Annotated in this window: 120 protein-coding genes, 1 pseudogene and 1 CRISPR repeat array (1 of these 122 cut by a window edge); of the genes and pseudogenes, 50 read left to right on the top strand and 71 right to left on the bottom strand. The window is 52.2% G+C overall.

Annotated features, from left to right (window positions below):
- From QY332_10925 to QY332_10915, 3 genes are all read left to right on the top strand, one after another.
- Positions 1-217 carry the final stretch of a hypothetical protein gene (locus tag QY332_10925; protein ID WKZ38442.1) on the top strand. 1,169 nt of this gene lie to the left of the window's left edge, so the window shows 217 of its 1,386 coding nt (coding positions 1,170-1,386); its start codon lies off the left edge, out of view; its stop codon occupies positions 215-217.
- Positions 218-380: 163 nt separating this feature from the next.
- Positions 381-629 carry a hypothetical protein gene (locus tag QY332_10920; protein WKZ38441.1) on the top strand — a complete coding sequence of 83 codons (249 nt, stop codon included), beginning with the start codon at positions 381-383 and terminating at the stop codon, positions 627-629.
- A 6-nt stretch (positions 630-635) separates the two neighbouring features.
- Positions 636-806 (top strand): hypothetical protein, encoded by a 171-nt coding sequence (locus QY332_10915; GenBank protein WKZ38440.1) that lies wholly within the window; start codon positions 636-638, stop codon positions 804-806.
- Here the strand turns inward: QY332_10915 and QY332_10910 are convergent, their stop codons facing one another.
- Both QY332_10910 and QY332_10905 read right to left on the bottom strand, forming a co-directional pair.
- Complete coding sequence (locus QY332_10910) at positions 807-2,618, bottom strand: aldehyde ferredoxin oxidoreductase family protein (protein WKZ38439.1); 1,812 nt, start codon at positions 2,616-2,618, stop codon at positions 807-809.
- A gap of 80 nt (positions 2,619-2,698) precedes the next feature.
- Positions 2,699-3,109 (bottom strand): SCP2 sterol-binding domain-containing protein, encoded by a 411-nt coding sequence (locus QY332_10905; GenBank protein ID WKZ38438.1) that lies wholly within the window; start codon positions 3,107-3,109, stop codon positions 2,699-2,701.
- 163 nt (positions 3,110-3,272) lie between these two features.
- On the opposite strand from QY332_10905, the gene QY332_10900 reads away from it, so the two are divergent.
- The 8 genes from QY332_10900 (at position 3,273) to QY332_10865 (ending at position 10,448) form a co-directional block, all read left to right on the top strand.
- Positions 3,273-4,178 carry a transporter substrate-binding domain-containing protein gene (locus QY332_10900; protein ID WKZ38437.1) on the top strand — a complete coding sequence of 302 codons (906 nt, stop codon included), beginning with the start codon at positions 3,273-3,275 and terminating at the stop codon, positions 4,176-4,178.
- Positions 4,179-4,251: 73 nt separating this feature from the next.
- Complete coding sequence (locus QY332_10895; GenBank protein WKZ38436.1) at positions 4,252-5,091, top strand: amino acid ABC transporter permease; 840 nt, start codon at positions 4,252-4,254, stop codon at positions 5,089-5,091.
- 2 nt (positions 5,092-5,093) lie between these two features.
- Positions 5,094-5,870, top strand: coding sequence for an amino acid ABC transporter ATP-binding protein (locus QY332_10890; GenBank protein WKZ38435.1), 777 nt, complete (start codon positions 5,094-5,096; stop codon positions 5,868-5,870).
- Complete coding sequence (locus tag QY332_10885) at positions 5,870-6,631, top strand: arginine deiminase family protein (protein ID WKZ38434.1); 762 nt, start codon at positions 5,870-5,872, stop codon at positions 6,629-6,631. The genes QY332_10890 and QY332_10885 overlap by 1 nt, the downstream gene beginning before the upstream one ends.
- A gap of 42 nt (positions 6,632-6,673) precedes the next feature.
- Entirely contained in the window at positions 6,674-7,360 is a 687-nt protein-coding gene (locus QY332_10880; GenBank protein WKZ38433.1) for a class I SAM-dependent methyltransferase, read from the top strand.
- On the top strand, positions 7,357-8,205 hold the full coding sequence (locus QY332_10875; protein ID WKZ38432.1) for a polysaccharide deacetylase family protein: 849 nt from the start codon (positions 7,357-7,359) through the stop codon (positions 8,203-8,205). Before QY332_10880 ends, QY332_10875 begins: the two co-directional genes overlap by 4 nt.
- 535 nt (positions 8,206-8,740) lie before the next feature.
- Positions 8,741-10,090, top strand: coding sequence for an RHS repeat-associated core domain-containing protein (locus tag QY332_10870; GenBank protein ID WKZ38431.1), 1,350 nt, complete (start codon positions 8,741-8,743; stop codon positions 10,088-10,090).
- 10 nt (positions 10,091-10,100) lie between these two features.
- On the top strand, positions 10,101-10,448 hold the full coding sequence (locus QY332_10865; GenBank protein ID WKZ38430.1) for a hypothetical protein: 348 nt from the start codon (positions 10,101-10,103) through the stop codon (positions 10,446-10,448).
- Positions 10,449-10,575: 127 nt separating this feature from the next.
- Here QY332_10865 and QY332_10860 read toward each other — a convergent pair whose 3' ends face one another.
- From QY332_10860 to QY332_10835, 6 genes are read right to left on the bottom strand one after another with little or no spacing between them, the layout of a single operon-like run.
- On the bottom strand, positions 10,576-10,752 hold the full coding sequence (locus QY332_10860; protein WKZ38469.1) for a vitamin K epoxide reductase family protein: 177 nt from the start codon (positions 10,750-10,752) through the stop codon (positions 10,576-10,578).
- A 50-nt stretch (positions 10,753-10,802) separates the two neighbouring features.
- Positions 10,803-11,150 carry a DUF5615 family PIN-like protein gene (locus QY332_10855; protein ID WKZ38429.1) on the bottom strand — a complete coding sequence of 116 codons (348 nt, stop codon included), beginning with the start codon at positions 11,148-11,150 and terminating at the stop codon, positions 10,803-10,805.
- Positions 11,151-11,462, bottom strand: coding sequence for a DUF433 domain-containing protein (locus tag QY332_10850; protein WKZ38428.1), 312 nt, complete (start codon positions 11,460-11,462; stop codon positions 11,151-11,153).
- 23 nt (positions 11,463-11,485) lie between these two features.
- Entirely contained in the window at positions 11,486-11,629 is a 144-nt protein-coding gene (locus tag QY332_10845; protein WKZ38427.1) for a hypothetical protein, read from the bottom strand.
- 12 nt (positions 11,630-11,641) lie between these two features.
- Positions 11,642-12,112 carry a hypothetical protein gene (locus QY332_10840; protein WKZ38426.1) on the bottom strand — a complete coding sequence of 157 codons (471 nt, stop codon included), beginning with the start codon at positions 12,110-12,112 and terminating at the stop codon, positions 11,642-11,644.
- Positions 12,109-12,492, bottom strand: coding sequence for a nucleotidyltransferase domain-containing protein (locus tag QY332_10835; protein ID WKZ38425.1), 384 nt, complete (start codon positions 12,490-12,492; stop codon positions 12,109-12,111). The genes QY332_10840 and QY332_10835 overlap by 4 nt, the downstream gene beginning before the upstream one ends.
- Before the next feature lie 266 nt (positions 12,493-12,758).
- Here QY332_10835 and QY332_10830 point away from each other — a divergent pair, with 266 nt between their 5' ends.
- From QY332_10830 to QY332_10800, 7 genes are all read left to right on the top strand, one after another.
- Positions 12,759-13,013 carry a UPF0175 family protein gene (locus tag QY332_10830; GenBank protein WKZ38424.1) on the top strand — a complete coding sequence of 85 codons (255 nt, stop codon included), beginning with the start codon at positions 12,759-12,761 and terminating at the stop codon, positions 13,011-13,013.
- A 2-nt stretch (positions 13,014-13,015) separates the two neighbouring features.
- Positions 13,016-13,489, top strand: coding sequence for a DUF3368 domain-containing protein (locus QY332_10825; GenBank protein ID WKZ38423.1), 474 nt, complete (start codon positions 13,016-13,018; stop codon positions 13,487-13,489).
- 119 nt (positions 13,490-13,608) lie between these two features.
- Positions 13,609-13,899 (top strand): type II toxin-antitoxin system RelE/ParE family toxin, encoded by a 291-nt coding sequence (locus QY332_10820; protein ID WKZ38422.1) that lies wholly within the window; start codon positions 13,609-13,611, stop codon positions 13,897-13,899.
- Positions 13,900-14,045: 146 nt separating this feature from the next.
- Positions 14,046-21,122 carry an RHS repeat-associated core domain-containing protein gene (locus tag QY332_10815; GenBank protein ID WKZ38421.1) on the top strand — a complete coding sequence of 2,359 codons (7,077 nt, stop codon included), beginning with the start codon at positions 14,046-14,048 and terminating at the stop codon, positions 21,120-21,122.
- Between the two features lie 2 nt (positions 21,123-21,124).
- Positions 21,125-21,484, top strand: coding sequence for a hypothetical protein (locus QY332_10810; GenBank protein ID WKZ38420.1), 360 nt, complete (start codon positions 21,125-21,127; stop codon positions 21,482-21,484).
- A gap of 88 nt (positions 21,485-21,572) precedes the next feature.
- A complete protein-coding gene (locus QY332_10805) occupies positions 21,573-22,397 on the top strand; it encodes an RHS repeat-associated core domain-containing protein (GenBank protein ID WKZ38419.1) in 825 nt (274 codons plus the stop codon).
- Complete coding sequence (locus QY332_10800) at positions 22,394-22,741, top strand: hypothetical protein (GenBank protein ID WKZ38418.1); 348 nt, start codon at positions 22,394-22,396, stop codon at positions 22,739-22,741. The genes QY332_10805 and QY332_10800 overlap by 4 nt, the downstream gene beginning before the upstream one ends.
- Positions 22,742-22,977: 236 nt before the next feature.
- Here the strand turns inward: QY332_10800 and QY332_10795 are convergent, their stop codons facing one another.
- From QY332_10795 to QY332_10765, 7 genes are all read right to left on the bottom strand, one after another.
- On the bottom strand, positions 22,978-23,154 hold the full coding sequence (locus QY332_10795) for a vitamin K epoxide reductase family protein (protein ID WKZ38468.1): 177 nt from the start codon (positions 23,152-23,154) through the stop codon (positions 22,978-22,980).
- A gap of 50 nt (positions 23,155-23,204) precedes the next feature.
- Positions 23,205-23,552, bottom strand: a complete 348-nt coding sequence (locus QY332_10790) for a DUF5615 family PIN-like protein (protein WKZ38417.1) — start codon at positions 23,550-23,552, stop codon at positions 23,205-23,207.
- Positions 23,553-23,864, bottom strand: coding sequence for a DUF433 domain-containing protein (locus QY332_10785; protein WKZ38416.1), 312 nt, complete (start codon positions 23,862-23,864; stop codon positions 23,553-23,555).
- A 23-nt stretch (positions 23,865-23,887) separates the two neighbouring features.
- Complete coding sequence (locus tag QY332_10780) at positions 23,888-24,031, bottom strand: hypothetical protein (GenBank protein ID WKZ38415.1); 144 nt, start codon at positions 24,029-24,031, stop codon at positions 23,888-23,890.
- Positions 24,032-24,043: 12 nt separating this feature from the next.
- A complete protein-coding gene (locus QY332_10775) occupies positions 24,044-24,514 on the bottom strand; it encodes a hypothetical protein (GenBank protein ID WKZ38414.1) in 471 nt (156 codons plus the stop codon).
- On the bottom strand, positions 24,511-24,894 hold the full coding sequence (locus tag QY332_10770; GenBank protein WKZ38413.1) for a nucleotidyltransferase domain-containing protein: 384 nt from the start codon (positions 24,892-24,894) through the stop codon (positions 24,511-24,513). The genes QY332_10775 and QY332_10770 overlap by 4 nt, the downstream gene beginning before the upstream one ends.
- 284 nt (positions 24,895-25,178) lie before the next feature.
- A complete protein-coding gene (locus QY332_10765; GenBank protein WKZ38412.1) occupies positions 25,179-25,358 on the bottom strand; it encodes a hypothetical protein in 180 nt (59 codons plus the stop codon).
- A gap of 166 nt (positions 25,359-25,524) precedes the next feature.
- Between QY332_10765 and QY332_10760 the strand changes: the two genes are divergently transcribed.
- The 3 genes from QY332_10760 (at position 25,525) to QY332_10750 (ending at position 26,600) form a co-directional block, all read left to right on the top strand.
- On the top strand, positions 25,525-25,890 hold the full coding sequence (locus QY332_10760; protein ID WKZ38411.1) for a DUF3368 domain-containing protein: 366 nt from the start codon (positions 25,525-25,527) through the stop codon (positions 25,888-25,890).
- Positions 25,891-26,009: 119 nt separating this feature from the next.
- A complete protein-coding gene (locus tag QY332_10755; protein ID WKZ38410.1) occupies positions 26,010-26,300 on the top strand; it encodes a type II toxin-antitoxin system RelE/ParE family toxin in 291 nt (96 codons plus the stop codon).
- 12 nt (positions 26,301-26,312) lie between these two features.
- The gene (locus QY332_10750; protein WKZ38409.1) at positions 26,313-26,600 is read left to right on the top strand and encodes a HigA family addiction module antitoxin; all 288 of its coding nucleotides are present in this window, start codon (positions 26,313-26,315) and stop codon (positions 26,598-26,600) included.
- Positions 26,601-26,767: 167 nt separating this feature from the next.
- On the opposite strand, the gene QY332_10745 is transcribed toward QY332_10750, so the two are convergent.
- Together QY332_10745 and QY332_10740 are read right to left on the bottom strand one after the other, a co-directional pair.
- Positions 26,768-27,115 (bottom strand): hypothetical protein, encoded by a 348-nt coding sequence (locus QY332_10745; protein WKZ38408.1) that lies wholly within the window; start codon positions 27,113-27,115, stop codon positions 26,768-26,770.
- Positions 27,116-27,787: 672 nt separating this feature from the next.
- Positions 27,788-28,726, bottom strand: a complete 939-nt coding sequence (locus QY332_10740) for a tyrosine-type recombinase/integrase (GenBank protein ID WKZ38407.1) — start codon at positions 28,724-28,726, stop codon at positions 27,788-27,790.
- 450 nt (positions 28,727-29,176) lie between these two features.
- Between QY332_10740 and QY332_10735 the strand changes: the two genes are divergently transcribed.
- The 14 genes from QY332_10735 (at position 29,177) to cas2 (ending at position 42,852) form a co-directional block, all read left to right on the top strand.
- Complete coding sequence (locus QY332_10735) at positions 29,177-29,386, top strand: helix-turn-helix transcriptional regulator (GenBank protein WKZ38406.1); 210 nt, start codon at positions 29,177-29,179, stop codon at positions 29,384-29,386.
- A 255-nt stretch (positions 29,387-29,641) separates the two neighbouring features.
- A complete protein-coding gene (locus QY332_10730) occupies positions 29,642-29,998 on the top strand; it encodes a hypothetical protein (GenBank protein WKZ38405.1) in 357 nt (118 codons plus the stop codon).
- A gap of 44 nt (positions 29,999-30,042) precedes the next feature.
- A complete protein-coding gene (locus tag QY332_10725; GenBank protein WKZ38404.1) occupies positions 30,043-30,342 on the top strand; it encodes a transposase in 300 nt (99 codons plus the stop codon).
- A gap of 16 nt (positions 30,343-30,358) precedes the next feature.
- Positions 30,359-31,216, top strand: a complete 858-nt coding sequence (locus QY332_10720) for an IS3 family transposase (protein ID WKZ38403.1) — start codon at positions 30,359-30,361, stop codon at positions 31,214-31,216.
- 219 nt (positions 31,217-31,435) lie between these two features.
- The gene (locus QY332_10715) at positions 31,436-31,729 is read left to right on the top strand and encodes a type II toxin-antitoxin system HigB family toxin (GenBank protein WKZ38402.1); all 294 of its coding nucleotides are present in this window, start codon (positions 31,436-31,438) and stop codon (positions 31,727-31,729) included.
- Positions 31,729-32,925, top strand: a complete 1,197-nt coding sequence (locus tag QY332_10710; protein ID WKZ38401.1) for an ImmA/IrrE family metallo-endopeptidase — start codon at positions 31,729-31,731, stop codon at positions 32,923-32,925. The genes QY332_10715 and QY332_10710 overlap by 1 nt, the downstream gene beginning before the upstream one ends.
- A gap of 359 nt (positions 32,926-33,284) precedes the next feature.
- Positions 33,285-33,503: a hypothetical protein gene (locus QY332_10705; protein ID WKZ38400.1), complete on the top strand. Its 219-nt coding sequence runs from the start codon at positions 33,285-33,287 to the stop codon at positions 33,501-33,503.
- Positions 33,504-33,663: 160 nt separating this feature from the next.
- Entirely contained in the window at positions 33,664-37,107 is a 3,444-nt protein-coding gene (cas3, locus tag QY332_10700) for a CRISPR-associated helicase Cas3' (protein WKZ38399.1), read from the top strand.
- Between the two features lie 11 nt (positions 37,108-37,118).
- Positions 37,119-37,868, top strand: coding sequence for a type I-C CRISPR-associated protein Cas5c (gene cas5c / locus QY332_10695; protein ID WKZ38398.1), 750 nt, complete (start codon positions 37,119-37,121; stop codon positions 37,866-37,868).
- A 1-nt stretch (position 37,869) separates the two neighbouring features.
- Positions 37,870-39,843 carry a type I-C CRISPR-associated protein Cas8c/Csd1 gene (cas8c, locus tag QY332_10690; protein ID WKZ38397.1) on the top strand — a complete coding sequence of 658 codons (1,974 nt, stop codon included), beginning with the start codon at positions 37,870-37,872 and terminating at the stop codon, positions 39,841-39,843.
- A gap of 31 nt (positions 39,844-39,874) precedes the next feature.
- Positions 39,875-40,726, top strand: a complete 852-nt coding sequence (cas7c, locus tag QY332_10685; protein WKZ38396.1) for a type I-C CRISPR-associated protein Cas7/Csd2 — start codon at positions 39,875-39,877, stop codon at positions 40,724-40,726.
- Positions 40,726-41,394: a CRISPR-associated protein Cas4 gene (cas4, locus tag QY332_10680; protein ID WKZ38395.1), complete on the top strand. Its 669-nt coding sequence runs from the start codon at positions 40,726-40,728 to the stop codon at positions 41,392-41,394. Before cas7c ends, cas4 begins: the two co-directional genes overlap by 1 nt.
- A gap of 120 nt (positions 41,395-41,514) precedes the next feature.
- On the top strand, positions 41,515-42,552 hold the full coding sequence (gene cas1c / locus QY332_10675; protein ID WKZ38394.1) for a type I-C CRISPR-associated endonuclease Cas1c: 1,038 nt from the start codon (positions 41,515-41,517) through the stop codon (positions 42,550-42,552).
- 9 nt (positions 42,553-42,561) lie between these two features.
- Positions 42,562-42,852, top strand: a complete 291-nt coding sequence (gene cas2, locus QY332_10670) for a CRISPR-associated endonuclease Cas2 (GenBank protein ID WKZ38393.1) — start codon at positions 42,562-42,564, stop codon at positions 42,850-42,852.
- A 238-nt stretch (positions 42,853-43,090) separates the two neighbouring features.
- A CRISPR array of direct repeats spans positions 43,091-53,657; the repeat unit is 33 nt; unit sequence GTCGCTCCCTTCATTGGGAGCGTGGATTGAAAC.
- A gap of 45 nt (positions 53,658-53,702) precedes the next feature.
- Here cas2 and QY332_10665 read toward each other — a convergent pair.
- From QY332_10665 to QY332_10550, 24 genes are all read right to left on the bottom strand, one after another.
- A complete protein-coding gene (locus QY332_10665) occupies positions 53,703-55,166 on the bottom strand; it encodes a hypothetical protein (GenBank protein WKZ38392.1) in 1,464 nt (487 codons plus the stop codon).
- 5 nt (positions 55,167-55,171) lie between these two features.
- On the bottom strand, positions 55,172-56,362 hold the full coding sequence (locus QY332_10660; protein WKZ38391.1) for an AAA family ATPase: 1,191 nt from the start codon (positions 56,360-56,362) through the stop codon (positions 55,172-55,174).
- 124 nt (positions 56,363-56,486) lie between these two features.
- Complete coding sequence (locus tag QY332_10655; protein ID WKZ38390.1) at positions 56,487-56,837, bottom strand: hypothetical protein; 351 nt, start codon at positions 56,835-56,837, stop codon at positions 56,487-56,489.
- Positions 56,838-56,899: 62 nt separating this feature from the next.
- Positions 56,900-57,166, bottom strand: coding sequence for a hypothetical protein (locus QY332_10650; GenBank protein ID WKZ38389.1), 267 nt, complete (start codon positions 57,164-57,166; stop codon positions 56,900-56,902).
- Positions 57,150-57,563, bottom strand: coding sequence for a DnaB-like helicase N-terminal domain-containing protein (locus tag QY332_10645; GenBank protein ID WKZ38388.1), 414 nt, complete (start codon positions 57,561-57,563; stop codon positions 57,150-57,152). The genes QY332_10650 and QY332_10645 overlap by 17 nt, the downstream gene beginning before the upstream one ends.
- Before the next feature lie 84 nt (positions 57,564-57,647).
- The gene (locus QY332_10640; protein WKZ38387.1) at positions 57,648-57,830 is read right to left on the bottom strand and encodes a hypothetical protein; all 183 of its coding nucleotides are present in this window, start codon (positions 57,828-57,830) and stop codon (positions 57,648-57,650) included.
- 336 nt (positions 57,831-58,166) lie between these two features.
- Complete coding sequence (locus QY332_10635) at positions 58,167-58,661, bottom strand: hypothetical protein (protein ID WKZ38386.1); 495 nt, start codon at positions 58,659-58,661, stop codon at positions 58,167-58,169.
- Between the two features lie 2 nt (positions 58,662-58,663).
- Positions 58,664-59,266, bottom strand: coding sequence for a 3'-5' exonuclease (locus tag QY332_10630; GenBank protein ID WKZ38385.1), 603 nt, complete (start codon positions 59,264-59,266; stop codon positions 58,664-58,666).
- Entirely contained in the window at positions 59,259-59,579 is a 321-nt protein-coding gene (locus QY332_10625; GenBank protein ID WKZ38384.1) for a hypothetical protein, read from the bottom strand. Before QY332_10625 ends, QY332_10630 begins: the two co-directional genes overlap by 8 nt.
- 219 nt (positions 59,580-59,798) lie before the next feature.
- Positions 59,799-60,074, bottom strand: coding sequence for a Txe/YoeB family addiction module toxin (locus tag QY332_10620; protein WKZ38383.1), 276 nt, complete (start codon positions 60,072-60,074; stop codon positions 59,799-59,801).
- Entirely contained in the window at positions 60,055-60,345 is a 291-nt protein-coding gene (locus QY332_10615; protein ID WKZ38382.1) for a type II toxin-antitoxin system prevent-host-death family antitoxin, read from the bottom strand. The genes QY332_10620 and QY332_10615 overlap by 20 nt, the downstream gene beginning before the upstream one ends.
- 48 nt (positions 60,346-60,393) lie before the next feature.
- Positions 60,394-61,302: a hypothetical protein gene (locus QY332_10610; GenBank protein ID WKZ38381.1), complete on the bottom strand. Its 909-nt coding sequence runs from the start codon at positions 61,300-61,302 to the stop codon at positions 60,394-60,396.
- Entirely contained in the window at positions 61,299-61,640 is a 342-nt protein-coding gene (locus tag QY332_10605; GenBank protein WKZ38380.1) for a hypothetical protein, read from the bottom strand. Before QY332_10605 ends, QY332_10610 begins: the two co-directional genes overlap by 4 nt.
- Positions 61,641-61,770: 130 nt before the next feature.
- On the bottom strand, positions 61,771-66,867 hold the full coding sequence (locus QY332_10600; protein ID WKZ38379.1) for a helicase-related protein: 5,097 nt from the start codon (positions 66,865-66,867) through the stop codon (positions 61,771-61,773).
- 208 nt (positions 66,868-67,075) lie between these two features.
- Positions 67,076-67,510: a hypothetical protein gene (locus tag QY332_10595; protein ID WKZ38378.1), complete on the bottom strand. Its 435-nt coding sequence runs from the start codon at positions 67,508-67,510 to the stop codon at positions 67,076-67,078.
- The gene (locus QY332_10590) at positions 67,507-68,004 is read right to left on the bottom strand and encodes a hypothetical protein (protein WKZ38377.1); all 498 of its coding nucleotides are present in this window, start codon (positions 68,002-68,004) and stop codon (positions 67,507-67,509) included. Before QY332_10590 ends, QY332_10595 begins: the two co-directional genes overlap by 4 nt.
- A 14-nt stretch (positions 68,005-68,018) precedes the next feature.
- A complete protein-coding gene (locus QY332_10585; GenBank protein ID WKZ38376.1) occupies positions 68,019-68,375 on the bottom strand; it encodes a hypothetical protein in 357 nt (118 codons plus the stop codon).
- On the bottom strand, positions 68,372-69,010 hold the full coding sequence (locus QY332_10580) for a hypothetical protein (GenBank protein ID WKZ38375.1): 639 nt from the start codon (positions 69,008-69,010) through the stop codon (positions 68,372-68,374). Before QY332_10580 ends, QY332_10585 begins: the two co-directional genes overlap by 4 nt.
- A gap of 110 nt (positions 69,011-69,120) precedes the next feature.
- Positions 69,121-69,798, bottom strand: a complete 678-nt coding sequence (gene radC / locus QY332_10575) for a DNA repair protein RadC (GenBank protein ID WKZ38374.1) — start codon at positions 69,796-69,798, stop codon at positions 69,121-69,123.
- A gap of 53 nt (positions 69,799-69,851) precedes the next feature.
- Entirely contained in the window at positions 69,852-70,988 is a 1,137-nt protein-coding gene (locus QY332_10570) for a hypothetical protein (GenBank protein ID WKZ38373.1), read from the bottom strand.
- A 161-nt stretch (positions 70,989-71,149) separates the two neighbouring features.
- Positions 71,150-71,284, bottom strand: coding sequence for a hypothetical protein (locus QY332_10565; GenBank protein WKZ38372.1), 135 nt, complete (start codon positions 71,282-71,284; stop codon positions 71,150-71,152).
- A 274-nt stretch (positions 71,285-71,558) separates the two neighbouring features.
- Positions 71,559-72,338 carry a single-stranded DNA-binding protein gene (locus QY332_10560; GenBank protein ID WKZ38371.1) on the bottom strand — a complete coding sequence of 260 codons (780 nt, stop codon included), beginning with the start codon at positions 72,336-72,338 and terminating at the stop codon, positions 71,559-71,561.
- A 155-nt stretch (positions 72,339-72,493) separates the two neighbouring features.
- Positions 72,494-73,489, bottom strand: a complete 996-nt coding sequence (locus QY332_10555) for a PD-(D/E)XK nuclease family protein (protein WKZ38370.1) — start codon at positions 73,487-73,489, stop codon at positions 72,494-72,496.
- Between the two features lie 109 nt (positions 73,490-73,598).
- Positions 73,599-73,892 carry a hypothetical protein gene (locus QY332_10550; GenBank protein WKZ38369.1) on the bottom strand — a complete coding sequence of 98 codons (294 nt, stop codon included), beginning with the start codon at positions 73,890-73,892 and terminating at the stop codon, positions 73,599-73,601.
- Positions 73,893-74,110: 218 nt separating this feature from the next.
- Here QY332_10550 and QY332_10545 point away from each other — a divergent pair, with 218 nt between their 5' ends.
- From QY332_10545 to QY332_10520, 6 genes are all read left to right on the top strand, one after another.
- The gene (locus QY332_10545) at positions 74,111-74,416 is read left to right on the top strand and encodes a hypothetical protein (GenBank protein WKZ38368.1); all 306 of its coding nucleotides are present in this window, start codon (positions 74,111-74,113) and stop codon (positions 74,414-74,416) included.
- Positions 74,413-74,832: a putative toxin-antitoxin system toxin component, PIN family gene (locus tag QY332_10540; GenBank protein WKZ38367.1), complete on the top strand. Its 420-nt coding sequence runs from the start codon at positions 74,413-74,415 to the stop codon at positions 74,830-74,832. Before QY332_10545 ends, QY332_10540 begins: the two co-directional genes overlap by 4 nt.
- A gap of 202 nt (positions 74,833-75,034) precedes the next feature.
- The gene (locus tag QY332_10535) at positions 75,035-75,280 is read left to right on the top strand and encodes an AbrB/MazE/SpoVT family DNA-binding domain-containing protein (protein WKZ38366.1); all 246 of its coding nucleotides are present in this window, start codon (positions 75,035-75,037) and stop codon (positions 75,278-75,280) included.
- A gap of 4 nt (positions 75,281-75,284) precedes the next feature.
- Positions 75,285-75,704, top strand: coding sequence for a type II toxin-antitoxin system VapC family toxin (locus tag QY332_10530; GenBank protein WKZ38365.1), 420 nt, complete (start codon positions 75,285-75,287; stop codon positions 75,702-75,704).
- Between the two features lie 470 nt (positions 75,705-76,174).
- Positions 76,175-77,125, top strand: coding sequence for a hypothetical protein (locus QY332_10525; GenBank protein ID WKZ38364.1), 951 nt, complete (start codon positions 76,175-76,177; stop codon positions 77,123-77,125).
- A 48-nt stretch (positions 77,126-77,173) separates the two neighbouring features.
- The gene (locus QY332_10520) at positions 77,174-77,815 is read left to right on the top strand and encodes a hypothetical protein (protein WKZ38363.1); all 642 of its coding nucleotides are present in this window, start codon (positions 77,174-77,176) and stop codon (positions 77,813-77,815) included.
- Positions 77,816-78,335: 520 nt separating this feature from the next.
- Here QY332_10520 and QY332_10515 read toward each other — a convergent pair.
- Complete coding sequence (locus QY332_10515) at positions 78,336-78,527, bottom strand: hypothetical protein (protein WKZ38362.1); 192 nt, start codon at positions 78,525-78,527, stop codon at positions 78,336-78,338.
- A 127-nt stretch (positions 78,528-78,654) separates the two neighbouring features.
- On the opposite strand from QY332_10515, the gene QY332_10510 reads away from it, so the two are divergent.
- The 4 genes from QY332_10510 (at position 78,655) to QY332_10495 (ending at position 82,242) form a co-directional block, all read left to right on the top strand.
- Positions 78,655-79,407 (top strand): hypothetical protein, encoded by a 753-nt coding sequence (locus QY332_10510; protein ID WKZ38361.1) that lies wholly within the window; start codon positions 78,655-78,657, stop codon positions 79,405-79,407.
- 595 nt (positions 79,408-80,002) lie between these two features.
- On the top strand, positions 80,003-80,260 hold the full coding sequence (locus QY332_10505) for a hypothetical protein (GenBank protein WKZ38360.1): 258 nt from the start codon (positions 80,003-80,005) through the stop codon (positions 80,258-80,260).
- Complete coding sequence (locus QY332_10500; GenBank protein WKZ38359.1) at positions 80,250-81,215, top strand: tyrosine-type recombinase/integrase; 966 nt, start codon at positions 80,250-80,252, stop codon at positions 81,213-81,215. The genes QY332_10505 and QY332_10500 overlap by 11 nt, the downstream gene beginning before the upstream one ends.
- 373 nt (positions 81,216-81,588) lie before the next feature.
- Positions 81,589-82,242 carry a CPBP family intramembrane metalloprotease gene (locus QY332_10495; protein WKZ38358.1) on the top strand — a complete coding sequence of 218 codons (654 nt, stop codon included), beginning with the start codon at positions 81,589-81,591 and terminating at the stop codon, positions 82,240-82,242.
- A gap of 32 nt (positions 82,243-82,274) precedes the next feature.
- Here the strand turns inward: QY332_10495 and QY332_10490 are convergent, their stop codons facing one another.
- The 25 genes from QY332_10490 to QY332_10370 form a co-directional block, all read right to left on the bottom strand.
- On the bottom strand, positions 82,275-82,826 hold the full coding sequence (locus QY332_10490) for a hypothetical protein (protein ID WKZ38357.1): 552 nt from the start codon (positions 82,824-82,826) through the stop codon (positions 82,275-82,277).
- 57 nt (positions 82,827-82,883) lie between these two features.
- Entirely contained in the window at positions 82,884-83,873 is a 990-nt protein-coding gene (locus QY332_10485) for a transglutaminase domain-containing protein (GenBank protein WKZ38356.1), read from the bottom strand.
- 39 nt (positions 83,874-83,912) lie between these two features.
- Positions 83,913-84,461, bottom strand: a complete 549-nt coding sequence (locus QY332_10480; GenBank protein WKZ38355.1) for an RDD family protein — start codon at positions 84,459-84,461, stop codon at positions 83,913-83,915.
- Positions 84,462-84,474: 13 nt separating this feature from the next.
- The gene (locus QY332_10475) at positions 84,475-85,380 is read right to left on the bottom strand and encodes an alpha/beta hydrolase (GenBank protein WKZ38354.1); all 906 of its coding nucleotides are present in this window, start codon (positions 85,378-85,380) and stop codon (positions 84,475-84,477) included.
- Between the two features lie 35 nt (positions 85,381-85,415).
- Positions 85,416-85,625: a hypothetical protein gene (locus tag QY332_10470; protein ID WKZ38353.1), complete on the bottom strand. Its 210-nt coding sequence runs from the start codon at positions 85,623-85,625 to the stop codon at positions 85,416-85,418.
- Positions 85,626-85,914: 289 nt separating this feature from the next.
- Positions 85,915-86,163, bottom strand: coding sequence for a hypothetical protein (locus tag QY332_10465; GenBank protein ID WKZ38352.1), 249 nt, complete (start codon positions 86,161-86,163; stop codon positions 85,915-85,917).
- Positions 86,164-86,253: 90 nt separating this feature from the next.
- Positions 86,254-86,784, bottom strand: coding sequence for a hypothetical protein (locus QY332_10460; protein WKZ38351.1), 531 nt, complete (start codon positions 86,782-86,784; stop codon positions 86,254-86,256).
- A 30-nt stretch (positions 86,785-86,814) separates the two neighbouring features.
- Positions 86,815-87,450 carry a type II CAAX endopeptidase family protein gene (locus QY332_10455; protein ID WKZ38350.1) on the bottom strand — a complete coding sequence of 212 codons (636 nt, stop codon included), beginning with the start codon at positions 87,448-87,450 and terminating at the stop codon, positions 86,815-86,817.
- A gap of 144 nt (positions 87,451-87,594) precedes the next feature.
- The gene (locus tag QY332_10450; GenBank protein ID WKZ38349.1) at positions 87,595-88,176 is read right to left on the bottom strand and encodes a hypothetical protein; all 582 of its coding nucleotides are present in this window, start codon (positions 88,174-88,176) and stop codon (positions 87,595-87,597) included.
- Between the two features lie 65 nt (positions 88,177-88,241).
- Entirely contained in the window at positions 88,242-89,081 is an 840-nt protein-coding gene (locus QY332_10445) for an SUMF1/EgtB/PvdO family nonheme iron enzyme (GenBank protein ID WKZ38348.1), read from the bottom strand.
- A 345-nt stretch (positions 89,082-89,426) separates the two neighbouring features.
- Positions 89,427-90,272: a CPBP family intramembrane metalloprotease gene (locus QY332_10440; GenBank protein WKZ38347.1), complete on the bottom strand. Its 846-nt coding sequence runs from the start codon at positions 90,270-90,272 to the stop codon at positions 89,427-89,429.
- A gap of 42 nt (positions 90,273-90,314) precedes the next feature.
- Positions 90,315-90,653, bottom strand: coding sequence for a hypothetical protein (locus QY332_10435; protein WKZ38346.1), 339 nt, complete (start codon positions 90,651-90,653; stop codon positions 90,315-90,317).
- On the bottom strand, positions 90,650-91,135 hold the full coding sequence (locus QY332_10430) for an RNA polymerase sigma factor (protein ID WKZ38345.1): 486 nt from the start codon (positions 91,133-91,135) through the stop codon (positions 90,650-90,652). The genes QY332_10435 and QY332_10430 overlap by 4 nt, the downstream gene beginning before the upstream one ends.
- Before the next feature lie 176 nt (positions 91,136-91,311).
- Entirely contained in the window at positions 91,312-92,022 is a 711-nt protein-coding gene (locus QY332_10425) for a site-specific integrase (GenBank protein ID WKZ38344.1), read from the bottom strand.
- A gap of 304 nt (positions 92,023-92,326) precedes the next feature.
- Complete coding sequence (locus tag QY332_10420; GenBank protein WKZ38343.1) at positions 92,327-92,632, bottom strand: YciI family protein; 306 nt, start codon at positions 92,630-92,632, stop codon at positions 92,327-92,329.
- Positions 92,633-92,731: 99 nt separating this feature from the next.
- Positions 92,732-93,286: a hypothetical protein gene (locus QY332_10415; protein ID WKZ38342.1), complete on the bottom strand. Its 555-nt coding sequence runs from the start codon at positions 93,284-93,286 to the stop codon at positions 92,732-92,734.
- Positions 93,287-93,361: 75 nt separating this feature from the next.
- On the bottom strand, positions 93,362-94,027 hold the full coding sequence (locus QY332_10410; protein ID WKZ38341.1) for a hypothetical protein: 666 nt from the start codon (positions 94,025-94,027) through the stop codon (positions 93,362-93,364).
- Between the two features lie 198 nt (positions 94,028-94,225).
- Positions 94,226-95,035, bottom strand: coding sequence for an SUMF1/EgtB/PvdO family nonheme iron enzyme (locus QY332_10405; protein ID WKZ38340.1), 810 nt, complete (start codon positions 95,033-95,035; stop codon positions 94,226-94,228).
- Between the two features lie 33 nt (positions 95,036-95,068).
- Complete coding sequence (locus tag QY332_10400; GenBank protein ID WKZ38339.1) at positions 95,069-95,935, bottom strand: CPBP family intramembrane metalloprotease; 867 nt, start codon at positions 95,933-95,935, stop codon at positions 95,069-95,071.
- 111 nt (positions 95,936-96,046) lie between these two features.
- A complete protein-coding gene (locus QY332_10395) occupies positions 96,047-96,349 on the bottom strand; it encodes a hypothetical protein (protein ID WKZ38338.1) in 303 nt (100 codons plus the stop codon).
- Between the two features lie 84 nt (positions 96,350-96,433).
- Positions 96,434-97,306, bottom strand: a complete 873-nt coding sequence (locus QY332_10390; protein WKZ38337.1) for a helix-turn-helix transcriptional regulator — start codon at positions 97,304-97,306, stop codon at positions 96,434-96,436.
- Positions 97,307-97,614: 308 nt separating this feature from the next.
- Positions 97,615-98,289: a hypothetical protein gene (locus tag QY332_10385; protein ID WKZ38336.1), complete on the bottom strand. Its 675-nt coding sequence runs from the start codon at positions 98,287-98,289 to the stop codon at positions 97,615-97,617.
- A 22-nt stretch (positions 98,290-98,311) separates the two neighbouring features.
- Positions 98,312-98,494, bottom strand: coding sequence for a hypothetical protein (locus QY332_10380; protein ID WKZ38335.1), 183 nt, complete (start codon positions 98,492-98,494; stop codon positions 98,312-98,314).
- A gap of 141 nt (positions 98,495-98,635) precedes the next feature.
- Complete coding sequence (locus QY332_10375; protein WKZ38334.1) at positions 98,636-99,442, bottom strand: helix-turn-helix transcriptional regulator; 807 nt, start codon at positions 99,440-99,442, stop codon at positions 98,636-98,638.
- Positions 99,443-99,506: 64 nt separating this feature from the next.
- Positions 99,507-100,247 carry a hypothetical protein gene (locus QY332_10370; GenBank protein WKZ38333.1) on the bottom strand — a complete coding sequence of 247 codons (741 nt, stop codon included), beginning with the start codon at positions 100,245-100,247 and terminating at the stop codon, positions 99,507-99,509.
- A gap of 124 nt (positions 100,248-100,371) precedes the next feature.
- Between QY332_10370 and QY332_10365 the strand changes: the two are divergent.
- The 4 genes and pseudogenes from QY332_10365 (at position 100,372) to QY332_10350 (ending at position 102,135) form a co-directional block, all read left to right on the top strand.
- Positions 100,372-100,512: pseudogene (locus tag QY332_10365) on the top strand (transposase family protein).
- Positions 100,484-100,837, top strand: coding sequence for a carboxypeptidase-like regulatory domain-containing protein (locus QY332_10360; GenBank protein ID WKZ38332.1), 354 nt, complete (start codon positions 100,484-100,486; stop codon positions 100,835-100,837). The pseudogene QY332_10365 and the gene QY332_10360 overlap by 29 nt, the downstream one beginning before the upstream one ends.
- Before the next feature lie 474 nt (positions 100,838-101,311).
- The gene (locus tag QY332_10355) at positions 101,312-101,884 is read left to right on the top strand and encodes a hypothetical protein (GenBank protein WKZ38331.1); all 573 of its coding nucleotides are present in this window, start codon (positions 101,312-101,314) and stop codon (positions 101,882-101,884) included.
- Positions 101,881-102,135, top strand: coding sequence for a hypothetical protein (locus QY332_10350; GenBank protein WKZ38330.1), 255 nt, complete (start codon positions 101,881-101,883; stop codon positions 102,133-102,135). The genes QY332_10355 and QY332_10350 overlap by 4 nt, the downstream gene beginning before the upstream one ends.
- A 796-nt stretch (positions 102,136-102,931) precedes the next feature.
- On the opposite strand, the gene QY332_10345 is transcribed toward QY332_10350, so the two are convergent.
- From QY332_10345 to QY332_10335, 3 genes are all read right to left on the bottom strand, one after another.
- Positions 102,932-103,945 (bottom strand): PQQ-binding-like beta-propeller repeat protein, encoded by a 1,014-nt coding sequence (locus QY332_10345; GenBank protein WKZ38329.1) that lies wholly within the window; start codon positions 103,943-103,945, stop codon positions 102,932-102,934.
- Positions 103,945-112,527, bottom strand: a complete 8,583-nt coding sequence (locus QY332_10340; GenBank protein WKZ38328.1) for a carboxypeptidase regulatory-like domain-containing protein — start codon at positions 112,525-112,527, stop codon at positions 103,945-103,947. Before QY332_10340 ends, QY332_10345 begins: the two co-directional genes overlap by 1 nt.
- A gap of 1,358 nt (positions 112,528-113,885) precedes the next feature.
- Complete coding sequence (locus QY332_10335) at positions 113,886-114,131, bottom strand: hypothetical protein (GenBank protein WKZ38327.1); 246 nt, start codon at positions 114,129-114,131, stop codon at positions 113,886-113,888.
- Between the two features lie 31 nt (positions 114,132-114,162).
- Here QY332_10335 and QY332_10330 point away from each other — a divergent pair, with 31 nt between their 5' ends.
- On the top strand, positions 114,163-114,312 hold the full coding sequence (locus QY332_10330) for a hypothetical protein (protein WKZ38326.1): 150 nt from the start codon (positions 114,163-114,165) through the stop codon (positions 114,310-114,312).
- Here the strand turns inward: QY332_10330 and QY332_10325 are convergent.
- Positions 114,309-114,962 (bottom strand): hypothetical protein, encoded by a 654-nt coding sequence (locus QY332_10325; protein WKZ38325.1) that lies wholly within the window; start codon positions 114,960-114,962, stop codon positions 114,309-114,311. The two genes, QY332_10330 and QY332_10325, sit on opposite strands and share 4 nt — an antisense overlap.
- Positions 114,963-115,343 lie beyond the last annotated feature (381 nt).

Here is a 115,343-nt window from a genome sequence, read left to right as displayed (position 1 = left end):
CATTGAAGGGACCAAACATTTCGATTTCAGCGACCTGCCGCTGCTTTCGCCCATCGCCCCGCAACTTGGGTTGAAGGGTCCGCTAAACGGCGCGCGCGTGACCGAGATCGTCAATGCGTATTTGCTCGAGTTCTTCGAGGTGACGCTGAATGGGAACTCTGCCGTGCTCTTCGAAGGCGGTTTCGATGATTTTTCGGAGGTGCGGAAACTAAAATAAAACCTGCGTTCGGGTGGATGCAATTATTTTCCGGCGACAGCCATCGCCCCTACAGTCAATGCCGCGCCGACAGCTGCGGTCACGATGAATATCAAAAGGAAAATCCATTAGTTTTCTGGCTTCGGGTTTTTCCTGCTCCCGGCTATGTTTCAAATTATATTTCATGACAGCGTCCTCCCCCAACCTTGATCTTCGAACTATTTTCGAAACGCCTATCCACCAGTTCATCCCCTGGCTGGCTTCCGTGCTGATTGTTACCTGGGCCGGCTACCCCGCTGTCGTTTGCGTCACTCCGCTGGCGTGGCTGATCGCCCTGCGCGTCGGGAATATCTGCACGGCGCGTTCGAAGAACGAAAGTCCGCAACGCCGACTGACCGAGTCCGCGCTGGCTGGGGGCATCATCGGCCTTTAACAGGGTGTGCTGTTCATCATCATCGTCCCCTTGATGGGACCCATCCAGGCCAATGAACGAACAAATGCGGTCATCCTGTCCCTGCTCATGCTCATCTTTGGCATGTTTGCGGGGGCCGGGCTTTCGTTCTCCACCGCCTTCTTGAACGAGCAGCGAAAAAAGCGGGAGATGTCATAATCATCCCCACAGATCCTTCGCCACATCCTCCAAACCTAATTCGATTAATTTCTCGCGGGTTGGCTTGCCTGTTTCGTTATCCCAGCCGCGGGCTTGGTAATACGCAGACAACATCTCTTTGATGTCTGGCACGAAGCCTTCCGAGCCGCCTTCCTTCAAGGGTGCAAGCAGGGCTTTGGGGAGTTTGTCATTCGCGGCGGTCAATCCCATGCGATTGTTGATGGCGCGCTTGAGATTCCAGGCACGCTCGCCTGATTTCATCAGGTCGTGAATGGTCCACCCCAAACCAAATTGGGCGTTGAGCAAATCCACTTGTGTTTGCGGTGAGACGTTGGCAAAAATGCAGATCAGCATCGAATTGAAATGCGTGCGCCAATCCTGATGCTTTGCCACATTGGCGGCTTTCTCTGCGTGCGCCTGACGCTCGTAATAACCGATGCCTATTTCATCGTAGGTATGTCCAAAATCCACGAAGAAGTAATCGGACTGGTTGTGGCACGCGCCGCGCGGACTGGTGGCGTACGAGAGCGCCATACCTGAAACACCGCGCGGGTCGTGATAGGCAACTTCGAGGCCGTTCACCTGCACGGCTTCATCCTCCGCGCCAAATGCAGCACCGAATTGACGCGCACCGCGCGCCATGACGTCACCGATGCCCTCGCGCTTGGCGATCATGTGAATCAATTGTCGGGCGGCGAGAAAGCTTCCCCATTCAAGAGCCAGCCCGCCCGCATCCTGAAGCGTGATCCTCCCCAGTTCAAAAAGATGAAACGCAAGCCCGATCGTATTGGATGCGCTGATGCTGTCCAATCCGTATTTGTCGCACAGCTCGCCGAGGCGCACCACTTCCGTCAAATCATCGATCAACAGATTCGCGCCAAAGCCAGCAACGGTTTCGTATTCAGGTCCCTTGCGTTTTGTGCCGTCGCCGATATCCACCACACGTCCGCACGCGATCACACATCCCTGACATGCGCTCCTGCCAACCAGAATCGACTCAGTCATCCGCGCGCCCGAAATATTATCCACGCCCGCGAACCCGCCCTGGTGATAATACCTGGCGGGCATCGCGCCGAGATACTCGGCATAATTCGCCACACCCGCCGAACCAAGCTCGTGCATTACCTTGGCTTCGTTATCCTGCTTCAAGGTACGGTTCGCTTCAGAACGCAACCGCGCATACTCTTCCGTCACTTCGATTTTCTGCGTGCCATGCACCGCCACGGCTTTGAGATTTTTCGAACCCATCACCGCGCCCATGCCCGTGCGCCCCGCCATGCGCCCGTGGTCACAGCAAATGGAAGAATACAAAACGCCATGCTCGCCGGCCTGCCCGATCACTGCGACGCGCGCACTTTTGACTCCGAGTTCCGTTTTGACGATATCCTGCGCCTGATACACATCCCTGCCCCATGCATGCGCTGCGCTACGAACCTCGAACCTGCCATCTTCAACCCAGACGTATACAGGGCTGGGAGCTTTTCCTGTGATCCACAAGCCGTCGTAGCCAGCCCTACGGAGTTCAGGTCCCCAAAAGCCGCCGATGTTGGACTCCGCCCACAGATTCGTGGCGGGGCCTTTTCCACAGATCACGAAGCGTCCTGTAGTGGGACCATTCGTCCCAGCCAACGGACCGTTGATAAACAGCAAAGGAGACTCGGGTGAAAGCGGGTCAAGTTCTTTCGTGAGATAGGGATACAAAATCCGCGCAGCAAGAGATGCACCACCGAGAAAATCTCGTTCCCATTTCTTGGGAATGGTGAATTCTTCGGTGGTGCTATTCGTAAGGTTGATCTTTAGGATGGGGAGCATAATATCTTTTTTGTCATTGCAAGGGCCGGTGGTTGAGTAGGACGAAGTCCGTATCGAAACCAGGCCCTCGCAATGACAGGCTAGAGAATTTCCTTCGTCACTTCCTGTGCACAGCGGACGAAATCCAATACAGTCGGAACGTTGCGCATCATATACCCCATGCTGCCGCTGACCTTCAACTTCATCGTCATCATGGCAGTCATCGGGTTCAATTTCCCTGTCAGCACGGCGGTGATATTGTCATAGGTCGCATTCATCTTGAAAGCCGGGTTGGGATAGGCGGATGCATCGGGGTTGTAATCCACTGTTCGACACCTGCCATGCCATAGGTCCAGATAGAACGTGAGCGGCTTCTTCAAATTCCCCGCCGGCTCGATATTGAAAAACAGATCGCCCTCCCAGTCTTTTGCAATCTCGGCATACTGCTCATCGGAATTAAGTTTTTCCTCCAGCCCCTTAAGCCATTCTTCGCTTGGGAATATCACGGACATGAACCTGCCTCCAATTCATGGGATGATGCAATTTTACCATTATGAATACTGTAAAAGAATCCTTGCACAAATGCAGAAAATGGTCTATGCTTAAGGTGCGGGATGGCGGCATCTCGCGGCAATCCTAAAATTGCCAAATTTTTTATATCTCGTGGAGGAGATAATGAAAAAACTGCTTACATTTACAAGCCTGCTTGTCCTGGCCTCCCTTGTGCTTTCCGCGTGTGGCGGCGGCAGCGCCTCGCAAGCCAGCGACCTGCTCGGGGCGATCCAGGAACGCGGCTACATCCTCGTTTCCACAGACCCGAATTACGAACCCCAGTCGTTCCTCAACACAGCTGGCTCACGCCCGGCCGACACAAAATGCCCATCCGATGCCCTCACCTCAACTGAGATGCAAGGCTTCGATGTGGATGTTGCCAAAGCCATTGGGGCAGGTCTCGGCGTGGAAACCTGCTTTGCCACTCCGGATTGGGATATCATCACCGCCGGCAATTGGGCGGACAAATGGGACCTGAGCGTCGGTTCCATGACCATCACCACTGCCCGCCAGCAGGTTCTTAACTTCAGTGTTCCGTACTACTACACTCCCGCAGTCATCGCTGTCCGCGCTGATTCCGGACTTTCCTCCCTCGCCGACCTGGAGGGACAGGCGCTGTGCGTCGGATCCGCCACCACCTACGATCAGTGGCTGAACAATGACATTGAAGGGCTTGGCCTGCCTGCGTCATCGATCTATGCAACAGCCCCCAACGTGACAGTCGTCCCGCTTCCGACAGACCAGGAATGCGCCCAGGCAATTGCCGCGGGACGCCAGGATTTTGTTGGATACGTGACCTCTGAAACCGTTGTCAATGCCAATATTGCAGCCGGATTCCCGGTGGTTAAACTCGGCTCAGCAGTATACTCTGAAGACCTCGCCGCGGCGGTGGATAGCGGCTCGACCCTGTCTGCTGACAGCCTGCTTGCAGAAGTAAACAAGATCATCAACCAGATGCACAGCGACGGCGCGCTCTCCAGCCTCTCGAACAACTGGTTTGGTGAAGACCTGACCAAAGCCCCCAATTAACTTCCACAATATGTCCTGAAGGGAAGCGGTGAATGCCGCTTCCCTTCACTTTTCATTCATAAGGCATTTAATAATGAGTGCATTCACCAAGGAAGAACAAGGCGCAAGTAAAACCCAGGGTGATCTGTTGTTCGAAGCCCAGCAGCGGAAACAGCGCCAGTTCCAAAGGAACGTTTCCCTTTCATGGGGGGTATTTTTCCTCATTCTTGTCTACCTCTTCAGTGGACAAAGTTTTCTTGGCATAAAAACCATCAAGCTGAATTTTGATTTTATCGTCAATAACATTTCCTTCATCGCCGGTGGTTTATATCAAACGCTCCTCGTTTCGACCCTGTCCATTACGTTCGCGACAATTCTCGCCATCCTTGCCGCCCTGGGGCGCCTTTCACCGATCCCACCGCTGTATGCCCTCAGCACTTTTTATGTTTCCCTCATCCGCGGAACACCGCTTTACCTGCAAATCTTTTTCTTTTTCCTGGCGCTGCCCCAGCTAGGCATCATCCTCCCGGGCCTGTGGGCGGGCGTGATCGCCCTGGGACTTAACTATGGCGCATATATGAGCGAGATTTTCCGCGCGGGCTTGTCCTCTGTCGGCAAGGGTCAGCGCGAAGCCGCCGCCGCCATCGGCATGACCCCCGGACAGACCATGCAGCGCATTATTTTGCCCCAGGCGCTGCGTTTTGCCATTCCGCCCATGGGCAATGACTTTATCGCCATGACCAAAGACTCCGCACTGGTCGCGGCAACAGGGTTTGTACACGAGATCATGTGGCGTGCCACAAGAGTGGGACGCGCGCAATTCAACAACCTCGAAGCGCTCATTATGGCCGCAATGTTTTACTGGGTAATGACATTGATCCTCAGTTATTTCCAGAATATTATCGAAACCCGCCTTGCCAAGGGGGACCGATAACCATGAAAAAAAAGACTTCCATTCCGATCATAAAAGTATCCCACCTCGATAAATACTTTGGGCGGCTGCAGGTCCTCAAGGATGTCAACCTTCAAGTTCAGGAACGCGAAGTGGTCTGCCTGATCGGGCGCAGCGGATCAGGAAAAAGCACCCTTCTGCGGTGTATCAATTTTCTCGAGGAACCGTCCCATGGTACGATTGAAGTGGACGGTATCCGTGTGGAAGCGGAAGAGAAGGGAAGGCCTCGCCGCCAGCTGGTGCATGATGTGCGGCTGAAAACGGGCATGGTCTTTCAGGAGTTCAACCTCTTTCCTCATATGAGTGTTCTGGAAAATGTGACCGAAGGACCCATCACCGTCAAAGGCATGGACCGTAATAAGGCCATCGAGCTCGCCGAGCAAAATCTGGACACCGTCGGCTTGCTGTTCAAAAAGGACGAATATCCCAACCGCCTGAGCGGCGGTCAAAAACAACGTGTTGCCATCGCCCGCGCCCTCACCATGGAACCGCGCGTCATGCTCTTTGACGAACCCACATCAGCGCTTGACCCTGAGTTGATCGGCGAAGTTCTGAATGTGATGAAAAAAGTTGCCAAGGAGGGCATGACCATGATCGTCGTCACCCACGAAATGAGCTTTGCCCGTGAAGTGGCGGACCGCGTCATCGTCATGGCGGACGGCGAGCTAATCGAAGATAACAAACCGGAGAAGATCTTCAACGCCCCCAAAGACCCGCGCACAGAGGCTCTTATTATCCGCTATCGCACGGGCGGGGGCTAATGGTCGTTGCCATCACCCGCAAGGTCAGCCCGCGATTCAACGAATGTGAAATCACCCATATTGACCGCACTCCAATTAACCTGAAGACAGCCCGCATACAGCACCAGGCATATGTTCAGGCACTCGCCAGCGCTGGCTGCGAGGTTATCGAACTGACGGAAGAAGCGGATCTGCCCGACTCGGTTTTTGTGGAGGACACCGCATTCATTCTCCCCGAAGTCGCCGTCATCACCAGACCGGGAGCGGATTCCCGCAAGCCGGAGATTGAGTCCATCGCCAAGGCATTATCTCCCTACCGCCCGCTCGTGCATGTCACAGCTCCCGCCAGTGTCGACGGCGGCGATGTGCTTGTGCTTGGAAAGAATATTTACATTGGGTTATCCACACGCAGTAATTCGGATGCTGTCGCACAATTAAATGGATTGCTGGGCAGGCATGGATATACCGTCACCGCCCTTGAGCTTATGGATTGCCTTCACCTAAAAACAGCTGTCACCCGCGTGGACGACAGAACTCTGCTGATCAACAAAAACTGGGTGGACGTCTCCCACTTCCGCGGTTTTGACCTCATCGAAGTGGACGCCTCGGAACCCTTTGCCGCGAACTGCCTGCCCGTCAAAGGCAAGATCATCTACCCGACAACATTCCCAAAAACCCAGCGGGCTCTGGAAGAAAAAGGCTGTAGCGTGGTTAATGTTAATGTGGATGAACTGGCAAAGGCGGAGGGAGCTGTCACGTGTTGCAGCCTGATCATTCTGTGAATCAGGTCCGGGCACGGAACGAAGCGGGTATAATCTTCAGCCATGACAAATCAAAAATCCAAATCGGCAAAATATTGGGAAGACCATCTGCAAAGCTGGGAAGCCAGTGCCTATTATAAGGAGGGTCAGCAAAACGCGAATTGGTGGGATCGTCTTTCCACAATTTTTCGCGGCGATGCCATGTACGTGCGCATGAACACAGCGCTGGAATTGCTCGCGCCGCACATCAACGGCATGCGTGTTCTGGATGTCGGTTGTGCTTCAGGGCGCTTCGCCTTTCAAATGATTCAAGCGGGAGCGCAAAAAGTTTATGGAACGGACATTGCCAACGATGCACTGGAGCTAGCAAAAAAACGCAGCACGGAACTTGGGATTCAGGACAAGGTTGATTTTTCCATAATGGATGTCGTTCAACCCAATTCCCCGCTTCCGCACGTGGACCTGGTGACTGCCCTGGGTGTCATCGAGTACTTCAACACGGCTGATATGTCTGCCTTCCTCGGCAATTTGCGAACCAAATACTTCCTGCTTGATTTCCCCGACCACGCACGTAAAAGGGAATTCCCCACCTGGATACTGAGGCAGGTGTACATCCGTGTGAACCGCCTGCCCGGGGTATATCTGTATTCGCTGGACGAATTTAAGAAACTCGCAGAACCGTTTGGTTTTACAAACCTGCGTGTGATCAGGCGGAACAACTTCTACTATGTCACCAATCTGCCCGCATGAAGAAACTCGCCTGCATCACACTGGATATGGAGCCCGATTACGGCGACCCTGATAAGCATATCCGCCTGCTCGAAAACGCGCAGTTCCTTGAGCGGTATATAAAAATCATCAACAAATATAATGCGAAAGTGACCATGTTCACGGTCACGAATTTGTTCGAGAAGAAAGGGGATGATTTTGCCAAATTGGCCACACGCATTCCGCTCGAATTCTCCGTCCACTCCCATACCCATGATCCCCGTAACGCCTGTTCGCTGGATGAAGTACACGCTTCGCAGGATGCTTATAAAAAATTCACGGGCAACAATCCGCCCGGCTATCGCGCCCCAATCGGCATGATCGACAAACGCGGCCTGGGGCATTTGCTCGACCACGGCTTTGCATATGATGCCAGTGTGTACCCTTCCATCCGCCCCGGGGAGTTTGGATATTTCAATTTACACATGCCAAATGTCCCCTTCCGTGTATCGCGGGCGGACGGCAAATCATTGATCGAATTCCCCTTTACGGCGATTGAAGGGATTCGCATAGTTTTTGCTTTGAGCTATGCGAAGTTATTGGGATGGAAACTTTACTCGATCCTTCTAAAAATATTTGGATTGCCGGATGCCGCGCTATTGCTTTCACACCCGCACGATTTTTATTTTGCATCCATTCCAAACAACACCGTCAAAGGGCTGGAGCGCGCCGCGCTTTCAAGGAATTCATCCAGCGCATTTGATATCTTCGAGAAAATGATCGCAGATCTGCAATCGCGCGGATATGAATTCGCCTTTGTCAGTGAGTTATATCACCAGGTGCAGGATGCCGAACTCCAGCAGTTCACCTGGGAAAACTGGAAATAAAAAGACATCCCCGCATTAACGGGGATGTCTTGTGCGCTGGAGAGGACTTGAACCTCCACGCCTTGCGGCACATGGCCCTCAACCATGCCTGTCTGCGAGAAGAGAAAAATGAAGCGCCGGATGCCAAAACCGGCATCCGGCGCTTGTCGAAATAGTCTGCTTTATCCATTCCCGGATCATATTATTCAGGTCGTCAGCCAGGGAATATCTCTATTAACTGCCCTTTGAAAGCCGGGTAAGATGACGCAGCGGAGTATCCTACAAAAGGAGCGCGTCATGTAAGTTGTACCCTACCGCGATCTACGAAACGAGCCTTCCGCCCTGCGAAAAAACTGGCGAGCGAGGGAGAGGGGAGCACCCCAACCCCGCTCCCACAGGCTGGCAGGTGCGAAATTATACTTACTCTGCCACAGTGACCCGCCGCACTTCCCTCAACGATCCAAACCCAGGTACGGATACGATTTCACACGCCGTGTCATCAGTGAGCAGTGACCAGTCATCAGTGGGCAGTTATCAGTACGACGCGAACGGCAACATGACCTGCCGCATCGAGGACCCTTCGACAGGCTCAGGGCAAGCGGCGACCTACAAGCAGGTGTACAACGCCGAGAACAGGATCTCTTCCATTCAGAAACTCGCGGAGGGGACGTGTGACGATGCCATCAAGATCGCCATGCAATGGGACTTTGCCTATGACGGCGACGGGGTGCGTGTGACCACGCTGGCCACATCCTATGACGAGGGCGGCTCCCCGCAGACCCCCGAATTGACCTCCTATTTCTTCGGCGGCGCGTATGAGACCCGCTCCAGCGGCGGGACCATAAAATACTATGCCTTCGCGGGGCGGACCGTTGCCATGGATGATGGAACGGGATTACAATACTTCCTGTCCGACCATCTCGGCTCGGTCGTCGCGGTGACTGACAGCACTGGAACCTTAACATCCCAGCAGAGATATTTGCCGTTCGGAGGGGTGCGAAGCGATGTAAATGATATTACGCAAACGGACTACGGCTATACCGGCCAGCGTGCCTTGGATTCCGGCATGGGCGGTTTGATGGATTATCGCGCGCGTTTTTATTCGCCTTATCTTAACCGCTTTATCCAGCCGGATAGCATTATCCCCAGCCCGGCGAACCCGCAGAGCTTGAACCGCTTTTCGTACGTGTACAACAACCCGATCCGATATAATGACCCCAGCGGGCATATGTGTTCGGACCCTGAAAATACCGTTAATGGTTTCTGCGAAGGAAGTGCGCATGTGACAACATTGGTTGGAAATCGGGTTGTTGCAGGAAATGGAAAAAGTGGGGGTGCAAGTTGTGGCGGGTTTGGGCAACCGAAATGCCGCACCAACAAGCAGGCAGACGCGCCTCAGCTTAACCCAAGGAGCACTGCTACACCAACTGTAACGCCTAGCCCAACAAATACACCCTGTCCACAAGCATTTATCTGTGGTCTGCCTACAACAACAGTAACCCCCATTCCTTATAGCGAGCCAATTGCAACACAGCCTGTTAAGCCAGTACCACATTTTCAAATTAGCGGAGGAATTTATGTTGACTGGACGCAAGTAGATGGAATCGATCTCGCAATTGATGTGGCAGGAATTACCGGCGACATAGGCTATTGGACGGGTTATACCCCATACCATGCTATGACCCAAATTGCTGAGGGTGCAGGACTTGTAAAAGGGATTGTTGATTTGTTTTTTGGTGACCCGACTAACATAACTTATGACCAATTGATAACGTCTTTGATACAAAACGCCAAATTATATTGGAGATTAGGAAGTCTTGTACCCGGAATAGGTTTTATTGGAAACCTGGGCAGTATGAATATGAACCTTAAACCTAAATTTGAATTCTCAATAACATATCATTGATGGAGCAAAAATGACACTAACAATCCCGCTCTTAGATATTTTTGTATCTGCATTTCTTGGTTTCCTTTCCATCTTTGCTTTTTGTCAGGGATGGAGTATTAGCTTTGGAAAGAAAGCCACACCTTTATTCCCATATTTTTTTATATCGAAGCTCGCAGATCTAATTGGCAAGGGGGATGTTTATCGTGAGAGGATGTCTTATATGTACACTCTTGCGAACATTAAAAAGCAGGGGATATATGGTTTGATTGGCGGCGCTTTGGGATTTTGTGGTAGCGTATTGTTTTTTATCGATGCGGTATCACGTATCGAGTTTTATAGTGCCGCTTCAATAAACTTAGTATTCGTCTTGACTTAACCGCTTCCGCGGCATCGAACCCGCAGGGTAAGCACCCTTTCTGGGTGTTCCGTCGCGCATAGACCGCAGGCCTCAGCTAAGAGACTCCCAATTCAGGAGTCTCTTGGCTTTTCATCGAATGAAGGGATTATATCCAGCGCAGGGATTCCATTGCCACCTTCGCCGGGCGGATGGATAACAGCATGACGATGGTGATCATTATTGCCGAGGTGATGCGCCACGCGCAGGTGGCGCCGATGACGAAGGGTTCGAGGAAGGTCAGGTAGACCGAGAAGAGCGTGCCGCCGCCGCTCATCGCAAGCAGGGAGACGGCATGGAGGTCAGCCGAAGCGATCTATTGGGCCGGGCAGGTGTTTACAGGGGAAGAAAGATCACGTGATTCTCAACATCCTCTTTATCCCCGTTTTTAGCGATGATCTCGAGGTCCTGAATGCAAACCCCGATGGTCACACGCAATGCATGCCCGTAGATAACCCCCATAAAGGGAATTCCTCCACGCTGGCATTTTGCCGCCTCCTCCAGCAGGTCGTCGTCCTGCGTGAATAACACCCGTCCCAATTCGTGCGCGCGCCGCAATAATTGATCGTCTGCCAGTTGATCCGCCCCGTCTTCATGCGCGGTCAGCGCGTCAATGCCCCGCAGGCGCAGCCCGACGGTGATCGCTTTAGGGACATGATGGTCCATGTAGAGCGCAAGCGGCATTTAGAGGAGCCCCTTGTCCCTCAAGCGTTTGACCAGCGGCGGAACGGGCGCGGATTTACGCATCCGCTCGGTTTTCTGAATGCGGGATTCCATGTCGCTTTCCAGCTCCTCGCGGTGGTCCCAGTAATACGCCAGCGCCGAATGGATCTGCCCGAGCGAAAGATGCGGGAACTGAATATGAAGCTCCTCCGCGCTCCAGCCGTAGGCGGTCTGGGCGAGGACCAGTTCGATGACCTTCATGGTCGTTCCCGAAATAAAAGGGACGCGCGCTTCATTCAGGACGATGTGTTCGTATCGGGTTTCAGCAAGCATGGTCAGCCTCTTTGGCTTCGATTCTACCACCAGTCGGGAACCCGAATCCGCGCCTGCCCTTTGTTCTTCGCCGGACAGACGATTGCCGCGTGTGCCATTATGCCCAGCATGGGTACGAAGTGGTATTCGGTGGAGTGCGAAGCGATGTAAATGACATCACCCGCCATTCGATATATATTCTACTGCTCTAAAAATGCAGCAAACGCGGAGATTTCTGCGTGGAGTTGCGGGAACCCTTGCGAGGTTTCTTTGACCAGTTTTTCCAGCCGTTCGGGGTCGAGGTGATGGGTGTAGACGTTGCGGACGACATGACGAAACCTGCGAAGTTCATCGAGAAGTTCGCCTGTTTGGGTGGAGATAACGGCGGGGCGGATGCTGGCGAGCTCGTTTTTCATGCGCTCCAGCAGGAGTCTGTGCCAATCTTCGCCGCGCGGCAGGTCGCCATCTACGACCTCGGCGATCTGGGTGAAGATGCGCTCACAGCCTGAATAAAAGCCGTGCAGATTGAGGGCGATGCCGTCCAGATAGTAATCATCGTTCGAACGGCGGGAGCGGTCCCATCCTTCTTCAGCGCGTCCAAACACCCGTTGAAGTTCATCCAATTCCTGATGGATGCGGCGGACAAGCGTTGTGATTTCCGCGTCCTTCATAGCGCTCTGCCTTCTTCTTCTATACCTCTGCGCATCGCGGGCGGACACGTTTCCAACTCTACAAGGTCGATCTTGAATTCAGGCACGAGGTATAGGACGGTGTCCATTGCTTTGAGATAATCTGCCGCGCCGCGCACGGCAAGATCGATATCGGACCAGCGGTGGAAGCCCACCCGCCGCGCCAGGGACCCGAAGAGGATGACTTCGCTTGCGCCGAATTCGGTTTTGAGCAGTTTGGCGGCTTTACGGGCAGCAGACATGGCGCGTTTGCGGCGGGCGGAGATTTCCGCGCTGAATTTTGCCCTGCGTTTTTTGATGGCTTCGAGGGGACGATATTTCTTGAGCGCCTCAGGCGGGAGGTCGAGCGCAGTCATGGACATGGGTAAATTATACAACACCAGGCAGTTGAGATTTGATGTTTGCGCTATATGAATGTTGCCAAGACCAGCATGCCACAGTGACTGGAATGAATGGCTTCGCTCCGAAACCTTGGAAGCGTACATCCTAAGGAAGACATGAAGATACGAAAAATCTCTCAATGGTTTGGCCTGTTGCTTTTCATGCCAACCATTGGTGGAGACCCGCCTAACTTGATGCAATATGCCGGGCGTGATACACTACCGGAACCAAGAAAAGCGAGCGCCCCATGCAGATCTCATTTTCCCTACCCGAGAGTCAATTCATCGCCGACACCCCCGAAAAAGCGGTCAAAAAGATTCGCCTGTATGCCGCCCTCGGGCTTTATCAGGCGGGCGAGTTGTCCATCGGCGCGGCAAGCGAACTGGCCGGGTTGGATCGGTATGCCTTCCTTGAATTCTGCAAGCGGGAAGGCGTTCTTTTGCATACCCAGTCTCCTGAAGAACTGGAAAACGACCTTCGGAAGTACGGTAGCCAAAAATAAACATGCTCGTTGTCGCCGACAGTTCCGCCCTGATTGCCCTCGCAACCTGCGACGCCCTCCACCTCCTGCTTGAAGTGTACGATGACGTAAAAGTGCCCGAAGCGGTTTACATGGAAACCGTCTCCCCGGAAAAGCCCCAATCGGATATCCTCGCCTCCTTCCTGACCGGACGGGTGGTTCAGGTGGATACAAGCCGTTCGGTACTCGCTGCCGGCGGGCTCGGACGCGGCGAGATCGAAGCCATGACGCTGTACAAGCAGCTCTCCGCCGACCTCCTCCTCATCGACGACCAGCGCGCAAGGCTGATCGCAGAGCACAACCAAATCCAATGCATTGGCGCATTGGGCTTTCTGCTCATTGCGAAACAAAAGGGGAAATTGAATAAAGTCGCCCCCTATGTTCAAAAGCTTCGCAATTCCTCCCTGTATTATGGGGACACATTGTTGGACAAAGTTCTGGAACTTGCCGGGGAGTAATTCTTTCGATTTCAAAATATTATCGCACCTTAACAACTACTTTTGAAACGCGGGTTCGCCTTATCTTCTATCCTCGCTTAACACTTGCATGGATACCGTGCAAGTGTTATAATTCTATTATGGCAATTCACTCCTTTCGGGATGCAGCGACAGAAGATTTGTTTCATGGACGGATGACCTCACGTGTGCGCCGCTTTCCTCCTGATCTTATGAGAATTGCCTTGCGGAAATTGGATGTCTTGAATGGCGCCCATCGCTTGAATGATTTGAAGTCCCCGCCTGCCAATCGGCTCGAAGCGCTGAAAGGTGATTTAGCTGGCTTCCATAGTATCCGAGTCAATGATCAATGGCGCTTGGTATTTCGTTGGGATGAAGGTGTTCACGACGTTTCCCTGACGGATTATCACTAGAAGGAGAAAGATATGCTTCCCGAAAATCGTATTCCCACCCACCCCGGCGAGATACTGCTGGAGGAATTCCTGGTTCCCATGAATGTTTCACAGGTTGCCTTAGCGGCGCATCCCAACTAATCCGTGTGATATACGACAGCGAGTTAATGACCCATCCCGTAAAAACCATAGATGCGTTGAATCAAGAAACCTCGGTTGAGTATTTGTTCGGTTTGGGGGTGCCATATCAGACCACGGATCCAAACGGCTGGCTGACCACCACCACGTACGACGGCTTGGGGAGGACTCTGTCTGTTACGGCAGCCGGGCTGGGCCAGCCCGGTGTATATTACAACTATCCGCAGGTGGATGGGAACGGGAGAATTGCCGTCCCGTACCACGTCGAAATGCAGATCCTGGATACCATCGCAAACCAGTACCGCTCTGTGTGGGGATTCTATGACGGCGTTGGGCGGCTGATCCAGACGCAGGTGTATGACCAGGATAAGGGGCAGACGCTGGCCGCAGACACTTATTTCAATTCCCAGGGGCTGGCCTGGAAACAAAGCCTGCCGTATTACCGGAATTCTCCCGGCGGCTATTACCTTTCCCCGGCCGGTTCACAATTCAACGAAACCGCCTTTGACTTTTTGGGGCGTGCAACCAGTGTGACCCAACCGGGCGGAATCACCACGACGACATCGTATGATGGATTGACAGTCACTATCATTGACCCGGATGGCCGCAAGGTTTCCCGCACCACCGATGGACTCGGCAGGCTGGTGACCGTGGGGGAATACTCCGACAGCGAAACCGTATATGCGACGACAGCCTACACCTATGACGTTGGCGACCGCCTGATCCGCGTACTGGACGCAAATGGGAATGAAAGCACTATTCAATATGACTGGTTGGGCAGGAAAACCGGCATGCAGGACCCTGATATGGGTGTGTGGACCTATGCTTATAACCCTCAGGGCGGTTTAATACATCAGACGGATGCGCGTAACGAAACCTTGAATTTCACCTATGATCCCTTGGGACGCCTGCTCACGAAAACCGGCAATTCCGTCAATACCACGTTCACGTATGGCAATGAAGCCGGCAATATTGGCATGCGGACCGGCATGACGGATGCGAGCGGCGTCACGACCTGGTCCTATGGCAACTATGGACGTACTGTCACCGAAAACCGCCAGATCGGCGGCGTGACCGAGAGCATGACCACGGCAACCGACTGGCTCGGCAGGCCCATCTCCGTGACCTACCCGGACCAGGAGGTCCTCACCTATCATTATGATGCGCTTGGCCGGCCGCGCCAGCTGGACAGGGGCCAGGATTCCCTGGTCGACCTTGCCTATACTACCCTGGGGCAGATCGAACTGCAAACGCTTGGCAACGGCGTTGTGATCAGCAATCAGTACAATAACGCGAATCGTTTGGAGGCGCGCGCGGCACTCAAGGCGGGTATCGAACTGCTGGATTATGCGTACACCTATGATAACGCAGGGAACATCCGCCAGATCACGGACGGGATCCTGGGCGAAACGCACGTATATGAATACGATTTCCTCAGCCGACTGACCACCGCCGAGGCGTATACGAGCGCCAGCCCGACCGATTATAAATACCGCCAGCACTTCCTGTATGACCGGACAGGGAACATCCAGCAAATGAACGATTGGGTGATCCCCACCCCGCAGGCGTACCTCGAGCCCCAGCCTTTTGTTGACGAATTTATGTCCCTCGGCAGCGTCGAAGGAGGTATAGGCGCACCCAAACTGGCGGCGCTCGCTCAACAGGAGGCATTTACCGATACCCCCTCGCCCACCCCTTCTCCGACCGAAACCGCCACCCCTGCTTACACCGCAACTCCAACCTTTATTCCGACGAATACCAGCGGACCCTCGCCCACACCGACGGTAACCCCATGGTCCGGTGCGGATGCCTACACCTCGGCCATGCTACACATGAACGGAGCGCTCGGCTCGAAAACCTTCATCGATGAGACCGGCAAGATTTGGACCGCGGCCGGTGACGCGAAAATCGATACCGCGCAATCGAAATTCAGCGGAGCGTCTGGTCTATTTGATGGAACAGGGGACTACATACACACACCAGACAGTGACGACTGGAATTTTGGCCCAGGCGACTTTACCATTGATTTTTGGGTGCGCTTTAATGCTCTCCCGTCACCTGGCGGTTACATGATGTTATTCCAGCAGGTAGATAATACCTCAAACTATCATTATATCTATGTGAACAACAGCGGAGGGAATCTGACTTGGAAGGTGGATTTTAGAGATGGCGGAACTTCGCACATTTCCATTTCCGCGGCCACCACTCTTTCAACTAATACGTGGTATCACATCGCCGTTGTTAGAAATGGCGGGCGGATTGATATATACCAAGCTGGAACTGCTATCGGGAACGACACATCAATTTCAACAGTTGGAAATTTAGCAAGCACACTCCGGATTGGGTACGATGCATTCAACTCAACAGCGGGAGTAAATGGGTGGATTGACGAGTATCGTATTAGCAAAGGTATCGCGCGCTGGACCTCGAATTTCACCCCTCCCGAATTGCCCTATGGCGAGGATGGACCGGAGCCAACCCCAACCGTTACCTATACACCATCGAACACCCCAACCTCTACGATCACACCTACGCCTTCCATGACGCCCACGTCATCGAACACACCCACCTTAACAATGACACCGACACCCTATACCGTCACACCAACTCCGTCCAGAACGCCCACCTCATCCAATACGCCGACACCGACGCCTCACCTGGGTAATCTTCTCGCGTATTGGAACTTCGAAACCCTGAACGGCACAAAGGTCCCGGACGAGGCGCAGGGCGACGGAACGGATAATTTCGCGAACCTTTACAACGGCGTGGTCATCGAGACGACCGGCGTGGATGGAAAATCCGCCTTCTTCGACGGCGTGAACGATTATGCATCTGTTGCGCACCAGGCTGAAATTTCCACGACCGGCAGTTTCACCGTGTCTGCCTGGGTAAACCCCGCCTCCACCGTGACGAACCGCACGCAATACATCGTCAAGAAGGGCGGCTTGAGCCAGGACTACGGGTTGATCACCCTTTCCACACAGGGAACGCCCACCCCCGCGGGACCGGCAGCGGTGAATGCAAACGGAAGCATTGTCTTCCAGGCCGGGGGATTGACCCCCAGTCTGCTTGCGGGACCCATCCTGCCCGTCAACACATGGACACTGGTGGCCGGCGTGTATGATGCCGCTGCGAAGGAGATGCGCCTCTACCTTAACGGAGAATTGGTCGCCGCTCAAAGTGTGACAGGTACCTTAACTGCGGGCGCCAGTGTGCTGACCTTCAGTTCCAGCGCCGCCGCCAATGTGTATCACGGCCGGCTGGATGAGGTGCGCTTCTACAACCGCGCGCTGACATCGGCTGAAGTGCAAATTGTGCATGGGTTGTTTGTGCCGCCCGCGCCGTCCGCGACGGCAACCGTCACCCTCACGCCGACAGTGGGAGCAACCGCCACGCCCCTGCCGATGATCCAACAGCAATGGGGCACAGGGGCGGATGGCGATCTTGTGGTCAATGCGGGCAATTCATTTAACATCAATACCCAGGGGAGCAACGGCCGTACCTGTGCCGATGCCGTGACATACAATGTCACCCTGCTTGGTGATACTTCTGCCGTGTTGAGCGCATCGCCTGATGTGGGTTGTTTGAATCCCGGCGATGAGCTCATGTTAATCCAAATGACCGATACGGGAGCCGCCGGCTTTAACTCCGGCAGTTACGAGTTCCTGCGCCTGGCTTCGGCGTCCGGCAATACAGTCATTTTCACAGCTTCGAAAAAATACTGGTATGGCAACGGCTGGCGCAGCGATGCAAACATTGGTACGGGATCCGGTCAATTGCGCGTCATGCTGATACGCGTGCCGAATTATGAGGATGTGACGATCAACGGCACATTGACAGCATCCGCCTTCGATGGGAACAAAAACGGTCTGGTCGTCTTGCGGGTTGCCGGAAGTTTGAGCGGGACGGGGACGATCACGGTCAGCGGACTTGGTTTTTCCTCGGACAGTGGACCAGGCACGGGCATATGGACGGATGGGCAATGGGCGACCGGCGGCGGGGCCGGGTATGGGACCGCCGGCGTGGGGAGCCTGGGCGGGAGCATATACGGCAACCCGCAGTTGAACAAACTCTTCAATGGGTCGGGTGGCGGAACGGGCGGCACATATCCGGAGACCGGCTATTGGTGCGGGCCTGGCGGTACACAGCTGTGTACACAATTGTTTCCATCTGGTGCAAGCGGCGGGAGAGGCGGCGGGATGATCTTGATTGCAGGGGAGCAGATCGATTTTCAGGGGACCTTGACCGCCAACGGGTTGAATGGCAATTGGGCGAACCACATTTACGGCGGCGGTGGATCGGGCGGCAGCATCCGCATCGAAGGCGGTACGGTAGCCCTCAACACGGTCAATGCAGCCGGGGGGACCGCCAATGGATCCCCCTCTGCAGGTCAGGGCCGCATCGCCGTGTATTATTTCGATAACCTTTCATCTGTTGGCGGGTTTGTGCCCCAGCCCTACACGGCTTTGCTTGGTCAGCCTCCGACGCCCGTCCCTACCGCCACGTCTATCATCTTCGCCAATCCGCTTCCCTGGGGAACCGGACAGGATGGGGACCTTGATATTCCTTCCGGGACTACTTTCAATATCAATACAAGCACAAGCAGTAACCGAGCCTGTGCCGATGGAGTGGTATATAGTGTGGTTCAACTCGAAGATGCCTCGATAAAACTTTCGAGTGCGCCTTCATCGAATTGTCTACTTGCCGGGGACGAGATCCTCTTGATCCATATATCTGGATCAGGGGCAAATACCGGCAATTATGAGTATTTGAAGGTTGGAGGGATTATTGGAGATACTTTATATCCCACAACGCAGAAGAAGGAATGGTATGGAGCGAATGCGGGGGACGATACAAATGTAGGTACTGCTGCAGGACAGCAAAAGGTGATTATCCAACGCGTGCCGAATTATGAGGATGTGACGATCAACGGCACATTGACGGCATCCGCCTTCGATGGGAACAAAAACGGTCTGGTCGTCTTGCGGGTTGCCGGAAGTTTGAGCGGGACGGGGACGATCACGGTCAGCGGACTTGGTTTTGGCGCTGCCAGTGGGTACGGTGCCGGTCTGTCAACATCTGGGCAATGGGCGACCGGCGGTGGGGCTGGGTATGGGACCGCCGGCGTGGGGAGCTTGGGCGGGAGCGTATACGGCAACCCGCAGTTGAACAAATTCTTCAATGGGTCGGGTGGCGGAACGGGCGGCACATATCCGGATACCGGCTATTACTGCGGCCCTGGCGGTAAAAAGAAGTGTACCCTTTGGTATCCATCCGGTGCAAGCGGCGGGAGAGGCGGCGGGATGATCTTTATTGCGGGGGAGCAGATCGATTTTCAGGGGACCTTGACCGCCAACGGGTTGAATGGCAATTGGGCGAACCACATTTACGGCGGCGGTGGATCGGGCGGCAGCATCCGCATCGAAGGCGGTACGGTAGCCCTCAACACGGTCAATGCAGCCGGGGGGACCGCCAATGGATCCCCCTCTGCAGGTCAGGGCCGCATTGCCGTCTATTATTACAACTCCTTCACGGGCAACTTTACACCGGGTTACCTTGAACACGTAAACCCGAACGCCACGCCCTCGCCGACGCCGACAGGTTCGACAGCAACCCCCACCAGCACAGTGGAGGTGACTCCGCCTCCTGCCGGCTGGCAGGGGCGCGAATATAGCTATGATGCAGACCACCCGCATGCGGTCTCGTCGTTGACGCAGGACTCTGCAACGGTTGCCAGTTATCAGTACGACGCGAACGGCAATATGACCTGCCGCATCGAGGATGGCGCGACCTACAAGCAGGTGTACAACGCCGAGAATCGGATCTCTTCCATTCAGAAACTCGCGGAGGGGACGTGTGACGATGTCATCAAGATCGCCATGCAATGGGACTTTGCCTACGACGGCGACGGGGTGCGTGTGACCACGCTGGCCACATCCTATGACGAGGGCGGCTCCCCGCAGACCCCCGAATTGACCTCCTATTTCTTCGGTGGCGCGTATGAGACCCGCTCCAGCGGCGGAACCATAAAATACTATGCCTTCGCCGGGCAGACGATTGCCATGGACGACGGCACGGGATTACAATACTTCCTGTCCGACCATCTTGGCTCGGTCGTCGCGGTGACTGACAGCAGCGGAACTTTAACAAGCCAGCAGAGATATTTGCCGTTCGGAGGGGTGCGAAGCGATGTAAATGATATTACGCAAACGGACTACGGCTATACAGGCCAGCGTGCCTTGGATTCCGGCATTGGGTTAATGGATTATAAGGCGCGTTTTTATTCGCCTTATCTTAACCGCTTTATCCAGCCGGATACAATTGTTCCTGACCCGTCCAACCCGCAGGCATTCAACCGCTACAGTTACGTGTACGGGAATCCGTTGAGGTATATTGATCCGACCGGGCATGGCACAGAATGTGGCTTTGGTGAATCCTGTGTGGTCGACCCATATACAAACCCGATCCTTCCAATAAAAACGGTGAACAACACTGGCAACGGCAGTTCCAGCTCTTCAGGTGGTGGGCAGGCATGTTCCGGACAAAATCAAAGTATCATGTGCCCTTCTGTAGAAGACACACCATTTACACTTCCTAATAATCCCATGATACCGTTCCAAGATCTTTCCAATATGCCTATAACTCAACCAGATGCTCAAAATCCAGTTCCAAACGCAAATGAACTACTGCTGTATTGGGATTACATTTTGTCTCCATTGGAAGATGGGCTGGATATGCATGAAGCTTATGTACTTGCAAGTTCAAAATGGTACAAAACCGCTGTGTGGACTTTGCCAACCGGGCCAATTGAGGCCGGCATTGCAGGATATCGTCAGTATTACAAAGATTCTTGGTTCCCAAAAACATACACACCAGCTCAGCGTAGCGCAAGAGTCCTTGTAGTTTCAATGGAAGCTCTGGCAATCGATGGAATATCAAATGCACTTGGTACAATTGCAGCAGGAGGAGGAGGAAGCGCATTAGGACCAATAGGCGCGGCGGGCGGATATGGGGTGACTGCTTATGCAGCAAGCAAAGCAGGGCATAATCTTGCCGATAAGTTTAATACTTGGATATTCCCGATTGTTGGGTTAGGAGATTTTTAGAAATGAATAACAAAATCAAGTTATCTGTAAAAAACTTTTTCGAAAAAACTGAAATTGGAAAATTAACCTTGATAATCAGCGCAACGCCAATTTTAATTTTAATAGTGTGGGGAATCATCAGCGAACAGTTTCTGGACGGGGAAGCCCCACAATTGTTGAATATGATCATATTTGCAGCGTGCGGACTACTGATTGGATCTGCTGGGTTAATCCAAATAAGAAGACAGGAAGCGCCATGGCTTATGGGTAAGAAGATAAGCGGAGTAAAAGCTATTATATCCGGCGCATTATTACTCGGTATTTTTTGGGGATTAAGCGTCTTGATATTAATTTTCTATTTCTTAGAGACAATTGCCTTCTAAAGGACTATCAGAGGGGATATTTCCATAACCGACCCTCTACATTCTTCGTCAAATTCAAGGCATCGGTTTCACAGGTCAATACTCCTATATGGACGACACCACCACACAGAACGTCACCGAGGGCTTTGGGCTGATGTACTATAATGCCCGCATGTACGACCCTGCGTTAGGCAGATTCACTTCCGCGGATACGATCATCCCGCCCACGCAGGGAGTGCAGGCCTGGGATCGGTACGCTTATGTCAACAACTCGCCTGTGATGTACAGCGACCCAAGCGGGCATTGCATTGACGACGATCCCGCCAATTGTTGGGGCGGAGGTGGTGGCGCGGGCGGCGGAGGCAATAGCAATTCTGGCTCATCGGGCGGTGAAATTGTGTCATTGTTGCCAGAGGGCCCTGCCTGCACTGTTAATTACTGTGGCCAACCAAACAATCTGCCAGTGATCACTGTTCCCTCGTATGCTGGTTATTCTAATCCTGATCTTGATGCGATTTATTTCTTTTGGGAAGAATTTACAACCCCTATACATGGTCTGGTAAAAATGGATGACATTTACAGGATGTCCAGCAGAGGCGGTTGGAAAGCTGTACGATATTCACTGAATCTCGGGCTTTTTGAAGCCATTGTTCAGGGTAGCAGACAAGCCTATCGTGACAGTTGGTATCAGAATCTTACGCCTACACAGAGACTAGGGCGACCTTTGCTTGTTGGGGCAGAGGCTTTGGTAACAGATTTGATTGCAGAACGAGTTGGTAAGGGATTTAGAAATGCTGGCTTTGTAGTTGGCGGACCGTTAGGCGCTGCGGCTGGGCATATAGCGGGTCAAACTTATGCAACTAAAATAATGGATCGGATTTGGATGGAAAAAATAAATCCGATGATATCTCCCTGGTTAGGGGTATGGCCATGAAAAACAAAAATAAAATGCTCTTAAATATACTTAATTGGATTAGAAAAATTGATATATATTGGTTGGTGCTTAGCCCTAGTGTGCTAGCCATAATACTATTGATAGGATTGTTATACCTTGGCGATGAATTATATCGCGGAGAAATCCCAGAACCTTATTTTAGTCTTAGTTGGGTGGTTTTCCTATTGGTTGCAAGTCTCAGTGGATTCGCCCAGGTTATTCGACGTGAAGGGCCAGGTCCTTTTGGAGGCACGAGTTATGGTATGTGGCCAGTTATATCCGGGTATCTAATAATAATTATTACTTGGGCAGCAGCAATTGCTTTTCTGATTATGTCGATATGATTTTTCTTAACTTTAGCTTAAACAGTTAATTTCTCTTTCTTACCGAAACACGGCTTTGCTGTATCTTAACTTCCTTCGCGCCAGCACTATGAGCTACAAACAGCAAATACGGTGAGTGGCCACGCAGTCTTGAGAATCTTCTTCCTCTGCGTGAGACCCCGTCGCGCATGGACCGCAGGCCTCAGCCAAGAGACTCCCAATTCAGGAGTCTCTTGGCTTTTCATCGAATGAAGGGATTATATCCAGCGCAGGGATTCCATTGCCACCTTCGCCGGGCGGATGGATAACAGCATGACGATGGTGATCAATATTGCCGAGGTGATGCGCCACGCGCAGGTGGCGCCGATGACGAAGGGTTCGAGGAAGGTCAGGTAGACCGAGAAGAGCGTGCCGCCGCCGCTCATCGCAAGCAGGGAGACGGCATGGAGGTCAGCCGAAGCGATCTATTGGGCCGGGCAGGTGTTTACAGGGGAAGAAAGATCACGTGATTCTCAACATCCTCTTTATCCCCGTTTTTAGCGATGATCTCGAGGTCCTGAATGCAAACCCCGATGGTCACACGCAATGCATGCCCGTAGATAACCCCCATAAAGGGAATTCCTCCACGCTGGCATTTTGCCGCCTCCTCCAGCAGGTCGTCGTCCTGCGTGAATAACACCCGTCCCAATTCGTGCGCGCGCCGCAATAATTGATCGTCTGCCAGTTGATCCGCCCCGTCTTCATGCGCGGTCAGCGCGTCAATGCCCCGCAGGCGCAGTCCGACAGTGACTGCTTTTGGGACATGATGGTCCATGTAAAGCGCAAGCGGCATTTAGAGGAGCCCCTTGTCCCTCAAGCGTTTGACCAGTGGCGGAACGGGCGCGGATTTACGCATCCGCTCGGTTTTCTGAATGCGGGATTCCATGTCGCTTTCCAGCTCCTCGCGGTGGTCCCAGTAATACGCCAGCGCCGAATGGATCTGCCCGAGCGAAAGATGCGGGAACTGAATATGAAGCTCCTCCGCGCTCCAGCCGTAGGCGGTCTGGGCGAGGACTAGTTCGATGACCTTCATGGTCGTTCCCGAAATAAAAGGGACGCGCGCTTCATTCAGGACGATGTGTTCGTATCGGGTTTCAGCAAGCATGGTCAGCCTCTTTGGCTTCGATTCTACCACCAGTCGGGAACCCGAATCCGCGCCTGCCCTTTGTTCTTCGCCGGACAGACGATTGCCGCGTGTGCCATTATGCCCAGCATGGGTACGAAGTGGTATTCGGTGGAGTGCGAAGCGATGTAAATGACATCACCCGCCATTCGATATATATACTACTGCTCTAAAAATGCAGCAAACGCGGAGATTTCTGCGTGGAGTTGCGGGAACCCTTGCGAGGTTTCTTTGACCAGTTTTTCCAGCCGTTCGGGGTCGAGGTGATGGGTGTAGACGTTGCGGACGACATGACGAAACCTGCGAAGTTCATCGAGAAGTTCGCCTGTTTGGGTGGAGATAACGGCGGGGCGGATGCTGGCGAGCTCGTTTTTCATGCGCTCCAGCAGGAGTCTGTGCCAATCTTCGCCGCGCGGCAGGTCGCCATCTACGACCTCGGCGATCTGGGTGAAGATGCGCTCACAGCCTGAATAAAAGCCGTGCAGATTGAGGGCGATGCCGTCCAGATAGTAATCATCGTTCGAACGGCGGGAGCGGTCCCATCCTTCTTCAGCGCGTCCAAACACCCGTTGAAGTTCATCCAATTCCTGATGGATGCGGCGGACAAGCGTTGTGATTTCCGCGTCCTTCATAGCGCTTTGCCTTCTTCTTCTATACCTCTGCGCATCGCGGGCGGACACGTTTCCAACTCTACAAGGTCGATCTTGAATTCAGGCACGAGGTATAGGACGGTGTCCATTGCTTTGAGATAATCTGCCGCGCCGCGCACGGCAAGATCGATATCGGACCAGCGGTGGAAACCCACCCGCCGCGCCAGGGACCCGAAGAGGATGACTTCGCTTGCGCCGAATTCGGTTTTGAGCAGTTTGGCGGCTTTACGGGCAGCGGACATGGCGCGTTTGCGGCGGGCGGAGATTTCCGCGCTGAATTTTGCCCTGCGTTTTTTGATGGCTTCGAGGGGACGATATTTCTTGAGCGCCTCAGGCGGGAGGTCGAGCGCAGTCATGGACATGGGTAAATTATACAACACCAGGCAGTTGAGATTTGATGTTTGCGCTATATGAATGTTGCCAAGACCAGCATGCCACAGTGACTGGAATGAATGGCTTCGCTCCGAAACCTTGGAAGCGTACATCCTAAGGAAGACATGAAGATACGAAAAATCTCTCAATGGTTTGGCCTGTTGCTTTTCATGCCAACCATTGGTGGAGACCCGCCTAACTTGATGCAATATGCCGGGCGTGATACACTACCGGAACCAAGAAAAGCGAGCGCCCCATGCAGATCTCATTTTCCCTACCAGAGAGTCAATTCATCGCCGACACCCCCGAAAAAGCGGTCAAAAAAATACGCCTGTACGCCGCCCTCGGGCTTTATCAGGCGGGTGAGTTGTCCATCGGCGCGGCAAGCGAACTGGCTGGGCTGGATCGGTACGCCTTCCTGGAATTCTGCAAGCGTGAAGGCGTTCTTTTGCATACCCAGTCTCCTGAAGAGTTGGAGAACGACCTTCGGAAGCCAGACAATCAATAACAACTATGCTCATCGTCGCCGACAGCTCCGCCCTGATTGCCCTCGCAACCTGCGACGCCGCCCCCTGTTGCTTGAAGTGTACGATGACGTAATAGTTCCCGAAGCGGTTTACATGGAAACCGTCTCCCCGGAAAAGCCCCAATCGGATATCCTCGCCTCCTTCCTGACGGGGCGCGTGGTTCAAGTGGACACAAGCCGCTCGGTACTGGCTGCCGGCGGGCTCGGACGCGGCGAGATCGAAGCCATGACGCTGTACAAGCAACTCTCCGCCGACCTCCTCCTCATCGACGACCAGCGCGCAAGGCTGATCGCAGAGCACAACCAAATCCAATGCATTGGCGCATTGGGCTTTCTGCTCATTGCGAAACAAAAGGGGAAATTGAATAAAGTCGCCCCCTATGTTCAAAAGCTTCGCAATTCCTCCCTGTATTATGGGGACACATTGTTGGACAAAGTTCTGGAACTTGCCGGGGAGTAATTCTTTCGATTTCAAAATATTATCGCACCTTAACAACTACTTTTGAAACGCGGGTTCGCCTTATCTTCTATCCTCGCTTAACACTTGCATGGATACCGTGCAAGTGTTATAATTCTATTATGGCAATTCACTCCTTTCGGGATGCAGCGACAGAAGATTTGTTTCATGGACGGATGACCTCACGTGTGCGCCGCTTTCCTCCTGATCTTATGAGAATTGCCTTGCGGAAATTGGATGTCTTGAATGGCGCCCATCGCTTGAATGATTTGAAGTCCCCGCCTGCCAATCGGCTCGAAGCGCTGAAAGGTGATTTAGCTGGCTTCCATAGTATCCGAGTCAATGATCAATGGCGCTTGGTATTTCGTTGGGATGAAGGTGTTCACGACGTTTCCCTGACGGATTATCACTAGAAGGAGAAAGATATGCTTCCCGAAAATCGTATTCCCACCCACCCCGGCGAGATACTGCTGGAGGAATTCCTGGTTCCCATGAATGTTTCACAGGTTGCCTTAGCGGCACACATTGGGGTGCCGACCCAACGCGTCAATGAGATCGTGCGCGGCAAGCGCGGAGTCACGCCTGAAACCGCCTGGTTGTTTGCAGAAGCGCTTGGGACCTCGCCCGAATTCTGGCTGAATCTGCAATCGAACTATGACCTTGTCCGTTTCCGCCCCAAGCGTCAGGTTCAAAGAATATCAATGGCTGTTTAACACAAGACATCCGGGTTCTCGCTGAGCCCGGATGTCTTGTGTCGTAGTACTTCAGAACTTACCAATTTCCTTTTGTGTTTCTTGACAAACGCCGATTTCGCCTTATATATGGGGTCGAGGACTTGGAAACCAATTCCAGATCCTCGATCTTTTTTCATTTTCCATCTTCAATGATCTCCATCGCTTCCAGGTAATCCCTCATCACAGTGCGTTCCAGCGCCCGGGCATAGATCATGGTCGTGTTCAGACTCTTGTGTCCCAACAACTTCTGGATCGATGTTTCCCTGCAGCCAACGTTCAACAATTGAGTCGCAAAAGTGTGCCGCAAGCGGTGTGGCGATACATGCACATCTACCAGCCTGCCGATTATCCGCAGCCGCCGCCTGATATACTGCCTCCCGTCGGCCGGCAACTTCCAGGAACAGGTTCATGTCGCATTGGTAATCGCGCCAGGTCTTTGCCTGCGGATTTCGCATTCGAACCCACTGGATAAAGCGCTCCACTTCCTTTTTCATGATGCCGCCTCCTTCCGATGAATAAAACGGCATTATGCAGGGTAGGGCACGATAGAAGGTGTTCCAGCAATGTTCCAGTCAGGCTCCAAAAAAGCGGAACACGATGAACATCGTTCTCTGGAATTGGAGCAGCGGGCGAGATCAAAGCAAAACCCAGTTTGGCACGCTGTGGATGGCATTTGCGATTTGGGCGCCTACCCGTTTTGCATATTTGAATAATCTGCACGCTGGGCACCGATCTGGAGCGCTCAATACCGTCATGGCTTAAAACCATGTGCTGCTAAAATGGACGATGATTTTCCCCTCAAGTGGAAGATGCGAGCTCCGAAGATAGGGATGATCATCGGACGGAAATTGTGTTCTGAGCGCAGAAAGAGCCGCGTTCCCGAGGAATTCAAGCCGTACCATTATGTATTTTGGAGATGGCAGAAGTGGATATAATAAGACATCCCCGCATTAACGGGGATGTCTTGTGCGCTGGAGAGGACTTGAACCTCCACGCCTTGCGGCACATGGCCCTCAACCATGCCTGTCTGCGAGAAGAGAAAAATGAAGCGCCGGATGCCAAAACCGGCATCCGGTGCTTGTCGAAATTGTCCTGCCGCGAGTCGCTCGCTGCAGGACAAGGGTTTGAAATCCTATAAGTTATCCAATCCTGCGCAGCGTACCTGTTCACAAATCCCAATTCTCAACAGGGGATGCGCGATGATGCGCCCGATCTATATCGGTTTGAACGATATGAAGATAGCGTTTGACCATCTCCATCGTGGTGTGACCCAGCAATTTTTGAAGCGTGAATACGTCTCCCCCGTTACGCATATAGTTTATAGCAAAGGTATGGCGAAAACGATGAGGGTGAACATTCCGCACACCAGAGCGCAGCCCCAATCTAAAAACCACATCGGTCAGCGACCTCCGTTTGATGTTGAACGGTTTGCGGTCCGTACAATTATTCAAGTACTGAGCCAACACAGATGCAGTCTTGTTGCAAAATGGGAGTTTGCGATCCTTGTTCCCCTTTCCTTTCTTGACAATGATGCGATGATTTTCCATGTCGATCTCTCCCCGATCCAGAGATACAAGCTCGCTCGCCCGCAAACCAGTGTCCAGCAACAGGTAAATAATCGCGCGGTCGCGGTCAGGATTTCTCCTGACCTCATTGAGCAACACCCGAACTTCGCTCTCCGTTAAAGGTTCAATGATGATCTCAGGCGGCTTTGGTTTTTCCACCTGTCTGACGATATGATGACCAACAATATCGTTCTTCAACGCCCAAGTCCAAAAAGCGGCAAGTCCTATATGTCGATTGAGAACAGTTTTTTCTCCAACTCCTCGTCGTCTCACGCTTGCCAAAAATCCTGTAATCAGGTCGACTGTAATGTCTTGCATTGGTATGTCGCCGACGTAGGCGATAAACATGCGAATCGTTCTTGAGTAATCTTCAATGGTGTGCGCCGAAAGGGCGCGCGCTTCACACGCAACCAAAAAACCGGCGAAGGCTGTTTCGAGGAAAATAATCTTTTGAATCTTCTTTATATGATCGTGGCTGGATTGTAACTTTAGCGAGAAGTCCAGTAAACTGTTTCGACTGACGGTTGGATAGTATTTCATTTTTTTATCTCCTGATGTCATTTTTTCGGAGATAGTTCATCTCCTTTACCAAAATTATTCCATAATACTATACGCGCACTAGCCTTCCGCCTTCATCCTCTCCGGTTTTTCCAGATCACTCTCATCCGGATGTTTGTCTGCCCCAAACGCCAATCCAGCTTCCGTTTCAAAATCTTCTCCTAAAATTAAAAAACAAAACCTCGCACGGAGAAAACCCGGCGAGGTCTCATTATTCTTCAACCGACTGTTTATACTGGAATAACTACACTATAATAGGGGTCAGGCATCGCTGGCCAAAAACAACAATGCCTGACCGGTAGGTTGGACGCCGCTTGGACAACGGCGGTCATGCGTGCGTTATGCAGCAGACTGTATACATTGTATTAGATTTTCCTTCTTTGTCAAGTTGCGGACAAGCATCACCGGTCATCTCGACATGGAGCGTGACGTGTGATCAAGATAAAAGTGCCTGAATTGCTGAAGAAAAAAGGTCTGAATGCGACTGACCTCATGCGGAAGGGAAACATAGCCTACGGAACGGCTCACAGGCTGTCCAAAGGCGAGGGCGACGGGATCACATTTGAAGTATTGAGCTCCCTTTGCAAGTTGTTCAACGTTCAGGTCAAGGATATTTTAGATTACGTCCCAGATGATGAGTAGCGCAATTGGCGCTCGGATGACAGCGTGCGTATCAGAACTCATCCCATAAGAAGAGTGACTATGCCAAAACACCGCATTTTCACAACAAAATTTTCAGCGATCGTATCCTTGAAATAGTTCCCTGGGAGAATGGACCACATGGAATAAAGAGACAAACAGAAAGACAAAAATGATTTTCTAAAAGAAGTTTATCGCCTCCGCATCCATCTCTATGGCGAATTCTCAGGCAGAATGTGGTCTCGATTCAATTTCTTATTGACAGCAGAGATTGGCGTAGCAGGTTTCTTCTTTGCAAATTCGACCAACTCAGAATGGAATAATGCGTTATGGTTGTTTCCAGTAGTCGGGGGTTTAATATCGCTAATTTGGTATATTCTCGGCGCTCATGATCGTTATTATTTTGAAGGCTTTAGAATGCAAGTTCAGCACCTGGAAAACAAGATCACCAAGGAACTTGGGATTGAAGATGTGGGGATGTTCGCGTTTGGCAATCCAACCAATGTGAAGAAAGATCTCTTCACCTGGCGCTGGAGGTTCATCAGCCTGAGTCGTTTGGTGGCGGCGCTTCCATTCTTTGGTTTATGTAAAACTATAGTGGATAAGGAAATTTAGACACAAAAACGGGCATAATTAAGGTGCAGTTTCTGGAGAAAACCATGCCCAAAAGAAAACGCCTATCAGCTCTTCAAAAGGCACAAATCGTCTTGGAAGTCATCCGAGAAGACAAAAGTGTGGCACAGATCGCGACCGAAAACAGCGTTCATCCGAACCAAATCCACAAATGGAAAAGACAAGCGCTGGAAGACTTTGCCCAACTCTTTGAGGATGATCGCAAAGGCGAACGCGCTCGTGAAGCCGAACATGAAAAACAGATCAACGAACTGTATGCCGAGATTGGGCGATTGAGCGCTCAATTATCATGGCTGAAAAAAAAATCTGGCTTCAAATTTGAGTAGAGCAGAGCGACTGGAAATGTTGGAAAAAGACAACCCAGAAATGCCGCTGAAAACACAGGCAGATCTACTTGGGATCAGTTACTCAAGTCTGTTCTATGAGCCTGTGCCGCCTTCCGCGCGAGAGTTGGCAATCAAACGGCGCATCGATGAAATCTACACAGCTTGTCCATTCTACGGCTCACGCAAAATCGCCGTTCAGTTGCATCCTGAGTTTGGTGTTTCGCGCCCAACGGTGCAAGCCTATATGCGCGAAATGGGCATTTTTGCCCTGGTTCCAGGTCCGCACACAAGTACACCTGCCCCACAGCACCAGATTTATCCATACCTGCTGCGAAACGTGACCGCCGCGCGTCCCAATCACATCTGGGGCATCGACATTACCTACATCCGACTTCAGCATGGCTGGCTGTACCTCACGGCAGTGCTGGACTGGTATTCTCGCTATGTTCTGAGTTGGGCGCTCAGTCAGACCCTGGAGATGGAGTTCGTGCTAACCGCCGTGGACAATGCTTTATTCCAAGCCAAGCCTGAAATCTGGAATAGCGATCAAGGTAGCCACTTCACCAGCCCGAAATATTTGGAGCGCCTACAGCGTGAAGAAATCAAGATCAGCATGGATGGACGCGGACGCGCCGTGGATAACATTTTCACTGAAAGATTGTGGCGCACCATCAAGTACGAAGAAGTTTATCTGCATGAATACGCCAGCCCAAAGGAGGCTCATCGACAGCTCGCCAATTACATCCGTTTCTACAATTTTCAACGTCCCCACCAGGCGCTGGATTACCTGACGCCCGCGCAAGTGCATGGGGCTTGCAAGCCCCATGCACTTGCAGTAGACTCAACCTTAACAAATCACTCCACCTTAAACTAACCCTTTTTCAACTCTAAAGAGTCTTATCCACCTCAAACGCCGGGTGAAAATAGCGTCAACTATTTTGATGGCGACGGATCAAGGCGGTACGATGTCCGTGTTGTTGGGGCAAGCAGAGCAGGTGAGCGTCACCTGGGAAATTCATGGTTGGGAACAAGGAAATTCCCAAAAAAGGAAGGAAAATCCTTGCGTATTTCCCAAAATGGGATAAAATAAGAAATGCGCCTGATTTCAAGAACAAAACTGGTCGAATTCTGGACGAGGTACACAGACAGCAAAGAGCAACTCCAGGCATGGGCGACGGAAGTCAAACACGCCGAATGGAGAACGCCAAGTGACGTCAAAGCCCGTTACAGCACCGCCGATATTCTTCCGGGAGATCGGGTCGTGTTCAACATCAAAGGCAAAAAATACCGATTGATCGTGAAGATCCAATACAACATTCAGATCGTGTTCATACGTTTTATCGGCACCCATAAAGAATATGACCGGATAGACGCGGAGAAAATCTGATGAAACCGAAAGTGATCAAGACCGAAGCCGAATATGAAATGGCTCTGGCTCATCTCGAAACCCTCATGGAAGCCGAGCCGAACACCGCGCTCGAAGAGGAAATGGAACTGTTCGCCGTTCTCATCGAGGACTACGAGCGCGAGTATTTCCCCATCGAATTGCCCGATCCCATTGAGGCGATCCAGTTCCGCATGGAACAGCAGGGGCTTAAGCGCAAAGACTTGGAACAGTACATTGGCAGCCAGAGCAAAGTTTCTGAAGTGCTGAATCGCAAACGCCCGCTCAGCATAGCCATGATCCGCGCCTTGCATCAGGGCTTGGGCATCCCCGCCGAGGTCTTGTTGCAGGAGGAGGGGAAGGAGCTATCCGCACCAAAATACGATCTGAAGAAATATCCATTCAACGAAATGTTCAAAGAAGGCTATTTCAATTTCTTCAACGGTACGTTGCAGGAAGCAAAAGAGATGAAAGAGGAAATACTGGACCGCTTCTTCTCGGTGTTTCAAGGAATGACCTTTGAAAGAGCCATGCCGCGATCTTCCGATGCAGGCAAAATGGACGAATTTGCCCTCGAAGCCTGGCAGGCGCGTGCGCTGTCCCTAGCCGAAGAGCAGGAACTTCCGCCTTATACTCCCAACTCGCTGGATGACGAAGATCTGAAGCACCTTGTCAAACTCAGCGCTTTTGATGTGGGTCCAATTCTGGCGCGTGATTATCTCCAAAAGCGCGGTATCGCGTTTGTGATCCTTGAAAAATTACCGCAGACATATCTGGATGGCGCTTGTTTTAAATCACCGTCAGAACGCCCTGTAATTGGTCTTACCTTACGCCATGACCGTCTGGATAATTTTTGGTTTACCCTATTCCACGAATTGGGACATCTTAATCTGCATCTGAACCAGAATAACTTTGCCTTTTTTGATGATACGGAAACGCAGGATCAATCACACGACAAGCGCGAAAAGGAAGCCAACGATTTCGCATCAAAACACTTGGTCCCCGATGATAAATGGAGGCAATGGAGAAGGACGCAAAGCGACATTGTTCCAAAGGATGAGATTCACCTATTTGCAGATCGCTTGGGAATTTCTCCCGCAATCGTTGCCGGGCGGCTGCGCTGGGAGACAGGTGATTATGGCAAATACTCGACCATGCTTGGCAATAAGACAGTGAAAAGTATTTTTCAGCAAAGTTAGTAATACTTAGTAATACTACGAGACTTTGCGTTTACGGCATTCACGGATTCAAATCTCTCATCTATACTTAAGCAAGAAGCCCCACAGGACTGGCATCCTATGAGGCGAATGGACTACGCGATTCCGGCGCGTAACGGATAGGGTGATAATAGCGCAATCCCGACGCCTGCACGATTTACACAGACGTCATGTTCCGTTGACTCGTGAAATTGAAACGCAAGGGATGAATAAGGATAAGGAAAGAACAAAGGAAACGTTCCATTTCAAAAAATTCTCCTGAAAATCTGTAGCCAGAGTGTTGCAATACTTGCAACATGCCTCTCGTAAAGTGGACACATATCCACAATACGGAGGCAGAAATGGCGCGAAAAACCGATGAAAAGAGGCTGAAGGAAATTTACGAGAAGGTGGAAGAAAATCCAGGCAAGAAGGCGGGATTCATTGCGAGGTTGTTGGGCTTGAACCGTTCCGAGGTGACTCGTACCCTTCCCGCGTTGGACGACAAGGGATGGCTGATTTACGAGGACGAGCAAGGGGGGCTGTACCCCCTCAGGAAAAAGAAATCGCAAAATTCATGACAAAATGTTGCAGAATTCGGCAGGATGGCGTGCTACGCTGTTGCATATTTATTGCTTCAGTGATAATCGCGCGCCGTCCCGCAGGTAACTGCGGCAGGTTCCAGTTAGGGGAGCCTGCGGGACATTTTCATTAAGTTTGACGAGAACGTTGGGAGCATCCATGAGCGGAATGACGAAGGCAGAACGACTGGAAGAGATGAAGCGGCTGTACATCCAGCGCGCTTATGCGGATATTGAACTGGCAGACCGGCTGGGCGTGACGCGCGAAACCGTTTTTCGTGACCGAAGGGAGTTGACAACCCAATATCCCATCGAAAAGGATGACCAGGGGCGGTATCACATCCCACGCACAAAACTCATCTCAGAGATCAAACTGAATTTACACGAAGCGCTGACCCTGTACCTGGCGGGGCGTAAAACCTCGCGGCAGACGCGCTTTCACCAGCCGCATACCGTCAACGCAGTGGAGAAGCTCGCCGCCACCCTGCGCCAGCCCATGACCGAACGCCTGCTCAAATCGGCGGAGCAGTTGATGGGGCAGGAAAAGAACCCGGAGAAGATCAAGATCATCGAGACCGTGACTCAAGCCTGGGTCGAGCAAAGAAAGGTACGCATTGAATATCAAGCCTTGGGCAATGAAGGTCTCACCCGCCACACGATCAGCCCATACATCATCGAGCCGTCCATTTGGAGCGACAGCGTGTACGTGGTCGCCCGAAGCGATTTCAACGATAGGGTTTTCGCCTTCAAAATTGACCGCATTCTCTCCGCCGTCCTTTCCGGGGAGACATTCGAAATCCCCGATTCATTCAACGACGAGGAACTGCTCAAACACGCCTGGGGCATTTGGTACGCGGATAGGGACCCTGTCACTGTGAGGTTGCGCTTCTCCCCCGCTGTGACGCGCCGCGTAAAGGAAAGTATTTGGCATCCGTTGGAGAAAGTGGATGATTCCGAAGATGGCGGCTGTCTCTGGAGCGTGGAGATCGCCGAGTGGCGCGAGATGCTCCCGTGGGTGCGCGGCTGGGGCGCGGACGTGGAGGTGCTGGAACCGAAGGGTTTGAGGGAGCACCTCATCCGTGAGGCACAGGGGTTGGCGGAGTTGTATAAGGTGATGGAGATGAAAAAACAATTTGTTGCTCATATACGAAAGAAAGATAAAACCCCGCAATCGCTTGATGAACATCTGAGAGCGGTATCCAAACATGCGGGGGATTTTGCCAGCAAGATTGGTCTGAAAGAGACTGGCGACGTTCTTGGCTTGTTCCACGATTTTGGAAAAGCCAGCGAGAAATTCCAAAGGTATATTTTATCGGGCGAGGGCTCCATTCACCCAGACGCGGAAGAATATCTTGACCCCATCGCGCACAAGGGTAAGATAGACCACACCACCGCAGGCGCGCAGGTGATTTACGAGAATCTTTGGAACAAGGGACAAAAGGAAAAAATTGCCGCGCAGGTTTTAGCCTTGTGTATTGCTTCCCATCACTCTGGGTTGATTGATTGCCTTAAGCCAGATGGAGAAAATAATTTCAAGCGGCGCATGGACAAGGCAGACGAAAACACGCGCAAAGCCGAGGCGTTAACCAATTTGCAGGAGATTGTAAATTCGCTGGACGGTTTGCTCTCCGATAAAGTAGTGGCACAAATCTTTGACAAACTGCAAAGCCTGAAAGAGGAAGCGAACGAATCGCAAAACACACTGGCTTTCAAAGCAGGATTGCTTGTCCGTTTTTTGCTGAGTTGCCTGCTGGATGCGGACAGGTTGGACACGGCTGATTTTGAGTCACCAGGCAATGTCCATGTCCGAAATTACGGACAATATCATCCCTGGGAAATTTTGATTGAACGGCTGGAAAAGCAATTTCAGGAGTTCGAGCAGAAAACTTCCCAAATGGAGCTGGGTAAGGCGCTGGAAGTCAATCAGTTGCGAGCGCAAGTTGCACAAGCCTGCCTGGATACAGCGACCAAACCCAAAGGCATCTATCAATTGACCGTCCCGACAGGCGGTGGCAAGACGTTGGCAAGTTTGCGATTTGCGTTGAACCATGCAAAAGAACACTCGATGGAAAGAGTTTTTTATATCATCCCTTACACTTCCATCATTGACCAGAACGCCGATGAAATTAGAAAGATTTTGGAGGATAAAGACGAAGGCGGAAACTATCTCGATAAGGTGGTTCTCGAACATCACTCCAACTTGACGCCCGAAGAAGAAAGTTACAGGCAAAACCTGTTGGCGCAAAACTGGGACGCGCCTGTGGTGCTAACCACGCAGGTTCAATTTTTGGAAGCGTTGTTCGGCTATGGAACGCGAAGCGCACGGCGAATGCACCAGTTGGCAAATTCGGTGATTATCTTCGACGAAGTGCAGAGAATTCCAATCAACATGATTCACATGTTCAACCTTGCACTTCGTTTTCTCGTGCATACCTGCGGGGCGACGGTCGTGCTTTGTACTGCCACCCAGCCGCCGCTCGACAAAGTGGAAAACCCCTACCGCGCTTTGACCATCAAGCCAGAGCAACGCATTATCCAAAGCGAGGAAAAACTGTTCGAGCGCTTGAAACGAGTTGAAGTATTCGATAAGCGCAAAGTCGGCGGATGGAGCGCGGAGGAAGTGGCGGAATTGGCGGAAGGTCAGTTGCAGGAAAAAGGCAGTGTGCTAGTCGTCGTCAATACCAAAAAATCTGCCCGCGCGCTTTATCAAGCCATTGCCAACAGGAAAATTCCGTGCATTCACTTGTATCATCTCAGCACGAATATGTGTCCCGCCCATCGCCTGAAGATGTTGAACAAAATCAAAGGGAAACTGAAGTCCAAAACAGCAAAACCTGTGATTTGCGTCAGCACGCAACTCATCGAAGCGGGCGTGGATATTGACTTCGGCGCGGTCATCCGCTATCTGGCGGGGATGGATTCGATTGCCCAATCCGCAGGGCGTTGTAATCGTCACGGAGTCCGAGAGGGCTTGGGGAATGTTTGGATTGTCAATCCGCAAGGAGAGAATATTGATAGATTGAAAGATATCGTTATCGGCGCGGATAATGCCCAGCGCGTTTTGGACGACTTCAAAGGCAATCCCAATCTCATTGGGCTGGAGGCAATGGCGGCATATTTTAAGTATTACTACTATGTGCGGAAAGATGAAATGCGTTATAAAGTAGGCGTGAAAGAAATCGGCAGGGATGATGATTTGTTCAACTTGCTTTCCCTGAATACGCTTTCCGTAGGCGCGTATCAGGGAACTCATAAAACCGCTCCTGAGCTCGCGTTCCCGCAATCCTTTCAAAGCGCGGCAAAGGCTTTTCGTGTGATTGACTCACCGACGCGCGGCGTGGTTGTTCCGTATCAGGAAGGCGATGAGATCATCAAAGACCTGTGCCGTGCACCAGAACTCGAAAAAGAGTATAAACTGCTCAAAAGGGCGCAGCGATATTCGGTCAATTTGTTTCAGCGCGATTTCGATAATTTGTATAAAGCAGGAGCCATCTACGAGGTTCAGAAAGGAGCAGGAGTGTTTTATCTTGACAAACAATATTACAGCAAATATTTTGGCTGGAGCGAAGAGCCTGTCAATCCAATGGAAGTCCAAATCGTGTAAAGGAGGTCTCAATGCAATATCCAAATACCGTAGAGTTCAAGGTGTGGGGTAAGTATGCCCTGTTCACCGACCCGCTCACCAAGATTGGCGGCGAAAAATACTCGTACCAGATTCCCACTTATGAAGCCTTGAAAGGGATTCTGAGTTCGGTGTATTGGAAGCCAACTTTTGTCTGGGTAATTGACAAGGTCAGGGTGATGAAGCGCATCAAAACCCAGACGCGAAGCGCCAAGCCCATCAAGTATTACGGCGACAGCAACGATCTGGCAATCTACACCTATCTTTCTGATGTGGAATATCAGGTACAGGCGTATTTCGAGTGGAACAAAAACCGGGAAGATTTGAAGCAAGATCGCAATGAGAACAAGCACCATTGTGTTGCCAAACGCATGATCGAGCGCGGCGGCAGGCGTGATGTGTTTCTCGGCACACGCGAATGTCAGGGTTATGTGGAGGAGTGCAAGTTTGGCGACGGCGCGGGCGAGTATGACAACTACGGCGAACTTGACGCCTTTGGCTTGATGTTTCATGGCTTCGATTATCCCGATGAAGTCAAAAAAGATGAGTTTTACGCTCGCTTCTGGCGTCCAAAGATGATTGACGGCGTGATTAAATTCGTGCGTCCCGACGATCCCGATGACAAAGTTCTAATCCGCAAATTCGTGCGCAAAATGACGGCAAACCCGCCCGCCACGATTGGGCTCATGGAAGAAGGCTTGCTCGAAGGTTGTGAGGAAGGTTGTGAGGAAGGGAGTGTGTGAAATGTGGATGCAAAAACTGGCTGAGACCTACGATAATTCTAAGTCTGTGGTTGGAGTAGAAACAGACGACAACAAGACACCTCTTCTTCCAATTTGCCACACCACGCAGAAGACGCATATTGAAATCGCCATTGATAGCAACGGTGATTTTAGACGCGCTGAGGCTTCTCTAAAAAAGATATTTATCCCATGTACTGAAAGTTCAGCGGGCAGAACTAGCGGACCTGTGCCACATCCACTTTGCGATAAGTTACAGTATGTCGCGTTGGATTACGTTAAGCATGGTGGAGACAAGAAACCCCATGCCGCACTGTACATTTCACAACTCGAAAGATGGTGTGATTCCAATTTTTCGCACCCCAAAGCAATTGCCATATTGAAGTATGCCCAAAAAGGGAACATCATCGGCGACCTGATTGACCACAAGATTTTATTTGCTGAGGCAGACGGAAAACTTCTCAGGAAGTGGGATGGAGACAAGAAGGATAAGCCTGCTATCTTTATATTACTTCAGAATCAAGAGTGGCAGGGTGATATTTTTGTCCGATGGGTTGTGGAAAGTAAAGAATTGGAGTCTGCAACTTGGAAAGACGGAACATTGTGGAAAAGTTGGATTGAATACTATTTAGATGTCAAGAAGGAGAAAAAAGCCTTTTGCTTGATAAACGGAAAAGAATTAATTGTTGCCGACCAACATCCGAGAAGAATTAGAAATGAGGCTGATGGAGCAAAATTAATTTCATCTGGAAAAACGAGAGATAGCAAAGGAAAAGAAACGATAGACGATGGTTGCGGTTTTACCTTTCTTGGGCGTTTTTTATCTCCAGACCAAGCGTCAAGCGTAAGTTTGGATGCATCCCAAAAGGCTCATCTGGCATTGAAGTGGTTGATTGAACGTCAAGGATATAGAGACCAAGAAGGGCAAGCCATCGTTGCTTGGGCAACTTCGGGCAAACCCATCCCACAACCCACCGATGGCGGACAATCCCTGATATGGGGTGACATGCCTACTGAAGAAGACTCAAACTCCTACACCGCGCAGGAATTGGGCGTCAAACTCCGAAACAGGATTGCGGGCTATGGCAAAGAACTTGGTAACACAGACGAGGTCGTTGTCATGGCATTAGACTCCGCCACCACAGGGCGCATGGCAATCACCTATTACCGCGATTTGACAGGCTCAGATTATCTGAAACGGATAGACGATTGGCACGAGTCTTGTGCCTGGCGGCATACCTATTTCTATGTGCAGGAAAAGGATGATAAAGGAAAAACAAAGAACCGATATATTCCCTTTGTCGGCGCGCCTGCCCCCGCCGATATTGCCGAAGCCGCTTATGCGTCAAATCGTAACGGCAAGTTTGAAGTGGATAAAAAACTTCGTAAATCCACCATCGCGCGCCTGCTGCCCTGTATCGTGGACGGACAACCTATTCCACGCGACATCGTCGAGTCTGCGGTGAGACGAGCCTCAAATAGGATAGCACTGGAAAATTGGCAATGGAATAAAGTTCTTACCATTACCTGCTCACTATTCAGAAAATTCAAACAAGGAAAGGAGAAATACGAAATGTCACTCGATGAAACCCGAAAGACCAGAGACTATCTCTACGGCAGGCTGCTTGCCATTGCGGATGTTCTCGAAGAAAGGGCGCTTTTCAACGCAGAGAAAAACCGTCCGACCAACGCCGCCCGTTATATGCAGATATTTTCCCAGCGTCCCTTCCGCACCTGGCAGCAAATTCACGATTTGCTCACGCCGTACATCATGCGGCTTGGCGGCAAAGCCTATTTTTACAAAAACCTGATTGCGGAGGTCAAAGGGATGTTTGACCCCGATGAATTTATCCGCGACAAGCCGCTGACAGGCGAATATCTGCTCGGCTACTACTGCCAACGGCAGGAATTGGTCACAAAGAAAGATAAGCCATCGTCCGATGAAGACGAAGGCAATGACGAAAATTCAGAAGAATAAAACCACATCTTATTCAAAAGGAGAATAAACCATGACCACCCTTTCCAAGAAAATCGACTTTGCCGTGATCGTGACCGTCAACCATGCCAACCCCAACGGCGACCCATTGAGCGGCAACCGCCCGCGCGTAACGTATGACGGCTCTGGCGAAATGTCTGATGTTTCCATCAAACGCAAAATCCGCAATCGCCTGATGGAAATGGGGCAGTCCATCTTCGTTCAATCGGATGACAGCAAAATAGACGATTACCCTAGTCTACGGGCAAGAGCAGAAGGAGAATTGGGCAAAGATGTCTGGAAAGATAGAGATTTAGCAATTAAAGAATCGTGTAGCAAATGGATTGATGTGCGCACTTTTGGGCAGGTCTTTGCCTATAGCGAAGGCGCAAAAGGAGAGGGCGTTTCGATTGGCATTCGCGGACCTGTGTCGGTTCACCCAGCTTTTTCAGTCGCGCCAGTTTTAGACCGCACTTCAAGTATCCAAATTACAAAAAGCGTCAAAGGCGATGTTAAGGATAAGGCTTCTGACACCATGGGCATGAAGCATCGCGTGGATCACGGCGTTTATGTTTTCTACGGAAGCATGAATCCGCAACTCGCCACCAAAACGGGTTTCTCAGATGAAGATGCAGAAGCAATGAAGGAAGCAATAAAGACTCTGTTCCGCAATGACGCATCATCGGCGCGCCCCGAAGGAAGCATGGAAGTGTACAAGGTTTATTGGTGGGAACACAATAGCCCCAATGGACAATACTCTTCCGCGAAAGTTCACCGTCTGCTCAAAGTGGAAACCAAATCCGATGAACCCAAGAGCATCGAAGATTACGAAATCACACTGGGTCAATTAGATGGCTTGAAATGCGAGACGATTGACGGCGAATAATGACCGAATACACCCAAGACGACCTCCTGCCCCTCTCAGGCATTCAGCATTTTCTGTTTTGCCGCAGGCAGTGGGCGTTGATCCACATTGAGCAACAGTGGAAGGAAAACGCGCTCACCGCCGAGGGCAGGATCATGCACAAGCGAGTCGATGACCCTTTCTTCACCGAAACGAGGAACGGGGTCATCACCGCGCGTTCCGTGCCTGTGGCATCGTATCGGCTTGGGCTATCTGGTGTGTGTGACGTGGTCGAGTTCACACCCTCGCCTGATGGAATCAAACTGCCCAATCGTGATGAACTCTACCTGCCCGCGCCTGTCGAATACAAACGCGGCAAACCAAAACGCGAACCTGTGGATGAAGCCCAACTGTGCGCGCAAGCGATGTGTCTGGAGGAAATGCTTTCGACGGGTATCCCGCGCGGTTATTTGTACTACGGTCAAACCCGCCGCCGCGAAGAGGTCGAACTCACGCCTCAGTTGCGGACGCTGGTGAAAGAAATCTCCGAAGAAATGCATAACTACTTCCGCAGAGGCTATACACCGAAGGTCAAGACGCATAAAGGCTGCCGCTCGTGTTCGCTGGCTGATATTTGTCTGCCTGTGTTGCAGGAAAAAGTCATTGCGGCGTCGAGGTATATCAAACAACAAATAGAAAACGGTGGTTGAGCGCAGGCAGTCGAAACCACCAGTTCAAGGAAAACCCTTGTAACAGCTGTACTTTTAAAACTTGTTGGTTTCGATACGGCGGACGAACACCGTCTACTCAACCAACGGAGCAACATGTAAATGAAACATCTCGGAAACGTCCTCTACATCACTACGCCTGAAGCCTTTCTCTCCCTCGACGGTGAAAATGTCGTCGTCAAGAAGGAAGAGGGGGCATCCACCCGCCTGCCTTTGCACAACCTTGAAAACATCGTCTGCTTCACGTGGCAGGGAGCGAGTCCCGCGTTGATGGGTGCGTGCGCAGAGCGAAACATCGGGTTGACCTTCCTTACGCCGAATGGACGTTTTCAGGGGCGGGTCACGGGGCGGGTGAAGGGAAATGTCCTGTTGCGGAAGAAACAGTTTGAATGGTCGGAGAAAGAGGCGCAGAGCGTCCCTATCGCTCAATCCTTTTTGCTGGGAAAAATCTCCAACTGCCGCAAAGTCCTCGAACGAGCCATCCGAGACCATGCCATGCTGGTCGCAGAGCGTGTCGAATCGCTTTCCGGTGCATCGAACTTCATGAAGGAGACTCTCAAGGCGATACCGCTATGCACATCTACGGGCGACTTGATGGGGTTCGAGGGAAGCGCGGCGAAGATTTACTTTGGCGTGTTCGATCACTTGATCCTGCATCAACGCGACGATTTTTTCTTTCGGGAACGTTCGCGCCGTCCGCCCTTGGATAACATGAATGCCTTGCTCTCGTTCCTGTACACGCTCCTGACGAATGAAACCGCCTCAGCCTTGGAAACAGTTGGTCTTGACCCCTATGTCGGATTCCTGCACCGCGACCGCCCTGGGCGTCCATCGCTCGCGCTCGACCTGATGGAGGAGTTGCGCCCTGTGCTGGTGGATCGGTTGGCGTTGTCGCTGGTGAATCGCAAGCAGATTAATGGCAAGGGCTTCACGCAAAAAGAAAGTGGCGGCGTGTTGATGGATGACGACACGCGTAAAGCCGTGCTGGTTGCCTGGCAGGAACGCAAGAAAGAGGAACTCATTCACCCCTATCTCAAAGAGAAGATTCCATACGGGTTACTCCCTCATGTCCAAGTCATGCTGCTCGCCCGTCACCTGCGCGGCGATTTGGATGCGTATCCGCCGTTCTTCTGGAATTGAGAGTCGATTATGATGGTGCTCATCACGTATGATGTCAAAACCGAAACAAAAGCAGGGCAATCCCGTCTGCGGCGAGTCTCCAAGAAATGCAAGGACTACGGACAGCGCGTACAAAACTCCGTCTTTGAGTGTCTCATTGATCCCGCACAGTTAAAGCAATTGCAAGATGCGCTGAACAAGATCATTGACCCCGAAGTGGATAGTCTTCGTTATTACTATCTTGGCAACAATTGGAAAAGCCGCGTCGAACACATTGGCGCGAAGCCGAGCATTGATCTGGAAGGGACGATTATCGCCTAATGTCGTTGCGAGCCGCGTTGCGCTGAGTGGAGTGCAATGGAGACGAACCGTAAGCCACGAAGCAATCCATTTGCGAACCCAAAGCGCACATAGAATCTCGGTCAGGTTCGCAGGAAATTTTGCACCTTAACAACTGAATATCGCGATAAAAATGGCGTTTTTGTGAATTTTATAAGTAGAATAGAAACAGCAAGACCAATATCTGGCGGTAAGGATATTTTTTTACCCAGATGTTGCGGTCGCTCCCTTCATTGGGAGCGTGGATTGAAACCTGCTCGCGCAAAACACGCCGACGCGACTGTCCCGTCGCTCCCTTCATTGGGAGCGTGGATTGAAACAATACGGTTGATGATTGTGTCAGGATGGCATTTAGTCGCTCCCTTCATTGGGAGCGTGGATTGAAACAGTGTGACGTAAAACTCAGGGACTGGAACGGCTTGTCGCTCCCTTCATTGGGAGCGTGGATTGAAACCAAACGACAGAGGTGGTCAAGGTCAGCAGGTTAAGTCGCTCCCTTCATTGGGAGCGTGGATTGAAACATCAACCAGTGCTGGCGGTCTGCGGTCAGCTCCACGTCGCTCCCTTCATTGGGAGCGTGGATTGAAACCATCGCTGTTGAGATAACCAGTTTGACCATCAGGTCGCTCCCTTCATTGGGAGCGTGGATTGAAACGGGCATTTCGTAAAAGCCTCGCGCCAGCGGTCGGTCGCTCCCTTCATTGGGAGCGTGGATTGAAACGCAAGGTGATCAGCGACCAGCAGGTGAGCGGGATGTCGCTCCCTTCATTGGGAGCGTGGATTGAAACACCATATCCACATCCTTCACACGCAGGCGCAGGGTCGCTCCCTTCATTGGGAGCGTGGATTGAAACACCGCCCCCATGCCTGCCTTATCGCCACGTCCCTGTCGCTCCCTTCATTGGGAGCGTGGATTGAAACCTTATGTCCCATCAACTCCTGTATCGTTCGAATATGTCGCTCCCTTCATTGGGAGCGTGGATTGAAACTTCCAGCGGGGCGCGGAAGACGGGATGATCGAAGTCGCTCCCTTCATTGGGAGCGTGGATTGAAACCGGGAAAAGCAGAAGAACTTGTTACTCGTGCTCCAGTCGCTCCCTTCATTGGGAGCGTGGATTGAAACGATCTTGTGGCTTTGGCAACACGTGCGGCGGTGGGTCGCTCCCTTCATTGGGAGCGTGGATTGAAACCGTGTCAAGAACCTCAACCTGTGGGTGCATGGCAGTCGCTCCCTTCATTGGGAGCGTGGATTGAAACCCCCGCCTGGGGTCAGTGGCTGTTGTACGGCAGGGTCGCTCCCTTCATTGGGAGCGTGGATTGAAACACAGTAAAAGAGCGGGCAAAGTCTGCGTCTTTGGTCGCTCCCTTCATTGGGAGCGTGGATTGAAACGGGCTTTGATGTTGTATGAGCAGTCATCGGTGGAAGGTCGCTCCCTTCATTGGGAGCGTGGATTGAAACTCACATTGGGAGTTTATTTTTTGCACGATTACACGTCGCTCCCTTCATTGGGAGCGTGGATTGAAACATCCACAGGGCAAACCACGTCGCCAGTCCGCTGGAGTCGCTCCCTTCATTGGGAGCGTGGATTGAAACAACGAACAAAGACGCTGTCATGTATCTTGATAATGTCGCTCCCTTCATTGGGAGCGTGGATTGAAACTTACGGCGACAAGAAAGGTAATTATGGGGTAGCCTGTCGCTCCCTTCATTGGGAGCGTGGATTGAAACGCGTCCGTTCTTGGAGTTGATCATCAGGTGGGTGAGTCGCTCCCTTCATTGGGAGCGTGGATTGAAACGCGTCTATACACCGCCCCCATGCCTGCCTTATGTCGCTCCCTTCATTGGGAGCGTGGATTGAAACGGAAAAGAATTCGACTAATAAAATGCACCCCGTCAGTCGCTCCCTTCATTGGGAGCGTGGATTGAAACTGGATATTGGACGGAAACGCCGATCTCGTGGCTCGCGTCGCTCCCTTCATTGGGAGCGTGGATTGAAACACGCACAACGACCCCGAAAGCACAATTGCCAAAGTCGCTCCCTTCATTGGGAGCGTGGATTGAAACCAGCCGCGGCATTATTGCCGGTTTCAGCCGCGGGTCGCTCCCTTCATTGGGAGCGTGGATTGAAACACGTCGGTATATTCAACCGGGTTTCCATTGGCGTGTCGCTCCCTTCATTGGGAGCGTGGATTGAAACGTCGCTAGCTGTGGCGCATGACGGGCGGACGGGGTCGCTCCCTTCATTGGGAGCGTGGATTGAAACATCCCAGCTCGGTGCTCGAGGCGGCGGTTGCAGGTCGCTCCCTTCATTGGGAGCGTGGATTGAAACGGGACCGCATCAAGGCGCATAAGCTGGAGGATTTGTCGCTCCCTTCATTGGGAGCGTGGATTGAAACCTCCTTATCGTCCGCCAACCGCCGCGCACCGCGCGTCGCTCCCTTCATTGGGAGCGTGGATTGAAACGCAAATGGAAAATCAAGCGGCGGACGGCCGGGTGAGTCGCTCCCTTCATTGGGAGCGTGGATTGAAACTATGAGAAGTTGAAGGCGGACCGCGAACGGCTGGGTCGCTCCCTTCATTGGGAGCGTGGATTGAAACTGTATCTTTTTGGTGTGAGCGGCCGGGTGGTAAGTCGCTCCCTTCATTGGGAGCGTGGATTGAAACTTCTCCAGCGCAATATGCGCCAGCCAGGCCCAGGTCGCTCCCTTCATTGGGAGCGTGGATTGAAACGATGACTTGATGCGCCCAAGCCAGATTCGGCAAGTCGCTCCCTTCATTGGGAGCGTGGATTGAAACGTACCATTGCACGATCAGCATCCGCGCGCAGTTGTCGCTCCCTTCATTGGGAGCGTGGATTGAAACTGTGGGTTATTCCTGCACCTTGCCGCCGCGCTTGTCGCTCCCTTCATTGGGAGCGTGGATTGAAACAAGAAGACTGCCGTCAACTGGCTCATGTTCTGGGGTCGCTCCCTTCATTGGGAGCGTGGATTGAAACATCCACGAGACCTTTCAGGGCATCCACGTCGAAAGTCGCTCCCTTCATTGGGAGCGTGGATTGAAACAGGACGATGTCCTTGGCGGCGTAGATGGTCGGGAGTCGCTCCCTTCATTGGGAGCGTGGATTGAAACATCCACGTCGAAATACCCGAGCAATCCCACCATGTCGCTCCCTTCATTGGGAGCGTGGATTGAAACTGCCCGTTTGGGAAGGTGGTCTCGTAAACCATATGTCGCTCCCTTCATTGGGAGCGTGGATTGAAACTGTGTTAATATATCCACCAACGCGGCCGGTAATTCGTCGCTCCCTTCATTGGGAGCGTGGATTGAAACTTTTTTTACAAGCATGAAATAACTAGCCCCGGACCGTCGCTCCCTTCATTGGGAGCGTGGATTGAAACCATTATAGATCATTGTCCCGTCCTGGATCGAGATGTCGCTCCCTTCATTGGGAGCGTGGATTGAAACAAGAGCCGCGAGGATGCCGAGAGCGAGACGTAGTCGCTCCCTTCATTGGGAGCGTGGATTGAAACACATCACCCCATCCACAGCGGACTGGAGCTCCTCGTCGCTCCCTTCATTGGGAGCGTGGATTGAAACCTCATCGTGGTCGTTGCGCACATGGATCATCTGGTCGCTCCCTTCATTGGGAGCGTGGATTGAAACAATGGGACCGTGCGTTCCTTGCTTCCTTTCCCGTTGGTCGCTCCCTTCATTGGGAGCGTGGATTGAAACCCCATTGGAGAATTTCAAGTCGGTCGGGTTGTGGGTCGCTCCCTTCATTGGGAGCGTGGATTGAAACCAGTCACTATAGTGTTTGCAGTAGCCTCTGTCGTGGTCGCTCCCTTCATTGGGAGCGTGGATTGAAACCATGAGCAATTAGCTGTTGGCGATTGGTATAAAAGTCGCTCCCTTCATTGGGAGCGTGGATTGAAACAACAGCGCCTGCGGGAAACCGTCCCGTTTGAAAGTCGCTCCCTTCATTGGGAGCGTGGATTGAAACGCGATATCGTACGTCGGGTACGGACCCTTGATCGTCAAGTCGCTCCCTTCATTGGGAGCGTGGATTGAAACACGCAAGCCGACGCTGAGGATGAGGCGCAACAGCAACGTCGCTCCCTTCATTGGGAGCGTGGATTGAAACACCAAACTGCTGTTGGAACGCTTCGACGAGCTGTGTCGCTCCCTTCATTGGGAGCGTGGATTGAAACACATGCAACGCCTTCGGGTAATCCGATGTCGTGTCGCTCCCTTCATTGGGAGCGTGGATTGAAACATGCTAATCGTATCTCCCGCGGCATAGGGGACAGTCGCTCCCTTCATTGGGAGCGTGGATTGAAACGCATACAACGCGCCCAGGTCTGCATCCACCGTGCGTCGCTCCCTTCATTGGGAGCGTGGATTGAAACTTTGCAAGCCATGCGCATTATGTGGAGCATCTGGGTCGCTCCCTTCATTGGGAGCGTGGATTGAAACAATTCACTCACACGAAATATTTTTTCATCGCCTTGTCGCTCCCTTCATTGGGAGCGTGGATTGAAACCTGATGGAAGAATTGGTGGTGAACGAGTTGAGCCGTCGCTCCCTTCATTGGGAGCGTGGATTGAAACACAACCAGCTTTTGGAACGCCACACTCTCGAGTCGCTCCCTTCATTGGGAGCGTGGATTGAAACATCCGATATGTCATTGTCTGACGATGAGCGCAAGGTCGCTCCCTTCATTGGGAGCGTGGATTGAAACATGGCAACTGCCATTACTGGTTCGGGCAATCGCTCGTCGCTCCCTTCATTGGGAGCGTGGATTGAAACATGTCGTCGATGGATGCGTTTTGGAATTGGGAAGTCGCTCCCTTCATTGGGAGCGTGGATTGAAACCAGATAGTATAGCCAGGCGCGAGCGTCGAGCCAGGTCGCTCCCTTCATTGGGAGCGTGGATTGAAACACGATCGCGCCAACCCTTGTTGATCCATGCCAGCAGTCGCTCCCTTCATTGGGAGCGTGGATTGAAACGAGTCGCGCTTGGTCAAGTTGGAAAATCCCGAAGTCGCTCCCTTCATTGGGAGCGTGGATTGAAACAGGCAAACGCGGATAAAAATCCCAATCACGGCGTCGCTCCCTTCATTGGGAGCGTGGATTGAAACCATGCGTGGTGACAGGTGAAACCCCGGCCGAAGTCGCTCCCTTCATTGGGAGCGTGGATTGAAACCGCCCGGTGATTGTATCCCTGATAAAAAATTACGTCGCTCCCTTCATTGGGAGCGTGGATTGAAACGGTGCAGGTCAATATCTGGCTTGTCCCTACCTTGTCGCTCCCTTCATTGGGAGCGTGGATTGAAACTTTTATAGCCGTGAATTTTTGATGACTGATTTGTAAGTCGCTCCCTTCATTGGGAGCGTGGATTGAAACGCCTTGCGCCACATCACCTTATAGGTCACGCTCGCGTCGCTCCCTTCATTGGGAGCGTGGATTGAAACTTCCATTTTTTACAAAGTACGGCAATCAAGTCGCGTCGCTCCCTTCATTGGGAGCGTGGATTGAAACATTGCAAGCTGGAAAGTACCGCAGGAATGTAAGTCGCTCCCTTCATTGGGAGCGTGGATTGAAACGAACGGCGGGCGCATGAGGTGATCGAGTTGACGGCGTCGCTCCCTTCATTGGGAGCGTGGATTGAAACAAAATGACATCGAAACGCTGGACGGGCAGTTTATGTCGCTCCCTTCATTGGGAGCGTGGATTGAAACGGATTCAGGAAGCCCATTGATATGCTCCAAAAAGTCGCTCCCTTCATTGGGAGCGTGGATTGAAACTCTAATACGCAAGCCGAGATGCGCATATTGGCCGTCGCTCCCTTCATTGGGAGCGTGGATTGAAACAAGACGGCGGTGCTGATGGATGAAAAGCAATTCGTCGCTCCCTTCATTGGGAGCGTGGATTGAAACCTTGCAGGCGGAGGTAATCGAAAATGGATGTAGTCGCTCCCTTCATTGGGAGCGTGGATTGAAACTACGAGCCGACGTTCTACCTTGCGAACATCACGAAGTCGCTCCCTTCATTGGGAGCGTGGATTGAAACGTATTAATGGAGCGATGACTGCGGACGTTGTGAGTCGCTCCCTTCATTGGGAGCGTGGATTGAAACTTTGCAAGCGAGACGCCCATGGAGCTGCTGGGTCGCTCCCTTCATTGGGAGCGTGGATTGAAACCACACAAAGCGCTTTGTCGTGCTGTCCTCACAGTCGCTCCCTTCATTGGGAGCGTGGATTGAAACGGCGCACATCGAAGAAATATCCCGCCTGCCCGCGTCGCTCCCTTCATTGGGAGCGTGGATTGAAACAAATTGTGGATACAAAAGAAAATATTATGGTCTGTCGCTCCCTTCATTGGGAGCGTGGATTGAAACGGATGAGAAGTCGCGCACGTCGCGCGACATCTGGCGTCGCTCCCTTCATTGGGAGCGTGGATTGAAACTGAATGCAGATGAAGGCACTGGTCGCGGCGCGGCAGTCGCTCCCTTCATTGGGAGCGTGGATTGAAACACGCTTTGTTAGGCACGTTATGACATACTGACCAATGTCGCTCCCTTCATTGGGAGCGTGGATTGAAACTCGCCATGTTGGGCGATCAACGGAGCGGCAGAAAGTCGCTCCCTTCATTGGGAGCGTGGATTGAAACGAGAGGATGAAGGGAGTCCACAAAGAGGCTATGTCGCTCCCTTCATTGGGAGCGTGGATTGAAACACGTCAGAACAGGCCGAATGGTTTGCTGTGATTGTCGCTCCCTTCATTGGGAGCGTGGATTGAAACACCAAAAAGGGCATCAATCTGTCCGCGTATGTAAGTCGCTCCCTTCATTGGGAGCGTGGATTGAAACACCACTGCGCCTACTACGCAATGGGATTATCCCTCGCTCCCTTCATTGGGAGCGTGGATTGAAACGTATGATATAAAGCAGCCCGATGATACGCCTATCGCTCCCTTCATTGGGAGCGTGGATTGAAACGGCACATGGGCATTACATGGCGTGGGCAGAACCACGTCGCTCCCTTCATTGGGAGCGTGGATTGAAACACCATCAACTTTCGAGGCGATCCAGTTATCGGGTCGCTCCCTTCATTGGGAGCGTGGATTGAAACGATTGCTCGTCAGGATCGCTCGAATACATCTCGAGTCGCTCCCTTCATTGGGAGCGTGGATTGAAACAGGAATGGTAGACTCTGTGGATTGTATAATTATGTCGCTCCCTTCATTGGGAGCGTGGATTGAAACGGTTTGTCCTGTTCCGTGTGTGGCGGACAAGTAATCGCTCCCTTCATTGGGAGCGTGGATTGAAACTAAAAAGAGAATGGCATGGACGAAAAGGCGCAACTGTCGCTCCCTTCATTGGGAGCGTGGATTGAAACAGATTGTGATTCCACCAATTGGGCGGCGTTCTCGTCGCTCCCTTCATTGGGAGCGTGGATTGAAACACCGATGATTTCAATTTGCACATCACCGCGTTTGGTCGCTCCCTTCATTGGGAGCGTGGATTGAAACAGATAAGCGGATGGATACCGCCGGGAAATTACCGTCGCTCCCTTCATTGGGAGCGTGGATTGAAACTCCAGAAATGCACCATTGGCAGGTCGGAGCAGGTCGCTCCCTTCATTGGGAGCGTGGATTGAAACCCCTGGCAGGGGGATAATCGCATATTGGATGGGGTCGCTCCCTTCATTGGGAGCGTGGATTGAAACTATCTGTTGGAATCAAGCCTCCCGTCGAATGGCTGTCGCTCCCTTCATTGGGAGCGTGGATTGAAACTTCGACGGCATGACACCATTTATACGGAAAGCACGGTCGCTCCCTTCATTGGGAGCGTGGATTGAAACGTTTTGTGGAACGTATAAACCACAAAAGCCAACGCGTCGCTCCCTTCATTGGGAGCGTGGATTGAAACTTATCAGGACAACCTCGCCACGCCCAACAGGGTGTCGCTCCCTTCATTGGGAGCGTGGATTGAAACTTTGGTAAGCAGTGCGCGCATGGCTGAAATGATGTCGCTCCCTTCATTGGGAGCGTGGATTGAAACACCTACGATGCGCCAGGCTGTTACCGCTGGAGCTGCGTCGCTCCCTTCATTGGGAGCGTGGATTGAAACTGTTTTTTGGTGTAATCTATAATCAAATCAAGGGTCGCTCCCTTCATTGGGAGCGTGGATTGAAACATTTCATCCGGGACAAGTGCAGTGGGTATATAGGTCGCTCCCTTCATTGGGAGCGTGGATTGAAACCTTGCTTATTCCACAACCAGTTATCCACATGAGTCGCTCCCTTCATTGGGAGCGTGGATTGAAACTTTTGAGATAAGGACGGTAAATCTCCGATTTTTCGGTCGCTCCCTTCATTGGGAGCGTGGATTGAAACAAAGTCTATCGGACCGACATCAAAACAACTTGCTGTCGCTCCCTTCATTGGGAGCGTGGATTGAAACTCTGAAACGAATTTGACGTAATAGAGATACTGTCGCTCCCTTCATTGGGAGCGTGGATTGAAACCCGCTCAACATCGGCAGCATGTCGTGGAATCTTGTCGCTCCCTTCATTGGGAGCGTGGATTGAAACTGCCGACCTGACTGTAACCAGCGAGGGTATTTCAGTCGCTCCCTTCATTGGGAGCGTGGATTGAAACGTGGATTGCTCCATACGCCCGCAGGCAGTAGTCGCTCCCTTCATTGGGAGCGTGGATTGAAACCCCCTAAATCGCGCTCTCCGATTTGGGGGGACACGTCGCTCCCTTCATTGGGAGCGTGGATTGAAACGCCTGGTGTCCGCGCCATACCGATATGATCAGTCGCTCCCTTCATTGGGAGCGTGGATTGAAACACGTCTATGCGCGGGTCGGTGGTTTCGTGGTGGTGGTCGCTCCCTTCATTGGGAGCGTGGATTGAAACAAGTTGTATCCAACTGGCTGGACACGCGCTAGCCGTCGCTCCCTTCATTGGGAGCGTGGATTGAAACACAAATGTAATAGCCGTGCCGATGGGATATGGGAGTCGCTCCCTTCATTGGGAGCGTGGATTGAAACGAAGATTACGGCAGAGATCGCGAAGAAGTTGAGTCGCTCCCTTCATTGGGAGCGTGGATTGAAACTATCTGTTGGAATCAAGCCTCCCGTCGAATGGCTCGTCGCTCCCTTCATTGGGAGCGTGGATTGAAACCCCATGTGGATGTAAGCCATCCATCCAGTCACACCGTCGCTCCCTTCATTGGGAGCGTGGATTGAAACTTTTCCTAATGGCGGGCAAACGCGAGGGAGATAAGTCGCTCCCTTCATTGGGAGCGTGGATTGAAACGTGGCAGTTGTGCTTTGCGTGCCTCCAGACCCATGTCGCTCCCTTCATTGGGAGCGTGGATTGAAACGGGAAATCTGCAAAAGACAGGCGCGGCATGGGTCGCTCCCTTCATTGGGAGCGTGGATTGAAACGGTCCTAACAGTGTGTATCTGACTCTCCAGGAGTCGCTCCCTTCATTGGGAGCGTGGATTGAAACAAAGGCAGCGGTGTCGGCGTAAATCGCACGCTTGCGTCGCTCCCTTCATTGGGAGCGTGGATTGAAACTTTGCATACTGGGAGTTGGTTGCCCCATGTATCGTCGCTCCCTTCATTGGGAGCGTGGATTGAAACAAAGGCAGCGGTGTCGGCGTAAATCGCACGCTTGGTCGCTCCCTTCATTGGGAGCGTGGATTGAAACCTATGTTCTGGCTTGATCATTTGGAGACTTTCAGTCGCTCCCTTCATTGGGAGCGTGGATTGAAACAGCAGGTGTATATCAGCAGGCGGGTGACAAGTGGTCGCTCCCTTCATTGGGAGCGTGGATTGAAACTTTGTCCCAACCATGTCGGCGCGGTACTGGCTTGGTCGCTCCCTTCATTGGGAGCGTGGATTGAAACATACGGGTTTGACGCGGTTCGCCCGAACCTCAGTCGCTCCCTTCATTGGGAGCGTGGATTGAAACAAAACGTGCATGTAAATTCCATGCTCAACCATTGTCGTCGCTCCCTTCATTGGGAGCGTGGATTGAAACCCTCTCGCGATCAGCCCGAACAGGTCTGCATACGTCGCTCCCTTCATTGGGAGCGTGGATTGAAACAGCGCCGTGAAGAGCATCGCCAACAACAGCACCGTCGCTCCCTTCATTGGGAGCGTGGATTGAAACAATTTCAGGGCTATTTGTAGAAAGGTCTAAGATGTCGCTCCCTTCATTGGGAGCGTGGATTGAAACCTGTAAATTACAAGTAAACGTAACAAATCTGTCGTCGCTCCCTTCATTGGGAGCGTGGATTGAAACAGATGGTGCGGAAAAACGTCTGACCAACACCAAGTCGCTCCCTTCATTGGGAGCGTGGATTGAAACGCAGCTGGAGATACATTCGTCCTGGAGATCCGCAAGTCGCTCCCTTCATTGGGAGCGTGGATTGAAACTGTGACGGAGAGAGCGTTATTTACGGCAAATACCGTCGCTCCCTTCATTGGGAGCGTGGATTGAAACGCCTGGCTGGGGTTCGGTGCATACGTCAGCGCGACGTCGCTCCCTTCATTGGGAGCGTGGATTGAAACAGGTATTACAGTTCTGGACGTGGACAAGGATCAGTCGCTCCCTTCATTGGGAGCGTGAATTGAAACTAGTAAGCTGGATAATGTGACACAGGAGTCAATTAGTCGCTCCCTTCATTGGGAGCGTGGATTGAAACCCTCCCGTCATGGCTGGCAGGCCCAGATGCCCTGTCGCTCCCTTCATTGGGAGCTTGGATTAAAGCACCTTAAATACAAAAAAGCGAGGCGTTTCTGCCTCGCTTTTCGTTTTACTGTGCCAGCCGCGGGATCACCAGCGACCAGGCGGCGGCGATCTCGTCCAGTTTGTTGACATGGACGAACTTCTCCGCAAACTTGCAAACCGTGCCTTCCACCTGCTTCCTATCGTAATTGTCCACCTGCAACAGAATCGCAGAGGTGCGTTTCCGACATGCGGCAGGGATGACAGTGGGGGATAGCCCGTTGCCATCGGTAAGAAGGACGACGCGATAATCGGGGAATGTCTGCCACACCAACGGCAGCCATCCAAAGGACGTGCTGGTGCCGTTTGCGTTGGACAGGTCTTGTCCGCCGATGGTTCGGGAAAAGAAAACCTCGGCGTCAAAATCCTTGTCGTGCATCAGATACCCCTCGAACACTGCGCCGCGCACATCGCCGCCAGAGTTGCGGACAGCAATGGTCACGGCTTGGGCGGCTTTTCTGGTTTCCTGCCAGCGCCGACCCTGCATGGAACTCGAGAAATCCGCGATCAACACCACCTTTACCTTGGGCTGGGTGCGCCCGCGCGTGCCGGGTACTTCAAACGGGATCGGGTCGCCGCGCACCGCAGCAAGGCGGTTCATGCGTCCCGGACCCATCATAGTTCCGGCAGAACGCGGAACTTCCCAGCGCTTTTGGATGCTGCGACTCACCGCAAGGACATCCGCTTCAGGTGCGATGCGACCTTTCAACGCTCCAACATTGTGGTTGCAATTGTCGAAGCCGTCATAGATCACGACCGCAGATTTGAGCATTTCCGCCAACCCCTCGACGTTGCCGCTCGATACGGCGGAAGTCGGGTTCAAGTCGTCCATGCCGCCGAAGTTTCCATTGACGGGCGGCTGGCATAATTCGGGATATTCCTTCGCCAGCGAAGCGATCCTCGATGGCAGATCGGACGAGCGCAGCGACTTGAACTCATCGGCGGACTGGATGAACTTCATTACCCGCTCATCCGAGACATGATTGAGCATGATCGTGAAGGATTCGGATGTGTCGCCGCAAAAGCGTCCCACAAGCAGGGCATGGATCGCGGTGGAGAGGAAGTCCCCATCCTTATCCGCCTGCTTCAGTTCTTTCACGTAGGTTTGCTGGGACTCCCTTTTGACTGCCTCGCGCAGCCCTTGCAGGTTGGACGAGAACAGAGGGAAAATACGGACGACATTTTCCTCCAACTGGATGTCCAGCAGGAGGTTCGACACCTCGCGGTTGAAACCGGTCTGTTTCTCCACTTCCTGAATTTCGGTCAGGGGTTGGAGCCAGTGCCCCACTTCGTGGGCGAGAAGCGCCACGGCGTTCTCCATTTGATCCTTCAACGGCTGCCCTAGAAAATTCAAGGGCAATTTGACATAGGCTTTTCCGTCCGTGGACGCCGTGTCCTCGTCGGACAGGATCACGGTCGGGGATGCGAACCGGGCGATGCCGCCCATCAGGACGGACACCACCAGGTCAAGCACCTTTTGGATTTCGCTCACAGAGATCATGACGACCTCGCGCTTGTGTTGTTGAGCAGGGTGAGAAACCCCGTTGCCGCGGCAGGATCGAGCACCTGCAGGCGGGCGGCATAGCGGTCGAGGAACGAAATGTCATGCGGGTCAGTCGCGCGGGACAGCTCCCCGTACTCGATAGGGAGTGGGAGCGAGCCGTCCTTTACGCCCTTCCAACTGATCTCGATCGCGCTCTGAGCCTTTCCTTGAAACAGGGCAAGCACCGCTTCGCTGAAATCCACGCTGATGGGTTCGACGCGGCGCAGCAGGGCGCTGTCAGGAATATTGCCCCAGGGATTGGCGGCAAGCACGATCATGAGCTTTTCCGCGGGCGACCAGATTTCGCCCCAGAACGGGGCGGACGTGACCCGGATCGGTCCGTCATGGTCGATGCCCATTGCTTGTGCGATGTCCGCGTTCTTGGGGAGCAGGATGCGCATCATGCTTTCCTGCGCGCGAGGCGACAGGCGGAGAAACTCGTCGAGAAAGAGCAGGACGGGTTCCTCCATAAGTTGGACGTGCATCATGGCGGACCCGATCGGTCCGGGCAGGCGCGTGCCGTTGGGCATGATCACGCCCACCAGGTCCGAGTCCGTCCACGAATCCGCGCCAGCCATCTCGACAAAACGCGCCCCAAGAATAAGGGCCGCCTGGGAAACGGCGGATGTTTTTCCGCACCCGGTCGGTCCGACCAGGAACGGGACGCGCCCCTCCCTGACGACCGAGACCACGCGCCGCGAGAGGTCATTGACCGCATCCGCTATACGCGCGGAAAGGCGCTCGGCGAACGGCGCATTTCCATCCTGCTCCGCGGAATCCGCGCTGGGTGTGGATGTCGGAATGCTGGCGACAGGGTTCATCCCCAATACCGCAATATCCACCGTCTCCACCTCGACCCGCTTCATCAGCGCAATAAGGTGCTTGCACGGTTGGACAAGTCCATCCGCCAGCGCATACCGCTGGCGGTAGTCCTCGCAGGTGCAGGAAGCCTCGACTTTGCAATTGGGGTGGCGGTCATACGTAAGCTTGATGCTCAACTGATAGACCGCGGACACTGCTTTTACGATGCCTGTGGTCGAGGTGTCGGTCTTCCCGACGCGGACTTTCTCAGAGCGGTTTACACGCCCAATGTCGAAGCGAAATGACGTGTTCTGCGCCCTTTGGATCCAATCATAGATATACATGGGTACTCCTTGGAATTCATGGATTGACATGGTTTCCCATTCGGGAATTTGCCAGGGATGGGATCGAACCATCCTTCGCGCCTGCGCTCGGGCAATATGTCATACGGAGTCCCTTCTGTGTCGATTACACGATCTGCCAGTTTTGCGCGATCACCTCCGTGACGATCTGCCGCACCTTCATCTTTGCATATTTCTCGTCGACCTTGACGCCCTTGAGCATCGATGAAAGCGGTGTTTCCCGTTCCTCGGAGTGGATATACCCCTGGACGTGCATTTCCTGGTTGACTTGGACGGTCTGCCCTCGAAGAACGGCATCGGGCAGGACAACATTGACCAGGTCAGACAAGTTCCCGTCCTTCCGTTTGGGGTAAAAGATAGAGCGCGCCATTTGGATGCGGACAATGACGTTGTTGTCATACGTCCAGTGTTGAATGATCTTCCCCGTCAAAACGACGGAGTTGGCATGGCATGACATATTTTTTCCTTTCCTGTGAAAGATTGGGGAGGAGAGGTGTCCCTCCTCCCCATGTGATGTTGCTAGAATGGGATCGGTTCTTTGCCGAAATCCTCCAGCATGGACTCCATGATCCCGACAAGTCCAGGCGGGAGTTTGTCTGCGTGATACATGATCTCGTTGACGCGGGAATCCGGCTGTTCCTCGCGCTGCGCCTTGCAGACAGGGCATTCATCCGCGGTTACGGGATGAACATAGTTGTCGCCTTCGCACTCGCAATCCCAAAACAAGGAGCAGGTCGCAACGGGGTTTCCATTGCCGTCCATACTGAACTCAAACAAGGAACGCATGTTTGACCTCCAACGGGATTGGGGCGGGGGAGACTGCGATACGGGCAAGCCGCTCCGCTTCGCGGAGCAGTCTTTCCTTCAACGCGCCTTCGCGCACTTGTTGCGCGTACCGATAAGCATCCTGCGAGTCCTCGCAGCAGGCGATCAACCTGGTGACATAGGCAGCGCCGCCGATCTCCCGAAGGCGACCGGCTTTTTCAAGAGCGTCGATGATCTCGTTGTACTCCTTCGCGCCGCGCAGGATGACCTCGTAGATCCAGCGGTGACGGTGGATATAGAAATCCGTCGCTTCCAGTCTGACGTTCCAGATCTGATCGGGGTCGATGATGAGAGAGCCCAGCAATGACCGTTCGGCTTCGATGCGGGCGTCCAAAACTTGGGAAATGGCAGGTTTCATATCTGACCTTCCTTTCTAACTGTTTCGAAATCGCCCGCTGTGGGCGGTGGATTTTGTGGGGTGATGGCGCATCACATACCTCCATCAATCAAAAACGTCGCAGAAGGCAAATAACTCGTTGATCTGCTCCGTCTCGCCAAAGGGCGGGGGATCGCCATGATCCTCCACCAGCTCGCCGGGTTCGATCTCGACGTTGTCGTCTTCCGCCGGGAAAAACGCCGCATTGATTTCTTCCGCCAACGCGACAGTACCAGTTTGTTGTGTCATACGTACCTCCAAAAATGAAACATGAGCGCGGTCTTGCGACCGCGCTCATTTACTGTTTGGGCGGATAGACGGATACGGGTATCCCAATCTGGGACAGATATGTTTCCGTCAACCGCTTTACGTCATCCCACTTCAAGCCCCCCAAGCCGCACCCCAGCGCGGGGACAGCGAGGGATTGGAAGCCCGGCGCGTATCGCTACAGGTCCTCCCTCCATGTATTCAGGCGAATAAACAACCCGCCTGCGTTGCCCGCGTCCGGAAGACACAGGCAGCGCAGGGAGGTTGTTCAAGGGGTACAGGGAGTCGGTGAGACTCCCTGTACGATTTACCCGAAAGTTATCCGGGTTTTTGGACGATTTTTCGCGCAAAGGCGATTAGTTCCTGATTGGACAGGTCTTTGCCTTCAGCGATAAGATGAGACTGCATTTCGTCGCACAGGTCAACGAAATCGTTGTGTTCAGCGCCTGGATCGCCAACTTCATGCAGAATGTCCGTCAAGGCGCGTCCAGCGCGGGCGGACAATTCCCATATGCCGGGAAACCCAGAGCATGTTTCTTCCAGCTCATAGTACTTATCTGAGCCGTCCATTTGCAGCAGGGCTGCGATCGCCGCAGACGCATGAGCAACATCGTGGCAGTAGTTCTGGTATAAGCGTGAGCGTACCTCAAAGCGTGCGGGCTCAGGATTGGGAGAGCGAACCTGTTCCACCATCACATCGACGCCAATCTTGATCACCTCGCCATCCTCAAGGGTGATGAGCCAGCCGCCGCCAAAGTTTGTTGCAGGCTCGACATTTACGGCGGTGCGGGATTTCAGATAAGACAGGTCCATGATTATCCTCCTGCCATCTTCCTGATGACTTCGAGGGTGGCAAAACAATCCCCGAGCGCGGAGTGGTCGCCGCCCGTCAGCATGGGCCAGCGGAAGTTCTGGTAATACTCGTTCCAGTCGCCAACAAAATCGGCATACCGCAGCATGGCGCATTCCCACCGCTGGGGCGTCAGGGGGATCGTGGTGCTGAAGCGGGCGATGGACTGCGCGATCATGCGCGTGTCATACGCCTTGTTGTAGATCACGAGGATCCTGCCTTCCACGATCCAGGCAAGTTCCTTGTAGCGCTCGAAGAAGTTCGGTGCACCTTTCACCATATCGTCGGTGATATGGTGAACTGCAGTCGCCTCGGGCGGGATACGCTTTGACGGAGCGCAAAACAGATTGTCCATCAATACCTTCCCGCCTCCGTCGATCGCGCCGATCTGGACGATCTCATCGTCCTGCCCAAGACCGGTCGTTTCCGTGTCCAGGATCAGCCAGTTTTCGCCGGGCGCTTCGAGCAAGCCCCGCGCCCATAGAATCGATTCCAGGCGGGCTTTCTCCGTATATTCCCGAAACTCAGGCGTGCCGGGGGACAGGCGTTTGGCGACAAAACTAGCCATGCCGCGCCTCCGACATATCCCGCAGCAGGTCTTCATTGTCCAGGCTTGCGGCGGCGTCCCACTTGTCGCGGTCCATGCCCGAACATTGCGCCAGGGCATCCTTGACGGCGGTGGTCAGGTCAAGCTCGCTCAAATAGGCAATCACGTTTTCCGTAATCGCTTCGGCGAGTTCCTGCGCTTCAATATCGTTCATGTCCGGGTCGATCTTCTCCAAACAGGCAAGAATATCCTCCGGGGAAAAACCGATGCAGATCGGCAGGTTTTCGAGAAGCGCAGCGCGTGTCGCGTCGTTCAATTGAATGGTGTTTGTCATAGCGACATACCTCCGTTGAGATTTGATGTGCATGCGGTCAAACGAACAGACCGCATCGTCTGTCATGGATGGTTCCAGAACAGATGACGCGGGCGGTACCTTGTTTGTCATGCATGCAGATCAGGATCAGGGAGGGCGTGTGTATAGCCCTCCCTCTTTGGAATTGAAAAAGGTAGGGGCGTGTCCGCCTCTGCCTTCTACCTCCAGGTACATTGTCGTTTATTTGGAATAGTGGTATCTCGCCTGTAGAAAATCGATCCGATCTTCACGCACGAGATATACAATGCGATGTTCCTGCGTCAGCCGCCTGGACCAACAGCCTGGCGCCATGTACTTCAACGGCTCAGGCTTGCCAATGCCGTCAAACGGATCGCGCAGGATTGCCTCGATCAAGTCGAGGACGCGCAACGCCAGCTTGCGGTCGGTCTCGACCCAGTGACGCACGTCTTCGATGAACTCTTCCTGAAAGACTGCTTCACGCTTTTTCTTCTTCAAGTCCCACCTCGCGGCGTAGGTCTTCGATGGATTGCGGTTTTCCCTTTTGCTTCAATGCCCGCGCCAGGGCGGAAAGAAGCCGGTCCGCGTTTTGAGGGGAACGCAGAAGGTAGGCGGTTTCGGTCAGGCTGGCCAGCTCATCCGCCGCGATCATGGCAACATCCTCGGCGCCGCGGCGCTGGATGATGACCACCTCGCGGTCCTCTGTCACGCGGTCGAGCAGGCTGGCAAACTGCTCACGCGCGCTGGTGTAGGTAAATTCAATCGTCATGGACGGTTCTCCGTTGTACAGGGTTACTGTACAACATTATACCTCCTTTCAATCGGTTTTATATGCGGGCAAGGCCCAGACTCCGCGCTCGACGTTCACGCAGGTTTCCTGTACCACGCGGCGCACGATCGCCCGCCAGTCAATGCCGCGCCGGGCGGCGGTTTTCACACGGGCATGATTCTGCACCGCTTCATACAGCTCAGCGAGGGGTGCGCGATTGCCGCGCTCGATGAGGGCGGTCCACACGATTCCCTGCCAGGTCTGCCCCGTGACGCCGTGCTGATCCACGTCCTCGGTCGAGGAGCGCCGCACCGTCACCATCCACGCCAAGGCATACTGCTTGGGCTTCTGCGTGACGATGACATACTCGTGCAGGATGCGCGGGTCGCGGAAATTACTGTAGGCGTGATTCTCGAACTTCGTGTTGTGCTGCAACTTGATCAGCATCTGGCGCGGTTCGCCGTACCAGCGGTAATCGCGCTGGAGCGGATACAACACGCCCTTGCGTTTCACGTCGCCAACCAGGATGACCAGATGCCCGCCGGGGCGCAGCGCCTGGTAGCCCGCGTAGTGTGCGATGTCCATCTTTTTGATGAACATCTCGTAATCGGGACAGCGGGACAGATCATCGGGGTGGGGTGACTTGCCCCACATATTCCCGGAATAGGGAATGATGTCATGGTAGGGATCGTGGAAAAAGACCAGGTCCGCCATGCCGGGGAATTCGCCGTTCAGGACGTTGAACCCGCTGTGCAGGTCGGACTGCCAGAAGGGGATGCCCATCCGTTTCGCCACGTCGCCGGTGGTGCCTGACCCGCACATGGGATCGAAGACCATCTTCGGCTTGAGCCACAGGAACAGGTCTTCGCTCAGACGGGGGGAATGATTCCCGCGCCATTTGGCGGAGCCGCCAACACCGCGATCAGGATAGGAGAGAACGGTCGAGGATGCGGTCATGCTGCGCCTCCCGCATACGCTTCCGGGCAGCAGACAAAGCAATGCGTCCCGTCTTCGTTCCAGCAGTTCTCGCACAGCCTCAATTCGCCGCGATCGCTTATCCAACCTCTGCGGACAGCGATCCCCACGATCCATTCGGGGGTGTTGGCGTAAAAGCGGTGATATCCGATTGCATGGTCGTGGTACTGCCAATTGTTGACCGCAGCGTGATCGCCAACATTCTCATAGTGACGTGCGGACGGCAAGCCGCCTCCATGTTTTCGTTGCCACTCCTGATCACGCCTTCTGCACGCTTGAATGTGCGCGGCGCGATCGGCAGGCGTCTTTATTCTTGCCATAAGGCATACCTCCAAAGATGTAGTGTCACCGCGTAAAGCGATGACGCGAACCCTCCCAACAAGAAGGACTCGTGTCATTGCTTTACAAAAAAGGAACAGGGAGGCGGGGTACGCCTCCCTGTTCGGGTTGTTACTTGCGGCGCTTCCGCTGCGGCTGGGGAGCTGCGGCGGCATCGCCAAAGAGCGACAGTTGTATGGTCGCCCCAAATTCGTACTGCGCTTGCAACCGTTTGATCTCCCTGGCAAGCGCTTCCAGCGACTCGGCATCGGCAGGCATGACCTGCGTTACCGCATCCGCCTCGACATCGTCGAAGCGGGACAGGACAGACGGTTCGCGCATCATCTCCTGCATCGAGAGGACGGCTTTGATCACCTCACGGGAGGCGATCCCGCGCAGGCGTTCCGAAATTGCTTTTGGCGCAGGATCGTTCATCAGGGACTGAACCGCCTCGATGATCTCCCGCTTTTCATCTTCCGGATTTGCCTGGCGCAACCTGGCAGCCGCGGCAGGCTGGCTTTCACCGCCGCCGTCCGCGCTCAATTCCTTTTCAAGTTCGGACAACTCCTCGCAGAGTCTGTTGAACTTCTCCTGGTGTTCCCAGGGCTGCGCGAGCGCTTCCTCATACGTGGAAATGTCGCGTTCCCATGCCTGAATGGTCGCCTCGGTTTCAGTAAGATGCTTATCCATTCTTTTGAGAGCATGGTCCAGGCTGCGGGTGATGCCCACATCGTCATTCCCCGCGAAGGGAATGGTCTTTCCATTCACATCGATGTAGGTGTACGGCTGCGGGTCCTTCGGGTCGATGCGGTTGTCGATCGAGCAAAACAACGTTTGACCGCGATACGTTCCAAGCGGAACGTCCCCGCCGCCGCGCAAACACTTTGCGACAGCCTGCGCCGCCAGCGCTTTGAGACGCTTGCCAGCGTCCTCGCGCCTGGCAAGCACATCCGTTTTGGAATGATCCCAGACATCATGCAACTCGATGCGAAACTCCTCCGCAGCGGATTCGTCCCGCATGCGGATCGCCTCGCGAAAGGCTTCCGCCAGTTTACGTTCCCCATCGATCCCGCCTTGTTTGAAGCGCAGGTCGTTTTTCAGGGAAAACTGCGAGCCATGCCAGGAATCGTACAACGCTTTCATACGCTGCCATTCCGCCTCCAGCGTGATCTTGCGCATGATCTTGGGGTTGCCCGAAGCCAGCGCCTTGATCTCGGAAAAGGTCAGAACGGTGTCTCCGATGTCATCCACCTCGCGGTCGGTCAAACTACCCGACATGATCTGAGCGATGAACGACGCTTTGTTTTCAAGAAGCTGCCAGGTGTATCCGTCGAAGGAGCCTGACAGCACATGCACGAATTGATACACCGTCGGGAAGAGATTCCCCTGACGGAGCATGCGTCCCAGCTGCTGTTCGAGGTCGCCAGGGCGCCAGGGCGGGGTCATGTGATGGACCGCAACCAGACGTTCCTGAACGTTCAATCCAGTCCCCATCTTCTCGTTCGAGCCGATCAGGATGCGGATCCTGCCCGCGTTCACAGCGTTGAACAGTTCGGCGCGCGCTTTTTCGTTCTTCGCATCGTGGATAAAGGCGATCTCCTCCGCTGGCACGCCGCAGCGAACCAAACGGTCGCGGATCACGCCGTACAGGTTTTCGGTCAGGCGGGCTTCCTGCTCTGTTTCGACAGGCGCATCGGACGACTCATCATCATCTTTCCTGACCGCCTTTGCTTTCGGCACGCCCAGGTCGCAGAAGATCAACTGCGTTCCCTTGACGGGATCGGTCGCCTCGCAGATCAATGCCGCGAGGGAGGTCAATCCATCCACCTTGGGCATCTCCGCGTCCGGGGACGCGGGAATGACGAGACTCAGATCGGCGGCAGCCTTGCGGCCGTCGCTGGTGATCATAAGCATGTTGTCTTCCTCGGGACGAACCCTGCCGCTGCGCACCTTCTCGGCGCGTTCCGCCAGCGTTTTCACAAAGTCGATCAATTCCTGACCGGCGAAGGAAACCGCCTTGACCGGCTTGCCGCCATGGAGGTCGGGACGCTGGATCTCGGCAGGGTCGACGCGGCGCATGTCCGCCGCCTGCAGCCAGAGCTGCATCAATTCCGTCATGTTGACGAACTTGCGGAAGCGGGTGTTCATGCGAAAACCCGAACCATCGGGGGTCATTTCCAGGCCGGGTTCCGCGAGGGCAAATTGACGCGCCCAGGCATCGAACTGGTGGAGTCCCATCGAACGCAGCGTATCCATCTGGAAGTACCGCTGCATGGTGAACATTTCCGCGATGGTGTTGGTGACAGGCGTGCCGGTCAGCCCGACAAACTTGCCTCCGTTCTTGATCAGCCACCTGGACTTTACGAACATGTCGAACGCCCGCTGGCTGTCCGTATTGGTCAGCCCCGCGATGCGGGTCATGCGGGTGTTGAAATACAGGTTCTTATATGCGTGAAACTCATCCACGATCAAAAGGTCAACACCCAGCTCCTCGAAGGCGAGGGTCTTTTCGCTGTCCTTGTCGAACAGGTCAAGGTCCTTCATCTTCTTCTCGAAGCGTTTCAAGGCTTTCTCGACCTCTTTTTGAGAACGGGATGATTTACCCTTATTCTGCGCCTTGATCTCCAACAGGTATTCCTCGAGTTCGGCGATCTGTTCCGTGAAGAACTCGCGCTTACTCTGCAAAGACACCGGCAGGAGTTTGAAGGACGAGAACGGGACCAGGATCAGGTCCCAATCGTTGGTCGCCACACGACTCAGGAATTCCGGGCGTTTCTCTTTCGAGAGGTCGTCGGGGGAGGGGATCAACAGGTTTGCGCCCGGGTAGGCCACCTGCATCGCCGCCTGCCAGTTGACCAGCGTGTGGTTCGGGACGACGATCAACGCCTTGGACGTAAACCCAAGGCGTTTGGACTCCATCGCCGCCACGATCGCGGTGAGCGTCTTGCCCATGCCCACTTCGTGACCGACAAGTGCCGTTTGATTCTGGATAATCCGCCAGGCGGCATCGCGCTGGTTGGAGCGCAGTTTGATCGAGGTTGCCAGCCCGGGCGTGGACAGATGCGATCCGTCATAACGGGGAGTACGCACGCTGTTGAATTTTTCGTTGTACAGTTCCGTCAGCCGCTTTGCACGGTCGCCGTCCTGCCACAGCCACTTCTCGAACTCATCCTTGATCTCAAGGAGTTTCGCCTGGGCTGCAACGGTTTCCGACTGGTTGACCGCGCGGTCCTCCCCGTAGCCGTCATAAATGACGACCTCGCGGGAGTTCAAACCGTGCTTGACCAGGTCCACCGTGTTGATGCGGGACGTGCCCCACTTCTGGTGGTACAACTGCCTGCTGACGTGATGGAGGCGCTCGGCCTCGACATCCCAGGTTGCAAGAGGCTCGATGTAGGACACGGTGAACACACCGCAATCGAGCAGGTGATACAGGAAATCAGCGATCACATCGGTTGGAATCCAACCTGCACCCAAAGGGGCGCGGATATCGCCAGCCTGCACCGTCAACGGCAGGGCGCTTTCCAGCGCCGCGACGTTCTCTTGAAATTTGGCGTCGTATTGCGCCGCGGCTTCCGCCTGGCGCAGTTTTTCGCGCACGTTCCCGGAAAGGTACTGTTCGGATGTCTGCCACTCCTGCGCCTGGGGATCGAGGTAAATCACGCCGCGCAATTGCTCGACGGCTTCCTGTTCCGTGATACCCGCAGAAGCGGCGATGAAATGCAAATCCACCTTGCCCGTGCGGTCGAGCGACAACAGGAGCGCGTCGGACGCGCTGACCTGTGCCGCGCTGCCAAAGGCGCGGACGGTGGACTGGAAAAAGATGCCCGCCTTGGAATACCCAAAATCGTCCTGGTTTTCCAGCGCCTTCAGGAACGGAGCTTCCGCGCCGTTCTTCAGGTGGCGGATGTTTTCCTTCTTGTTGATATATCCATGTTTTGCGACAAACGCATCGTACAGGCGGTTGAGTACATCGCGCAGCACGGCGGCGTTCGCGTCCCCGCGGGTTTCCGCGCGGATCAACCGCTTGGCCACGCCATGGATTTCCATGATCGCATTAGCGATCGGCGACTCGGACTGCTGCGAGGAAAGCACATTGTCGTCTGCGAATACGCTCAGCGGCTTTTTCGCCGCTTCTTCAGGCTGGGAAAACTCCAGGGGGGACAACCCGCCATAAATGCGGATCATCTCGGCGGGAATATCCCTGCCAGCCGTCAGGACGGTGTAGCCGTCCCCGTGATACATGCGGCCTTCCATTGCCGGTTCCCCGATAATGTGGTCGGGGTGGTCAACGTAGTACTGGTTGACGTTGACGGCGTAAGAGCCGATCCGCTGGGGCGTTGTATAAACCCAAGCCGCCTGTTTGGGGTCCTGCATGGTTTCCCGCTTGCGCAGGAGCAGGACATCCGTGATCACCTTCGTACCCGCGTTCTCGAGGAATGCGGTCTCAGGCAGGCGGATGGCGGACAACAGATCGAAACGCGCTGCCAGCCATTCACGGAATCGGGTTGCAACCTTGTCCATTGTATAGCGGGAGGTGATATAGAACATCACGCCGCCCGGCTTCAACAACGACCAGGTGTTCGCGAAGAAGAAGTCGTGGATGGGATCGGTCAGGCTGCGGGGGAGCTTCCTGCTGGAAACGCCGTAATCCCCGAAGGGAACGTTGGACATTGCCAGGTCGAAAAAACCGTCAGGCAGATTGGCGTCCTCGTACCCGCTGTTGATCACAACGGAGGAAGGGTGCAGCACCTTAAGGATCAGGCTGGTCAGCGAGTCAAGCTCGATCTCCGTCCAGCTGATCGCGTCCCGCAATCCTGCGGGGGCCATGGATTTGAAATGCCCGATCCCCGCCGAAGGGTCGATGACTTGCATGTGGCGCGAGCCGAAGCCCAGCGCCTGGACCGCCTTCCACATCGAGGCGATCACACCCAGCGACGTGTAGTGGGCGTTCAGGGAGGAGCTGCGCACGGAGCGCATTTCCTCCTCGGTAAGCAGGTCTTCGAGTTCATGCACGCGGTTGGCAAGACGCGAGTCTCCCCAGCCAACATACCGCGACAACACTCCCAATTCTTCGGAAATGGTGTCGCGCCCGGTCAAGGCGACATCCTTTGCGATCTGGATGGCTCTCCGGTTGTTCTCGAAGCGCGTGGATGGATTTCCCAGGTCAAGAGCATGACCGTCCGGGAAATAGAAAACGTTCCCCAAAGGGGATGCTATTTGCGCCATGATTGGCATACCTCCAAAAGAATTTCGGCAGTAAAGACCGCCCGCCCGATCACTCCACAGGAATGAGCAGGCGGGCAGCCTCAAGCGCAAAAACGACCTCTATTTCGCGCTGCTGCAAGCGGCAGCGCTGGATGTAGGCAAAAAATGTAGGGGGGAACTTTGACGCACAGGCTGGGGATCCCCAGCCTGTGCTTTTATTTAGAAGGCGTTACCTTCCAGAGAAATTCCAGTCACGCGGGGAGCCGCGCAGCCAGACCACATGCCCGTGTTCGTTCACAAGCACGCACTTCGTAATCTCGTAACCAGCCGTCTCGCGGTCTTGCAGCCAGGCTTCCGCCGCGCCCAAATCGTCCACAGGCATACAGCCGTCGTCCTCGATGTTTCTCTCATGATAGAGCGGATCTCGATGACGATAACCGATGCTGTAATGAGGCAGGGGAGCGTGGGGATGGTATGGATTGTCGCCTTCATTCGGGTCCAGGTAGTATCCGCAAACAAGGCAGTACCAGAAATTCTCCCCGTCATCCTGAGACATTTCAAAGGACTGGCAGCGCGGACAGAGATCCGCGATCTCGTCCATATCAAAGGAAACGGACTGATCCAAAGCCGCCTGAGCTGCATCGAAGACATCCTCCGGAATCATTTCGCCACCGCCTTTCTGAGCCATTCGGGAAGGAACGGATCGAGCAATTCAAGGAATCCGAATTCGCGGCTGTCATATTGCGACGGACAGTAGTCCCGCCAGACTTTCAGGCGGAACGATCCCCAGCGCTCGACAACCAGGTGAGGCGTCTCCATATGGTCGCCTTCCTCGAAGTTCTCCTCGTATCGCTCGTTCATCTGCTCAAGAGTCATCAATCCGAGCGGCGTTTCCGTCTCGCAGCAGCATAGTAGATTGTCGGGGGAGCCGCTGCAGCCACACGTTGCTTCCAGCCAGTACGCCTCCAAACCGAAGAGGAAGGTTTCGTACTGGTGCAGGTTGCGGTTCAGGATGTTGGCGATCTTCCAGGTGAACATATCCCAGAACAATCGAAGCAGCAGGGACCGATCGACCACAAATGCGGCGTGGGTGGGTTTGGTGGTCCACTCGTCGCAGTTGGTCAGGATGGTTACAAAAACGTTTTTGTCAGGTTTCATGACATACCTCGCTGTTAGAAAATCTGACCGCCGTTGAAGGACATTTCCCAGCCGGTATCCCCCGCTTCGCGCAGGATGATATGTGACGAGTAGATGGCTCCAGAAACGGTCAGGATGATTTGGTCAGGCGTCTCCTTCACGCCCATAATACGCAGCCAGCCGGGAAAGGTGATCCATTCCCTCCACAGCTTCGCGGGCGATCCGAGAAAGTTGCGCGTTTCCAGGCTGATCAACATGGCGCTTCCGTCTGAAAAACGGAACCTCGCAGCGCTTTGAGTAATGTACAACCCTGTCAATTCCCTCCCGCACATTTCATCGTGAAGCGTCGAAGGGCGGTTCGAGGGGAATATTTGTTTGATCCATGCGATCATTTCGTTTCTTTCTGGATGCGCATGAGCCGTTTACGCAGATCGAAAAGCGGCTTGATGTCCACTTCCACCATCCGTTTGAGTCCCCGCTTCAAGGAGCGGCGGATCTCAGAGTCGAAGGCGGATGATTCGCTGTCCATCTCCAGTGTTTTCTCGATGGTGTGAAAATCGTCGAGGTGGATCGCAACCAGCACAACCTTTCCGCGGTAGGCATAAAGCGCCGTCCATAACTCGTGCAGGACGGACAGAACCTCGGATACCAGACGGGGAAAAGAGGGAAGCACGCCCGCATTGTGGAGTTGTGTGCAACTTGCATGTTTTTTCTTCGACTTCCCAAGTTTCCCGATCAGGTCGGAGATATCCATCAACGGTTTGAGATTGAACAGACTTTCATCGTCACGCACAAACTCGATATGCACGAATTCGTGCCAGTCGTGTTCGCAGCCGTCGAGGATTTGCAAGCCAGCTTCAAGCGGAAAAAAGTGTCCATCTTCATCCAGTAAATTCTCGCGGATGGATCTCTCCGCTTTCGATTCGGTCAAGCCTTTTTTATTGGAAAGCAGAACCGTGTCGCGGGTTTTCCAGTTCCCATCATCGCGGTGCATGTACTGAAGGATGAACCATTCTTTGTCGTTCATGACATACCTCCAAGAAAGTTTCAGGGCAATCTTGCCTGCCCTCGTCTGTCTCCCGTCACAGACAAGGAAAGGCAAAAATACGCTGGAGGGGGGATGCCCCTCCAGCCTGTCTATGTAAAACCAAGTCCACGCTCTTTGAGAGATGCCCATCGACCATCACTGCCGATGACCAGGTGGTCCAGCAGCGTGATATCCATCACCTTGCAGGCCTGCACAAGCAGTCGGGTCACAGTGACATCCTCCGGCGAAGGCGTCGGATCGGTGGATGGGTGGTTATGCGCAATAATGATTTGCGGTGCATTGCGTCGTATTGCAGGCGCAAGAATTTCCGCCGGGCGAATGGAGATATTCCCCACGCATCCGATATAGACTTCCTCGATCGCGATGACATGGCTGCGTGTGGACATCAGCACCACACGGAAATGTTCCTTCTCCAGAATGGACATTTCAGGCATCAACAACGCCGCGGCGTCCGCCGGACTGTTGATCACGGTTTGGGCGGTTTTGGGACCCAACACAATGTTGAGCCGCGCTGCCGCCTTGATGCGCCTGGCAGCCTGCGCGCCCACGCCCTTGACTCTGGATAGTTCCTCCACGGTTGCCTGGTTGATTTCCGTCAGGCTTCCGCGGTAGAGGGACAACAGTTCCTCGGCAGCCTCTATTTGGCGTTGTCCGCCAATCAGGACAGCGAGGATATCGGCGGCGGTGCACGACTGTGTTTGATACGTTACGCGGTACGAGGGGGTGTCCTCCTCCCGCAGTATGGACATTCTTGTTTGCGTGTTCACGCTTACCTCCATAAGAAAACGGGATGGGGCGATGTGTCCCATCCCGATCCTTTCTACATCAGCGCAGGTTGTGCCTTCTTGAACGGTGATTCCTTCAAATCGCACACCAGCGGCATCGCCAGCGCGGTCGCCGCACCTTTGATCCGTAGGGGTTGCCTGTCATTTTCAGGAAATACAACGGACACCTTTCCGTTCGGAACGCAGGCTTTGGTCACATCCTTGAGGGTTGACAACTGGAAAGCCATCAAGGGACTCTCCGTTTCAGCGCCCACATCGAAGCTTTCGATGGCGCTGCCGGTGTTCTCATTCTTGATGAGATACCAGAACCGCCCGCCCGTCACCTGCAGGTAGACGTTGCCGTCCAGCGCCTTCATGCGCTTGATCATGCGCTCCAGTTCCGCGGTCGAAATCTCGACTTCGAGCGATACGGGGATGTTCAGGATTTGCTTGTAGTCCACGAACTGATTGTGGACTACGGGGATATGCACGGTCACATGTGCCGAGCCGCGCTGCGCGGAGACGGTCATGCCGCCTTTGTCGAAGCCAAGTTTGATCTCCTCGTCGTCCGCAGATTTCAGGGAGCGTTTGGCGCGATTGATTGCCGGGGCGGAATACACCGCGCCTGCCGCGTCCTTTGCATCCTGCGATTCGATGGACGTGTAGGAGAGAACAAACCCATCCGCCGCAGCCGTTTCCAATTCGCCCGCATGAGGCAGGACAAATACGCCTGCAAGCGTCGGACGCGCCTCGTCATCCGAGGCGGCCTCGGTGAGGGTGGCAAGCACGTTCAGATCCCTCCCTTTGATGGTCGCGCCGGGCTTTCCAAATTTCACGGCGGACGGCGCAGTCAAGTTGGGAACGCAGCGGAATTCCGCGCGGGAGTTCGGAAACACCAGCGCGATCGAGGACGTTTTCGAGTCGAAACTGACCTCGATCATTTGTCCATCCTCCACAAGCGCGACCATATCGCGCAGGTTGGGGCCATCCACCGCGAACCAATCGCGGCTTTTGGCTTTCTTACCGATCGGCGCGGATACCAGCACGCTGCCGCCTTCCACCCTGTCGGATGTGAACAGGTTGAGATTTCCATCCTGGATGGAAATGCACAACGGACGGTTCTTTGCCGAAAAGTAGGGCGAGACGAACGACAGCAGGGCCGCAAGTTCGGATTTTGCAATTTTGAATGTCATGGTTGACATACCTCCGTGGAAAATTTTTCGGGGTAAAAAAACATCCCCCTCCAAACCGTCTGCGGACAGGCGGGCAGGAGGGGAGTGTTTTTCTCTTATGCAACCATATTCATGGTTGCGAGCAAGGTCTGGTACGTATCAGACTCCGCCCGCCACCACTGTCACGCTTGGCGCGTAACTTCCTTGATGCGTTCATCGATTTTGTGCTCTTCCGAAAAAGAGTACAGGAGCGCGCGTCCGTACACAATGGCGCACACGAGGATAACGATCAAGAGAACGGTGGTCAGAGCAAACATGGTTACACCTCTCGGTTGAATTTTGGGGCAGGCGGATGGCCAGCCTCCCCTTGAGGGGACATCCATGCGATGTCAACCCAAAGGGAGGCGGCGAGTGGGTTCGATCCCACTCGCCACCTGCACCGAGAGATGCGAGCCGCGTTCACTCTTGGGCGAAGTTTGGTCTGAATAGCAGCAGACCTTGCTCGCAGGTCGCCCGCGCAGAATCGGACTGCGCACTACCCTGCCAGGGGGCGAAGATGGGAGCCTGTTGGTCAACAGGCTCCCGGTCGTGCTAGGCAGGTTCGCCTTCGAGTTCGGGTTCGTCCTCGATAGCGCCCTGTTCGTCAGCATCACCCCAGGAGAAGGGTTCGATGCTGTTAGCCCAGACGGAATAGCTGTGACGCTTGTTTCCGTCCTTGTCCGTCCATTCATCCATGCTCAGGTGACCCTTCACGGTGAAGTAATCGCCTTTCTGCAACTGACCGATCACGTCGATGATGGGCGTGATCTGATCGTCCTGAGCGACGTTCACCACGTCCAGCCAGAGCGGTTCGCGGTAGTTGCCGCTCGCGTCCTTTCCGGTGGAAAGCATCGCGGACACCTTGCCACGCGCCCTGCCGTTCTGGGTGAAATCGACCGCGCCGCCATCCTTGATGGCTTTCAGGGTCAGCATGACAAAACTGGAGGGTCTGTTGTTCGCGTCCTTCGGATCGAAAGCCTCGACGCTGGACGCGATGATCTCCAACTTTTCCTTTTCGACGCCGCTTTGGGAAACCCACTTGCGAAATCCCAGGCGTCCCTTGACCGTCACCTTGTCGCCCTTGGACAGGTCTGCGACCTGCTGGACGAGTTTGGAGACGGTATCGTCGAAGGAAAACGCCTTGACATCGAAGAACATGGAAGGCTTGGTCTGCTCTTCCTTGCGCTTGCCGGTATAGTTGTAGCCGCGGGCGGTGGCGAACGCCCTGCCCGTGCCGGTCAGGGTGTCGGAGAGCTCGCCTCCATCCCTGACGATGCCAAGGGTGAAGACAACGAAGTTGAACGGACGGTTGGACTTGCTGTTGGTAGTCATGATAGACATACCTCCTTTATGAAATATGATCGGGTTCCTTTCGGATGCCCTTGACGCGCCAGCGGGAATCGAACCCGCCCCAGGGCAGCCATGCCTGGGCGTGACAAAAAGAGATTGCCCTGACAGATGGGGTCAGGGCAATCCAGTGAAGACGTTTATGCGCCTTCTGGTTGAAGTTCCTGTTCGGCTTCGAGTTCGGATAACAGTCCGTCTTTCCCCACAGGACCGCCATGATGCTGTTCGCAAACCGTGCGGAGGGGGCAGTAGTCGCACCGCCACAATTCATCGACATCCTCGAGAACAGGCGGGAGATCGGGATCGATCAACGCGGCGAGCTTCTTTTTGAGAAGCGTCATTGCCTCATTCCGGTCCAATCCGACCTGGATGCGCACGGGTTTGTCGTCCGGGAAATAGACGATCTGGGCGCCAGCGAATTTCGCGGACGCCTGGGGGACTTTCGCCTTCAGCAAGGGCAGGTTTTTCTCCACCAGGAGGGCGTACAGGTTGACCTGCGCCACATGCGAGGAACGCGCCTGCGGGGGAACATACACGCGGGGAGCATGACGGTTCTTTACCTGCACGTTGCAGGGTTGGCAGAAAAAATCCCTGCCGTCCTTGTACACCTCGCCTGCGCAGTGCGGGCATTTGGGAACTTTGCGCCCGAAGGGAGCTTTGCCCGTCACCTTGTAGTCGGTGATATACCAGCCGTTCTGCGTCCATTCGACCAGGTCGGGCGTGCCAACCAACAGGATGGACCTGCCGCGATAGGTGAACTTCCACGTCAACGTTTGTTCGCTGATGCATCCGTTCCCGGCCGCGGCGGAAAGCAGGGCGTGATACCCCGTGCCGCGATTCATGCGGTAGAGGGACGACGGTTTTTCGTGATACGGATTTTCCACCTTCAAGCGCGTTTGGCGCGGGCAGTTCAAAAGTTCCGTGACGGAAAAGCCGATGTCTGCGCCAGCCTGAAAGGCAAGTTTGTCCGAATAGTTCGGATCTCGAAGCGAGTTGATGGCTGCCTGAATGACAGCCGGTACCATCGAACAGCCCGGAGCGCCCTTGATCGCGCAGTCCAGGCAGTCGTGGAATGGGATGGGTTGATCGGTGACTTCGCAGGTAAAACCGACCAAACCGTTCTGGTTGTTTGTCATGGGACATACCTCCAATTATTGATACGGCAAGAAAAACTTCTCTCGCCTCATAAACCCGCCATACCGGACTTACAAGGCGAGAGAAGCGGATGGCTTCTCTCGAGGCGAACTACCTATGGCCGCGTCTGATAACGAACCTGCGTTCATCCCTCCTCTGGGGGAAAAACCAAAAGACGCGAAGGAGCAGGACTGGCAGTCCAAGGAAAGGGTTGTGTCCGTTCCTGATCTGCCAGTGCATGACGAAAAGCCAGAGTACGAAAAGGCTTGCGTCAAGAAGTTTGAAGACGCCATAGGATGCTCCGATTTTGATCGGAGCAGGAGCGACGGCAATCGCGTGAGGGTTGACGGGAATCTCCTCGATGACAACCCCATCCACAATGCCGTCATTATCGTAGTCGCGCATGGCATACCTCCAAAAGAATTTCGGCGGGTGTTTCTCCCAACCCGTCAATCACGAAGCTGCCTTCGAGACTCAAGGGAAGAGAGAAGCGTCTATGGTCATGCAGAAACGATGAGGGATCTTTTGAGTCTCCCCGCTGATACCGAAACCCCCGGTGAGAATGCCGGTCGAGGGTTGGTGATATAATGGCGTAGCAAATATTGCTACGAAAGGAGATTCCCATGCAGTTCGTTCCCTACCGTGAATTACGCAACGAACCCTCAGCCCTGCGCAGGAAACTTGCCAGCGAGGGCGAGTTGATCGTGACGGTTGACAACAAGCCGTTCGCCGTGATGATCAGCCTGGGCGGCGAGAACGTCGAGGATGTATTGCTGATGGTTTCCCGCTTGCGTGCGCAGATGGCGGTACGGGCCATCCGAAGCGAGGCGCGTCAGAGAGGGCTGAACAAGATGACCCTGAAAGATGTCAACGCGTTGATCCGGAAAACCCGCGCGGATCGCCGCGCATCGAGGAAAAAGAGCAAATGATCACTGTCGTACTGGATACGAACGTGCTCATCAGCAGCCTGCTCAGCCGGAAAAGTTCACCGGCGAAGATACTCGACCTGATCCTGGAGAACCAAATCCTGGTGGCTTATGATGACCGCATCCTCGGAGAATACGAGGAGGTTTTATCGCGATCGGAATTGCACATCCCTCCGCCCAGAATGCTGGCAGTGATCGATCACATTGAACTGAACGGAAAACATATTGAACCCGCGACACTACCCACCTATGGGTACACGGACCCGGACGACATTATGTTTGCCGAAGTCTTCATCACATCCAGCGCCGACGCCCTGGTTACAGGCAACCTTCGACATTACAAACCATTGCTCGAGCAAGAGGCGCTTGTTCTAACTCCCGCCCAATTCCTGGCAAAGTTCTTCCCGGAGCGGGCTTGAGGTCTTGCGCACCAACACACCGCCGGGGAGGCATCGGCGACGTCATTTGTGACCCTCGTCATATTGGCAAGTCCAGGGGACCAATGGTCGTACAGGAACGAAAAGGAATATTTCGAGTCTCCCCGCTGATGCCGAAAACTGTGTCAAGGGTGGATCGAGTTATGTTATACTTTCTGCGAAAATGTATAACAAGGAGTTCGAGATGACTTTAACCGTTTCAAGTAAAGGCTGGATCGTCATCCCCGCTGAACTGAGAAAAAAGTATCACCTGACGCCTGGCACGGAGGTGGTTATTGTGGATTACGGCGGCGTTCTGTCCATCATCCCGGCCACGAAGGATCCCATCAAAGCAGGGCGCGGCTTATTGAAGGACCTTCCCTCACTGACCAAAGACCTGTTGGAAGAACGCAGGAAAGAACGCAAACGCGAAGAGGCGAGGATGAAATAAGCCAATGGACAATCCACCCACATTCATCCTGGACACGTTTGCCTTGCTCGCCTATTTACGGGATGAACCCGCCGCCTCACGCATTGAAAAGCTCCTGAAAGATGCCAAACAAGGAAAGTACCGTCTTTACCTCTCCATCATCAATCTTGGGGAACTGCTCTACATCACAGAACGAAGAGGCGCCACAGAGAAAGCGCAGGTTGCGCTGGCGCTGCTTCGACAACTGCCTGTCGAAATTCTTCCCGCTGATGAGCAAACCGTCTTTGCCGCCGCCCACGTCAAGGCGAATTACGCCATTTCGTATGCTGACGCTTTTGCCATTGCGGCCGCGCAGCATATGGGCGGCACGGTCATAACAGGCGATCCAGAATTCAATGCAGTTGAAGAGATTGTGCAGGTAGAGTGGCTGCCTGCTGCTGAGTGATGGCTTCTCGACAAGCTTATTGAAACGCCGCCGGTAAATCGGGGCGTTTTTCGATTAATCGAACTGCAAAATAATGATTTTATTGCACGAATGACTGCAAGCAATGCAAAAGAAGCTGCTCAACAGCTGGATCCCTTGCAGGGATGTGCTGAGTGTGCCCGAGCGGGAGCGGGGCCTGGTGGTGAAAGTGTCGATACCCTGGGTAGGAGAAGTAGTGTTGCCCGGGCCGGGAGGGAGTGATTTGACGACCGGTATGACCCAGGGGGACGTCGGGGCGCCTGCAGGACTTCATTTTGATCAGCAAGTGAGTGTGTTTATGCCCGAGAGTGACCTGCGGGTAGCTACTATGGAGAAACGCTATTTGGAAATGTAAGTAGCTGGTAAGAATTTCAGGGTGTCTTTTCCCATCTAGATTCCTTCAATTTGATTTCAGCTATAATCCCTGCAAAATCAAATTTAGGATTCGGCTAATGAAACATCTCCTACTTTCTTCTACTATTGCCTTGACCCTGCTCTCCGCTTGCGGACCTACCCAAGCGCTGCCTACCTCCACGCCAATGGCGACAGCAACCGCCGTACCGATAAGCACCTTCGCCCCGACCCTTGAACCGTGGATGGTGTCCCTGCCAGAGGACGTTGTTTCAGTTCAAGTGGAGGGGGATATGATCTTTGGTTTAGATGACCAGGGGAAACAAATAATGAGATTTAATGAAGTGAGTGGAGAGTGGGATTTGGTGGAAAAAGTGTATACGAGTTGTTTGAATCCCGAATTGCAGGCAGAGGTTGATGATGATTTTGAGGACCTGACGAAGGTGACGGTGGGAGAGGCGTTTGCAAAATTTGAAAACCGACCAGGGTTTACTCCAACAGTTTCGTTTCGCTCTGAAACTGGTCTTTTCCGATCATACATGATGTATGTGGGGGTGGAAACACTGTCTGTGGCACACCTGACGGGGAACGAGGCTGATTTTGCAGTGTGTGGATTTTTTGTGCAGTCTGCCTACCCGGATACTAGAGTGCCGATAGTGCTGGGTTTACAGTATAATGGAAACTATGAATCAATGATTGCGACTGTTGATTATACCTCAGGCCAGCCCGGTGAGCAGGGGTATTTTAAAAGCCGAGAGGAGTTGTTGAAATACTTGGAAAATAAAATACCTTTGGGAGCGGAGTTGGTCGTGGATACGCAGTCGTTTGTCAATGCAGTTGATGTTGATACCATAAATCCACAGCAGGTCCAAATGGTGAACTTGCCTGGATTGTATAACTTTTGGAAGCTGACCAAATCTGACTATCTTGAAAAGATGCGGGGAATACGAAACCCGCAGGACGTACTAAAGAAGCTGGATCCAACGGTCGATGTGGGGATGTATGGATATAGCTTGTACTTTGTTGATACTGCGTGGATGATGAGCGAGTAGTACGTCTCCAGTCTTTCATTGTGGAAGTGGATTTGGTATTCTAGTTTTATGATGAGAAAAAGCGGGTTAGTGTTACTTTTGGTCGTGTTGGTGTTGGTGGTGTTTGGGCTTGGGTACTGGTTGGTAGTAGGGGGTAATAGGAATAATTTTCCGGGGAGTGGTTTGGTGAGGAAATTTTCGGTACCCTTTTTTGGGGAAATAGTTTTGCCACTTAATGAACAGTTCGCTACAAATAAGACGAGTTTTGATGATGCTCAAAAACCAAGCGTGAGGTTTGATTTGCCTGTGACGGAGTTTTTGCCGGAGAGCATGCAAAAAGTCGATGCCATGGTGGTTTCGAGAGGGTATGGTGAAGACGAGATAGAGCGGGCGCTGTTGCGGGGAATAGTTACCACGATGGAGACACGCTATCTGGAAATGGAAGTAGCGGGCAAGAATTTCAAGGTGTATTTCCCGCGGGTGTTTGAGCAGATGTGCATACCCAGTACGATCACCGATACCAAGGGGGTAAAAGTGGAGACGAAAAAAGGTTTCATTGACCTGACAACGTATCGGACGGGTGTAGAGGAGCGGGGGATGGAGGAAGTGGGGGAAATACTTTCGGTAGGCGATGATACGTTAATATTGGCCCGGCATAAGGAGGGGGATTTTGTGGCGATAACTGTCGCGGGGTATGGGTGCGTACGCTAAAGCGAGTATTTGGTAGTTAGTATTTAGTATTGGGCAGTATGCAGAAGATAAAAACAGTAATTGCAGCCTTATTATTTTCAGTGGTGGGGTTGATGATGTTTTCGGCGGGGGAGGTGCAGGGGCAGTCGTGTAGTGGGGTGGTGGAGTATTGTCGGGCGCCGTGTGGAGAGTGGACAGTGAAGGATGCCCCGGATGGGTGTACCAAAACATGCCAGGCGTGTGCCTCTTGCGGATCATGTGACTGGTGTTCGTTTAGTGATTGTAGCAAACGGGTTTGTCAGTATGATGTATATGGGAAAGAAATTGATGGTTCGTGTGAGGATGTTAGGGATAACTCCATAGTAGTTTGTACGAGTTCTGATGATGCGCACCAATGTCCGGGATACGTAGACCCCTGCTATGGGGGGGACTGCGCGCCGACCGGCGGGGGCGGGGGTGGAGGAGGTGGGGGAGACGATGATCCGACGCATAGGGAGTGTATTGGGGCCAGCTGTGTGAGTGTACCCGGAGCGGGGGTGAATCAGTGTACGACCAATGCCGATTGCACCACTTCATACAATGTGACCGGGACGGTGCGCCTGGGGTCGGCGACTTGGGATGGAAGCGACTGTACGGCCGGGACGGGCGGGGGCATCCTGCCGGGAGTGGGATCGTATATCCGGCTGAATAGTACGGGCACAGTGGGTATCGGGGCGGATGGGACGTATGCCACGGCTACGGCACCGGGGGTAAATGTGTTTACCTTGTATCAAACCGACTTGAATTATCTGACCACCTGTCCGCCATCGGGCAGTTATAGCCGGAACATGACGGGCAATACGGCGGACTTGGATTTCTATATGACCACCCAGCAAATCCCCTGGTGGCAGACTCGGGGTGGGGATGTAGGGGCCAATGGCGGAAATATGGCTACCAATATCCCGGGCACCTGTGTGGGAGCCTGTAGTCCTTTTGTGACGCTATATGATAGGTTCGGCACGGCCGACAGCAGTGGGGTGGTGTGGATGAGTGCGATGACCGGCACCTTTGGGGTGGTGGGAAACAACGTGGCCGAGGGGACAGACTACAAACCATACAATACGGCGGTGCGCACCAGTACCAGACGCGAGGGATATGACTATTTCTACCGTTTGTTTGAAATGGGGCTCTCGCCTGCCGAAGATCCGGAACTCTCCGGCAACGAAGCCAATATGTACAAACCCATGGATGGGCCGGTCAATGGCCGGGCATATTGGGTGAGAGCCGGCGACGGAACGGGGACGGTGACGATAGGGACGACTTGGGATCTGGATCCGGGCGATAGTATGGTGGTGTTTGTGGAGTCAAATTTGACTAGTGGAGATGTTTTGAGGGTGAACGTGCAAACTTTTGGTCAGAATGATCGAACTCCTGAGGAGTGGAAAGTGCTGTGGGACGATCCAACTAAAAGTAACCTAGGTCTTGTTACCGATGAGGTATTGAGATTAATTGATTTGCAAAATAATGATTTTATGACGCGAATGGCCGGATCGGGTGCAAAAATGGTTGAGACACAACTGGATCCTACAAAAGGAGATATCGGTCTCTTTGCTTCGATGATGCGTTTTTTTTGAAGCAAAAGTAATAATCTATCACATCCAGGTTTGATTGTGTTTTTCTACATGAGTGATGAAGATTAGGCGGGAATTTTTTGAGTAGCTGGCAGGGGGCTTTTTGCTAAAGTGGGAATATGAAGAAATGGACATTGGTAGTGCTACTCGTGTTGCTTTTGATAGCGTCAGGTTGGCTAGGTTGGCGACTGACCAAGACTGGCGATGACCCCATGGTGCACACCATATCTCTGCCTTTTGGGTGGGGAGAGGTAGTGCTACCATTGGATAAAAATCTATCAACCGACACAACTTCTTTCCAAGATGCGGGTAAACCATTGGCTAACTTTTATAATCCGGTGACGGAATTCCTACCGGAGATGGGGATGAGGGTCGATGCCCTGGTGGTTTCGAGAGGGTATGGTAAAGATAGGATAGAGCGGGCGCTCCTGCGGGGGGTGGTAAGAAAATAGACAATTAATTCCTCCGAAAAGGTGGTAAAATATACTTCGTACAACTGGACTTGTACGAAGTATATTGATATTATCAGGCTCGAAATTGGGTCAAAAAGCCCGCCTAAGATTGAAAATTTACTTCGTTTAATACCGAAGAGAGAAACATGGACTACGACCAGAAACAAGTTGACGAGGAATTTAAAGCCCTGATTGCGAGAACAAGAGAGTCGGGACTTGCTGAGACGGCGGACCATTTCGCGAAAGCGCAAGGCATGGAACGAATCAACGCCATCCGTTTCTTGAGTGCAATGTTCATGGAACACGAAAAACAGCGCAGAATCAAAGCCGCATTGATCGCGGTCGTGTGGATCGCCGTGCTCATCGTATTTGCAATTGCGGAAGGCCGGATAAATGTCCAATGATCTGATGCAGCACTTCGAGCGTTATCTGACAGATAAGAATGGCGCAGTCTCAGTCAAAGGATACATGAGCGACGCGCGGAAATTCCTGGCGTGGACGAAGGATGAGAGAGGTGTGGAATTGACCATCCCCCTGCTCCAAACCGAACCGCACCTGCTCAACAAGGCGGTCATCGAGGCGTTTATCAAGAACCTGCACGCGGAGAAGTACGCCATCTCCACGATTGCCAGGCACGCGGCATCAATGCGCGTTTTCGGAAACTTCCTCGCCGCGCGCGGGATAACGCCAATCAATCCAGCCGAAAAGGTGAAGATCGAGAAACTGCCTCTCCCCGATCCAAGAGGGTTGACCGACGAGGAACGCGCGAAGCTGGAATATGTATTCCGCACTCCCTGGGAGCGGACAACGAATAAGACGAAACGAAAGCGTAAACTCGATCTCGCCCCCAAATTGATCGTCCGCGACCGCGCCATCATGCTGACGTTGATGTACGCCGGTCCTCGCGTGAGCGAGCTCGTTAATATCGACGTGCATGATGTCACATTGAAAGACCGTTCCGGCTGGATCCTGATCCGCAACGGGAAAGGCGGACAGCCCCGCAAGGTGGACATTCCCAAACAGGTGCGCGAAGCGTTGGCGGATTGGCTTGATGTGCGGCGGACCTTCCCTGCCAGGGACGATGCCCTGTTCATTGAATTGAAGCGATCATTTTCACGCCTCACCCAACGGACGATACAAAACATGCTCGTTGATGCATCCAAACGTTGCGGGGTGAATGTCACCCCCCACACGCTGCGGCATACCTACGCCTACATGCTGATGCACAGCGGCGTCCACCCCAAGACAGCTGCTGCTCTCATGGGTCATTCGCTCGAAATGGCGCTGCGATACGGTTCTTCCAAGGATGAGGATAAGCGGAATGCCGCTGAAAGCTTGGATAATAAATCTATTTTTTAGGCGGCTGATTCATGAGTTTGCAGGGCTGGTTTTGTTCCATGTTGACCTTGTGGAGAGAGGATTGTATAATCTGCTCACTCGACCTTAATCCTTTCCGGCAAAAGTCCCAATTGGATTTGGGAGTTTGGGCGGAAACCGCTCAAAAGTAATTAGGTTGGAAGGGGTTGTCATTTTACACCCCAACCGTTACCACCTGTTTTTACCCAAACCTTACCACACCTTTGGGGCGCTGATCTAAGCCCGCCCTGCCCCGTTTTGTCCCGGTCAGAGTGAAAATCGAGCGCTTGACCCGCCATCCGCCTCGCGCTCTGTCTGAAAATATGGTTTTTCGACAGTCTCGTTGGGCTGTTCCTTGCAAAGGATAGTTATCAATATGCAAAAAAAGATTCTCGGATTAAGTTTATCTCTGGCTGTCCCCGTAGTTTTCGTTTTGTTCATCAGCCCGATGTTTATCAAACCTAATGTCAATGAGCCACTTTCTACCTTGGTGGGCTTTGGTGTTTTTTGGGGACTGGCTTTTGCGGTGCTGGTTTTCACGCGAAAAACTGAGAACTTGCCATTGACCACAATTGGATGGAACTCTTTATCTTGGAAATCGGCACTGATGGCAATTGGGTTCGGTGTCTTGTTATCGCTGTTAGTACCCGTGCTTACTTTGTTGGTCAGCGCGATTTTCCCACCATCGAATTCAGGAACGGTAACACAAGTCGTGTCAAATTATTCTTGGTGGATATTATTCTTAAGTGTAATAACAGCGGGCATAACGGAAGAAATTTTGTTTCGTGGCTATTCTCTAGAGCGATTATTAGAAGTTACAGGCAATAAGTGGATAAGCGGGTTGATTAGTCTAGTATTTTTTGTGGCTGTTCACGCTACGGGATGGAATATTGCTCACATCGTTGGCGTGGTCGTTCCATTAGGAATGATTCTTACTGGTTTATACTTTTGGCAACGAAATGTATTCTTTGTGATAATCGTTCATGTGGTCATAGATTTGCCTTTGGTTATTATGGCGCTGTTAGCATAAAAACTGCCCAACACCGCGTCCTTATGGACGAATTAAATAAACATTGGATAAATGGCGGTATAGGCAGAGAAGGCGACCAGCGGCGCGAGGGTGAGTCCGGCGATGGTTAGTGTAAAACTTTGGGCAAGCCGCCAGTTGCGGTCTGCCGCGGCGGGGATTTTTAAGATGTGCATTGCCAGCAATCCCAATTCTACCGGCACGACGAACCATAAAACGGTTGGACCAAGCACAAACACCGCAGACCAGCGGATGACGCTGTCAAGGCTGCTGTTGACGTTGCCGTATATGCCCCCGCCGCGCGCGCCCAGGTCGGTGATGAGTAAGAAGTTCCAGCGGCTGAGCAGGACAATGAGCGCGATGACCAGCGGGAGCAGATGCCAGTTTTGCAGGATCAGGGTCCAATCGCTGACGCGCACCAGCCAGATCACAACTGCAATTGCCAGCGGCAGGCTAATCAGCGCACATAAAACGTCGTTGACCCGATTGATACGCGCTTCGGCGCGAAAGGTGGGAATATCGCGGCGGAAGGTGGACGCCAGGCGGGCGAAGGGGTCGAGGGGTTGGGTTTCAGGGTTATGATTCATTGTGGGGTTATTTCTTCTCGCTCTGGCGGTAATATTTTTTAATCCGGTTCGTCAGGATCAAGAGAAGGAGGTAAGAGCCAGCCGCAAAAAACCAGCGGTCATCCCGTATTTTTTGACCGTTACAGATGGGATAACCGCCATAGAGTCGTTATTGCTAATGGCAACAAACTTAAGCGGGGCCGACATTGCGCCAATGATACCCCCACGTTTTTTGCCCCATTCAAGTATTTCCTCATATACATGATCATGTCCGCCAACTTCACCGTAAGACAGATATTGCCCTGAACTGCGCCCGAACCAGAAACGGGCAAATGGCACTCCCGATGCCCAACTGGGGTCGGCAATTGTCCAGCCCTCGCTTGTGTGGATTTCCACCCAGGCGTGAGCGCCGCCGGGATGATTCCATGTGCTGGAAGTTGCCAGCCAGGGCGGTAAAAACAACGGCATTGACAGCCCGCTGATTGACTTTGCCGGAGTATTACAGGCGCGAGCCAGCGCAGTCATTAAGTTTGCAAATGCTCCGCACACGCCAACCTGCGAATCATAGGCGTCCAGGGCAGATGGTTCGCCGCCAATACAGGTTCCTTGCGGCAAGGAGAGATGGCTGGCAGTGAAAGAGAAGATCCGGTAAGGCCAATCGCCGTTTTGTTCAGTGCAAATGTTTTTCGCGGCGCGCGTCAGTTGGGATGCATCCGATTCGATGTATTTCTGTGCGCGTGTATGTTTTTCTTCAATCGGGGCTTGCCAAACCGTATGCCCCTGTAGCAAAGCGACATTATAGATGAGTTGAGCTTCAAAGGCTTCGGCATCGACCGAAACACGCTCAAAGAAGATTGTTTCAATTCCATCGTGTTGTTGATCAAAAACCTGTCCGCTCCATTGGATGTTGATATTTTCAATGCGCTGGTAAGCGTTGTTTTTCGGACGCATCGCTACCAACCAAACTTCATCCCCTGCTTGCTTTGGTAAAAAAGTGTAGGTTTCAACAACCTGATACTTTACCCAGGTCGGGTACAGGAAGAAGCCCCCCGATGGGAATGGCTGCAAACAAAAGAATGTAAATCAAGATTCGCAAGAGCCTGTTAATCATCGAGCACTCTCCTTTGTAAACAGATGCAAGACAACTGTCCGGGCTGCCAGGTCGTGCAGGCTTTGTCTCTCTTTGGTCAAAAATGTCAGGGCGATGTACACTGACACCAAGATGGGCGAGAGCAGGAAGGCAACCCGAAAGCCGGGGTCTGGGTCGTACCACATGGGCATGGGCAGGTTGTTGGCGAGGTGCGCCATTTCCCAGGGCAACAACTTGACCAGCGTCCGAGCCAGCGATTGGGGCAAGGTCATTTTGCCTTGCGACCCTTTTGTCACCGTTTTCAGGTTGAGCAGGCGTTTTCCAAGCGTTCCTCCCCGAGGAGAAATTTCAGATAACGCAAAATATAGCCAGGTTGGGAGCGACATGGTCAGCAGGGTGTAAGCCTGGGTGTTCCAGCCCGACCTGAACCAATCTTCCGAGCCGATAAGCAGGTGGCGCAAGGGGACAAAAACCAGCAGTTGCGCCGCCAGGACGAATACAAGAAAGGCAATCAGGCTGTCAATCAGGTAAGCCAGGATACGGCGGGAAATGGGGGCAGTTTTCATGCGATTCACTCAACTATGGTTCAAACAAAGCCTGTCCAAAAAACGAAACGATACGCGCTTCATAGGCTTCCGGCTGCGCAGCAGGGCCGCCGCAATGGGCTGCGCCTTCCACCACCCAGTATTCTTTGGGCTGGGCCGCCGCCCGGTAATAGCCTTCGCTGCGCCATTGTTCGTAGCCATCCTTCTCCGCCGCAATCAACAAGAGCGGACGCGGCGCGATTTGCGCGACGGCTTCTGTCAGCGAGAGAGGCGCGGATGCGCCGCTGCGCCATTCCATGAAGGTAATAAACAAGGGATAGACGGGCCAGCCCAGCCAATCTTTGAAATCATGCGGCGGCAAAGTGTCGCGGATGGATGTATACAGAAGACCGTCCGCAACGACCGCGCCAATCTCCTCGAACTGCGCCCCGGCCCCGACGGCGATTTCCGCGCCGGTGGAGCAGCCCATGATTCCGTACTGTGGAACGGTGACATCAGGACGGCTTCGCAGGAAGTCCAGGGCAGATTCCACGTCGGCGACATCGCGCCAACCCCAGGAAAGGGTTTCGCCCTGGCTCTCGCCGCTGGCGCGCTGGTCGTAGAGCAGGATGCCGAACCCGTGCCGGTGGAGCATTTCGGCATTGGTGAGCGAGCCGGTTCGGTCGCCGCCGTAGCCATGCAGCAGGATGATCGCCGCGCCGTTTTGGGAAGGAATGTACCAGCCGGATAGTTGAACGCCATCGGCTGTCATGAGTGTAACATCTTCATACGCCGCGCCAAAGCGTTCAGGCGTCTCGCAACAGACCGAATGATGGGCCGGTTTTATCATCTGGTCTGCGCCGATCCAGGAAAAGGCGAGGATGAAGAGAATATAAAACGCAAGCAGGCCAACTGTGAGCAGGCGAAGCCAGTATGTGAAGCGGTTTTTTCGGTTTGGCATTGATGGTGCCAAGTATCCTCCAGCGGATTTGTGTCCTAGCGTAACGGTTGCCCGCCGCGCTGCCCACGCAATATCTTTCTGAGCGCAGTCTTATTCATTAACCAAACTGCCAGAATAGCAATTGCACCCCAAACACTTGCAATGATTAGCCCATACGAAATTAACCCACCTGCGTCAAAAAAGAGAGCCGAGATTGTGATGACTAATATTGCCAGGGCAGTTGAAAGCAGATAGCGTTTTGACATTTTATGCACCTAGCGCAATCTCGAAGGATTGCGTTCTTAGAACGTCCTTTCCTGGGTCGTACGTAAGGTTATGTTATGTTGGTGAGTTTGTTTTGGCTTCCACCCGGGCTCTTTTAAGGTGAACCCATTTCAGCACAAAGGATAGTAGCAGGCTGGCAAGAAACAGGATGAAGGCAAAATAAACCATAAAACTGGCGAATTCTGTTTGCGGTTTTTGTGAATACCCCCAGGATGCAAACAAGTTGAATACCCCGCCGGTAATCATGATCGGAGTTGCGATTCGCAGAAATTATAAGCGTAAATCGGAACGCCAGAAAATGTAAAAACCAGCAAAAGCGATGCCGACAGGAAAAACAAGGAAAATTTCGCCAATCTTGTGCCACACGATGGGTTCCAGCAGGAATTGACGGATGGGTTGCAGGCTGACGGCTTGGATAGCTTTGCACGCATCCAGCAATATCCAGCCACCCATGACCGAAATGACAAAGATTTGGAATGCCCCCATGACGATAAAAAAGGTGCGTTGGTTTTTCGGCATGTTTCTCTATTCCTTTCAAAGAGAAGGAAGTTTATGAAGAAGATCTCCGTGTCTCTGTAGTAAGAAACGGGTCTTTTTATATTGGACTCGTCATGGACACTCGCGCGTGGCATCCAGTAAGACCTGATGGACAATTTGCTGTAAACTTGCCTCCCTGACAAACACTACAATAAGCGGGGGAAATTGGGCGTCGGAGTTTCTCCACCGGCAATGAGCCGCCAGGTAGATTTTAAAGCCGGGCCAGAACCGGGAATCGTGTTCGTTCTCTGTTCGATAAAAGAATTCTATCGGATGGGTTTCTGCATCAACGACAAGCCGATAGGATGTTCGATACGCATCCATAGCGCTCGTGGAAACGGGATATGGCTCAATATTAAGTACCTCGACAAGTGGATAGTCTTCCGGCAATTCCATGTATCGCGGCAGCCCGCGCACAAGAATGTCCTTGAGAATCGCGATGGCTTGTTCGGGGTCACGGTTCTCAAGGCAGAAAGTAAACCCATCTTGCGAGTAAAGTTTTTCATTGTCTTGTTTGCGCAAGTAAAAGTTGGCAAACAAGACGAGCAGCGATGTCACGAATAGCGCCGAAAGGGCATACATTACCTTCTTGTTCAGGTTCATGTCGTCACCGCCATATCAATGCGAGCGAAATTACCATGCCTGGAACACAAACTGCGGCATGAATCGAAAGGATATCCAAACGATACCTAAATTGTACGCGATATGGGCAAGCGCCGCCGGCCAAATCGATCGGCTGTATTTTGCCAGCAGCCCATACACCACCCCGGTGGCGAAGATGGAAAGGGGCCAGGACAGGCTGGTGAACGGATGCACCAGTGCAAACAGGCCGGATTGGAGCAGGATGGCCCACACCAAGCCGACTTTTTGTCTGTAAATCGATTGGGCGAAACCACGAAAGAGCGGTTCTTCCAAAAACGGGCTGGAGAGCCAGGCGAATGCCAGCAGCGCCCAGCGCGCCCAAAGCGGGGACTCGCTCCCTAGCAAATTAAACGACCAGCCCACTGCATGGGCCATATCGTAAAAAAGGTTCTGCTCCGTCCAGCCGAACAGCAGCCATAAAGCTGCCGCCGTCAACCCGACCATGAGCAGCCCAACGACGGGCGCGGCCAGCCACCAACCCCAATGGGCGGGCGCGCGCAGGCCAATCGTCCGCCGTCCCGTTTTTTGGAGCAGGAAAATGATGCACAGCCAGAGGACAACCAGCGCGATGGTACGCTCGACGAACATCAACGTGATATGAAGGAGCAGGATAAACGTGACAACCATCCAGTCCGTTTTGAATAATTTGGTCAGCCTTGCATGAAAAACAGGATTTTGTGCGGCTGAAATATCGTTTTACATGTTTCCACTCCCAATGTTACCGGAACGTCGCAATCTTGATGACCCAGTCACATATCTTCGATGTTGGACTTATTGCGTATCAGACAAGGTCGAGACCCACTCTGACGGTTTCGCGTCTTGCCCTTGTGGTTTTTCAGGTGAATCCTGTTGAAGCGCTTGATAAACTAACGTTGGAATCTTTGCTGCCCCCAATATATAAGTTTGGTAAAGTCGCCAAGCATAGCCAGCGCCTGCCCCCCCAACCACCACGCCGATCAGCAAGCCTTCCCATAAATTCGATGATAGGATGGCGATAACGACACCAAAGAAGGCAAACGCGTAAATTAGTAACGAGAAAACGAGGAATCCCCAGTCAAATTTTGAAAAGGGTTTCGATAATTGAAGCCGAAGTTGAATTGTCGTTCCTTTTTCTGATGGGTGAATTTGCCCGATCAACTTGAAGTAAACAAAAGCATGGCTCCTGAATCTTTCGGGGCTACATAAAATAAAAAGTTTGAAACCATCCTGGCTGGCTTTAATAGAATCAATTTTGACATGGAGAATAAAACTTCCTGATGAGAAATAAAAATGTCGCTTCTTGGCAAGTTTCTCTAACCGCTGCTTGCAATCTTGCGGGGATAAAGGCGATAGGAAAGTGAAAGGCTCTGTCATTTTTATCCAAAACATACTTGAAAATCACATTTTTAGCCGGATTCGCGGTTTCTTTGGATGCTTTGTTAGGTGGCTTTTTGCGATTGTAAACCTAAATCAAGAAGCACGCGAAACCCACAATCGTTAAGCTGTCCGCGAGGGGGATGACATCCGCGATCCTTTGAACGCAAATAATCTGGATTGCCAATATTCCATGCCCCTCCTTTGATAATTCGATACGTATATCCACCAATGTCAATGATTTCCTGGTTCCAACCTGTCAAACATCTCTCCCACAAGTTCCCTGTCATGTCCATAACACCAAATATACTTTTTCCCGCAGAATACTTGTCAACATTACTGGGTTGTCCAACATTATTGCCATAGTTTCCACGTGTCTCATCCAAAGTATTGCCCCAAGGATAACACCACCCAGTATCACCTATCGCCGCACGTTGCCATTCTTGTTCAGTGGGAAGACGAGTAATCCATGTGAATACATTATGAATATTCATTGGTTTATCATCATGCAATGTGTTCTTTAATTCTGCTGAAAGCCAAGAACAAAAAGCCATGCTATCAAACCAGCTGACACGCGTGCGAGGTAAATCAGAATCATTAAATGCAGGCGGCTTTGGATTTTTATGATCCTTCCGCCACTGCACTGCTTCGGAAGAAAATTTCCACCAATGGGTATTGGCAAAGCCATTTGAATTCTTGATAAATCTTTCATATTGTAAATTTGTAATTGGATATTTGGCAATTGCAAAGTCCTGGACTTGAAAAGTTCCACCTTTTGTGCCGCCATCCTTTGTCGCGTCCTGAAGAACCACAGAACCGCCATTCACATGACACCACTCAAATGGCGAGTGTAGTATAGCCTCTGTAATTTTTGACAACTTCTCGAGATATGAAGAAATGGACATGATTTAATCCTGCCGCCTAACGAGACTGTCGAAAGACCCTTTGTTTGAAAAATTTTCACAAAAATCTCCCACAATAGGCTATAAAATATCCAACTCTTACCAAAATGTTGTGTGGAGCACCAAATATCAGGCGTTTTTTGATGTTCCCTTCCCACTTTTCAAAAACAATTTTTGAAAAGGGACTTTTTCGACAGTCTAAACGGTTTGCGTCATCGTCCCCGAGCGAAGCGAGTGGGATACCCGCGCTGGGGCGGGATAGACTCTGACGCGGCTTTACCTCGGTTGAATTGCCGAAAATCGCATCGCTTACCTACGGGGCATAGCCCCGGCCAAGTGCAGCGTGGGTTAGGCGGCACCTTCGATATCATCCGCTACCTGAGTTTGTGACTTGAGTTGGCCGCTCAGGATTATCCACAAGCTCAATAATGCGAGTATTGGCAAACGATACCCTGCCCAGACTAGTGGCCAGGCTAATTGGGGTAACAGTGACGAGAGAAGTGGCGTGACCATCGTGTTTCCGGCTGCATGGGCAAGACTTACAGCCCAAATACTACCGGAACGCAATTGGAACCAGCCATACAACAGCGATGTAATTATCATATTGATGGGAAACAAGACCAAACCGAGTGGGTTCCCTGAGAATAAAAACCCCATCAGAATCATCGGAAAGTGCCAGATTGCCCAAATCAAGCCGGTGGCGATAGCTGCCTTTAATGGCTGATCTGCCAACAAGCGAACTTGCAGGTAGCCGCGCCAACCGAATTCTTCCCCCCATACAATGGGGGTAGAAATGATTGCGATGATTATCATTTGCGCCAGCGACGCCACTGTAAGATCGGAAAAATCTGGCTGTTCACCGCTTATGATCCTCGCCAAAATCAACGTCCCTGGTACTACAATTGCGGGATAAATTAGTGCAAACAAATAGTACTTCCATCCCTGGCGTAGATTCAGACTTAAACCGGCATCGGCAAAGCCTTCGCGCGTGATCCACTTACGAACTACGATCGCGCCAATTGCTGGCCCGAAGGAAGTTGGCAGGGTTAGTAGCAAAAAAACTACATAATCCCAGAAAGTTGCGTCTTCACTTGGACCACGCAAACCCAACATCCATTGAATTGTTAGTGGTATCCATGCAACACCAAAAGCAAGTAATAGATAAACTATTATTCCTTTAGTCTTGGATGTCATTTATCTCCTTCGTTTTTCATTTTCGAGTGAGCCGCCGAACTTCTATGGTCCAAAGAAATGTCTTAAGCTTTCGATTGATCCCCCGACCAGCATGACAAGGAAAAAACACATCAAGACCATGCCAGCGATCAAGGCAAGTCCCAGCGTGCGGATCGTCATCCATTTTTTGGCTTCCTGATAGGTTTCCATGGCTGCTTCCTTTCTAAATGGGATGGGAACTTTATTAAGCCCATCGGCTTTTGCCATTTCCTTGGCGGTCTCTGCCAGTTCTGGGTCGGTCTCAAGATATTTTTTGACCAGCGCGGCTGTCTCTGCACTGACCTCTCCAGCTAGATACAGAGGCAGGATATCCAAAATAACATCCCTGCTGATTTCTTTCATGCTGTCTCCTTTTTTGAATGAACGGCGAATAGTAACTTTCGCACGCGATGAACCTTGACCTTTACGGCGCCCTCAGAGAGTTGTAAGACGCGCGCAATTTCAGCATACGGCAGGTCATGTTGGACCCGCATCACAAAGGCAGACCGGTCGATTTCAGTCAGTGTAAGCAATGTGGCGCGGATTTGATCAAGCTCACTTTGTGTTTCCAGAACCGCCTCTATGGCGGGGTGCGGGTCTGGGTGGGCGTCGTTTAATGCTTCATGCTCTCGACGCTTCCTCAACGATTCCAGGAAAATATTGCGTGCGATCGTAAATAAATAAGCCTTCAAGGTCTCGGTTCTTATGATGTCGAAATTCATCCAGGCGCGGGTAAAGGTTTCGGCGGTAATATCCTCGGCATCGTCCGCATTGCCGGAAAGCCAGTTGGCAAAGCGATACACGTCTGGAGAATAGGATACGAATAATTCTTCGAAGCTAAGCATGAACGTCTCTATCTATAGTATGAGAGATTCCGTAAAAAGTTACAAATTCCAGTATACAATCAAAGGATGACGGACCTCGAACAACACAATCAACAAATCATCTCCTGCCGCAAATGTCCACGCCTGGTGGAATGGCGCGAGGAAGTGGCGCGGGTCAAGCGTAAGGCATATAAAGATCATGAATATTGGGGCAAGCCAGTGCCGGGTTTTGGCGATCCGCGTGCGCGCGTGCTGGTGGTGGGCTGGCTCCCGGTGCGCACGGCTCGAACCGCTTTCTGGAGTGCGGTCTCATCCATGGCGGCCAGCCCGTTTCGAGCAGGAAACATCCAGGTGGGATCGCGATGTGAGCGCCAATGATGACGTAACAGCATCAAGGTATGGTTGGGCAAAGGTACATAGCGGTCTTTGCCACCTTTTCCCTGAACCACATGGATCATCTTGCGGTCGCTTTCGATATCTTTCACGCGCAAGCAGGTCCCTTCCAGCAAGCGCAGTCCACACGCATAGATCGTCTTCAAGCAAACTTGATATTGAAAACGATGGACACAATCCAGTACCCGCTTCACTTCATCCAGACTGAAAACAACGGGCAGTTTTTTCTTCCGATCCGGACGGACAAGCTGCAGGGTATGCCAATCCTTCTTCAAGGTCTGCTCATAGAAGAACTTGATCCCGCATAAGGCAATGGAGAAAGTACTGTCAGCCACGCGTTCCTCATTTTTCAAGTACAAAAAGTAATCTCGAAGCTCCTCTTCATCAATACAATCGGGTGACTTCTTGCAGTGTCTGCTCAATTGCAGCACGGCATTTACATAGGCCTCCTGCGTTCGAACTGCCAGTCCCTTCAACTGCATATCTTCGATCATCTTTTGTCTTAACGCACCCATAGCTATATCTCCTTTTTGAATTTGGTTTCAAAGAGAAAATATAGCGCGAATATCTTTATTCGGTTAGATAATCTGTGGGAGTCTGCGCGAAGCGCAGTCCCAGATGTCAGGTGTGTGTGCACGTTTTGTTGGCACGCTTTTGACTTGCAATACTCACCTGCTTTTACAGACCATCAAACAATGATGGTTGGTAGAACCTAATTTTTTGCTAAACCAACTCTTGACAGAATCTGTGGCAAAAAAACGTTTTTTCTAATGTAGATTGCATCTTCTGCCAAAACCATGATTAGCGAAAACTACAGCATTAGCCACTTTTCTGAATTTTACCGGCAACAGTTACAAAATAAGGATGTAATTGTGCTGTTACTATTCCTTCTTTGATGGCAGGATCATTTTCTATGATTTCGCGCGCTTCTTCCAGATCTGATACAAACAACATACCCATTGCGCCGCTGTCGTCGGTAAACCCGCCGCCAAGAACAAGTTTTTCTTCCGCCTCAAGCCTGGTCATATATTGAAAATGACCTGCCAGCGGCTGATTAGCTATAGGTTGATTCGTCAGCCAATTTGGTCCGGGGAAATAGATAAATACATAGTAGTTGGTTTTCATCACATTACATAATCCTTTTCACGTGACCTGTATCGAGAAGGCATCTGCTTTTTATAACTTGGATATTCATTTATTTCAATACTCTCAAAGCCAATTTTATTATATAAAATTACTTTCACCAGGAGGAAAAATTTGAAAGAGACAAGCCGCACCGATATTGACAAATACTGCGGCCAACAAGGCAAGCCAAGCGCGTTTCGACGGCCACGCCAGCCCCAGCGACCGAGTTGGATAACGCAGGCCAATAAAGAGAATGAGTACAACGCTGTAGATTGCAACATAATAGAGCCAACGAGGAAGCGGTATCCAACCCGCATAAGCGTTCGCGACTAATCCGAGAGAGACTATCAAGCCAGTTGATAACCATCCTAGCTCAAGTGCAGGATAGCGAATAGGCTCCGATTCGGGCAAAGGCAGATCTCGAAGAATAGCCCTGCCTGCGAATACAAGATAATGCCCGAAGTGGCATAGCACAGCAGGATTACAGTAATGACCTCTTTGGTAAAACATGAGTGATTCGATTTCGCCATATTGTGTTTCCTTCTGTCTGCGACTCGGAATAGCAATAAGCCGCCCAACTATTTGATTCAGCCTCAGCCGGCAAACCGGCTTTGGCAGCCTAATTTCCCAATCCAGCCCGGATGCAAAAACCATGCCCGCAATTGCAATGCCCAGCTGTTGCTTTCAATGCGATATTGGCTTTTAAAGGCGCATCCACGCTTTGTTCGGTTAATTTGAGCTGCTGTATTCAAATAGTGCAAATATCTCACTGGCTAGCCCTACGCATTCCTTGCCGCAATCAATGAAATAGAGAACACGATTTGAAACAGGTGCTGTCGCCTTTTTCGCTTGTTTTGTGAGTCGCCATAGATTCTGCTGGAAACTCCATTTATTGGAGCGGGGCATTGTATCCAAACGTTCCTTTCCGATTCTTTCAGCGTACCAGCGTAAATCATCAACAATTGCAAACATTCGTTGCGCTTCACTATCGGAGGCTTGTTCGGTAGCAATCATCGCTTGGTAAGTACTCATTAATTCATCCAGCATGACTTCTACACTTGGGCGAGGCTCAGGTTCAATGATTTTCGTTACCCTGCCAAGAATCTCTTTTGGGCTTACCCAACCATTAACCTTGCCTAAACTATTGACAATAAGAAACTGCCCATCTTGAATTTCACCGACGATATGAAAAATATCGCTTTGATGCCATTTGACAAGTACGAAATCACCGACTTGAATTTCACTGGGATTTGCAATGGGTGACATTGTTAGCGTTTGTCCATGTTTTACTGCTTCACGCATTGAGGCTAAGTTGCCACCATCTGGAATTGTCCAGGTATAGGATTTTCCTTCTTTTAGCGCTTTAAGCAAAGGGTCAGTTTTTCGTTTAGACATTTACATTCTCTCGCATTTGTTGATTAGATTGTTGCGCAAGCCAGCCGTCGAACGGCTTGCGTTAGGCGGCATTTTTAATTACGAACTTTTTTGTTTTATGGAAGAAACTCAGCTAAAGCTGTGAAATCATAATCTTTGACATTGACTTCATCTTTACCAAATAATGATTGAAACGTTTGTTTGCTATCGCCAATCTTCCTACAGATACAAGCCTATCCGAAAACCGAAATCGTTCAGCCTGCCACGCGGTGGATGTCCATAGCGATCTGTCGCTTGCAAAAACACATTCTGCGCGTCGATATTCCACGCACCACCACGAACGTTTCGATAATCGTACCCGGTGACATCCTGCCCGTCTGTGCCCCACTTGGTCAGACACCACTCGGCGAGATTGCCGCTCATATCGAACACGCCGTAAGGGCTTGCGCCAGCGGGATGGCTATCGACATCTGTGGGTTGCTTAGCCCAATTGGCACAGTTTGCACGTGTTTCATCAACCGATGAATTTCCCCAAGGGTACGGGCCGGAAGTATCGCCAAGGGCGGCGCGTTGCCATTCCGGTTCACTTGGCAAACGAATCGGCCAAGTTGCGACATCATGGATCGAGAAACGAGATGCGCTCGCGACTACTTCTGAAAGCCAGGCACAAAAGGCCATACTGTCAAACCAACTGATGCGTGTGCGGGGTACCTTCGCGCCATCGAATGCGGTTCCCTGCGCTTTCTTATGCGTCTGTCTCCATTGCAGTGCCTGCGGAGAGTATTCCCACCAGCGGTGATTGGAATAACCGTTCGGGTCTTCGACGAATGGCTGGTATTGTGCATTTGTAATCAGATATTTGGCAATTGCAAAGTCCTGGACTTGAAAAGTTCCACCTTTTGTGCCGCCATCCTTTGTCGCGTCTTGAAGAACCACAGAACCGCCATTCACATGACACCACTCAAATGGCGAGTGTAGTATAGCCTCTGTAATTTTTGACAACTTCTCGAGATATGAAGAAATGGACATGATTTAATCCTGCCGCCTAACGTTCACCGAAGTTCATGTCATCATTGATTGATCTACAGGATATATTTGGAAACAATAAAAAGCAACTGGCGCAACGACAATAAGCCCGACTATACCAGTGGGACCTTCAAGAAACATGTTTATTTTATTTTCTTCCACCAAAAAGAGCATAACTGTAGTTCCAGTCCAATTGATAATTCCATGAGCTAAAGCGGCAGAGAAGATCGATCCGCTCGCTTGATAAATGAACTGAATAATAATTCCCCAAGAAACACAAAAAATGACCATAAACAGAATGCCCAACGTTGGATTTGTAGGGTAATTTAGCCCCATCAGAATCATCGGCAGGTGCCAGAGACCCCAGATAATTCCGCCAATAAGAAGTCCTGGCTTTTTGAATAATGCTAGTAAATTAGGGAAAAGAAATCCTCTCCAGCCGACTTCCTCGCCTAAAAACATTGGCAGATTGAGTATCGGCGCAAGTATTAAATTGAGAGCAAATATCATTAATATTGCTTGCATGGTTGACATATTACCCAGTGGAATATTGGCTCTCCCAATATTCTCAGCCAACGTATCTTTGTTTACCAACAATTCAGGGTTAAGAAGGAAAGTTACTGAATAAATCACGGCAAGGATACTTAAGCAAATTACTGGAGCTGCCAAAAGGTATACTGGCTTTCCAATCCTGAATCCTAGTTTGCCGCCCTTAAGAAGGGGTTCTTTTGCGATGAGTTTTTGAACAAAAAAAGCGCTAATCATGGGAATATACATGATAAACCCTTGTAAAGACGATTTTTCCAACCCGCCTTGCAAAAAGATGATTAATCCGAGTCCGTAGGTTAGGGTGAAACATATAACCAAGAACCAAGCAGTTTTCTTAATAATCGTTTTCTCCATGTTCTCTCCGCTTCACGGTTTATTGACCTAATTTTCGATTTTTTACCTTCATCAAATTGCGATTCGGCTTTTGCTGATTGCCCACCGAACAATCGCTTGGGCTGGCTGGATTTATGCAGCCCTCCGCAGGCAGATGGGGGTCTGGCCGGGAACACGCTCAATGATGCCGCGCGCTTCCAAATCCAATTGTACCGCTTTGGTATACCAGCGCACCGACCCCGGCTTGGGGAACAAGACCATCGAAACGTCTTGCTTGATTAGATAAGCGCGGACTTTTTCCTCCAACTCCGCGAAGGACATTCCGCTCTGCGGCAGGATAGCCAGAATGGCATCGCGGATGATGGCGTACTTTGTCTCGTTCAGGTTTTCCTGATATTCGGGGTGATTGACGTTACGAGCCTGGATGCTTGACATGTGAATTCTCCTCTTCAAAATTGCGTGCCAATATTGTGCAGTCATTATAGAGGCTGACCGAAGGGGCGGCTTGTCGAATCCTGCTCATTTTTCAAACTGTGCGCGATATTGCGCCGGGGAAAGCCCAAAGCGTTTGGAGAAGGCATGGATAAATGAACTCAGACTTCCATATCCCACACGGAGGGCGGTTTCCGTCACGGTATTTTCGGGCAGTACCAGCAGGCGGCGGGCTGCATCCAGCCTCGAATGGATGACGTGCTGGCGCGGCGAAACGTCAAAGGCGGTTCGGAACAGGCGCGCAAAGTGAAATTCCGAAAGCCCAACCTGTTCGGCGACATCCTTTGTTTTGAATTCCTCAGTGCAGCGGGCTTCGACAAATTGCCGCGCCAACAGCAGGCGGGGGAGCACATCGGCAACCGTACCGTCTTTGTGTTTTGTCATCCTTTGCAGGGCATCATGGCGCACGCGCATTAGCCGCAGGACTTCGCCAACGACTTCCAGGAACAAATCGTCGGCGGCGTCCAGGTCTGGGTCGGCGTGGCAGGCATGGGCAAGTTCTGAAGCGGCGGCGGAGACGGCATCTCCCTGCGGGAGGGGGTGTCCATGCAGAAGTTGTTGAATGTCATCGGGAATGCCGAGAAAGCGCGCCATGTCAGTCATGAACGGCGGGCTGAGAAACAAAACCAGCGCCTGGGGCGGCTCCGTTTTTGGACCGATGGCTTGCAGGCTCATCGACTGGCGGCTCGTTGTCGGCGCAAGAAAAATATACTGGGATGATTCGATTGTGACCCCCGCACAGGCAAACCGCGTTTCACCCAGCGGGAAGATGAGCAGAAGGTGTCCCATTTGCGGCAGTTCTGCAGGTTGGCGCAATTCGCCGCGCCATGCCGCATTCAATGGCGACAACGGACCTTCTACAGGCGTTGCGGATGGGATGTTACTTAAAAGGATAGGCACGTTTTTTCGTCTGTGAAGTGAGCCTTTCGTTACAGTTTCATTTGGAGTTGCTTAACCACTGCAGCCCGTCCGCAAGGGTAATGTACGCCTTTTCTTCGGGGATCAATAAAGAACTTGTTTTGATCGCATCCAACAATTCAGGGGTCAGAAAAACATTATGGCTATCCTGACCACCGAAACCTTTTCTGCTAATCGCATTCCGTTTCACCGTTATACCCAGCGCGGTCACAAATTGCGCTTTTTTGAGAACGGGGAAAGCGCAATTTGTACCCTTCGGGCATGATATGACCGTGGGCATTATATCCTTCTTACTTCTGCTCGAATGAAATGCCAAAAATGGTGAACACTGCCGTGGATTGTGTTCCATAGACCTGTGGCTTGCCCAGGGATAGCATCCAGCGGTCGTAAGCGCTTTTCCACAACCCATCCGCATTTTTATATCCAGCCTCGCTCGCCCGCTTTGCAAGCAGGTACGCAAGTTCATAATGCTCGCTCGCGGTTCCATGTTGGAGGATTGTGGCGGCATGATAAAGTTCCTCGGGGCGCGCGATGTTGCCCTGCTCGTGAAATTCAAGCACTCGCTCCAGGCGTTCCCAATCACGTTCGTTCAAATTTCTGAAGCGCAGCGCCAGCCGATCCTCCTGGTCTGTTTCGTACATATATCTCAACTGCTCGCCGATTGGAAACGTCGATGCGGGAAGAGCGGGAGGCGCATACAGATTCATGACCAGTATCCCCACGCTTCCTGTAATAAATAGCAGGAGTGGAAATCTCATCCCCCTTCCGAATCGAAAGGAGTATTTTAGAAGTCCCGCTTTTCGCAACGCGAAGACAATCACCCAGACAGCGGCGATGGCAATGGCGGACCAGACGCTAACAATGATCAACCCGTATGAGATCAACCCAGTGGCTTCAAAGAAAAAAGCCAGGATGGAGATAGCAGCCATTGACAGAGCGAGAATGAATGGATAGCGTCGTGACATTTTTACTTCATCCCCGAAAGGCTCATTCCTTTCTTTGCGACTCTCGTTTCCACCATAAAAAGCCAAAGACCGCGGAGAACAACATGCCAAAGAGCAAGGCTTGAATCCAATCTGCCTGGCCACGAGACAAATAAGCTACAAAAGCCATTGAAATGGTTGCCGTAATAGCAACAATGGTGATGAACCACGCTATTCTTGTATTCATAATTGTGTATTCCTTTCAAGTATTTAGCATGTCGCTGCGAGGGGAAGTATTCCTTTTTTCGTAAGGACGGGTAGATTGCTTCGGGGTGCTCGCAACAATGTTTTTAATGTCTACGAACAAACTTTATCCATGTTGCGTTTTTCACACCTTATATTCTGAGACGTGGTGTTGATTCGGTTTTTTAATTGCCATAAACAACAATGCGATCCCGATGCCAACCCCGATGACGAGCCATATTGCAGATATGACAATCATTGTCAGGAGTGTGGCGGTACTCGCTGGCATGGTTGCCGGGTCGATCAGCCCAATCTGCTCGGCAAGTTTTCCAAGCGGAAAAACAACAAGCAGCATGAGCGGAACGATCAGAAGCGGACTCACTGCCGCGCCGGACAATGCGCTGAAAAACACTCTCCGAAGGGCAATGTCGCTTTGTTTTCCCACAAACCCAACAGCCAACCCCAGCATGGGCAGGATGATCATCATTGGGATGAACGCATCCTGAAGCGTGGGGAAATTGCCAGTAACAATCCATATCAAAGCCCACAAAAGACCAGCCAGGAGGGCGGCAGATACTGCCACAAGCACATGTTTTGTATTGAACAGATTTTTCATTTTGAACTCCCTGCCGATGATAACAACGGCATCTTGTAAGGATTCAGCCCGCTTCATTCGTGACGCGAGCCTGTTCCCATTTTGGAAGTTTTTCCCCATCCCGTCAACTGTGGAATCCCACAGATGTCCGTTTACGCCGCCTGTGGAATTCACCAGTTTCAAGATCAACTCAACCCTGGAACGCACATTCAATTTGACATAGATACTTTTCAAGTGAAACTCAACCGTGCGGACGGCAATCCCAAGCGATAGGGCAATCTGCTTGTTGCTCTGTCCGCGCATAAGCAGTTTCAGGACATCTTTCTCGCGGTTGCTCAAAGGAGGATCGGGATTCATTTTACTGCTCCGTCAGTTACTGGATTGGATTTTGCAAAACCAATCTTAAAGTTGCTGTCTGCATCTATTTTAGTTTTCGTGCGTGTCTCCCGCTCAAATCACCACCCGGGCGCGGTTTTATGGAAACATGTTCAGCTTCCCATATAAGCGCAAAGGACGTTTGACAATATTCACAATGAACCTGCCGGGCGTCTTCATTAAACTTTGGAAACTGCCCGCCACATCGGGAACACAAAAGCGGCTGAATTTTCATGGCATTGCGCGAGTATTTCTCAATCTGCTGTGAGCCAATCCTGATACAAAGTGGAAGCCCCAAAAAATCGCTCATTTCTTCTGCAATTTCTGTGAGATGCCCTTCCCCATTATCAGATCCCAAATGAATGGCTTCCCCATCCTTAAGGTTTAATCCAAGTTCCGCCTGGTTTTCATTTTGGCTGATTCTCACGGATGCGATTGCGTCACACAAGTACTGCTCCCGACTCTCCCTCCACAAAATCCACATTACCCGCTTGGATAATGTAACACTCCTAGTTGATCTGTCGAAAACACATTGATCCACAGGATGATCCAGCGATTCGGACAACAAGAGGAGCCCCAGCAGCATGGACGACAATCCCGCCGTAAAAGCGATGATCCTGCCAGCAATTAAGACATACCCTCCCCAGCCTGCATCCGCTGAAAGCGCTCCCAATAGACCAAAAATGAGCCAGCCCGACAAACTTCCGAAAAAATACGGTCGAAGCCCAAGCATGGGACGTTCGACTTGTAACAATAGGAGAGTTTTGTTTGGCTTCGCAAGTTTCATTCAGTCTATTTTACTGCACTGCTGTTGTTATTCCTTTTGAAATTATCCACAACGCAGGGCAATCGCATCTAAAATGGTACCGAAATAGGGTAAAACAGTAAAACTGGCTATCTTGGAGGTAGCCATGCCGAAGAAGCCGTTGGAAGCAATTGAAGAACATTTCAGCAAAGTGACCGACCCACGCAAAGATCGGAGAAAAGACCACAAATTAATAGACATCATTGCAATTGCGATTTGTGCCATCATCTGCGGAGTTGAAGGGTGGAGATGTAAAGGGGCATATCTTTATGCCCTCCTGCAATTCACCCTTACCCAACGGTAGAGTTGTATTGATTTTAGGTCTAAACCGAGCAAAAGAAATCACAGCAACATCTGATGAAAATGGAAATTTTTATTTTGAAAATATTGAACCAAACACCTATTCTTTAGAAATATGGCGGGATGAACGTGGCTTCATGCAAACTGGTGACGATGTTGTTGTGCGAAAAGGGGAAATTACTACAATAAACATTGATACTTTTGGAATCATTGAAGGATTTAATGGACCTGATTTTGCAGCACCCGATTTAGTTTGCCTTAGCAAGCCTTAATAACAAGCCGCCGAACAAAGCGTGCACCTTGTTCGTTTTTCTTCCAGAGGGGTATACTCCTTTCAACGCTGGCATTTCCCTGCCAGCCAAAGGTCGGGCATGTTTCTTTTTTAGGGCCGCTGGATCACACACACACCTGACGCTGGGGACTCTGCGGTTATCCCAAGCAGTTTCCTACGCCTTAGCATTTTTCTGGCTGGACGGCTTCGCCGTCCCCGCCCTCACGCCGTGCTTCGCGATCCCACTTGCCGCGCTCGGGGACGGTGGCGCAAACCGTTGAAACTGTCGAAAAAGTCACTTTTCAAAAATTATTTTTGAAAAGTGGGACAAAAACGCTAAAAAGAGCCTGGTTTTTTGTATTACGAACAAGATTTTGGCGATTTTTGAGCCTGTTGTGGGAGATTTTTGTGAAAGTTTTTCAAACAAAGGGTTTTTCGACAGTCTCGTTGGGCGACACATTGAAAGGAGTTACAAATGACCGAAGGCAAAGATTTCGCTGGCTCCGTCCGAGAATCACTAAGCACTGTATTTCGACATATTCTTCCAGGAGTCATAATCCTTGCTGTCAGTTCTCTTTCTATTCCAGACTGGCTAAAATACATAGATATAACCAACACCATTTCAACGATCGTCTTGGCAGTGATAGCACTAGCAGTAGGCAATGCATGGTACGTGTTTCACCGATATTTTGTGTTGCAAGTCGTTGATTACCTTTTTTACCTGGCGGGCGCCAAGGGTCAGCCACGTAAGGAAGCAAGGAGCGATTATCGAGGGGATCTTGCCAAGCATGTTTCGAAATTTTTCTTAACTCTTCCAGAACAAATTGCCATGGGACGGCATATTCGAGATCGATTTTCCAGTTTTAATTTCATGTATGTCGTGTCTGAAGCCTTTATTATTTTTGCTTTTCTAGCAGATGATTTAACGTTTCTTGGAGAACACAAAACAACTGCTATTATTGGAGGTGTATTAGGCTTTTTGGCTGCAACTTGGCAATACAGCATTGTACGGTTAATTGACGAAAAATTCGTGGAGCTAAACTCATGAAAGAAAATCAAAGTCAACAAGAAATTGTAGCATGGCAGAGTTGTAGGCGTTCCAAGAAGATCTACTACTCCGAGTTTTGCCGCCCAACACAGCAAGCACCCCGTCTTCGCGGGGCGAACGGCCTGACGCTGGGGACTGCCAGTCGAAGGGACGGTGTGCGCAAATCCCAAGCAGTTTTCTACGCCTTGTCCTTTTTCTGGTTGGACGGCTTCGCCGTCCCCGCCCTGGTTGTCGAGCTTGCCGAGACATAGCGCAGGTATCCCCTAAAGGGGACGGTGGCGCAAACCGCTGGGCAGCTACCTATCATATTATGTCACTCAAAGATGATCTCCGACCAATTGGTAAAAACAGGGTTATCGACCTTGTGCAAGCCGCAGGTATTGACATATCAGATTGGGGTCGGTATGCGCGAGGCCCTGCAGAACAAGGATTTTTCAACCGCGACCAGATTGGCTCGCGTGTATAAACTCTCACCACTGGCCATGTAGATTTGGTAGATACAAATCCTCGGCGGGGCCAAGAGGCCCACGCCGATCGAGGTATGTGGTTGTCCCGTTGACTGAGGCTAGCCGGTGAAATGTTTTTCGGGCTATGTCGCCATCCATAAATGCAGGGGCAATTTGAAATGCATTTCTCCTGCTCTTATCTCTGCTCTTGTTAAAGTACACTCTTTCAATAGTTGAGCCAAGAAAATAGTATATCTGTGAAGGGGGTGAACAAGAAAATTATATTAGCAATCAAGCCAGCCAGAGTAATTACCCCATAAATTACAGCCTGTTTCCCTGTCGAATGATTTATTCGTCCTTTTGGACGAATTATGGAAATGCGATTTATTACCGAGCTGACGCCAATGTAGATCATTATAACAAGCGGCACAATCATGCCATATTTCGCGTTGTGGAATATGGTTCCAAAAAACAAAAGTGATGGAATAAACATTATAAGTGCGATGAAAAATGCAGCATACTGCCGTTTTATGATGGTCCTTTCGTCTATATCCATATATCCTCTTTCGCTGTAATGGATGGTGTTTGGCAAGTAAAATTGCTATGGATCTTTAATTTTTAATCCTATAATTTGCCCCTTATCCCCTAAGCACACTAACAATATATTGTTTACATTATCGCCCGTAATGAAATATCCACTACTGCTTTTACTCAAATTAAAAGGCGGTAAAAACTTAACCTTGATGATTTCACTGCCCGATTCTCGATTTATCACTACTAAATTGCTGTCGGAACTCAAAAAATACACCTTGTCGTTTGTTATATACAGATTACTTAAGGCATTATAGCTTTTTTTCCAGTTCACATTTCCGGTTAATTGGTCGATTGAATAGATGTCGGCAGGATTTACTTCAGTTCTCAAGAAAATCTCTCCCTTATCAAAAATTGGAGCATGAGTATACCTGGAATTTATATTTATTTTCCAAAGCTCATTTTTTGAAGCGAGGTTAACCGCTTTAATTGATAAAACATCTTCCATGTATGTGATGCCCTCCATCACTATGAACGATCGAAAATCCTCCTTGCTGTTACTTATTATTTCGCCATTATTGTTCAATTCAAATAATTCGTTATTTATTGTGAAAGCGAATACTTTATCCGCAAGTGGGTAAATATCTAGCACACTACGCGCCCGACCTAAACGATTTTGCCATAAAAACTCCCCAGTTTCCAAGTTGTAAGCTTGGAGATGAGCGGTTCCTGTAGTTCCCCTAAATAGAATATTGTTCAGTGTGACAATCTGTTCACCACCTACGCCGGGTAATTCCCATAAATCTTCCCCGTCGCTAGCGCCAATTCCAAAAATACTGCCACCTATATAATCAGTATTCCTAATCCCAAGTATCGCCACCGTTCCTGAACCACTAACAATATTTGGCCTGCGATTATTCTCACCAAGAAATATGTCTGATCGCCTCCATATTTCTTGAAACTCTGTATTGCTTTCTAGTTCGTGGTTAGATTGAGAATTAGGCTGTTCGATTGCAACAGCAGAACAAGATATTATTAGTATTGCGGGCAAGAAAAGTGTTATTGCTTTTAATAACTTAATCATTAGCGTAGTTCCTCGTATGCCTCAGCATATCTAAGTGCTTTATTGGCTGCAATTACTCTGGCTGCCCAGTCTAAATTTAGGTTCATACCTAATGGCAAGAAGGGGATAGTATGAGTTAGCCATCCGTTGTGCCTACCAAACAAGATGTCCAAGTAGAGTCTTGAGGTTTGTACGTCACCACCCACAACGTATGAGTCTACTCTATTATTTACTGCCTTCATGCTAAGAACCCCGATTCCAGCATCCACGTAGGGGATAAAATCTGCCCCGGCCCAAAATGAAACGTAAACACTATTACCTCGAATATATGGGGGATAAGGAGAAGCAAAAAGCGTGGTGCCAACTCCTACACCAACTCCAAGAGTATCATTAGCAAACGGAAGCCCGATTGATCCCCCAAAATATCCAGCAATTATTGGCCCAGGATAATCTTGGAGAATGCCGGTGTTGGTTAGGAAGCCATAGGCGTGCCCGGCATATTCGGCACCAACTATTCCAAAGACGAAATCGGACAACCCTATTCCAGGAAAACCAGTAATACCGGAGTTTTCATTAATAAACATACTCTGTTGCATTGTGGCAAAATCATAGACACTTTCAAAAGCAAATAACCAATTAGAAAACATTGGAAACGCCAATGTTACACTAGTTCCTTCAATATACCCCCCCGCACGGTATTCAGTAGGTCCACTATAACACCCTTGACTGCCGGTTACATGCTCGCCCATTTTTAAGGGATTCATTGGTTCGATTCCGTAGTGTAAATCGACGCATGCTTCATATAAACCTTTGTTTGGCATAGCTTGGCACCAGAATGGTGGAAAGTGACCAGAAGGGTCTGTAAGATTAATAGGATTTCCACCAACATACATCCACCGGTTCAGGGACAGGGGTCTATTCACATCCCCGCTCCACGTATCGCGGGAGGTGAAACGTCCATCGGCGGGACTGTAATACCTCGCGCGCAGGTAGAGCAACTGTGTGGAATCCCCATATTGTTCGCCCGTGAAGCCAAACTCCGTTTGGGATGCGCCGGTGGTATTGGTCACCACGCCGTATGGATCGTATTCGCGCGCGAAGGTGATCGTTCCCGCCTGATCCGTCATCTGGCGTACGGAGCCAAGGGCATCGCCGAGGAAGTATTCCGGCGTTTCCCCGGCTTGTTGGGAGATGCGTCCCAGCCCATAGGTGTAGGTGGTCGTGCCATCGGAGAGCACCTGGGTAAGTCCGGAATTCAGGTCAAGCGTGTGATTGACTCCATTTTGCGAGAGCCGGTCACCCAGCCCGTTGTACACGTACTGACTGGAGGTCGATGAACCAAGGACCGAGATCAGCCGATTGGCGGAATCATAGGTGTATGTGTTCACACCGTCACTGAGCAGGTTGCCGTTGTTGTCAAAAGTGTAGGTCACGCCGCCCGCGCTGGCGAGGCGATTGGCATTGTCGTAGGTGTAATTGACCACGGACGATTGACCATTGAGCATATTGTCCTGTGTGAGACGGTTACCCACGGGATCATAGGCATAATGGTAGAAATCGCCGTTCGAGTAGTCTGCTGCCGTCAGGCGGTAGAGCGGATCATAGACATAGTCAATCGTCACTTCGGCGGCTGCAAAACCACCGGGGATGATAACCATGACGCTTTCGCAACCGGGGATGGAACAGTCGGTCCCTGCCGAAGAATTACTCCAATATGGCACACCATGCAAGTCTGCGCGGAAACGGTACTCCCCTGCCGGCAATGTGAAAGTCACAAATCCATTCGCATCGGTGAGGCCGTGATAACCGCTGTACGTCGCGCCGCTAAAGGCGTAGACGGGTAAACCAGCGTACGGGGTGTTGCCTGCATTTGCAACCGTCACAAGCACCGGTTTGGTTACCGTGATGCCCGCTTCCCCGCAGCCAGCGCTCGTATCGCAGTGATTTTCCTCCCCGCTCCAGAACTGGGTGCCATTGAAATCCGCGCGGAAATGGTATTCCCCAAACGGCAGGGTAAAGACCGCCTGACCGTTTGCGTCCGTGACGGCATGGTAGCCGCTGTAGGTTCCGCCGTCAAAGGCGTAGACCTTCAAATTTCCCGCGGGAGTCGCATCCGTATCCAGCACGGTTACGGCGAGGGGATTGGCTACTGTGACAATTGCAGCTTCACAAGTGGTCACATCACAGTGGTTTTCCCCCGAACCCGCCTGCGGTGAGCCTGTCGAACCCGTCGAAGGATCGCTCCAGAACTGCGTGCCATTGTAGTCCGCGCGGAAGCGGTAACTGCCCAATGGCAGCGTCAGGCTCGCCTGGCCGTTCGCGTCGGTTGCGCTGTGGTACCCGGTATAGGTGGAACCATCGAAGGCATAGACGTTCACCCCCGCCTTGGGGGAGTCATCCATATCCTGCACGGTGATGGTGACAGGCTTTGTAACCGTGATCGCCACAGGATCACAGCCTGGCACGGCGCAGTGGTTTTGGGTATTGCTCCAGAACTGCGTGCCGTTGTAGTCCGCGCGGAAGCGGTAATTTCCATCCGGCAGGCTAAAGAGTACCTGTCCGTTTTCGCCGGTGGTACCGTTAAAGCCGGTATAGGTTGTCTCGTCGAAGACATATACGCGCAAGCCTCCCTTTGGATCATCGTCCGTATCCAGCACGGTAACGATTATATCGTTGGGCGGGGCGGATTGAGGTCCGGGCCGGGCGACGAGCAAGCGGGAGTTTCGGGCCATGCTCTTCGGCGCAGACACCATGATCAGGCTGGGTTGATATCCACTGCCAGACGGGGTTTCCGTCGCAGTCGGTTCAGGCGTGGGAGATGCTGTTTCAGTTGGCTCAGGCGTGGACGTGGGCGGAAGCGGGGTGTGTGTAGGTGTGTCAATAGCAGTGGCTGTTGATGTCGCCATGGCTGTGAACGTCGCGGTAGCCGTGGGTTGTGGTCCAACAATTACAGTAAGCGTTGTGCAACCGGGGATCGTACAGTGATTGCTCGCGTCGCTCCAATATTGTGTGCCATTGTAGTCCGCGCGGAAGCGGTAGCTGCCCAAAGGCAGGGTCAGGGTGGCCTGCCCGCTGGTGTCCGTCGTGGCGTTGTATCCGGTATAGGTTGTGCCGTTAAAGGCATACACCTTGATGCCGGATTGGAGTGTCTCATCTGCGGTCTGCACGGTGAGGGTCAGCGGGATGGAGACGATCACGCTGGCGTTTGCACAACCCGGCACCCCGCAGTGGTTGGCTGTTCCGCTCCAGAACTGCGTGCCGTTGAGATCGGCGCGGAAGCGGTAACTGCCTGCGGGCAGGGTGAACGTTACCTGCCCGCTGGCGTTCGTGGTGGCATTGTAGCCGGTGTAGGTCGCACCGTTGAAGGCATACACCTTCAAACCCGCTTTGGGCGCGCCGTCTGTATCGGTGACGGTGACCGACACGCCGTTTGTGACGGTCACGCCTGCCTGCGAACAACCCGGCACGTCGCAATGATTGCTCGTGCCGCTCCAGAATTGCGTGCCGTTGAGATCGGCACGGAAGCGGTAACTGCCTGCGGGCAGGGTGAACACCACCTGTCCACCGGCATCGGTGGTGGCATTATGACCCGTGTAGGTAGTGCCGTTGAAGGCATACACCTTCAAACCGGCCCTGGGCGCGCCGTCTGTATCGGTGACGGTGACGGTTGTGGTATTGGTCACGGTGACTTGTGCGCCCGTACAATCCGGCACATCGCAATGGTTGGATGTCCCGCTCCAGAACTGCGTGCCGTTCAAGTCTGCGCGGAAGCGGTAACTCCCGGCGGGCAGGGTGAAGTTCACACGCCCATCGACATCCGTTATACCGTTGAAACCAGTGTAGGTGGATTCATTAAAGGCGTAGACCGATATTCCCTGTTGTGGAGCCCCGCCGCCGTCCATGACGGTAACCACCAGGGGAAGAGTGACAGCGATTCCAGCCTCCCCGCAGGCTGGTACTGTGCAATGATTTTCGGCTCCGCTCCAGAACTGCGTGCCGTTGAAGTCCGCGCGGAAGCGGTATTCGCCATCCAGCAGGGTCAACTTCACCTGCCCGTTTTCATCGGTCGTGGCGTTTTTACCGGTATAGGTGTTTCCATCGAATGCGTACACTTCAACGCCCGCATGCGGCATTCCGATGTTATCCAGCACGGTCACGGTTAGCGGCTGGTTCACGGTAATGGAAATTTCCCAACAGCTCGGCACATTGCAAACTTCCGCGCTCCAGAATTGCCCTCCGCCAAAATCGGCGCGGATCGTGTACTCGCCCTGCCGAAGGCGCAGGGATAAATTCCCATCTTCATCGGTTGTGCCATGATGGTTGGCGTACTGGGTCCCGATGAACGCATACACAGGGACATCCGCCTGCGGGACGCCATTCGAATCGGAAACATGAACCAGGGTGGGCGCAGTGACCGTCACCAGCAGGTTGTCGCATTCCCCGATCGTACAGTGGTTTTCCGCGCCGCTCCAGAACTGCGTGCCGTCTACATCCACACGGAAGCGGTAGCTGCCCTGCGGCAGGGTGATCGCGACCTGCCCGTTCTCATCTGTCGTGGCGTGGTAGCCGCTATAGGTATCGCCGTCAAAGACATAGACCTCCCTGCCGGTCATCAACGCCCCCGTATTGTCCGCGACGGTCAGGTGCACGGTGGGTCCCGCCCCGGCATTCGTCACCCACTGCTCCGCCGCCTGCACACGGTTGCCCACGTTGTCGTATTGATATTGATAGGATGCCAATACGTCAGCGCCCGAGGAATGGACAATGTCCTGCAGCCAGCCATTGTTGTGGTAGTTGTAAAGGGTCTCGACGCCATTGGGCCTTTCCACGGCTTTGAGACGGCCTGCGGCGTCATATTCGTATTGAGTGATGCCGATGCTGCTGCTCGAAACGGCTTCCAATCGGTTGAGCCCGTTGTATTGGTAATTAACGACAGTGCTATCTGGGTACGTCAGCGCAGTGCGATTACCAAGCGGATCGTAGTCATAGGATACGCTGGCAGTAAACGGGTCGCTGATGGATTTCGGCAAGTTGAGGTTGTTGTACTCCCAGGAGGTATTCCCCACGCCATCCGTCATGGACACGCGGCGTCCGAGAGCGTCATATTCAAAACTGACATCCATACCTGTACCCGGATAATCGATCACCTCCAGGCGGTTCATCTCATTGTAGCCAAAGACCGTTGTATCCCCGTTGGCATCGAGGAGGGAGATGCGGTTCCCGATGACATTGTAAGCATGGGTTGTGACATTTCCCAACGCATCCACTTCCGTTTCCAACTGACCGAACGCGGAGTAAGTGAATGTTATGGGGTGAAGGCTGCCATCCAGAATGCTTAACCGATTTCCGGCGGCATCGTAGGTATATTCCGTGCGGACGTTCGTCTCGTGGTCCGGCGTAAAGCCTGGGCGATAATTTTCGATGACCGCCGTCAGGCGGTTGAGGCTATCATACTCGTACCGGGAGACTACTCCCTCTGCGTCCGTCATCGAAGCGCGGTTGCCATTGGCGTCATAACCGAAGCTGGTCGAGTGCAGAAGCGGGTCAAGAACGGTGATCAATCGCCCCAGCGGGTCGTATGTGTAGTCGGTTGTTTGTCCCATTTCATCGGTCACATAATCGACGCTGCCATTGCCCAGATATACAGTCTCTATGAGCAGGTTGCCTGTCGTGCTGGGCGGGTTGGCGCGCACCGGCGGGAATGGGAGCGATAGATCGTGCCCGAGCAAATTGCGCGCGACTGCGACGGGCCTTCCCAAGACATCGTAGTACGTGCGGGTGACCGCACTCTTCGTATCGGTGACCGCAATCTGGTTTCCTCGTATATCATAAGCAAATGAAGTAATGAGGTTATATTGATCTCCGGATGCAGCCTTGTAGTTCCGCGGCTGGCCAGCCAGGTAATTTTGAGTCCTACTTAATAAGCGCCCCAGGTCGTCATGTGAATTCAGGCTGACGCGCCCCAGGGTGTCTGTAGCCATTACCTGTCTGCCCAACACATCATAGGCATATTCCGTGACGATGTTTCGTTGATCCTGGTCGTTCTGTGGAATCCCCCCATTAACGTGGTTGGCCGTCACTTTTACCAACTGCCCGATTTCATTGTATTCATATTTTGTCACATGCCCGAGCGGGTCTGTGACCGTATCCCTGCGCCCGTTTTGGTCGTATGCAATATCGGTCCGCGCGTTTACAGTTGATTCTTCGCTTCCGCGCGGCGGGGGCGCTGTTGCGTAAATGTCTCCCACAAAGTTTTGCACCGTGGTCACCGGGCGGTTGGCGGAATCATAGTAGGTGCGCGTCACCATCCCGCGGGGATCGACGGTGGCGATCACATTCCCCGCCTGGTCGTAGTAGGTATCCGCGCGAATGTTGGCGTCTGTTGCGCCTGCGGGTGGAGGGGTCGAGGCTCCGATTGTCTGCCCGGTCAGATTTTGGACAACCGTGATCGGCCGGTTCATTGAATCGTAATAGGTGCGCGTGATAACACCTTTTGGGTCTGCCATTGCAATGACATTCCCGTTGGCATCGTAATACGTATCCGTGCGGATATTCGAACTGCTTCCACGGCCCGGGGGATTCGCCACGGAGATGTCCTGACCGGTTAAATGCTGGACGACTGTCACCGGACGATTGAGCGCGTCGTAATATGTGCGCGTGTAAATACCCAGTGTGTCTTTGGAAGCAATCAGGTTGTTGTTGAGATCGTAAAAATATTCCGTGCGAACATTTTGATCGGGAATAGCGGGATTGTAGGCCGGGGCTGTGGAAATGTTTCCATACAGGTCCGCCCCAGCCCAGTTTTGTATGATCAGTTTCGGTCTGTTGGCTTCATCGTAATAGGTGCGGGTGATAATTCCCGCAGGATCAGTCGTTGCGATCACATTTCCAGCGTCGTCATAGATCGTATCCGTGCGAATATTTTCATCCGTGATCCCGCTTCCCCGCGCGGGCGGAGAAGCCGATCCAATGGTCTGCCCCGTTAAATTCTGCACAACGGTCATGGGGCGGTTTGTGAGATCATACCAGGTGCGCGTGATAACCCCGATGGTGTCGATCACCGCGATCTGGTTGCCGCGCACGTCGTAGCGGTATTCGGTAACGATGTTGTATTTATCCTGATCGTTCTGTGGTACGCCTCCATTGAGGTAGTTTTGGATGACTTTGGTCAGGCGGTTTGCGTTATCATATTCATAGCGCGTTTTGAGACCCGATGGGTCCATTTGCTCAACCAGGTTGCCGCGGTTGTCATAAAGATTGCTGCTGGTCTGAGCCTCAGGCGTGCCATAAGCGCTGGTTACGGACTCGAACTGCCCGGAGGATGTGTATGTATAAAATGTCTGGTTTCCCAGGGCATCCGTCATCAATTTCAATTTTCCGGCGGGCTGCCCCTCGACATTGTTTGGCGCATAATACTGGTATGTAGTGCTGACAAAAGATGCTCCACCATTATAGGACAATGGGTATTCCACCTTTGTTGGCTGGGCTGGGAAATTGGCATCTTCGTAGAAATATTTGGTTTCATAATTCATCGGATCGATGATGCTGGTTGGGTTGTTGAGCGGTCCATAGGCGATATCCGTCTCTCCCAGCGCTGCATCGATGATCTTCGTCAGGTTGTTTCCATCACTGCTCCAGGTGAGGTTGGTGATGTTTTCGTTTCCATCGGTAATGGTCTTTGGACGGAAGTTATAGTCGTAGGCTTTCCCAACTTCTCCTCCGGCAGCGTTCTCGTTCGACACCAAGGTGCCGCGTCCGTCGTAGGTATGCGTCATCGAGTTGCCCAGCGCATCTGTGATCGTGGTCGTGCCGTCTGTGTTGTAGGTCAATTCGGCTGTCAGGTTGTCTTCGCCGTCGAATTGCTTCCAGGCTTTTCCGTCCGGGTAGAATTCCGTTCGCTCGACGGTTACATTGCCCGGCGCGGCGACGCGTGTGAGGAAATGTTCCAGGGTGGGATGATATTGGTATGTCCAGGTTTCGTTCGTTACATCATCGGCGGATGTGAGATTGCCATTGGCGTCATAGTGATATTCGACGAAGCGGTTTGTGTGGTCGCGGACCCGAGCGATACGCCCCTGGCCGTCATATTCCAGTTTCAAATAGTCTGCACCGCCATTTGAATAAATGTATTCCAGTTTTCCATTGGCGAGGTACGCATAGTTCCAGGCATGCCCCTCCGCGTCTGCATGGGAGAGGAGTTTCCCCGATGAGTCAAAGGTATAGGTCTTTTGTCCACCATCCTTGAGAATGTATCCACCTTGCATCTCCTCCAGGGTGGCGCATAATCCTGGAAAGGCAAAATATGTTCCATCACCGTTGATCGTGAACAGGTATTTATTGGCAGTATGCGCTTTGAATAATACGGTATCTGGCTGGCCTTCGGGATCGGATGGGAAGATCAGGCGGGTATCGTGATTGTGTGTCCATCCAGCTGAGAGCAGGGTGGGGTTATCAACACTGAGCGATGTGTATTCACGTTGGAAGGTGAGGCTGCCAGCAGAGGTGGGAATGGAGATGTCGCTGACGGTATAGTCGTACCCACCCGTGCGGGTGTTGATCGGGGCGGCCACAAATCCTGTTGCTGCCCTGTATGCATCAGCCATGCAAGAATCAACGGAACCATTTGAAATTAAATTAGGGAATACAAAATCCTGATTACTATAAAGATAAATATGCCCAACAACGGAATACCCCGTTATCGGCCAATCTACGTTTCCTCTGACAGAAAGGGTATTTGGATAATTTGCAGTGCCGCCAATATAACGCCAGGCATATACCTTATTAATAACTTGGACATTGTTACCAGGGCCGCTTGTGAAAGAAGCATAATCAACCCCAGCCGCGTCAAACGGTGAAATCCGTACCATAGAAAAGACTTTGTTTTGTGAATAATCCGATGTTTCAGAATGAAGAAAATTGGACATCATACCCATCTCGCCGCCGCTCGTGCTGCGCCTGTATTGCCCAATCGTTATGTTAAATGCAGTGGCCCCGCCAGTCAAGCCTGTAACTTTAATATTGATGCTGTAATCAAGATATGACCCATGATTGGTACAGGTCACACCAGCTGCAACACTACCACAAGTCAAAACCCCGGTGACCAACGCGGGTTCGGATGTGATAGGGACCGAAATTTGGGCCTGGTCGGTGATACCTATGCCTTGCTCGTCATTCAGTCCGCGTTCTGCTTCTCTTGGCTCAGGTTGTGCAAAAATTGGAAATGAACGTTTTTTTTGCTGAATGCTCTCATAACCTGTTTCTGTTGAAGCCGTGAATTCCTGCCTAGGCTGTGCGGCTACTGTAATTGGCGCAAACGCATTGAATAATACGGTTACAATCAATAAAATTCGAAAGACGACTCTTATCCGTGGCTTTATTGCAAACATTGTGCCTCCTGTATTGTTCGCAAACAGAAACCTACCCTGATTAAATTCGGGTGTCTTCTGGGCAGAGCTTTGTTCTCTTACCCCAGTCCCCTAGGCGGTGATATTAATCTTTTTCTAATGCTACCTTAACCTTCCTGGTTGTCAAGACAATTAGCCTTAAAATTTTATCGAAATGTATTGTTGTTTTATAACCCCTCTTGTGCGAATAAATTTGGTTGAAATTCGATCTATTGGACAGAACCAGGAGCCAATATACATACTTTGGTGGCAGAGATTCCTCAAGGACCTAATACTGCTAATTACAAAATAAAATCGTCGTCTGATAATACTTACACTGCTTTAGACATTTTAATGGATGATAGTGATTTGTTGGTAATAATAAATAACAAAACTCGACAATCTACAACACAAATTCAAATGCAACGGTTTGCTGTTTTTGTTTGGATAAAATAAATATGCCAGCACCCAACACAGTGTGAATCCCGTCTTTGCGGGGCGAACATCTCCCGTTTCACGCGGGAGGATATAGGCAAAATTGCCAGTGAACTGTTCACTGGCAAGGATGGGAAACGCGGTTAGCGTTTCCTGCTGGCAGAGACGTATCCCGTCACCGCGCCTTGAAGAATGACACGGGCGGCTTCGGTCAGATTAGACGTCGCGGGACGCTTCAAAAATTTCCTGACCTCACTCTGCACGCTCAACGGAAGTGTGGGCAGGACTTGCTGGACAACGAGTGCCGCCTGCTCCTCTGTAATCGCCTTGCGAGCACCGGGAATGCGGGTTTTGTCGCCTTGCCAGTTTGAAGAAATGAAAGCGGCCATGAGGATACCTCCTCGACCGAGGGGGCGGCACATGGCCGTTTTCATCCGCCACCCCGGTCTAACGTGGGATGACGAACACTACACAGGCGGATTGCCTGAAATAGCCGAAAAAAAGAACTTCCGCCGGGCCTCGAACCCGGTTGGGCGGCATTTACCGCGCGCGGAAGAAAGCAGCGCTTAGTAACCGATGGCTTTGATCATCTCCTTCTCGATGCGCCATTTTTGAATGATCTTTTCGGGTTTCGACCTGTCCTGGTTCACGCACACCTCGAGGGATTTCGTGACAGGTTTCTTGGGGTCGTTTATCCAGGCGTACAGGAAATAACATCCTTCCGGAACTTCGATGACCGTCTCGCTCCTCTTTTCGAGGTTCACGCTGGTCGAACCGCACGATCCCAGCGGCGTTTCATACAAGGTCGAGGAGAAGGTCACGGGCGCATGGGTCACGTTTTCGATCCGGATAAACACTTTGCGCCCCTTGGTGTCGGATGTCAGGCGGGAACACTTGCCGCCCGACGACGCGGATGACGATACAGATGCGGTTTCCTCCACAACGATGACCGGTTGCAACTCCGCGGATTGGTCAACAACAGATTCCTTTTCGATCACCGTTTCCACCACGACCACAGGTTCGGGCGTGGGTTCGGGAGTGTTCGTCGGGGGGATTTCCGTCGGGACGATTTGGGTCTGCGCCACCGCCGTCAACGCGGAAGACTGCGCGGTCGCCTGAATGTCCTCGAGGGAGATGCTGGGTTGGCTTTCTCCTCCAAGTGAACAGGAGGAGAGGAAGATCGCCGCCGCAGCGAGCAAGAAGAAAAACTTTCGATACATGTTGATACTTTGCTCCTTTAAGCATGGGATGAATATTTTGCGACAGGAGAGGCGGATAGCCCATCCTGAGTCGCAATCAAACCGGAACAGCGGCGGTTAGCCAATGTCGCAAAGGGAAGGATGGGGATTTGAATATAAATACGCTGGAAGAATGTGATCTGAAATACCGTGTGTAGATCAGTGGACAGTCTTCGGAAGCGCGTCCAGGGACACAAAACACACCTTCCCATTTTGTATGACCTCGCGAAAAGTCACGCAAAGTCATCCCGCCGGGGGACGATCCCGGCGCAGCGCAAGGCTGCATGGCCCTCCCCCGCCCCGCAGGGCGAAGGCGCTCAGGATGATGATGAGGAGACGGGATGCGCCTCCTCAAAGCCAGTG

It is taken from the genome of Anaerolineales bacterium (genome assembly GCA_030583885.1).
GTDB lineage: Bacteria > Chloroflexota > Anaerolineae > Anaerolineales > Villigracilaceae > Villigracilis.
Note: the sequence above shows the minus strand (reverse complement) of the source record. Positions and strands in the feature narration are given on the sequence as shown.

Coding starts and splice junctions, on each gene's coding strand:
- QY332_10920 (WKZ38441.1), top strand. CDS start 381: ATGACAGCGTCCTCCCCCAACCTTGATCTTCGAACTATTTTCGAAACG.
- QY332_10910 (WKZ38439.1), bottom strand. CDS start 2,618: ATGCTCCCCATCCTAAAGATCAACCTTACGAATAGCACCACCGAAGAA.
- QY332_10905 (WKZ38438.1), bottom strand. CDS start 3,109: ATGTCCGTGATATTCCCAAGCGAAGAATGGCTTAAGGGGCTGGAGGAA.
- QY332_10900 (WKZ38437.1), top strand. CDS start 3,273: ATGAAAAAACTGCTTACATTTACAAGCCTGCTTGTCCTGGCCTCCCTT.
- QY332_10895 (WKZ38436.1), top strand. CDS start 4,252: ATGAGTGCATTCACCAAGGAAGAACAAGGCGCAAGTAAAACCCAGGGT.
- QY332_10890 (WKZ38435.1), top strand. CDS start 5,094: ATGAAAAAAAAGACTTCCATTCCGATCATAAAAGTATCCCACCTCGAT.
- QY332_10885 (WKZ38434.1), top strand. CDS start 5,870: ATGGTCGTTGCCATCACCCGCAAGGTCAGCCCGCGATTCAACGAATGT.
- QY332_10880 (WKZ38433.1), top strand. CDS start 6,674: ATGACAAATCAAAAATCCAAATCGGCAAAATATTGGGAAGACCATCTG.
- QY332_10875 (WKZ38432.1), top strand. CDS start 7,357: ATGAAGAAACTCGCCTGCATCACACTGGATATGGAGCCCGATTACGGC.
- QY332_10870 (WKZ38431.1), top strand. CDS start 8,741: ATGACCTGCCGCATCGAGGACCCTTCGACAGGCTCAGGGCAAGCGGCG.
- QY332_10865 (WKZ38430.1), top strand. CDS start 10,101: ATGACACTAACAATCCCGCTCTTAGATATTTTTGTATCTGCATTTCTT.
- QY332_10855 (WKZ38429.1), bottom strand. CDS start 11,150: ATGCCGCTTGCGCTCTACATGGACCATCATGTCCCTAAAGCGATCACC.
- QY332_10850 (WKZ38428.1), bottom strand. CDS start 11,462: ATGCTTGCTGAAACCCGATACGAACACATCGTCCTGAATGAAGCGCGC.
- QY332_10845 (WKZ38427.1), bottom strand. CDS start 11,629: ATGGCGGGTGATGTCATTTACATCGCTTCGCACTCCACCGAATACCAC.
- QY332_10840 (WKZ38426.1), bottom strand. CDS start 12,112: ATGAAGGACGCGGAAATCACAACGCTTGTCCGCCGCATCCATCAGGAA.
- QY332_10835 (WKZ38425.1), bottom strand. CDS start 12,492: ATGTCCATGACTGCGCTCGACCTCCCGCCTGAGGCGCTCAAGAAATAT.
- QY332_10830 (WKZ38424.1), top strand. CDS start 12,759: ATGCAGATCTCATTTTCCCTACCCGAGAGTCAATTCATCGCCGACACC.
- QY332_10825 (WKZ38423.1), top strand. CDS start 13,016: ATGCTCGTTGTCGCCGACAGTTCCGCCCTGATTGCCCTCGCAACCTGC.
- QY332_10820 (WKZ38422.1), top strand. CDS start 13,609: ATGGCAATTCACTCCTTTCGGGATGCAGCGACAGAAGATTTGTTTCAT.
- QY332_10815 (WKZ38421.1), top strand. CDS start 14,046: ATGACCCATCCCGTAAAAACCATAGATGCGTTGAATCAAGAAACCTCG.
- QY332_10810 (WKZ38420.1), top strand. CDS start 21,125: ATGAATAACAAAATCAAGTTATCTGTAAAAAACTTTTTCGAAAAAACT.
- QY332_10805 (WKZ38419.1), top strand. CDS start 21,573: ATGGACGACACCACCACACAGAACGTCACCGAGGGCTTTGGGCTGATG.
- QY332_10800 (WKZ38418.1), top strand. CDS start 22,394: ATGAAAAACAAAAATAAAATGCTCTTAAATATACTTAATTGGATTAGA.
- QY332_10790 (WKZ38417.1), bottom strand. CDS start 23,552: ATGCCGCTTGCGCTTTACATGGACCATCATGTCCCAAAAGCAGTCACT.
- QY332_10785 (WKZ38416.1), bottom strand. CDS start 23,864: ATGCTTGCTGAAACCCGATACGAACACATCGTCCTGAATGAAGCGCGC.
- QY332_10780 (WKZ38415.1), bottom strand. CDS start 24,031: ATGGCGGGTGATGTCATTTACATCGCTTCGCACTCCACCGAATACCAC.
- QY332_10775 (WKZ38414.1), bottom strand. CDS start 24,514: ATGAAGGACGCGGAAATCACAACGCTTGTCCGCCGCATCCATCAGGAA.
- QY332_10770 (WKZ38413.1), bottom strand. CDS start 24,894: ATGTCCATGACTGCGCTCGACCTCCCGCCTGAGGCGCTCAAGAAATAT.
- QY332_10765 (WKZ38412.1), bottom strand. CDS start 25,358: ATGCAAAAGAACGCCTTCACGCTTGCAGAATTCCAGGAAGGCGTACCG.
- QY332_10760 (WKZ38411.1), top strand. CDS start 25,525: ATGGAAACCGTCTCCCCGGAAAAGCCCCAATCGGATATCCTCGCCTCC.
- QY332_10755 (WKZ38410.1), top strand. CDS start 26,010: ATGGCAATTCACTCCTTTCGGGATGCAGCGACAGAAGATTTGTTTCAT.
- QY332_10750 (WKZ38409.1), top strand. CDS start 26,313: ATGCTTCCCGAAAATCGTATTCCCACCCACCCCGGCGAGATACTGCTG.
- QY332_10745 (WKZ38408.1), bottom strand. CDS start 27,115: ATGAAAAAGGAAGTGGAGCGCTTTATCCAGTGGGTTCGAATGCGAAAT.
- QY332_10740 (WKZ38407.1), bottom strand. CDS start 28,726: ATGAAATACTATCCAACCGTCAGTCGAAACAGTTTACTGGACTTCTCG.
- QY332_10725 (WKZ38404.1), top strand. CDS start 30,043: ATGCCCAAAAGAAAACGCCTATCAGCTCTTCAAAAGGCACAAATCGTC.
- QY332_10720 (WKZ38403.1), top strand. CDS start 30,359: ATGTTGGAAAAAGACAACCCAGAAATGCCGCTGAAAACACAGGCAGAT.
- QY332_10715 (WKZ38402.1), top strand. CDS start 31,436: ATGCGCCTGATTTCAAGAACAAAACTGGTCGAATTCTGGACGAGGTAC.
- QY332_10710 (WKZ38401.1), top strand. CDS start 31,729: ATGAAACCGAAAGTGATCAAGACCGAAGCCGAATATGAAATGGCTCTG.
- QY332_10705 (WKZ38400.1), top strand. CDS start 33,285: ATGGCGCGAAAAACCGATGAAAAGAGGCTGAAGGAAATTTACGAGAAG.
- cas3 (WKZ38399.1), top strand. CDS start 33,664: ATGAGCGGAATGACGAAGGCAGAACGACTGGAAGAGATGAAGCGGCTG.
- cas5c (WKZ38398.1), top strand. CDS start 37,119: ATGCAATATCCAAATACCGTAGAGTTCAAGGTGTGGGGTAAGTATGCC.
- cas8c (WKZ38397.1), top strand. CDS start 37,870: ATGTGGATGCAAAAACTGGCTGAGACCTACGATAATTCTAAGTCTGTG.
- cas7c (WKZ38396.1), top strand. CDS start 39,875: ATGACCACCCTTTCCAAGAAAATCGACTTTGCCGTGATCGTGACCGTC.
- cas4 (WKZ38395.1), top strand. CDS start 40,726: ATGACCGAATACACCCAAGACGACCTCCTGCCCCTCTCAGGCATTCAG.
- cas1c (WKZ38394.1), top strand. CDS start 41,515: ATGAAACATCTCGGAAACGTCCTCTACATCACTACGCCTGAAGCCTTT.
- cas2 (WKZ38393.1), top strand. CDS start 42,562: ATGATGGTGCTCATCACGTATGATGTCAAAACCGAAACAAAAGCAGGG.
- QY332_10660 (WKZ38391.1), bottom strand. CDS start 56,362: ATGTATATCTATGATTGGATCCAAAGGGCGCAGAACACGTCATTTCGC.
- QY332_10655 (WKZ38390.1), bottom strand. CDS start 56,837: ATGTCATGCCATGCCAACTCCGTCGTTTTGACGGGGAAGATCATTCAA.
- QY332_10650 (WKZ38389.1), bottom strand. CDS start 57,166: ATGCGTTCCTTGTTTGAGTTCAGTATGGACGGCAATGGAAACCCCGTT.
- QY332_10645 (WKZ38388.1), bottom strand. CDS start 57,563: ATGAAACCTGCCATTTCCCAAGTTTTGGACGCCCGCATCGAAGCCGAA.
- QY332_10640 (WKZ38387.1), bottom strand. CDS start 57,830: ATGACACAACAAACTGGTACTGTCGCGTTGGCGGAAGAAATCAATGCG.
- QY332_10635 (WKZ38386.1), bottom strand. CDS start 58,661: ATGGACCTGTCTTATCTGAAATCCCGCACCGCCGTAAATGTCGAGCCT.
- QY332_10630 (WKZ38385.1), bottom strand. CDS start 59,266: ATGGCTAGTTTTGTCGCCAAACGCCTGTCCCCCGGCACGCCTGAGTTT.
- QY332_10625 (WKZ38384.1), bottom strand. CDS start 59,579: ATGACAAACACCATTCAATTGAACGACGCGACACGCGCTGCGCTTCTC.
- QY332_10615 (WKZ38382.1), bottom strand. CDS start 60,345: ATGACGATTGAATTTACCTACACCAGCGCGCGTGAGCAGTTTGCCAGC.
- QY332_10610 (WKZ38381.1), bottom strand. CDS start 61,302: ATGACCGCATCCTCGACCGTTCTCTCCTATCCTGATCGCGGTGTTGGC.
- QY332_10605 (WKZ38380.1), bottom strand. CDS start 61,640: ATGGCAAGAATAAAGACGCCTGCCGATCGCGCCGCGCACATTCAAGCG.
- QY332_10600 (WKZ38379.1), bottom strand. CDS start 66,867: ATGGCGCAAATAGCATCCCCTTTGGGGAACGTTTTCTATTTCCCGGAC.
- QY332_10595 (WKZ38378.1), bottom strand. CDS start 67,510: ATGATTCCGGAGGATGTCTTCGATGCAGCTCAGGCGGCTTTGGATCAG.
- QY332_10590 (WKZ38377.1), bottom strand. CDS start 68,004: ATGAAACCTGACAAAAACGTTTTTGTAACCATCCTGACCAACTGCGAC.
- QY332_10585 (WKZ38376.1), bottom strand. CDS start 68,375: ATGATCGCATGGATCAAACAAATATTCCCCTCGAACCGCCCTTCGACG.
- QY332_10580 (WKZ38375.1), bottom strand. CDS start 69,010: ATGAACGACAAAGAATGGTTCATCCTTCAGTACATGCACCGCGATGAT.
- QY332_10570 (WKZ38373.1), bottom strand. CDS start 70,988: ATGACATTCAAAATTGCAAAATCCGAACTTGCGGCCCTGCTGTCGTTC.
- QY332_10565 (WKZ38372.1), bottom strand. CDS start 71,284: ATGTTTGCTCTGACCACCGTTCTCTTGATCGTTATCCTCGTGTGCGCC.
- QY332_10560 (WKZ38371.1), bottom strand. CDS start 72,338: ATGACTACCAACAGCAAGTCCAACCGTCCGTTCAACTTCGTTGTCTTC.
- QY332_10555 (WKZ38370.1), bottom strand. CDS start 73,489: ATGACAAACAACCAGAACGGTTTGGTCGGTTTTACCTGCGAAGTCACC.
- QY332_10550 (WKZ38369.1), bottom strand. CDS start 73,892: ATGCGCGACTACGATAATGACGGCATTGTGGATGGGGTTGTCATCGAG.
- QY332_10545 (WKZ38368.1), top strand. CDS start 74,111: ATGCAGTTCGTTCCCTACCGTGAATTACGCAACGAACCCTCAGCCCTG.
- QY332_10540 (WKZ38367.1), top strand. CDS start 74,413: ATGATCACTGTCGTACTGGATACGAACGTGCTCATCAGCAGCCTGCTC.
- QY332_10535 (WKZ38366.1), top strand. CDS start 75,035: ATGACTTTAACCGTTTCAAGTAAAGGCTGGATCGTCATCCCCGCTGAA.
- QY332_10530 (WKZ38365.1), top strand. CDS start 75,285: ATGGACAATCCACCCACATTCATCCTGGACACGTTTGCCTTGCTCGCC.
- QY332_10525 (WKZ38364.1), top strand. CDS start 76,175: ATGAAACATCTCCTACTTTCTTCTACTATTGCCTTGACCCTGCTCTCC.
- QY332_10520 (WKZ38363.1), top strand. CDS start 77,174: ATGATGAGAAAAAGCGGGTTAGTGTTACTTTTGGTCGTGTTGGTGTTG.
- QY332_10510 (WKZ38361.1), top strand. CDS start 78,655: ATGACCACCCAGCAAATCCCCTGGTGGCAGACTCGGGGTGGGGATGTA.
- QY332_10505 (WKZ38360.1), top strand. CDS start 80,003: ATGGACTACGACCAGAAACAAGTTGACGAGGAATTTAAAGCCCTGATT.
- QY332_10500 (WKZ38359.1), top strand. CDS start 80,250: ATGTCCAATGATCTGATGCAGCACTTCGAGCGTTATCTGACAGATAAG.
- QY332_10495 (WKZ38358.1), top strand. CDS start 81,589: ATGCAAAAAAAGATTCTCGGATTAAGTTTATCTCTGGCTGTCCCCGTA.
- QY332_10490 (WKZ38357.1), bottom strand. CDS start 82,826: ATGAATCATAACCCTGAAACCCAACCCCTCGACCCCTTCGCCCGCCTG.
- QY332_10480 (WKZ38355.1), bottom strand. CDS start 84,461: ATGAAAACTGCCCCCATTTCCCGCCGTATCCTGGCTTACCTGATTGAC.
- QY332_10475 (WKZ38354.1), bottom strand. CDS start 85,380: ATGCCAAACCGAAAAAACCGCTTCACATACTGGCTTCGCCTGCTCACA.
- QY332_10470 (WKZ38353.1), bottom strand. CDS start 85,625: ATGTCAAAACGCTATCTGCTTTCAACTGCCCTGGCAATATTAGTCATC.
- QY332_10465 (WKZ38352.1), bottom strand. CDS start 86,163: ATGCCGAAAAACCAACGCACCTTTTTTATCGTCATGGGGGCATTCCAA.
- QY332_10460 (WKZ38351.1), bottom strand. CDS start 86,784: ATGAACCTGAACAAGAAGGTAATGTATGCCCTTTCGGCGCTATTCGTG.
- QY332_10455 (WKZ38350.1), bottom strand. CDS start 87,450: ATGGTTGTCACGTTTATCCTGCTCCTTCATATCACGTTGATGTTCGTC.
- QY332_10450 (WKZ38349.1), bottom strand. CDS start 88,176: ATGACAGAGCCTTTCACTTTCCTATCGCCTTTATCCCCGCAAGATTGC.
- QY332_10445 (WKZ38348.1), bottom strand. CDS start 89,081: ATGTCCATTTCTTCATATCTCGAGAAGTTGTCAAAAATTACAGAGGCT.
- QY332_10440 (WKZ38347.1), bottom strand. CDS start 90,272: ATGACATCCAAGACTAAAGGAATAATAGTTTATCTATTACTTGCTTTT.
- QY332_10435 (WKZ38346.1), bottom strand. CDS start 90,653: ATGAAAGAAATCAGCAGGGATGTTATTTTGGATATCCTGCCTCTGTAT.
- QY332_10430 (WKZ38345.1), bottom strand. CDS start 91,135: ATGCTTAGCTTCGAAGAATTATTCGTATCCTATTCTCCAGACGTGTAT.
- QY332_10425 (WKZ38344.1), bottom strand. CDS start 92,022: ATGGGTGCGTTAAGACAAAAGATGATCGAAGATATGCAGTTGAAGGGA.
- QY332_10420 (WKZ38343.1), bottom strand. CDS start 92,632: ATGAAAACCAACTACTATGTATTTATCTATTTCCCCGGACCAAATTGG.
- QY332_10415 (WKZ38342.1), bottom strand. CDS start 93,286: ATGGTTTTTGCATCCGGGCTGGATTGGGAAATTAGGCTGCCAAAGCCG.
- QY332_10410 (WKZ38341.1), bottom strand. CDS start 94,027: ATGTCTAAACGAAAAACTGACCCTTTGCTTAAAGCGCTAAAAGAAGGA.
- QY332_10405 (WKZ38340.1), bottom strand. CDS start 95,035: ATGTCCATTTCTTCATATCTCGAGAAGTTGTCAAAAATTACAGAGGCT.
- QY332_10400 (WKZ38339.1), bottom strand. CDS start 95,935: ATGGAGAAAACGATTATTAAGAAAACTGCTTGGTTCTTGGTTATATGT.
- QY332_10395 (WKZ38338.1), bottom strand. CDS start 96,349: ATGTCAAGCATCCAGGCTCGTAACGTCAATCACCCCGAATATCAGGAA.
- QY332_10385 (WKZ38336.1), bottom strand. CDS start 98,289: ATGTCACGACGCTATCCATTCATTCTCGCTCTGTCAATGGCTGCTATC.
- QY332_10380 (WKZ38335.1), bottom strand. CDS start 98,494: ATGAATACAAGAATAGCGTGGTTCATCACCATTGTTGCTATTACGGCA.
- QY332_10375 (WKZ38334.1), bottom strand. CDS start 99,442: ATGAATCCCGATCCTCCTTTGAGCAACCGCGAGAAAGATGTCCTGAAA.
- QY332_10370 (WKZ38333.1), bottom strand. CDS start 100,247: ATGAAACTTGCGAAGCCAAACAAAACTCTCCTATTGTTACAAGTCGAA.
- QY332_10355 (WKZ38331.1), top strand. CDS start 101,312: ATGACCGAAGGCAAAGATTTCGCTGGCTCCGTCCGAGAATCACTAAGC.
- QY332_10350 (WKZ38330.1), top strand. CDS start 101,881: ATGAAAGAAAATCAAAGTCAACAAGAAATTGTAGCATGGCAGAGTTGT.
- QY332_10345 (WKZ38329.1), bottom strand. CDS start 103,945: ATGATTAAGTTATTAAAAGCAATAACACTTTTCTTGCCCGCAATACTA.
- QY332_10340 (WKZ38328.1), bottom strand. CDS start 112,527: ATGGCTGATGCATACAGGGCAGCAACAGGATTTGTGGCCGCCCCGATC.
- QY332_10335 (WKZ38327.1), bottom strand. CDS start 114,131: ATGGCCGCTTTCATTTCTTCAAACTGGCAAGGCGACAAAACCCGCATT.
- QY332_10330 (WKZ38326.1), top strand. CDS start 114,163: ATGGCCGTTTTCATCCGCCACCCCGGTCTAACGTGGGATGACGAACAC.
- QY332_10325 (WKZ38325.1), bottom strand. CDS start 114,962: ATGTATCGAAAGTTTTTCTTCTTGCTCGCTGCGGCGGCGATCTTCCTC.